A 100,833-nucleotide genomic window follows, 5' to 3' on the forward strand; every position below is an offset into this window, starting at 1 on the left:
AGGCTCGGCCGAGACCGCCGCCGGCGCCGGTGATGATGACGGAACGGGATTGGCAGATTGGCATGGGGAGTTCTCCGATAAGTTCGTGTGGGGGTTGGTTGCCCTCTCCCCAGCCCTCTCCCGGAGGGAGAGGGGGTTTGTCCGTGCGATGTGCTAGAGCCGCTCGATGATGGTCACGTTCGCCTGCCCACCGCCTTCGCACATGGTCTGCAGGCCGAAGCGGCCGCCACTGCGCTCCAGTTCGTGCAGCAGGGTGCACATCAGCCGGGTGCCGGTGGCGCCCAGGGGATGGCCGAGGGCGATGGCGCCGCCGTTGACGTTGGTGCGTTCATGCGGGTAGCCGGTTTCCTTGAGCCAGGCCATGGCCACCGAGGCGAAGGCTTCGTTGATCTCCACGCGGTCGATGTCGTCCAGCTTCATGCCGGCACGCTTCAGCGCGTACTCGGTGGCCGGGATGGGCGCGGTGAGCATCCACACGGGGTCGTCGGCACGCACGCTGATGTGGTGGATGCGCGCACGGGGTGTGAGGTTGTAGCGCTTGAGCGCCGCCTCGGAGACCACCAGCAGCGCACTGGCGCCATCGCAAGTCTGGCTGGAAACCCCTGCAGTGACGCGGTCGCAGCCGAACAGGGTTTCCAGCTCGGCCATCTTGTCCAGGCTGGTCTGGCGCGGGGTTTCGTCATGCTTGACGCCGGCCAGGGGCACGATCTCGCGAGCGAAACGCCCCTGCTCGATGGCGCGCAGGGCACGGCGGTGGGATTCCAGGGCGTAGGCCTCCAGGGCCTCGCGGGTCAGGCCCCACTTCTCGGCGATCATCTGCGCGGCGCGAAACTGGGTCGGCGGCACCTTGCCATAGCGCTTCACCCAGCCGTCGGAGCCGGAGAAGGGATCGGTGAAGCCCAGCGGTTCGGCGGCGGTCATGGCCGAGGAGATGGGAATTTGCGTCATGGTCTGCACGCCGCCGGCGATCACCACATCCTGGGTGCCGCTCATCACGGCCTGGGCGGCAAAGTGCACCGCCTGCTGGGACGAACCGCACTGGCGGTCGATGGTGGTGCCGGGCACGGCGTGGTCAAGGCCGGCGGCCAGCCAGCAGGTGCGGGCGATGTCCCCGGCCAGCGGGCCGATGGTGTCGACGCAACCGAAGATCACATCGTCGTAGTCAGCGTCGGGAATCGGGTTGCGAGCGACCAGTTCGCGCAGCACATGGGCGCCGAGGTCGGCGGCGTGGATCTGGCTCAGGCCGCCCTTGCGCCGGCCGGTGGGGGTGCGCAGGGCGTCGACTATGTAGGCTTCGGGCATGGCAGTCTCGAATGGTCAGGAGTGGAGTGAAGGATGACGGACTAGAAGGTATTACCCGCCCCCGGCTGGACGTGGCCATCGAACAGCGCCTGGCGAATCCGTGCCTTGTGCCAGCCACGGTCGCCCCAGACCTTGTCCAGGGCCCAGGCGCGTTTCATGAAGATCTGCAGGTCCACCTCCCAGGTGTATCCCATGGCGCCATGGGTCTGGATGGCGTTCTTCGCCGCCAGCAGGGCGGCCTCCGCGCAGGCGATACGGGCGTGGGAAACCTGCACGTCCTGGTCCGCAAGCCCTTGGGCGACGGCATAGGCAGCGCGGTACAGCGGGCCCTTGGCGAACTCGATCTGCACCGCGACGTTGGCCATCAGGTGCTTCACCGCCTGGAAGGAGCCCACCGGCTTGCCGAACTGCTTGCGTTCGAAGCTGTAGTCCACTGCCAGGTCCACCATGCGCTTGGCCAGGCCCAGCAACTGGGCGGCGGTGCCGAGGGCGCCACGGTTCCGCGCAGCGGCCCACAGCGCCCTACCCTGCTCGCCGTCTGCCACACAGGTGGATGGACTCGGCGTCCAGTCGACCCGGAACAGCTGGCGGCTCGGGTCCACCGATTCATTGCGGGTGAGATGCACCTGTTCGGGCAGCACGGCGTGTACCTCGTCCCCATGGGGCAGGAGCAACAGCCCGGCCACATGGGCATCGGCCACCAGCGGGTTACCCGGTTCCCCTACGGCAAGGCGCGCCTTGCCTTCGGCGATGCGGGTCAGCCATTCGCCTTGCAGGTCGAGCTGGCCCTGCAGGGCGGCGAGCAGCGGCACGCCGATCAGCATGGTGTCCACCAGGGGCTCGGGCAGGCCGGCGTAGCCGCATTCCTGGGCGAGGAGGATGAAGTCCTGCTCATTCATGTCCAGGCCACCGAACCCGTCCGGCACGGTCAGTGCGGTGAGGCCGAGTTCAGTGAGCTGGCCCCAGAGTTCGTCGCTGCGGCCGCTTTCGGATTGCCAGAGTTCACGGATGCGTTCCGGGATCACTTCATTGGTGAGGAAGGCGCGCACGTTGTCCTGGAACAGCAGTTGGTCGTCGCTGAAAGTGAAGTCCATGGCGCGCTCCTCAGGCTCGCGGCATGCCGAGCATGCGCTCGGCGATGATGTTGCGTTGAATCTCGTTGGTGCCGGCGTAGATGGGCCCGGCCTGGGCGAACAGGAAGCCGTCCAGCCAGTGGCCGACGTCGCCGGCATCCGGCGCGTGGGGCAGCAGTTCGCCGCGCAGGCCGAGGATCGACAACGCCGTCTCGTGCATGCGCTGGTCCAGCTCGGACCAGAAGATCTTGTTGGTGGAGGATTCCGGGCCGATCTTGCCGCCCTTCACCAGCCGCGACGCCGTCATGTAGGTGTTCAGGGTGTAGGCCTCGGCGTCCATCCAGGCGCGCATCACCGCTTCGCCGATCGCCGGGTCCAGGTCGGCCTGCTCACGGTTAGCCAGGTAGAGCTGCACCAGGCGCCGCGCGGTTTCCTGGAAGCGCGCTGGCGAGCGCAGCATCAGGCCGCGCTCGAAGCCGGCGGTGGACATCGCCACATGCCAGCCCATGCCCTCCCCGCCCAGCACGTTATCCACAGGCACTTCGACGTCGTCGAAGAAGATTTCGGCGAAGCCCGGCAAGCCGTTGAGCTGCTGGATGGGCCGCACGGTAATGCCGGGGCTGTTCAGCGGCAGCAGGATGAAGGTCAGGCCGTGGTGGCGGCTGGATTGCGGGTCGCTGCGGAACAGGCCGAACAGCCAGTCAGCCCAGACGGCGCGGGTGGACCAGGTTTTCTGGCCGTTGATCACATAGACATCGCCGTTGCGCTCGGCACGGCAACGGATGGCCGCCATGTCGGAACCGGCATTCGGCTCGGACCAGCCCTGGGCCCAGATTTCTTCGCCCGTGGCCATCTTCGGCAGGAAGCGCTCCTGCTGCGCGGCGGTGCCGAACTCCATGAGGGTCGGGCCGAGCAGGAAGATACCGTTCTGGTTCACCCGTGCCGGCGCGCCGGCGCGGTAGTACTCCTCTTCGAAGATCAGCCACTCGATCAGGTCGCAGCCGCGTCCGCCGAGTTCCTTCGGCCAGGTCACCATGCCCCAGCGACCTTCGTTGAGTTTCGCTTCCCAGGCACGGTGCTGGCGGAAGCCTTGCTCGCAGTCGAAGGATTGCAGGGGCTCGGCTGGCACGTTGGCCGCCAGCCAGGCGCGGACCTCCTCACGGAAGGCCTGCTGTTCAGGTGTGTAGGTCAGGTCCATGGGCTCATCCCTTGAAGGTGGCGGTGCGCTTGTCGACGAAGGCATCGCGGGCTTCCTGGGAATCCAGCGAGCGGTAGGCCTGCAGGGTGAATCCCTGCTCCCAGCGGTATTTGTCTTCGAGGTTGCCGTCCTCGATGCCGGTCAGCGCCTCCTTGGCCAGGGCGATCATGGCCGGGCTCTTGGCGGCGATCTTGCGCGCGACCTCCAGGGCCGCCTCGCGCAAATCGGCACGCGGCACTACGCGCTCAACCGCACCCAGGCGATAGGCCTCGGCGGCGTCGATCATGTCGCCGGTGAAGTACATGTGGCGCACCTTCTGCACCGGGAACAGGCGCTGCAAGTGCGCGCCGCCGCCCATGGCGCCACGGTCTACCTCGGGGACGCCGAAGCGCGCGCAGTCGGAGGCGACCAGGATGTCCGCCGCCCCGCAAAGGCCGATGCCGCCGCCGAGGACGAAACCGTGCACGGCAATGATGACCGGCTTGGGATTGCGGTGGACGGCCTTGAAGCTGTCGTAGTTGCCCTTGTTGACGGCGACGATCAGGTTGCCGTCGGCGGCCAGTTCCTTGATGTCCACGCCTGCGCAGAAACCTCGGCCCTCGGCGCGGATGACGATGACCCGAACCTCGGGCGACTCGCCCAGATGCTCGAGCTCGGCGGCGATGGCCGCCCAGCCTTTACTGTCGAAGGCGTTCACCGGCGGGTGGTCGAAGACCATCTCGGCAATGCCGTTATCGATGCTCACGTGAAATGGACTGCTCATCCGGCTACCCCTTAGTTGTTCGATTTGTCGGTCACGCGGCGGCACAGCTCGGCGAGCCGCTGCTCGGCCTGCTGCACGATGGATTCGATGAGTTCGGCGCAGCCCGGCAGGCTGTCGATGCTGGCGGCGATCTGTCCGGCGGGAAGCACACCCGCTGCCGGTTGGCCGTCGACCATGGCTTTCTGGATCACCATCGGCGCGTTGGCGGCCATCAGGGTCTGGGCGGCGGTGAGGCCATCGCTGCCGCCGAGCTTCAACGCGCTGCCCAGCAACTGGGCGACACTCGCGCCACTGTGACGGCGGTAGGCCAGTGCACTGCGCAGGGCCAGCAACAGGCGCTTCAGACCGCCGGAGCGTTCCAGGCTGTCGAGCAATTCGTTGCGGATCATCCGTTGCGGCATGCCATCGATGGCGCGGCTGATGATGATGGCGGCTGGGTCGCGGACTTTCAGGTAGCGATCCAGGGTGGCCGGAGGCACAGGACTTTCGGCACTCATCAAAAAGCGCGTGCCCATGGCGATGCCTTCGGCTCCGAGCGCCAGGGCCGAGACCAGGCCGCGACCGTCCTTGAAGCCGCCGGCAGCGACCACAGGAACGTCGACGGCGTCCACCACCTGGCCCAGCAGGATCGAGGTGGGCACCGAGCCGGTATGGCCGCCGCCCTCCCCGCCCTGCACGGTCACCGCGTCGGCGCCCATCTCCACGGCTTTCACCGCGTGTTTCAGCGCGCCCACGGTGGGCATGCAGACAACGCCGGCGTCCTTCAGCCGGGTGATCATCGCCTTGCCCGGCGAGCGGCTGTAGCTCACCGCACGCACCTGGTGGCGCAGCACCAGTTCGACGATCTCGCCGGCATTGGCCTGGTACATGTGGAAATTGACGCCGAAGGGCTGGTCGGTCAGCCGCTTGGTTTCGAGGATGGCGGCTTCCATCTGGTGGGGCTCGATGGTGGCACCCGCGAGGAAGCCGAAGCCGCCGGCATTGCCGGTGGCGGCCACCAGTTTCGGATCAGCCACCCAGCCCATGGCGGTCTGGATGATCGGGTAGCGGCAACCGAGCAGGCGCGTCAGGCGGGTGTCCAGGGATATCGCCATCACGCCTCCGACGGGTTGCGCTGGGACTGGGCCATGGCGCGGGCGTCATAACCGCCCAGCTTGTCGCCACTGACCAGTTCGTTGTGTACGTGGGCGAAGTGATGCAGGCCGAACACCATGTCCATGGTGGCGCGCTTGCCCATCAGGTCCTCGGCGTTGTTCACCGCCTGCTTGGTCAGCTGCAAGCCCAGGCGCGGCATCTGCGCGATGCGCCGAGCCACGTCCAGGGTCACGTCTTCCAGCACGTCGCGCGGCACCACCTTGTTGACCATGCCCATCTGATAGGCGCGCTCCGCGCCCATGCGCTCGCCGAGGAAGAGGAACTCCTTGGCGATACGCGGGTTCAGCTCATGTACGTGAGCGAAGTACTCGACGCCGGGGATGCCCATGCGCACCACGGGATCGGAGAAGTAGGCATCGTCCGAGGCGATGATCAGGTCGCAGACCCAGGCCAGCATCAGGCCGCCGGCGATGCAGGCGCCCTGGACCATGGCAATCGTCGGCTTGGGCATGTCGCGCCAGCGCCGGCACATGCCGAGGTAGACCTCCTGTTCACGGGCATAGAGGAACTCGCCACCCGGTTTGCCCACGTGGTCGTACCAGAGGCTGGCGCGGTCGAAGCTCTCGTGCACGTCGCGGCCCGGCGTGCCGATGTCGTGCCCGGCTGAGAAATGCTTGCCGGCGCCGCGCAGCACGATGACCTTGACGCTGTCGTCGTCGCAGGCGCGGCGGAAGGCCGCGTCCAGGGCGTAGGTCATGCGCGAGTTCTGCGCGTTGTGGTACTCGGGGCGATGCATGGTGACCAGGGCCAGCGGACCCTGCACCTCGTATTGCACCACCTCTGCTTCGGCCTGTTCTTGGTTCATCTGCGCGGCTCCGCCTCAGTGGGTCGTGGCACGGGCACGCACGCCCGGCGGGTTGTCCTTGAGCTGGCTGGCGCGCAGGTTGTGCGGGTCCAGTTGCTGGATGAGGATCAGTTGTTCGAGGGTCGGGGCGGCGGTGGTCGGAATCTCGTCCGGCACATGCAGCGGGAAACTGGTGGCGGCCTGCACGTCTTCCGCCGTGACACCAGGGTGCAGGGAGCGGATACGCATCTGCCGGCCGGGGCCCTGGAAGTCGAGCACGCAGAGGTCGGTGACGATCAGGCGGATGTCGATCTCGTCCAGGGACCAGCCACGGGCCAGGCGCTCGGGGTTGTAGCCAACCGAGGCCACCACATCCACCTCGCCGTCGACGAACACCCGCTTGTTGTGACTGGACACCATGAAGGAGTTGGCGTGGCTGATGGAGTTGCCGGGGAAGCCACGCACCCCGAGCATCTGCGACTTGGGTCTGGCGTGGTCGCCGATGCAGGAAATGTTGGCCTGGCCGAAGCGGTCGATCTGTACCGGCCCCACCAGGGCATGGCGCTTGCCGCTCCAGACGTTGTCGAAGATGCGCGAGAAGCCCATCCAACTGTCGAACTTCGGCTGGTAGCCGCCGCGCGGCCCAACCGGTACCGGCTCGGCGACCATGAAGGCTTCGGAGTCGGTCATCATCAGGTCGGCGTTGCTGTTGAGCATGGCGAGCGACGCAGCCAGGCGCTGCAGGACGCCGATGCCCGTGGCGAGCACTTCGCCGTCATGGGTAAAGGCCTCGGCGGCAGCGCAGATCATCAGTTCGGCGAGGCTGTAGGGTTGTTTGGTGGCAGTCATCTCAGCGTCCTCAGAAAACCGGGAGCGGCAGTTGGCGAATGGCATTCAGGCCACCGACACGGGCGAGGTACTCCGCTTCCCCGCAGTTGACGTAGCGCTCCATGTAGGCCTGCCAGCCGTCCGATTCGGCGGCCGAGGCGTTGTAGGCCTTGAAATGGGCAATATCGAAGCCGTAGAGCGGTGCGCAGGAGGACGGATGGGCCCCGCCCGGCAGATGCACCACGGCGCTGGTGCGGTTGCGTTCCCAGAACACCTGGCGGGCGCGCATCGGGTCTTCGTGGAACCAGCCGCTGTCCACGAGTTCGTCGCAGCTTACGTAGGCTTTCTCGGCGGCACGCACGAAGAGGTCGTCCATGTAGTGGTCGGGACCGGCGATCTGGCAGACCCCACGCGCGTCGGCGCGGTCGACGTGGATCAGGGCGGCATCCAGCTTCAGCGCCGGCATGGCGACCCAGTCACGGCTGTCGTCGTACGGCGAGCTGACGAGTTTCAGCTCCGGGTTCAGGCGCAGCACATCGGTGCCCAGGCCCACGGCCGTCGGGATGAAAGGCACATTCATGGCGGCGGCCTTGAGGCCGAGCAAGAGCATGCCTTCGTCGATTTCCATTACGTCCACGGCGCCTTCCTGGCGAGCCTTGCGGAAGTAAGGTTCCAGGGGGATGAAATCGAGCGAGACGAAGGCGTAGACGAGCTTGCGGACCTTGCCGGCGGCGCAGAGCATGCCGACATCGGCGCCGCCGTAGGCAACCACCGTGAGGTCTTTGAGATCAGAGCGCAGTATCTCGCGTACCAGGGCCATGGGCTTGCGCCGCGGGCCCCAGCCGCCGATACCGATGGTCATGCCATCGCGCAGCTGGCCGACGATGTCGGTGGCGGTCATGCGTTTGTCCATGGGGCGGCTCCTTATTGACGACCGACGCTGAAGTCATGGCCCCAGTGGCTGACCACGGTGCTCTCGAAGGGGGTGTGGCGGTCCCAGTCCATGACCTTGCCGCCGCAGCCGTACTCCAGGTCGAAGCCGCCGGGGGTCTGCATGTAGAAGCTGGTCATGTCGTCATTGGTATGGCGGCCAAGGGTGGCGGACAGCTTCACGCCGCTGGCATGCATGCGGTCCAGCGCGCGGCCGACATCGTCCAGTTCGCCCACTTCCACCATCAGGTGCACACAGCCGGAGGGAATCGGGCACTCGAACAACGCCAGGGAGTGGTGGCGGCCGTTGTTGCAGTGGAGGAAGTGGATGCGCTTTTCCGGCTCGGCCGGGTCAGGGGTGAAGCGCACTTTCATCAGGTCGGACAGCCCAAAGCCCATCACCCGCTCGTAGAAGTCCAGGCAGCGGTCGAAGGCCGGGGCCGGCAGCACCGCATGGCCCATGCCCAGGTCGCTGGTGACGAAACCGGAGACGCCAACCGGGGAAACGAAGGGGGCGAAGTCTTGCAACGGCCCCCAGAACAGTTCGTGACGGTTGCCGTCCGGATCGGCGAAGCGTGCCAGCTCCTGAACCTTGCGACTGATGGCGTCGGCGGCGCTGCCGCGCTGGACTTCGACGTCAGCCTGTTGCAGTTCAACGATCGCCTGCTCGAAGGCGGCCTTGCCGGCCACTTCCCAACCACAGGCGCCATAGCCGTCACGGTCGGCACGCTCCACCAGGATGCGGTAGGGGCGCTCGTCCATCTTCAGGTAGAGCCGCTCGTCCGATCCGGCATCCACCATCATGCCGAGCACGCCGGTGGCGTAATCGCGCCAGCGCTTCAGGTCTGTCGAGGCTACGGTGACGTAACCCAGGCCACGGATATCCATGCGGTTCTCCTCATTGTCGTTATCGCCGCGCATGCAGGGCGCGGGCTCTATGAGGACGGATTTAATCGGCAGGCCCAGAGGTGGGCATCGTCCGTTGGGACTAGCGCGAAAGGCACGTGGGACGGGGGCTTCGGCGCTTGCGGGAAGGCCGTTCAAGGGAGTCCGGCGGGGAACTTCGCCATGGCCCTTAATCCGCTTCGAAAAAGCAATTCAAAAGTCGGGCCAGACGGCGCAAAACTTCAACCAAGTATGTTTCTGGAATGTTTCACTGAAACAAGATAGAAACACCCGACCTACATGTTTTTACAAACCAAAATACAGTCCTTTACATAGATTAAAAATGGCCATTTCAACAGGAATAATCCATGCCAATCAGCTAGTTATGAAATTACCGACTATCTTTAATCTCTCCGCTTATCAGGCAACTGAAAATAGCACTGGCGCTCTTTTTCAATACTCTTAATATCCGGCTTCGGGGGAATATCCGGGGGTTTACGAGGAATGAACAATGAAATCCGCTATTACCACCACTGCCTTGTCCAGCCTGCTGTTTTCCGTTGTCGCGTTCACTTCGTTACAGGCATCCAGTGCGCCCCTTCAACCAGCAGGCCAGCAACCGCTGCTGATGCTGGCGGAAGGCGGCGGTGATCGCCTCCTGCAATACCGGGAGATGCAGGCGCAACGCAGGCAGACGGCCGCTGACGAAAGCGAGCGTTTCGCCCAGTTGGTCGAGGACAAACCAACGGCGGCCGGCTCAGGGAGCGCCAGGGAAACGGCAGAATCGGCCACGAAACCCGCAACCCACTATCAATCAAGCCGCCACCAGCAAAGTGCGGAATACGAGTACTGATCTGCAGTAGTGCCCCCTCTCCTGGCGCGTCCCGCCCCGCGCCAGGAGCGGAACTGCAACGCCAATCGCCAACGACTTCGCTTTCATAGCCAACATTTCCCCATTGATGGAAAAATCTGGTGGGAATTTCCCGCTGCAAGGACATCGGCCGGCGCAGTAATTTAGCCGGCGGATCATTCACAGGGGACGGCGATGGACTCACTCACCCAGGCGGTGCTCGGCGCCACCCTCCAGGGCGCACTGCTCGGTCGCTGGCAAGGACGCAAGGCCCTGCTCTACGGCGCGCTGCTCGGCACTCTGCCGGACCTGGACGTGGTAATCCGCTACACCGACGCCGTGGAGGCGATGACCTACCACCGCGGCTTCAGTCATTCGATCTTCGTGCTCAGCGCCCTGGCGGTATTGCTGACCTTGCTGGTTCGACGATGGCGGCCGAATCCAGATTATTCGACGCAACGCCTGTTCCTCACCCTCTGGCTGGTGCTGGCCACGCATCCCGTGCTGGACAGCTTCACCGGCTACGGTACCCAGTTGTTCTGGCCACTGATGACGCCACCTATTGCCTGGTCCAGCATCTTCATCATCGATCCGCTCTACACACTGCCCCTGCTGGCGGCCGTGTTCGGCGGACTGCTGTTCGGCCTGCGCAACCGTGCACCGCGCCTGCCCGTAGCGGCCCTGGCGCTGTCCAGCCTTTACCTGCTCTCCAGCCTCGGCGGCAAGTTCATGGCCGAGCAACGGGTGGCCGAGGTGCTGGAGCGCGAGGGCATTCGCCCGCAGGCAATCTTCAGCACGCCGACGCCCTTCAACACGCTGCTCTGGCGGGTGATCGTGCTCGACGGCGAGGACTACCACGAAGCCCTGGTGAGCTGGTTCGACCGCAATCCGCCCCGGCTCGAACGCATCCCCCGTGGCACCGAGCTGGCGCGACGCCTGCGCGATTCGCCCCAGCACCTGCGCCTGGCCTGGTTCACCCACGGCATCCTGCGTTACGACCAGATCGACCAGGTGCTGGTCGTCACCGACCTGCGCCTGGGCATGACGGGCTTCCATCCCTTCCGCTTCATCCTCGCCGAACAGCGTGACGGCCGCTGGCAACCGGTCGCCGAGGCGCGCCGCTGGCCCACCGACCGGGGCGACCTGGAACGTCTGCAGGTGCTCTGGCAGCGCGTCTGGCATCAGGATCAGGCGGTACCGTTATCCACCTGGGCCAGCCTGCTGCAGCGCTAGAAGAGAGCGGCTCTCGACGCATCACGCAAACAGGCCGATTGGCAGCGACTCATCCCAACTGCGCAACTGCAGAAAGACGAACCCCGGCGATTGGCCGGGGTTCTTGTATTGCAGCGGAATAATCAACCCGCCTCGTAACCGGCGACCTTGTCAGCCTGGACCTTGCCGCTCTGCTTCAGGCGGTAGCAGCCCCACATCACCAGCAGCCAGACCGGGATGGCGTACACCGACACCTGGATGCCCGGGATCATCAGCATGATGACGAGGATGAACAGCACGAAGGCCAGGCACAGGTAGTTGCCCATGGGGTACCACAGGGCGCGGAAGCCGGTGCGGACGCCGTCCTTGTCCATGCGCTGGCGGAACTTGAGGTGGGAGTAGCTGATCATCGCCCAGTTGATCACCAGGGCGGCCACCACCAGGGACATCAGCAGCTCCAGCGCATTGTGCGGAACCACGTAGTTGACGATGACGGCCAGGAAGGTCACCAGGGCCGACACCAGCAACGAGCGCACCGGTACGCCGCGCTTGTCCACCTTGGCCAGGGAACGCGGGGCATCGCCCTGCTCGGCCAGGCCCAGCAACATGCGGCCGTTGCAGTAGGTGCCGCTGTTGTAGACCGACAGTGCGGCGGTGAGCACCACGAAGTTCAGCAGGTGAGCGGCGGTGTCGCTGCCGATCAGCGCGAAGATCTTCACGAAGGGGCTGCCGCTGTACGGGTCGCCAGCGCTGTTGATGGACGCCAGCAGCGCATCCCAGGGGCTCAGGGACAGCAGCACGACCAGGGCGCCTACATAGAAGATCAGGATGCGGTAGATGACCTGGTTGATCGCCTTCGGGATCACCTGCTTGGGTTTGTCGGCCTCGGCGGCGGTGAAGCCGAGCATCTCCAGGCCACCGAAGGAAAACATGATGAAGGCCATGGCCATCACCAGCCCGCTGATGCCATTGGGGAAGAAGCCGCCATGTTCCCAGAGGTTGCTCACTGCCGCCTGCTCACCACCGGAGCCGCTGAACAGCAGCCAGCAGCCGAGGATGATCATGCCGACGATGGCGACGACCTTGATCATGGCGAACCAGAATTCAGCCTCGCCGAAGAGTTTCACGTTGGCCAGGTTGATGGCGTTCACCACCAGGAAGAACACCGCAGCCGTGGCCCAGGTGGGGACTTCCGGCCACCAGAAATGGATGTACTTGCCCACCGCGGTGAGCTCGCTCATGCCCACCAGCGTGTAGAGCACCCAGCAGTTCCAGCCGGAAAGGAAGCCGGCGAAGCCGCCCCAATACTTGTGCGCGAAGTGGCTGAAGGACCCGGCGACCGGTTCTTCGACGATCATTTCGCCGAGCTGGCGCATGATCAGGAAGGCGATGAAACCGCAGATGGCATAGCCGAGGATCATCGAGGGGCCGGCGGACTTGAGGACCCCGGCCGAACCGAGGAAGAGGCCGGTGCCGATGGCGCCGCCGAGGGCGATCAACTGGATGTGGCGATTCTTCAGGCCGCGTTGAAGCTCGCCTGAGTGTTGCATGTCACTCATTGCGTCACCTTTTGTTGTTGTCGTGACGGGATTTCACCCGCCGGGCTTGTGGTCCGGCGGAAGTTTGCAAGGCGGATAAACCTCTATTGCGCGTCTGGCTGTACCTCCGGAGCAGCATTCCTGAATGCCTCGAGGACTTCGCAGCGCGCAGCGATATCGAGGATGCGCGGATAGGCCGACAGGTCACAGTCGAAGCGGCGCGCGTTGTAGATCTGGGGAACCAGGCAGGCTTCCAGATAACCCGGACGGCTACCCAGGGAGAGCTTGCCGCCAAAGGCTTGCAGGCCCTTTTCCACAGCGCAGAAACCGAGGGCTACCCAGTGGCGGTACCAGGCGTCCTTGGCTTCATCGGCTACGCCCAGTTCGGCCTTGAGGTACTGCAGCACCCGCAGGTTGTTCAGCGGATGCACATCACAGGCGATGTGCAGGGCCAGCGAACGCACCAGGGCGCGCTGGGCAGGGTCGGCTGGCAACAGGGCCGGTACGGGAAAGACTTCTTCGAGGTATTCGAGGATGGCCAGGGACTGGGCGATGCGGATTTCGCCACCGGCATTGCCCGAGTCCACCAGCAGCGGCAACAGGCCCTGGGGGTTGAGCTCGCGGTAGGCGCTCTGGTGCTGTTGGCCGCCATCCTTGACCAGGTGAACCGGCTCCTGGCGATAGGCCAGGCCCTTGAGGTTGAGAGCGATGCGGACGCGGTACGCAGCGCTGGAGCGCCAGTAGCCGTAGAGGGTGAGTTCGGTATTCATGGCGTCGGGCCGTTTTTTTGTTTGCGTCATCTCACTCTGGCAGCGCTTGGCGAGCAAGGCGTGGAATCCGGCAGAGCGAGGCGCTGGACGGTCGATCCGGAAAGTTTTCCTTACACCTGCGGCGCCGTGACGGCTGCGCCTGTCAGGCGCTCCACCTGCGTAAGGTTTTTGTGACAGGGCGTTCAGCCAGGCTGCCAGCCGCCAGCCCTGCAGGCCGACCGGCGGCCATTTGCAAGGGCTCCTGGCCTGTGCCATATGAAAGCAATGCGCCACTAGCTTAAGGACGCCGCGCAATGCCGCACATGGACGAGCTCTACGACAGCCTGGTCAACCTTTGCTACGAGTGCGTGCTCGACAGGGACGCCTGGCGGCCGATGCTCGAACAGCTCGCGGCGGTTACCGGCCACCAGATGGGTGCCCTGCTCTTCCTCGACCAGCGGGAACAGCGGCCGCAGGTCACTTCCATCAATCTCTGTGACCCGGCGAGCGTGAAGGCCTACAACAGCTATTACCACCAGTACGATCCGGCCAAGGAAGTGCTGGTTCCGCGCCCGATAGGCAGTTGGTACCACGATCGGGAAGACCTCGGCGCGCAGCGTATCCGCCGCGATCCGTACTATCAGGAGTTTCACCTGCCCTTCGGCATGAACAGCATTTCCTGCATCAAGCTGCACGAACAGGCGAACACCGGCATCTACCTGTCATTACTGACCGCGGTGGGCGCCAGCCTCCCCGAACAGGAACAGCGCAACCTGCTCAAGCGCCTGAGCCCTCACTTGCTGCGGGCGGCGCGGATGTCCAACCGCCTGCAGACGCTGGAGCTCGATGTGGCCCATCGCGAGCTGCTATTGGAGCGCCATCCGGCACCGGTCTGGCTGCTCGATGCCGAAGGACGGGTGCTGTTCTGCAACCACCAGGCGGAACAGCGCCTGGGCCAGTTGGAGTTTGCCCTGCAGGGCCGCCAGGGCAGGCTGCAGGGCAAGTCGCTGGATGGCCGCCTGCAGGCGTTGATCCGCCAGGCCGCCGGCCACAGCGGCAAGCGCCGCGCCGGCTGGCTGCCGCTGGACAGCGAACCGCCGACCCAGTTGCTGGTGACTCCGGTACCCGATGCGTCTGCGCTGGCCGCACGGCACAGCGGGTCCCTGGTGCTGCTGGCGCTGCTGGAGAACCCACCTCGCAGCCAGTTGCTGGCCGACCTCTTCCGACTCAGTCCGGCGGAACTGCGCCTGGCTGAACTCGTCACGCAAGGCCTGGCGCCGGAAACGTGCGCCGAACGCCTGAATGTCTCGATCAACACCATTCGCACTCAGTTGCGCGCCCTTTTCCGCAAGACAGAAACGGAGCGCCAGGCTGAGCTGGCGAATCTCTTTACCCGCTTGCAGGGGCTCTGATTCGCGTTATCCCGCCTAATTTAAAGCGCAATTTCATCTATCTGAATGATTGCAGGCAGATCGCCATCTACTAAGGTTCTACTCGGAGTGAGCGTCTGCCTTTATCCCGCGTGTCGGGTCAAGGAATCCACGTCTGGCCAGAGGAGGTGGCATGTGGAAGAGATCAGTGATCCGGAAGAACTGAGCAGAAGCATTCAAGAACAACAGCAACTCCATGAAGAACTGGTGCACATCAAGGCCGAACGTGAACGGCTGAGATTCGACAAACCCGCGCCCCCCAGCGAAGCGGAACCGCCGCCGAGCAACATCGTGCCGTTCCCCTGCAGACCGGTCGCCAGCCCTGGCCTGCGCTGCGGCAATGCCCTGTTGCTGGACTATCTCTACGGAGTGGAGACCGACGCCCTGCGCGACTTGTCCGAGGAACGCACCCGCCAGCTATTCGACTTCGCCACCAGCGCGCAGGCAGCGCGTGCGCTGCGTTGCCGACGACGCATGCTGGCCCGCGCCCTGGACGAAACCTGCCAGCGAGCTGGAGCGAAAGCGCGTCTGCTCTGCATCGCCGGTGGTCACTTCCGCGAAGCAGAGCTGGCCCACGAACTGCGCTACGGGCGTTTCGGCGAAATGTTGGTGTTCGATGACGATGCAGCGCGACTGGAGATCGTACGCCGGAGCTACGGCGCGCTGGGCGTGCATACCCGGCTGGGCAAGCTTGAGCAGTTGCTGGCCGGCGAATGCGGGTTGGAGGGCTACGACCTGGTGTATTCGTCCGGGGTCACCGAACTGCTGGACGACCGTCGCTGCGAGCGCCTGGTCCATCGCCTGTTCCAGGCCGTGAGCCCAGGAGGGCGGCTGCTGTTGGCCAACTTCCGTCCCGAGGTCAAGGGCATCGCCTTCCTCGAAGGGCTGCTGGACTGGCGACCACGCTATCGCCACGACGCCCAGATGCTCAGCCTGCTGGACGGCGTCGACTACAACCAGATCGCGTCTGCGCGGGTGTTCCACGATATCGGCCAGCGCATCGTGTTCCTCGAAGCGGTGAAGTACGGCTGAATGAGTTCGGTCGACTTCCGTCCCCAACCGTAGGAGCCAGCTTGCTGGCGAACGGGGCCTGCCTTTCGCCAGCAAGCTGCCTCCTACAGCGTCAACCCTGCTGCAAATGCCCGTAGAGCTTGGCATAAAGACCACCTTCAGCGATCAGCTGTTGGTGGTCGCCGTCTTCGGCGATATGGCCACCGTCGAATACCAGTACCCGGTCGGCCTGCTTAACCGCTGACAGGCGGTGGGCGATGATCAGGGTGGTACGACCGTTGAGGAACGTGCCGAGCGCTTGGTGCAGGGCGTATTCAGTGGCGGCGTCCAGGGCGGAAGTGGCTTCGTCGAGGACCACCACCTTGGGTTCGGCCAGCACCATGCGAGCGATGGCCAGGCGTTGCCGCTGGCCGCCGGACAGGCGCACACCGGAACGACCGACCACGCTGTCCAGTCCCTGCGGCAGGCTACGAATGGTTTCGGCCAGTTGGGCAATTTCCAGGGCGCGCCAGCAGGCGTCGTCGCTGCGCTCGCGGCCCATGGTCAGGTTGGCGCGCACGCTGTCGTTGAACAGCGCCGGATGCTGCAGCACCACTGCGACGTTGTCGCGTACCTCAGCCAGGCCGATTTCCTCCAGCCGGCAGCCACCAAAACGGATCTGCCCAGCCTGGGGCTGGTAGAGACCCAGCAGCAGTTGCACCAGGGTGCTCTTACCACCGCCACTGGCGCCGACTATGGCGACTTTCTCGCCGGGCGCGATGGACAGGTTGAGGCCGTCCAGCACCGGCTCGTCGGAATAGGCGAAACGCAGGCCTTTGACCTCGATGCCCACGGTCTCGCGTCCTTTGAAAGGATCGACGCTGGGCGCGTACTGGGGCTCGTCGGCGCGGGCCAGCAGTTCGTTGATACGAGCGACGGCGGCGCCGGCGGAATAGTAGGAGTACTGCAGGCCCAACAGTTGTTCGACCGGGCCGATCATGAACCAGAGGTAGCTGAACACCGCCAGCATCTGGCCGATGGAGAGATCGGAGAAGAGCACCGTGAGCATCGCCGCGGCGCGGAAGAAGTCGATGCCGAACTGGAACAGCAGACCGCTGGTGCGCCCTGCCGCATCGCTCTTCCACTGGGAGGCGACGGCGTAGTCGCGGACTTCCTGGGCGCGCTGGCCGAGACGGCCGAAGAAGAAGCCCTGGCGGTTGCTGGTACGCACTTCCTGGATGGCCTCCAGGGTTTCCGTCAGTGCCTGGGTGAAGCGCGCGGTGCTGTCGTTCTCCAGCTTCTTCAGGTGCTTGACGCGCTTGCCCAGCTGCACGGTGGCGTAGATCACCAGCGGGTTGAACAGCAGGATCAACAGGGCCAGTTGCCAGTGCATCCAGACCAGGATGGCGGCCGTACCCGTGAGGGTGAGCACAGCCACCAGGAAGCGGCTGAGGGTTTCGCCGACGAACTTGTCCAGGGTGTCCAGGTCGGTCACCAGGTGGGCGGTGACGGTACCTCCCCCGAGGCTCTCGTATTCGCCGAGGGAGATGCGTTTGAGGCGCTCGATCAGGCGGGTACGGACGCGGTAGACGATGTCCTTGGCCAGCCGCGCGAAGAGGCGCGCCTGCAGCACGTTGAAGACCAGGGCCATGCCTCGCAGCAGCAGGGTCACGACCAGCATCAGGCCGATGTAGCCGACTGCATTCTCCCAGGGCTCGGGCAGGAAGTTGTCCATGAAGCGCAGCGCGGCGTCGCCCTGTTTCAGTAGGACTTCGTCCACCAGCAGGGGCAGCAGCAGCGGAATGGGCACGCTGCAGAGGGTGGCCAGCACGGCGACGAAGTTGGCCAACCAGAGGGCTTTCTTGTGGCGCAGGGCCAGACGACGGATTTCCGCCCAGCTCAGGCGATCAGCCATGGGTACCTCGCTCCAGCCAGCGGCCCAGCAAGGGCGCCAGCTCGTCGAGCGGCTGGTAGCCATTGGTCAGCAGCGCCAGTTGGCCGTTGCGTTCGGCCAGCAGGGTCGGGAAACCGGCGATGCCAAGGTCCTGTACCCAGGTGAAATCGGCGACGGTCGCCTCATGGCTGGAGGCGGCGTCGAAGCCTTGCGCGAACTCGATGCGCGGAATCCCGGCCTGTTCGGCCAGCGCCACCAGGGTGGACGCCTGGGTCACGTCGCGCCCCTCGGCATAGAAGGCCTGCTGGATCAGTTTGACCAGCGGCCAGGCCAGCTCAGGAGCCAAGCTACGCGCGACCACCAGGGCCCGGCAGGCCGGCTCGGTGTCGTAGACGAAGCCCTCGGGCAGTGCGCCCTCGAAGCGGAACGGTTGTCCAGTGGCCTGGTTGACCGCCTGCCAGTGTTCGAGGATGTAGCGCTTGGTGTGCGCGTCGAGCGCGGCACCATGGCCGGTACGCAGGCCGCCAGCCACCAGCTGCAGCGGCACGTCGGCTGCCGCAGCCTGCCCGGCGAGGGCCTCCACCACGGGGGCGAAACCCCAGCACCAGGAACACATGGGGTCCATCACATAGAGCAGGCGGGCGTTGGACAAGCTCAATCCTCCAGGGCTTGGCGCGGGTCGCGACCGATCGGGTGAGGCAGGTTGCGGGCCTTGGCCAGTTCGATCTGCTTCTGCCGCTCGATGGCACTGGCACGGGTCCTCTCGCTCAAGCTGTCCCAGCAGTGCGGGCAACTGATGCCAGGCGAGTAGTGCTCCGACTGACGGTCTTCCACGGATATCGGATTACGGCAGGCGTGGCACTGGTCGAAATCCCCTTCCGAGAGATCGTGGCGCACGGTGACGCGGTTGTCGAAGACGAAGCAGTCACCGCGCCAGAGGGTTTCGCCCTGGGGCACTTCCTCCAGGTACTTGAGGATGCCGCCCTTGAGGTGGAAAACCTCTTCGAAACCCTGGTTGAGCATGTAGCTGGAGGCTTTTTCGCAACGGATGCCACCGGTGCAGAACATGGCCACCTTCTTGTGCACCGCCGGGTCGTAGTGGGCCTTGATGTAGTCGGGAAAATCGCGGAAGGATTTCGTCTTCGGATCGACCGCGCCTTCGAAGGTACCAATGGCCACTTCGTAGTCGTTGCGCGTGTCGATCAGCAGGACTTCGGGGTCACTGATCAGGGCGTTCCAGTCCTGGGGGGCGACGTAGGTGCCAACCTTCTGGTTGGGGTCCACGCCGGGAACACCGAGGGTGACGATTTCCTTCTTCAGCTTGACCTTGGTGCGGTAGAAGGGCTGATCCGTGCAGTAGGACTCCTTGTGGTCCAGGTCCACCAGGCGCGGGTCGATCCTGAGCCAGGCGAGCAGCGCGTCGATGGCTTCACGGGTGCCCGACACGGTGCCATTGATGCCTTCCTCGGCCAGCAGCAGGGTGCCTTTGACGCCGTTGTCCAGCATGGTCTTGAGCAGGGGTTCGCGCAGCGCAACGTAGTCCTTCAGGGTGACGAACTTGTACAGCGCCGCAACAACGATCTGGGTCATGCGGTGACTTCCTCCAGTGGTCGCCCACGTAAAGGGCGGACCGGGTGACAGAAACGACTGCGCCGGCTGGGCCGGCGCGGTGCGAAGTCTATCAAAAAGCCGCCAGCCACTGGCTGCGTGAATTGGTCTCAGGCGCCCAACGGACGTCGGGGCGCCCGGGCCAGGCGCTCAATGATCCAGCTTGCTGCCACCCCGGCAGGTCGGCGAATCCGGCGCTGCGCCCTGTGCTGCCCACTCCTCAGGAGTGTAGGTATGCAGGGCCAGGGCATGGACCTGTCCCATCAGTTCACCCAGGCTGGCGTAGACCTTCTGGTGGCGCTTGACGGCGTTCAGCCCGGCGAACACCGGGCTGACGATCACCGCCTTGTAGTGGGTTTCCTGGCCGCGGCTATGCATGTGGCTCTCGTCCAGCACGTCGAGGTACTGGGGGTCGAGCGCTTCCAGGGCGGTCAGGATACGGTCGCGCTTGGACATCGATTAACTCCGCTTACTGCTGCTTTTTCTTGTCCTGGGGGGCCAGTTCGTTGGTCATGTCGCTGAGCAGCTTGTTGACCTCGGGCACGGCGGTTTCCAGGCGGCTCTGGGTCAGTTGGGCGGATTGCTGGGTAAGGGACGGCATCTTTTCCAGCACTTTCTTGCCCAGGGGCGACTCGTAGAAGGCGATCAGTTCCTTGAGCTCACTCTCGCTGAAGTTGCTGGTGTAGATCTTCACCAGCTCAGGCTTCAGCTTGTCCCAGCCGACGGCCTTGTCCAGGGCGGTGTTGGCCTTGGCCTGGTAGCTCTCCAGGGTGGCCTTCTTGCTGGCCGGCGCCTGGGTCTGCTGGAAACGCTGCTCGAACATCTGCTGCACCTGGGCGTAGACCGGAACGGTCAGTTTGTCGGCGCGAGCGAGCTTGAGGAAGCGCTCGGCATCGGCGGCATGGCTGGCGGCATCGGCCAGAACCTGGCCACTGGCGCACGCCAGCAGTACGGCGGTGCAGAGAATGCGAAGCTTCGTCATTGGGAATCCTTGTCTGGGCACGAATGAGGGGGGCTGCCCCGGGGCTGGTCATTCTGCGCTCAAGCGGATATCGGGCTCAAGCGGCGGGAATTTCGACAACCTCGGGGCGAAAATGTGCGATGCCGCACTTCACGAAGCTGTTGTCAAAACGCCATCACTTGCTCATGCTTCCGCCCACTGGGCATTCTTTGGGGGCTTGGAAACCTGCAGTACCCGTTGACGTAATTTCCGATGAGGACGCAACCGGTTTCCACTAGGCCTGTACGAAAATCACCGAGCGCAGGCTGATCTTGTACAGAGCCTGAAATGCCCAGGCTTCGCACACACATGGACGTGCCCGATGAATAGCCACATATCCACCCTGCTGCCGGGAATCCCCGAGCTCTGCGATGCGCGCGGCATGCTCGCGCCCGCCGCTGTCGGCTGGTCCAACCGGCCACGGTTGAACTGTGCAATACCCGGCCACTTCGGCCGTCGCAAGCGCTGGAACCACTGGTGCATCACCACGCCGCGCTGGATGCTCTCGCTGACCCTGGCGGACCTCGACTACCTGGGCTACGGCGCGGCCTACTTTCTCGATCTCGACAGCGGCCAGGCCGTCGCCCATACCCAGCTACGGCCCTTCGCCCTCGGCTGCCGACTGCCGGATACAGCGCTGCAAAGCCATTGCTTCGACCACCCTCGCCTGCTAATCCGCGTGGACGAGCATCCCGGCCGACTGAGCATGCGGGTAGAGGCACCCGACCTCGGCGGCCAGCCGCTGCAGGCCGCCCTGGACGTGCTGCGCCCCGCCCACCTGGACTCGGTGAACCTGGTCGCCCCCCTCCCCGGCCGCTGCTTCCATGCCAGCAGCCGGCAGCTTGGCCTGCCCGCCAGCGGCAGCGTGCAACTGGGCGAACGCCAGTACCCCTGCATCACCGGCCAGAGCTTTGCCGCGCTGGACTTCGGCCGCGGTGTCTGGCCCTTCCACAGCCACTGGACTCGCGCCGCGTTTGCCGCGCCCGGCGGCATCGCCGGCAATTTCGGCGCCGGCTGGACCGATTCCAGCGGCCTCACCGAGAACGCCCTGTGGTTCGGCGGTCGCCTGTCCAAGCTCGATCGCCCGGTGCAGATCGTGCAAGCGCCGAGCAATCCCTTGGCCCCCTGGCAGCTGTCCACCGCCTGTCGCCGGGTGGAGCTCACGTTCACCCCGCGCCAGCTGCACCAGGCCTGCCCGCGCCTGGGACCGCTCTACGCCAATACGCGCCAATGGTTCGGCCGCTTCGACGGCGTGCTGCGCAGTCCGGATGGTGAATGCGTGCCGGTGACCAACGCCCTTGGCTGGCTGGGGGCCACGCACGCACGCTGGTAATTGCCCGAACGGTTGAACCGAGTGCCGGAGATAGGGCCTAAACTGCGGAATCAATGACCGGAGCCAACCCACATGAGCCGCACAGAAACCGACAGCCTGGGGCCAGTCGAAGTCGCCGATGAAGCCTATTGGGGCGCCCAGACCCAGCGCTCGCTGGAGAATTTCGCCATTGGCGGCGAACGCATGCCGCTTGCAGTCGTGCATGCCCTGGCGCTGATCAAGAAGGCCGCGGCACGGGTCAACGGCCGCGACGGCGATCTGCCACCGGATGTCGCCCGCCTGATCGAACAGGCCGCCGACGAAGTCCTGGCCGGCAAGCATGACGACCAGTTCCCCCTGGTGGTCTGGCAGACCGGCAGCGGCACCCAGAGCAACATGAACGTCAACGAGGTGATCGCCGGCCGTGGCAACGAACTGGCCACCGGCCAGCGTGGCGGCAAGAGCCCGGTCCACCCGAACGATCACGTGAACTTCGCCCAGAGCTCCAACGACTGCTTCCCCACCGCGATGCACATCGCCATTGCCAAGGCGGTGCAGCACGAACTGCTGCCGGCCATCGCCGAGCTCTCCGGCGGCCTGGCCGAACAATCGGCGCGGCACGCCCACCTGGTGAAGACCGGCCGCACCCACATGATGGACGCCACCCCCATCACGTTCGGCCAGGAGTTATCCGCCTTCGTCGCCCAACTCGACTACGCCGAGAAGTCCATCCGCGCCGCGTTGCCGATGGTGCTGCAGCTGGCCCAGGGCGGCACGGCCGTAGGTACCGGCCTCAACGCACCTCACGGATTCGCCGACGCCATGGCCGCCGAACTGGCGGCGCTGTCCGGGCTGCATTTCGTCTCGGCAACCAACAAGTTCGCTGCCCTGGCCGGCCACGAGCCGCTGGTGAACCTCTCCGGCGCCCTCAAGACCCTCGCCGTGGCCCTGATGAAGATCGCCAACGACCTGCGCCTGCTGGGCTCCGGCCCCCGTGGCGGCCTGGCCGAAGTGCGCCTGCCAGCCAACGAGCCGGGCAGCTCGATCATGCCCGGCAAGGTCAACCCCACCCAGTGCGAGGCGCTGTCGATGCTGGCCTGCCAGGTCATGGGCAACGACGCCACCATCGGTTTCGCCGCCAGCCAGGGGCATCTGCAGTTGAACGTGTTCAAGCCGGTCATCGTGCACAACGTCCTGCAGTCCATTCGACTGCTCGGCGATGGCTGCCGCAACTTCCAGCAGCACTGCGTGGCCGGCATGGAGCCGGACGCCGCGCGCATGGCCGAACACCTGGAACGCGGCCTGATGCTGGTCACCGCCCTCAACCCGCACATCGGCTACGACAAGGCCGCGCAGATCGCCAAGAAGGCCTATGCCGAAGGCACCACCCTGCGCGCGGCAGCCCTGGCCCTGGGTTACCTGACGGAAGAGCAGTTCGACGCCTGGGTCCGGCCGGAAAGCATGCTGGAGGCCGGTCACCATGGTTGAGGCGGTCAAGCACGGCGCCACGCCGCTGGAAGGCGATGGCAAACGCATCCTGTTGATTCTCGGCACCCCCAAGGGCGGCAGCTTGTGCCACGCCCTCGGCGACGCCTTTGCCCAGGGCGCGCGCAGTGAAGGCCACGTGGTGCGCCTGTTGAAGTTGGGGGAGATGCAGTTCGACCCGGTGCTGCGCCAAGGTTACGACCAGAGCCAGAACCTGGAGCCCGACCTGCTTGAAGCCCAGCGGCAGATCCACTGGGCCGAGCACCTGGTGTTCGTCTATCCGGTCTGGTGGGGCGGTTTGCCCGCGCTGCTCAAGGGCTTTTTCGACCGGGTCTTCCTGCCCGGCTTCGCCTTCCGCTATCGCGGTCAGTCCCATGCCTGGGACAAGCTGCTGACCGGACGCACGGCGGACCTGCTGGTGACCCTGGACACTCCACCCTGGTACTTCCGCTGGATCTACGGCGCCCCGGCACACCGGCAGATGGTGCGCACCATCCTCGGTTTCTGTGGCATCAAGACCCGCCGCCTGACCGAGTTCTCGCCAGTGCGCCCTTCCTCCGAGGAACAGCGCCAGACCTGGCTGCGCAAGGCCGAGTTGCTCGGCACCCGCTGCTGACCCGCCTTTGCAGGATGGTTTCGCTTCGTGCGATACCCATCAGTTGGAGCCGAAGGGTGGACCACGCTTCACCGGTCCACCCTTCGAGGCCCGGCATAGCCAGGCCGGCCACTGGACCTCACAACCTACACCGGGTCGCTCGCCTCCACCCTGCGACGCGCCCGCCAGCTGCGCATCAGCGACGGGGCCAATGCGGTGAGGGCCGAACCCAGCACGACGAACACCGCACCCGCGTAGGCGATCCAGTTGATTTCTTCCGGCTGCACATGGTCCGGCCAGAGCGACGCGCAAGCAGCAACGCTGGCGAAGGTCACCAGTGGGGTAATGGCCAGGGTGGCGCTGACGCGCGAGGCTTCCCAGTGGGCCAGGGCTTCGGCGAAGGCGCCGTAGGCCACCAGGGTGTTCAGGCAGCAGGCCAGTAGCAGCCAACCCTGCAGCGGGCTCAAGTTGAACAGCTCCATGGGGTGCGCCCAGGGCGTCAGCAAGGCGGCGCAACCGAGGTAGATCACCATCATCACCTGGGCCGAGCTCCAGTGGCTCAGCAACTGCTTCTGCGCCAGGCCGTAGAAGGTCCAGACGAAGGCTGACAACAGGATCACCAGCACGCCCAGGGTGTACTGGCTCATGGAGGTGAGCAGTTCTTCCAGGCGCTGGTTGAAGAACAGGCCGAAGCCCAGCACCGTCACCACCAGGCCGAAGGCCTGCCCAAGGCTGAAGCTCTCCTTGAAGATGAACAGGCTGCTCAGCAAGAAGAGGATGGGTGCCACCTGGATCACCAATTGGGTGGTGCCGGGGCTGAGCATCTTCAGGCCGATCAGGTAGAACACGTAGTTTCCCGTCAGGCCAGCCACCGCCAGGACCAGCAACCAGCGGCCACGCGAGCCCAGCGGGCGGAAAGCCGGCAGGCGGCGGTTGGCGCCCAGGTAGAGGAACAACAACGAGCCGGCGACGATCAGGCGGTACCAGGTGACGGTCACCGGGTCCATGGTCTGCAGGACTTCCTTCAGCCAGATGGGTAACACGCCCCAGAGCACAGCCGTGACCAGGGCGAGGAACAGGCCATAAACCCAACGGCCGGAGGAGATATGCATGGGAACCTCAGCAGAGAAGCCCGACATTTGGCAGCGGGCAGACAAGATCGGCCATTCTAGAAGTGCCCGGCCCCAGGGCACAGGAACAGTTTCGACCCTGTCGGCGGCACAACTGTACCTGTCGCAACCGCCAGCCGCCCGTCGAGCCCCAGCGCAGGCGCGCCAGCGCTGATTAGACTCAAATAGCCAATTAATGACGGAGGTGGTCCGATGTTCGGTCGACGTGCGTGCGACGTCGCGTCAGGCACCCACTACCGGAGTGAGCGTGTCAGTGCCGTGAACGGTCAGTACTTCTTCTCCACTCGGGAAGGGACACTGGAGGGGCCTTTCTTCACACGTGTGGATGCGGAACGGGAGATCGCGCTTTACATACGCCGCATTCAACAATCCAACGCCATACTCGCGTTTCGGGGCCGATGAGCATTCCCCGGAAAGAAAGAACCCGCGCCTGGCGCGGGTTTTTCTTGCCCCGGCGACCGATGGCTCAGCGGTAGGCCTCGAACAGGCCGGTGGCGCCCATACCGCCGCCGACGCACATGGTGACGATGCCGAAGCGCTTGTCACGGCGCTGCAGTTCGCGCACCAGGTGCCCGACCTGGCGCGAGCCGGTCATGCCGAAGGGGTGGCCGATGGAGATGGAGCCGCCGTTGACGTTGTATTTCTCGTTGTCGATACCCAGCCGATCACGGGCGTAGAGGCACTGGGAGGCGAAGGCTTCGTTGAGTTCCCAGAGGTCGATGTCGTCGACGCTCAGGCCTTTGGCCTTGAGCAGCTTCGGCACCGAGAACACCGGGCCGATGCCCATTTCGTCCGGCTCGCAACCGGCAACGGTGAAGCCGCGGAAGAACGCCTTGGGTTTCAGGCCCAGCTCCAGCGCCTTGTCCAGGCTCATCAGCAGGGTCATGGAGGCGCCGTCGGAGAGTTGCGAGGAGTTGCCGGCGGTCACCGAACCGTCCTCGGAGAACACCGGTTTCAGGGAAGCCAGGCCTTCCAGGGTGGTATCGGCGCGGTTGCAGTCGTCGCGGTCGACCACGCCATCCAGGATGCTCCTCTCGCCGGTGGCCTTGTCTTCCACGAAATACTTCACGCTCATCGGCACGATTTCGTCGTCGAACAGGCCGGACGCCTGCGCACGGGCGGTGCGCTGCTGGCTCTGCAGGGCGTAGAGGTCCTGGGCTTCACGGCTGACGTTGTAGCGGCGAGCGACGATCTCGGCGGTCTGCCCCATGGGGAAGTAGATGCCGGGGTGTTCGAGCTTCAGGCGCGGATTGACGAAGTTGTCCTGGTTGATGCTCTTCAGGGTCAGGGTGATGGACTCGACGCCTCCGGCCACCATGACATCGCTGCAACCCGAGGCGATCTGGTTGGCGGCGATGGCGATGGCTTGCAGGCCGGAGGAGCAATAGCGGTTGAGGGTCATGCCGGCGACGCCGGTGCCCAGGCCCGAGAGCACCGCAACGTTGCGGCCGATGTTGTGGCCCTGGGCGCCCTCGTTGGAGCCGGCACCGACCACGCAGTCGTCCACCAGCGCCGGGGCTAAATCGTTGCGCGCCAGCAGCGCGTTCACGCAGTGGGCGGCCATGTCGTCCGGCCGGGTCATGTTGAACTTGCCGCGGAAGGATTTGGCCAGGCCAGTTCGCACGCTGTCGACGATCACCACTTCACGCATGACGCACCTCGTTCTCGTTGGAATGGAAAGTGAGGCGAGCATAGTTCCAGCCCATACTCCCCCACCACGATCATTCACCCCGCGTATGCGCGCCCATCCTGTGCTCAGTCCTTCTTGAAAGCGGCCTCCAGGGCATCGTTGATGGTGCGCAGGATCTTCACCCGGGCATAGCGCTTGTCGTTGGCCTCGACCAGGGTCCAGGAAGCGATCTCGGTACTGGTGCGGTCGACCATGTCGTCCACCGCGTGGACGTAGTGGTCCCACTTGTCGCGGTTGCGCCAGTCTTCCTCGGTGATCTTGTAGCGCTTGAAGGCGACTTCCTCACGCTCCTTGAAGCGCTGCATCTGGGTGTCCTTGTCGATGGACAGCCAGAACTTCACCAGCACGATGCCATAGTTGTGCAGTTGCTCCTCGAAGTCGTTGATCTCGCCATAGGCGCGCAGCCAGTCGGCATCGGCACAGTATCCCTCGACCCGTTCCACCAGCACGCGGCCGTACCAGGAACGGTCGAAGATGGTGAACTGGCCCCGCCCCGGCACATGTCGCCAGAAGCGCCAGAGGTAGGGCTGGGCACGTTCTTCCTCGGTCGGCGCGGCGATGGGCACGGTGCGGTACTGTCGCGGGTCCAGTGCGCCAGTGACGCGGCGGATGGCGCCGCCCTTGCCAGCGGCGTCGTTGCCCTCGAACACCGCCATCAGGGCATGGCCGCGCATGCGCTTGTCGCGCATCAGACCGCTCAGGCGGGCCTGCTCGGTGGCGAGCTGATCCTTGTATTCGTCCTTGTCCAGCTTATGGCTGAGGTCGAGGCTGTCCAGCAGGCTGCGGCTGTCCAGGCTGGACATCAGCGGCGCCGCATGGGGCTGTGGCTTGGGCCCGCCACTCTGCTTGAGGGCCGCCTGCAGACCTTCCAGGATGACGCGGCCAACGCTCAGGCTGCGGTAATACTCGTCGGAGCCTTCGATCACGTACCAGGGCGCATAGTCACGGCTGGTGCGGCGCAGCACCCGCTCGCCGAATCGCACGAAGCGGTCATAGACCTCGCTCTGCTTCCAGTCCAGCGGGTTGAGCTGCCAGCTGCGCTGCGGGTCTTTCTCGAGTGCCTTCAGGCGTTCCTTGAGCTGTTTCTTGGACAAGTGGAACCAGAACTTGAAGATCAGCGCCCCTTCGTCGCAGAGCATGCGCTCGAAGGCCTCGGCATCGTTGATGGCCTGGTCCAGGCGGGCGTCCTTGATATCGCCATCGACGCGGGCGTGGAGCATCTGGCTGTACCAGTTGCCGAAGTAGATGCCGGTCCGCCCCTTGGGCGGCAGCTTGCGCCAGAAGCGCCACTGCGGCGGTCGGGAAAGCTCTTCGTCGGTCGGCTGCAGGAAGCTCTCGACGTTGATCAGGCGCGGGTCCATCCACTCGTTGAGCAACTTGACCGTTTCGCCCTTGCCGGCACCCTCGATGCCATTGATCAGGATGAGCACGGGGAAGCGCGCCTGCTGCTTCAGCTCGTACTGCGCCTCCAGCAGGGCTTCGCGCAGCTCCAGCACGGCCTTCTCATAGGTTTCCTTGTCGATGGAATGGCCGATTTCGGCGGATTCGAACATGCAGATCTCCTTGGCGTGATGGAGAAAAGGTAGCGGAAGCCTTGGCTTCACGCCCACCTCAATCCAGCGCATTCACAAGCGACCTTCCCTTCGGCGCCCCTCCCCGATCGGCTACTATTCGCGCTTCGCAGTCTCGGAAACCTCCATGTCCGACTTCCACCACGCCCAACTCGACTGGGACGAACAGGGCCAGCCGCTGTCGCGGGAATTCGACGACGTCTATTTCTCCCCGACATCGGGCATCGACGAAACCCACCATGTGTTCATCAACGGCAACGACCTGACCCAGCGCTTCGCCGGGCTAACGGCAGGCGGAGGCTTCACCATCGGCGAAACCGGATTCGGCACCGGGCTGAACTTCCTCTGCGCCTGGCAGTTGTTCGAGCGGCACGCGCCGGCCGACGCCCGGCTGCACTTTGTCAGCGTGGAAAAATTTCCCCTCTCCCGCGATGACATGCAGCGTGCCCTGGACCTTTGGCCGGCACTGGCGCCCCTGGCTAGCGAGCTCATCGGCCAGTACGTGGCGGTTCATCCCGGCTTCCAGCGTTTCAGCCTGGCCAACGGTCGCGTGGCGCTGACCCTGCTGGTGGGGGATGCGATGGACTGCCTGCCGGAACTGGACGCGCGCATCGACGCCTGGTTCCTCGACGGCTTCGCCCCGGCGAAGAACCCGGAGATGTGGAGCCCTGCCCTGTTCGCCCAACTGGCGCGGCTTTCTGCGCCCGGCACCAGCCTGGCCACCTTCACCTCGGCCGGTTTCGTGCGCCGTGCGCTGAAGGAAGCCGGCTTCGCGATCAAGCGCACGCCCGGTTTCGGCAAGAAATGGGAAATGAGCCGCGGCCTGTTCACAGGCGCTTCCCGTGACGATGCCAAGCCCTGGTATGCCCGCCCGCGCTTCGTTCCCCAACGCCGCGAAGCCCTGGTGATAGGCGCGGGCCTCGCCGGATGCGCCAGTGCCGCCAGCCTTGCCGCACGGGGCTGGCAAGTGACCCTGCTGGAGCGCCACGACGCCCCCGCCCAGGAGGCATCGGGTAATCCCCAAGGGGTGCTCTACCTCAAGCTTTCGGCCCACGGCACGCCGCTCTCCAGGCTGATCCTCAGCGGTTTCGGCCATACCCGCCGCTTGCTGCAACGGCTGGAACAGGGCCGTGACTGGCAGGCCTGTGGCGTGCTGCAACTGGCCTTCGACGCCAAGGAAGCACAGCGCCAGGCCAAGCTGGCCGATGCCTTTCCGAGCGAGTTGCTGCACAGCCTGGGCCAGGCCGACGCCGAAGCCCTGACCGGCGTCGCCCTGCCCGCGGGCGGCCTGTTCTATCCCGAGGCCGGCTGGGTCCATCCGCCGGCGCTATGCCGCCTGCTGGCCGAGCATCCGAACATTCGCCTGATCCCCCATGCCGAAGCCCTGGAACTGCGCCAGGAAGGCGGCCTCTGGTGCGCCCGAGCTGGCGACCGGACGCTGGCCGCCGCGCCGGTGGCGGTGCTGGCCGGCGCCGCTGAAGTGCTGCGTTTTCCACAGACCGCCGGGCTGCAGCTCAAGCGCATCCGTGGGCAGGTCAGCCGCCTGCCGGCCACGCCAGAAAGTACGGGACTCGGTACGGTGCTTTGCGCCGAAGGCTATGTCGCGCCGCCGCGCGATGGCGAGCACACCCTGGGTGCGAGCTTCGACTTCCACAGCACGAGCCTGGAACCCACTGCCGCGGAGCACGCCGGCAATCTCGAACTGCTGGAAGAGATTTCCCCCGACCTCGGCCGCCGCCTGCATGTCACCGAACTGGAACCCGACCGTCTCGAAGGTCGTGCCGCCTTCCGCTGCACCACGCCGGACTACCTGCCCATCGTCGGCCCGCTGGCGGATGCCGAAGCCTTCGCTGACACCTATGCGGTGCTGGCCAAGGACGCGCGCCAGGTGCCGGAGACACCGGCGCCCTGGTTCGACGGTCTCTATGTGAACAGCGCTCATGGCTCGCGCGGGCTGATTACCGCGCCGCTGTCCGGCGAGTTGCTGGCCGCCTGGCTCGACGACGAACCACTACCCGTCCCCCGCGCCGTAGCCGAGGCCTGCCACCCCAACCGCTTCGCCTTGCGCCGCCTGATCCGCGGCCAGAACGCCTGATCATGGACCTTCTCCTTCTCGAAGCCCTGGCCATCGGCGCCATCCTTGGCCTTCTGCTCGGCCTGACCGGTGCCGGCGGTTCTCTGGTAGCCCTGCCCCTGCTACTCAGCCTGCACCTGCCGCTGCGCGACGCTATCGGCGTGAGCCTGGGCGCCGTGGCCCTGTCCGCCGCCATCGGCGCCATTCCCCGAACCTTCCAGGGCCTGGTGGCCTGGCGCCCGGTGCTGCTGCTGGCCATCAGCGGTTTACCCGGCAACGCCGTCGGCCAGTGGTTGGGACGTTTCATCCCCGAGTTCGCGCTGATCCTCGGCTTCTGCCTGCTGGTGCTCTGGTCCGCCTGGCGCATGTGGCGGGGTGCCGGCCTGCCTCCGGGCAACCCCGGTCCGCTGCGCAGCGCGCCCTTGGTGGCCATCGGCGTGGGGGTCGGGTTGCTCTCCGGAGTCATGGGCGTGGGGGGTGGCTTCCTCGTGGTGCCGGCACTGCTGTGGTTCACCCCGCTGTCGATGCTGGCTGCCACCGCCACCTCGATGGCGGTGATCGCGCTGGTTTCCGGCGGCGGTTTCCTCCTTTACCTGACCGGTGCGCAGCCGCCCATGGCCCTGCTCGGCGGCCTGGCGGCCGGCGGCGCCATCGGTGTGCTCTGCGGCAACCTACTGGCCACGCGCCTGCGGGGCGCTACCCTGCAGCGACTATTCGCCCTGATGCTGGTAGCGGTGAGCCTCTCCCTGGCAGCCCAACGGCTATTGGGCTGAAGCCCAACCCAGTTATAACCAATCGATATAAAACTCCAGAAAGCACACAGGGGTCGGACCCTTTAGTGCCTTCGGGCACGAACTCCCCAACGGCAACACCGGTAAGGACTTATGTGCGGCATTTCTGGAGAACTTCGCTTCGACAAACAACCGGCCGACCTGGCCGCCCTCGATAGAATCACCCACCACCTGGCACCCCGCGGCCCCGACGCGTGGGGCCTGCACAGCCAGGGACCGATCGCCCTGGGCCATCGACGGCTGAAGATCATGGACCTGGCCGACGCCTCCGGGCAGCCCATGCTGGACCCCGAACTGGGCCTGGCCATGGTGTTCAACGGCGCCATCTACAACTACCCCGAGCTGCGCAAGGAGCTGCTCGCCCTCGGCTACCACTTCCATTCCGACGGTGACACCGAGGTGCTGCTCAAGGCCTGGCACGCCTGGGGCAAGGACATGCTGCCCAGGCTCAACGGCATGTTCGCCCTGGCCATCTGGGATCGCGACAGCCAGCGCCTGTTCCTCGCTCGCGACCGCCTCGGCATCAAGCCGCTGTACCTGTCGCGCACCGACCAGCGCCTGCGCTTCGCCTCCAGCCTGCCGGCCCTGTTGCAGGGCGGGGATCTGGACGCCGCGCTGGACCCGGAAGCGCTGAACTTCTACCTCAACTTCCATTCCGTGGTGCCGGCGCCGCGCACCCTGGTCAAGGGTGTGGAAAAGCTGCCGCCGGCCAGTTGGATGCAGATCGACGCCGACGGCAATTGCAGCCAGGGTACCTGGTGGGAGCTGGAGTACGGCCCGCGCGAGGACGAACAGGGCCTCGGCTTCGAGGACTGGCGCGACCGCTTGCTCGGCAGCCTGCGCGACGCCGTATCGATCCGCCAGCGCGCCGCCCGCGAAGTGGGCGTGCTGCTCTCCGGCGGGGTGGATTCCAGCCTGCTGGTGGGCCTGCTGGCCGAAGCCGGCGTCGAACAACTGGCCACCTTCTCCATCGGCTTCCAGGATGCCGGCGGCGAACGGGGGGACGAATTCGAGTACTCCGACCTGATCGCCCGCCACTACGGCACCCGCCACCAGCAGTTGCGCATCGACGAGCACGAAGTGCTGGAGCAGCTCCCCGCCGCCTTCTCCGCCATGAGCGAGCCGATGGTCAGTCACGACTGCATTGCCTTCTACCTGCTGGCCCGCGAAGTCTCGAAGCATTGCAAAGTTGTACAGAGCGGCCAGGGCGCCGACGAGCTGTTCGGGGGCTACCACTGGTACCCGCCATTGGCCGATACCTGCGACCCATTCAACAACTACCGCGCCGCCTTCTTCGACCGCCCCCACACCGAGTACCAGGCCACAGTGCAGCCGACCTGGCTCACTCCCGACCTGGCCGGGGACTTCGTGCGCCAGCACTTCGAGAGGCCCGGCGCACTCGACCCGGTGGACAAGGCCCTGCGCCTGGACAGCACGGTGATGCTGGTGGACGACCCGGTGAAGCGGGTGGACAACATGACCATGGCCTGGGGCCTGGAAGCACGGGTGCCGTTCCTCGACTACCGGGTGGCCGAGTTGTCGGCGCGCATCCCGTCGCGCTTCAAGCTGGGCGACGGCGGCAAGGCGGTGCTCAAGGCCGCCGCGCGCCAGGTCATTCCCCAGGCGGTGATCGACCGACCCAAAGGCTATTTCCCGGTCCCCGGCCTCAAACACCTGGAAGGCCGCACCCGCGAGTGGGTGCGCGAACTGCTGCTGGACCCGAGCCAGGATCGCGGGCTGTTCCAACCGGCCATGCTCGAACGCCTGCTCGCCAGCCCGTCGGAGGACATCACCCCGCTAAGGGGCTCGAAGCTCTGGCAAATGGCCGCGCTCAACCTCTGGCTCAACCAACAGGGACTCTGAATCGATGAAAACCCACACCCTGCACAGTCAGCGCCTGTTGCGTGGCCAGACGCCGTCCTATCAGCGCCTGCAGGCACGCCTCGCCGAAGGCCACCGGGAGCCCCACGACGCGCCGCAAATACTCCACTGTGGCTGGGGCCGCCTGCTGCTCGGCCACACGTTTCCCGATCCGGCGAGCCTCGCCCGCGAACTACTGGACGAACAGCCCGGCGAGCGCGATATCGCCCTCTATGTCGCCGCGCCCCAGCAGGTGCTGGCCCAGGCGCCGCAGCATCTCTTCCTCGACCCGTCCGACACCTTGCGTCTCTGGTTCCCCGACTACCGTCCGGCACGCCGGGCCTTTCGCGGCTTCCGCATCCGTCGTGCCCTGGGCGACGCCGACTGGCAGGCGGTCAACCAGCTCTACCGCTGCCGCGGCATGCTGCCGGTGGATCAGGACGCCATTACCCCACGCCATCTGGGCGGGCCGGTCTACTGGCTGGCCGAGGACGAAGACGACAGCCAGGTGATCGGTGCTGTCATGGGCCTCAACCATTTCAAGGCGTTCGACGACCCGGAAGGCGGCTCCAGCCTCTGGTGCCTGGCGGTGGACCCGCAATGCAGCCGTCCCGGCGTCGGCGAAGCGCTGGTTCGCCACCTGATCGAGCACTTCATGGGCCGTGGACTCAATTACCTCGACCTCTCGGTGCTGCACGACAACCGCCAGGCCAAGGCGCTCTACGCCAAGCTGGGTTTCCGGGACCTGGCCACCTTCGCGGTCAAGCGCAAGAACAGCATCAACCACACGCTGTACATCGGCCCCGGCCCCGAAGAGCAACTCAACCCCTACGCCCGCATCATCGTTGACGAGGCCCTGCGCCGTGGCATCGAAGTGCAGGTGGATGACGCCGAGGGCGGGCTGTTCAGCCTCAGCCAGGGCGGCCGGCGCATCCGTTGCCGGGAGTCCCTGAGCGACCTCACCAGCGCGGTGAGCATGACCCTCTGCCAGGACAAGCACCTGACCCACCGCGCCCTCGCCCGGGTGGGCATTCGCCAGCCGGCCCAGCGCCTGGCCGGCAGCGACGCGGAGAATACCGCCTTCCTCGCCGAGCACGGCAGCCTGGTCGTCAAACCGGTGAATGGCGAGCAGGGCCAGGGCGTGGCGGTGGACCTGCGCAACCTGGACGAGGTGAAGACCGCCATCGCCAACGCCGAGCACTTCGACAGCCGGGTGTTGCTGGAGAGCTGTCACACGGGCTTCGACCTGCGGGTGGTGGTGATCAACTACGAAGTGGTCGCCGCCGCCATCCGCCGCCCGGCCGAGGTGATGGGCGATGGCCAGCGGACCTTGCGCCAGCTGATCGAACGCCAGAGCCGCCGCCGCCAGGCGGCCACCCAGGGCGAAAGCCGCATCCCCCTCGACGGGGAAACCGAACGCACCCTGCGCGCCGCGGGCGTTGGCTATGACGACGTGCTGCCCGCCGGCACCCGTCTGGCCGTGCGGCGCACCGCCAACCTGCACACCGGCGGCACCCTGGAAGACGTTACCGCGACCCTGCACCCGGCCCTGGCAGAAGCCTCCATCCTCGCCGCGCGCACCCTGGAAATCCCGGTGGTGGGCCTGGACCTGCTGGTACCCGCCGCCGACCAGCCGGACTACGTACTGATCGAAGCCAATGAGCGGGTCGGCCTGGCCAACCACCAGCCGCAACCGACGGCGGAGCGTTTTATCGACCTGCTATTTCCGTTGAGCCGCACGCCCTGACCTGCCTTCGTAGGACGGGTGGAGCAGAGCGATACCCATCACCACGAGCCACCGACAGGCATCGCGAGGCTCCATCCATTCTGCGGGACTAAGCCGGCGGCAATCGCGGCGTCCAGCACCGTGCCGCATTCCGAGGAGCAGCCATGAGCCAGACACGTCCCGAACCCGACCTCGCCTACCTGCAGAAGGTGCTGCTGGAGATGCTCGCCATTCCCAGCCCCACCGGTTTTACCGACACCATCGTGCGCTACGTCGCCGAGCGGCTGGACGAGATCGGCATTCCCTACGAGTTGACCCGGCGCGGCACCATCCGCGCCACGGTCAAGGGCCGGCAGAGCAGCCCCGACCGCGCGGTTTCAGCGCACCTGGACACCATCGGCGCCATCGTCCGTGAGGTGAAGGACAACGGCCGCCTGGGCCTGGCCCCCGTAGGTTGCTGGTCCAGTCGCTTCGCCGAGGGCAGCCGCGTCAGCCTGTTCGGTGACGGCCGGGTCCTGCGCGGCAGCGTGCTGCCGCTGCTGGCCTCCGGGCACGCCTTCAATACCCAGGTGGATAGCCTGCCCATCAGTTGGGACCACGTGGAGCTGCGCCTGGATGCCTACAGCACAACCCGGGCCGACTGCGAAACCCTTGGCGTTTCAGTGGGCGACTTCGTCGCCTTCGACCCCCTGCCGGAGTTCACCGAGAGCGGGCATATCAGCGCGCGGCATCTCGACGACAAGGCCGGGGTGGCCGCCCTGCTCACTGCGCTCAAAGGCATCACCGAGGCGCGCCTGGTGCCCCCCATCGATTGTCACCCGCTGTTCACCATCACCGAGGAAATCGGCTCCGGATCGGCTGCCGCACTGCCCTGGGATGTCAGCGAGTTCGTCGGCATCGACATTGCCCCGGTCGCCCCCGGCCAGCACTCCAGCGAGCATGCGGTGACCGTTGCCCTGCAGGACTCCGGCGGCCCCTACGACTTCCACCTCTCACGGCATCTGCTGCGCCTGGCGGAGGCCCAGTCCATTCCGCTGCGCCGCGACCTGTTCCGCTACTACCACAGCGACGCCCAGTCGGCAGTCACCGCCGGCCATGACATCCGCACCGCACTCGTGGCCTTCGGGTGCGATGCCACCCATGGCTATGAACGCACCCATATCGACAGCCTGGAGGCCCTGACCCGCCTGCTCGGCGCATACCTGATGAGCCCTCCGGTCTTCGCCAGCGACGCCGTGAACAGCCAGCAGTCCCTGGAGCCCTTCAGCCACCAGCTGGAGCATGACGCACAGATGGAGAGCGAGACGCGCGTCCCGACCGTGGAAAGTCTTGTGGGAAAGGGTGACGGCAGCCCTTGAAGGGCGAGCCCTCTAGGAGCAAAGTGCCACCCAGGGACGCATAACAACACGGGTGGTCACCCATGCTTCACCTTTCAGGCTGTGTGAAAACTGTCGCACTCGGTCTGGTCTTTCTTCTGCTCTGGATCTGCCGGCCCGCCTTCGCCCAGGAGGCAGTGCCGCTCGACCGGGATCAACTACGCCTTCCCCTCGGCCATTGGGTCGAATACCTGGAAGACCCCAAGGGCGAACTCGACCTCGAACAGGTGCGCAAGCTCCCCGATCCGGCATTCCAGAAGCTGCCAGGGGAACAAGCGAACCTCGGCAAGAACCGTTCGGTCTGGTGGTTCAAGGTGCACTTGGACAACCAGCGCGCCCACGCCCTGGATGGCTACCTGGAAGCCAACTATCCGCTGCTGGACGACATTCGCCTCTACTACATCGCCGCTGACGGTCGCGTGCAGGCCCAGGAATCCGGAGACCGGTTCGCGTTCTCCCAGCGCCCGGTACAGGTGCGCAACTTCTGGTTCCCCCTTTGCGTCGAGCCGGGCCAGAGCACGCTGATCCTGCGGGTGGAAAGCACCAGCACGCTGTTTGTGCCACTGGTGTTCAGCACCTTTGACGCCAGCGCCGCCGCCCAGGAGAACCTCATGGGGTTCAACGGCGCCTTCTATGGCGTGCTGTTCGCCATGTTTTTCTACAACCTGTTCCTCTATCTGTCGCTGCGCGAACCGGCCTACCTCTGGTACCTGGCCTACAACCTCAACGTGGGCCTGCTCGCCGCCTGCTTCGACGGCATGCTGTTCAAGCTGCTGCCGGACCACGTGGGGCTGCAGTCGGTGGCGATCTACATCTTCATGTACCTGCATTGCCTGACTGCAGTGCAGTTCAGCCGCCACTTCCTCCACACCAGACTGCACTTCCCACGCCTGGACCAGGTGCTGCGTGGATTGATGGCAGCGACCCTGGTGGCGGTGCTCAGCTTCCCGCTGATCGGCCTGCAGAACTGGAACATCCTCGCCAGCCTCACGGTCTTGGCAATCTCCGCCTTCCTCCTTCTCACCGGCATCTACGTCTGGCGCAAGGGTTTGCGCTACGGCTCCTACTACACCCTGGCCTGGGGTGTGCTGCTGTTCGCGTTCATCCAGGTCACCACCGGTTCGCTGGGCGTCGAGGTACTGGGGCTGTTCGGCGCCACCGTGGTGAAGATCGGCGTCACCATCGAGCTGATCACCCTCTCCATCGGCCTGGCTGACCGCATCAACACCCTCAAGGAAGAAGGCTTCCGCTCACGCCAGGCCGCCGAACAAGCGCATTTCGAGAACCAGGCCAAGAGCCGCTTCCTGGCCACGATGAGTCACGAGATCCGCACCCCGCTCAATGGCGTGCTGGGCATGCTGCAACTGCTCAAGGAAACCCCGCTGGACCGCAGCCAGCGCTTCTACGTCGACACCATCTCCAGCTCGGGTACCGCGTTGATGACGGTGATCAACGACATCCTCGACTTCGCCCGAATCGAGTCGGGCAAGCTGGAACTGGAAAATATCGAGTTCGACCTGGAAGACCTGGCCTCGGACACGCTCGGCCTGTTCACCGCGCAGGCCATGGACAAGCGCCTGGGCCTGCACCTCAGCCTGGACACCGGGGTGCCTCGACGCATCCTGGGTGACCCGACGCGGCTCAAGCAGGTGCTGATGAACCTGCTGGGCAATGCCCTCAAGTTCACGGCCGAGGGCCATGTGGCACTCAACCTCAGTCTGCGCCGCACCTCCGAGGGCAAGGCGCACCTGGTGTTCAGCGTCATTGACAGCGGCATCGGCATCCGGCCCGAAGCGTTGGCCCAGCTGTTCGATTCCTTCGCCCAGGGTGACTCCAGCACCACGCGCCGTTACGGTGGCAGCGGCCTGGGCCTGGCGATCAGCAAAGAGCTGGTGGAAATGATGGGTGGGCGCATCGAAGTGCAGAGCACCCTCAACCAGGGCACCCGCTTCAGCTTCGATGTTCCCCTGCAGCCCGGCGAGTTCGATAGCGACGAGATGAACCAGCTGCTGGACGGCCGCACGGCTCTGCTCGCCTGCCAGGACGCCCTTGGCCTGGACGCCCTGAGTCGCCTGCTCGGCCGCTGGGGTATGCGCTGCGAACGATGCCAGGACCCGGCCAGACTGATCGACCAGCTGGAAGACTTCGCCGTACCGCCCTTGCTGGTGTTGCAGGCACCCTGGCCAGGGGATCCGGAACGCTGGGTAGACAAGCTGCGCCCGCACCTGGAGCACGGCCAGCGCGTGTTGCTGATCTGCTCGCCGGAACACAGCCAGCAGCTCCCCGCAGGCGCTGGCCTGCGCCTGCGTGCCCTGGCCCGGCCGCTAACCCTGGCGCAGCTGCGCGACACCCTGCAGGAGCTCTACCGTGAGCGGCGCCTGGAAGAGCGCACCCAGCAACAGGAAGAGCGCCGCCGGGTGAGCGCCACCCCCTGCATCCTGGTGGCTGAAGACAACCCGGTGAACCAGATGGTGGTCCAGGGCTTCCTCAAGAAGCGCGGCTATCTGGTACGTACCGTGACCAATGGCGTAGCGGCGGTGGACGAGTATCAGCGCGACCCGGAGGGCATCCAACTGATTCTGATGGACTGCGAGATGCCGGAAATGGACGGCTTCGAGGCCACCCGGCAGATTCGTCGGCTCGAACGCAACCGCAACTGGCCACCGGTGCCGATCGTTGCACTGACTGCGCATATCCTCGAAGAACATCGCCAGGCTGGCGCCGACGCCGGCATGGACGACTTCCTCGGCAAGCCCCTGGACAGCGCCCTGCTGTTCGCCACGCTGGAGCGCTTTATCCTGCGCCAGAGCGTGGACGGGTGACGGCATGGCGCGGGGGCGTTAGCATTTCGCCCCCGCTGGAGATCTCCCGATGCTCATTCCCTTTGACCTGCTCGAAGCCGATACCCTGACCCGCCTGATCGAGGACTTCGTGACTCGCGAAGGCACCGACAACGGCGACGACACCCCACTGGAAACCCGCGTGGAGCGCGTCCGCCGCGCCCTGCAGAAAGGTGAGGCGGTGATCGCCTACGACCCCGACAGCCAACTCTGTCAGCTGATGCTCAAGCTGGATGTGCCCAAGGAGTGGCTGGAGGAGTAGCGCCCGCGCCCTCGCAGGGACTCAACCCGCTGTGGGGAAGCGTCCAAGTGGCGATCGATCCACCCTGACAGGGGGGGCGAAAAAACTGCAGGCACAAAAAAGGCCGCCACGGGGCGACCCAAACAAAGCACAGAGCACCAATAGACTCTGAAGCCAGAGTGTAGATGCCCTGTGATGAAATGATGACAGTAGGCGCGAATTCACCCTGCATTTCGTCGGCAAATTCCGCGAAAAACGCATCAACCGCTCTAGATCGAGACTTCTGCCTCGACACGTGCGGCGTACTCTCCGATGCGCGAATCGACTGTCTCTGCTTATAAATTCCCTCGCACCGGCGAGACATTTCGTACAAACCTTCAACCTTGAGCGCCTACAACGCCGCTCGCTAGAGTCCCTGACCGTTGCGGTTGGAACCGCGATCGGGAGTCGCAACCCGAACTTCACGCAGGACACGACCCACCTGTTACGCAATTGCTACATGGTGGGCCGTGCAGGGAAGGCTTCGGCCTTGCCGGGTTTTCCTCGCGTAACCGGTTTGCGACCCCTGCACGGCCCGCCGCCCTACCGTGTCGTGACGGTAAGGTGCGGCTTCTCTGGTAAGCGAGGAAGCAAGGATATGCAAAGCCTACACACCACGCAGATATGCATCAGCACCACAGGCGATCTGCCGCAATGCGGATGCACGGTTACCGATTTCACCCCGCTTTCACTTTCCTCCCAGCCCTATGGCGACGTTCTCTACGTGAACGTCCAGGCGCCATCGAACCACCTGTTCGAAGCCGCCAACCAGCGCATGGCCGCCCTCGGCGACCTGCTGCGCATCCTGGAGAGCGGCAACGGCAACAACGTCCTGCCCCAGGAATCCGCTCGACTCGCATCCGCCCTGGGCCTGCTCCTGGCCGATGCCCAGGCGTTGCACGAAGCGGCCTACCATCGAGCCCGGGCGGACGAGGTCCTGGCCCGCAGCCAACACCCTACCGTCGCCACCACGCCTTTCGACACCCCCGCCTAAAGCCAGTATTCCCAGGCGCGCCCGATCCGCTCACTGAGTCGGGCGCGGATGGGACGGCGCTGCCACGCCTCGACAGTCAGTTCGTCCGAGCCTTTCACATCCTCCAGAAAGGCATTGCGCATTCGCGCACCGAAGTCCGCCCCCAGCACGACGACGTTGACCTCCTGGTTGTGCAGGAAACTGCGCCAGTCGAGGTTGGTGGCCCCCACCGTGGACCAGACGCCATCTATCACCCCTGCCTTCACATGGAGCAGCGCGCCACGGCGTTCGTAGAGCCGCACTCCGGCCGCCAGCAACTCGGTGTAATAGGCTCGCCCGGCGTGGAAAACCAACCAGGAATCGGTGCTGCTGGGCACCACAAGGCGCACATCGACGCCACGGGCCACGGCGGATTTGAGAACACCAAGCAACTGCGGGTCGGGCACGAAGTAGGCGCTGGTCAGCCAGATTTCGCTCTGTGCGCTACGCAGTGCGGAGATGAGGGTGGCGTATATCTGGCTGTACGGCTCGTCCGGTGAACTGCCGATGGCCCGCACCACCTCGCGGCCCTTGCGTTCCAGGGGCGGGAAGTAGTGGCGCGCGACCAGGGCCCCGCCTTTCTGCCGGTCCCAGGTGGTGATGAAGAGTTTTTGCAGGTCCGCGACCACCGGACCTTCGATGCGCAGGTCGGTATCGCGCCAGGGCAGATTGCGTTCCGGGTCGTCATGACGGGTTCGACAGCGGTCAAGCGGCAAGGTGCCAGCAGTTTCGACCTGCCCTTGATCCCATGGAGCGACCTCACTGGCCATAGCCGTTCGGCGCGACAGGGGTCGGCGTCAATTCTGCGAGAAGCGCGGCCCCAGCAGGATGATGGTGGCGCCCATCACACACAGCGCCGCACCGAGCCAGTCGCTGGCCAGCGGGCGGGTGCGCTCCACCACGCCGAGCCAGAGCAGCGAGGCGACGATGTAGATGCCGCCATAGGCCGCATAGGCGCGGCCGGCGTAGACGGCTTCCACGCGGGTGAGCAGCAGGGCGAAGAGGGTCAGGCTGAGCAGGCCGGGGACGACCCACCAGGCGCTCTTGCCCATCCGCAGCCAGAGCCAGAAGGCGTAGCAGCCGCCGATTTCGAAAAGCGCAGCGAGGAAGAACCAGAGGTAGTTGAGCATGGGGCAATCCCTTGAAGAGCGGGACGAGTGGGTAGACGGATCAGCCGTGTACGCCGCCTTCACGTTCCCAGGCGCAGCGCACTCGCAGGTTGTCTTCCTGAGGGCTGTGCAAGCCCTGCTCGCTTTCCCAGCGGAAGGTGTGAATGCCGTTGAGTTCGGTTTCCAGATGGACCACGGCGCTGCTCCAGTAGAGCTGTTTGAGCAGGGCTTCGAACGCCTTCACCCACAGGCTCCACTCGTACTCCACCGCCGGATAGCTAGCGCCGAAGTGGATCACTTGCGTGCGAAACAGACCTTGGCCCGGTTGCTCGCAGCAGGAAAACATTTCGCGGCCGAGAAAGGGCCAGGCCTCGCCACTGGGCAGGCTCGCCAGCACACTGCGGTTGGTCTCGCGACGCAGGCGATGCGCCTGATCGTCGAGCGACGGCCAGTCGCGAATGCAGCCATAGACGATGGATTCGGACTCCACGCGGGCACTCCAGTAAAACAGTGGCAGCCTTCTAACACAGGACTGCCACGGGAGAAAGGAAATGCGTCGAAGTCCTCAACGCTTGCCGCGACCCAGCAACCAGGCGAGCCAACACATGACCAGCGCCAGCCCGGTTATCACCATGAATGGCACCTGGTAGTTGCCTGCCAGGTCTCGGCCGAGGCCGGCGAGGATCGGCGTAAGACTGCCCAGGCCATAGCCGGCGAACAGCATCATCGCGGTCCAGCGGCTCACCGCCAGGGGCGTGTCAGCTTCGTAGAGCGGCAGCACCAGGGATAGGGCGAAGGAACCGCTCAACCCCAGGCCCAGCAGCGCCGCCCAGACTTCCGGAGCCAGGGTCGGCTGGAAGCAGATCATGCCCAGGCAGACTGTGCTGATCAGGCCGCAGACCAGCAGCAGCTGATAGCGGTTGTCGAAGCGCTGGGCCATCCAGGGCAGGATGAAGGCACTGGGCAGGCCCACCAGCATGAAGAAACTGAACAGGCTGTTGCTGCGCAGCAGGCTGAGACCGGCCTCGTGGTAACGAGCCACCAACCAGGTGGTCAGGGCATAGAACAGGCCGGCCTGGAGCGCGAAGAAGGCGGTAATTAGCCAGGCCCGCGGCTCGCCCCACGGCAAGCCGCCCTGCTCCGCTTCGCTGGAGGGTTCGGCGCGATTGGGCAGGCACAGCCAGAGCAGCACCGCCAGCAGCGCCGGCAGGGACCAGAAGGCCAGACCGAAGTGCCACTGGTCACCCAGCAGTTGGGTCACCGGTGGAGTCAGAACGGCTCCGGCGGCACCGCCAATGGTCATGCTCAGGGAATACCAGGCAACCACACGCCCCATCTGGTGGTGGAAGTGACGCTTGATGAAGCCGGACAACAAGGGGCCGGCAACGGCGATTCCTGCTCCCATGGCCACCGCGCTGCCAATCAGCACGGCACTGGCATGGCCGCCCAGACGCGCCAGTAGCGCAAGGCCGATCAGCACGAGGCAGACGGTGATAACCCGCTCCAGGCCGAATCGCACCGCCAGGCGTGGGGCCAGGGGAGCCAGGAGACCCATGCAAAGCACCGGCAGCGCGGTCGTCAGGCTGATCAGGCTGCGGCTCAGGGCCAGCTCGTGGGCAATGCGCTCGATCAGGGGGGCAAGTGAGGTGATGCCGGGCCGCAGGTTGATCGCGGCAAGCACCAGCGCCAGCATCAGCAGCGCTCGGGAGAAGGGTTTCACGAGGGTCCATCCGGGTTGGCCGTCAGGCCGGGGGAGAAACCCTACTCCCCCGATCCGCCGCCGGGCAACCCCGAACAGTGCTGAAGCTGACCGGTCAGACAGCCGATCAGGCGTTGCCGTGGTGCTTGGCGCGCATCTTGGCGGCCATGCTGGCCATTTCGTCGTAGAGCGCCTGCGGGTTCTTCTGCTTCACCGCCCAGGCCATGCGGCCCTGCTCGTGAGGCAGGATCATGAAGGTGCCGGCGGTCACTTCCTGGAAGATGTAGTCGGCGATGTCGGCCGCGCTGATCGGCGAGCTTTCCAGCAGCTTGCCCACCTGCTGCTTCATGGCCGGGGTCGGGCCACGGAAGGAGTCCAGCAGGTTGGTCTGGAAGAAGGACGGGCACACCACATGCACGCCCACGCCCTCTTCCTTCAGTTCGATCAGCAGGCTTTCCGACAGGGCCACCACGCCGGCCTTGGCGACGTTGTAGTTGCTCATCGCCGGCCCCTGCATCAGCGCAGCCATGGAAGCGACGTTGACGATTCGACCCTTGCTCTTTTGCAGCAGTGGCAGGAAGGCCTTGCAGCCCTTGACCACCCCCATCAGGTTGATCGCGATCTGCCAGTCCCAATCCTCCAGGGACAGCTCCTCGAAGAAGCCACCCGAGGCAACGCCAGCGTTGTTGACGATGATGTCGATGCCACCGAGCTTCTCTTCGCAGGCCTGGGCGAACGCGGTGAGCTGGCTGTAGTCGCGGACGTCGCAGCGCTGGGTGAAACCATCGCCGCCAGCCTCGCGGACCAGCTTGAGGGTTTCAGCCAGGCCGGCCTCGTTGACGTCGGACATGGCCAGCTGCCAGCCCTCGCGCGCCCAGCGCAGGGCGATTTCGCGACCGAGACCGGAACCGGCGCCGGTGATCATGATGCGGTTGTGCATGGTGAGGTGCCTTTTATGCTTGTGCGGTAGATGAACCGCAGTGTAGCGAAGGCCATAATCCCGCTGCCCCTGAATCACGCTGCTGAATGATGAGGGCAAACGCCGCTAGCGGCGCATCATCGAGCGCTTCGCCAACAGGCAGTAGGGCACCAGGTTGATCAGCAGCACGACAGCCCCGAGCCAGAGCTGGATGCCCGGCGTCAGCCCCGCCGGATAGATCACCGGCACCAGGTAGTGTTCGATGAAACCGCCGCTGTAGCCCTGCCCTCCCGCAGCCAATCGCAGACGGTTCTCCAGGGGCGTGAGCGGGCAGACCAGATGCAGGAATTCCACCGTGGCGCCCCAGACCACCGCTGGCAGGTGCAGCCAGGCCAGACGCGGCCACTTCAACACCAGCAACCCACCCAACATGACAAAGAGGATGAAGGCCAGGTGCAGCAGCAACACGGCATCAGCGGCGATCCGGTAGCTCACGGCGAAATATCCACAGGGTCGGTTTCCTTGAACTATCACGAAAGGTGGTCAGTCGGTAACTAGAAGCACGGTCAATGCCGCCATCGAGGAGTCCCCATGATCACCCTTCTGCTGCTCATCATCCTGATCCTGCTGCTGATCGGCGCACTGCCGGTCTTCCCCTACTCCCGCAACTGGGGCTACAGCCCGTCGGGCATGGTCGGGCTGCTGCTGGTCATCGTGGTCGTGCTGTTGCTGTTCGGGATGATCTAGCCGCCTCCTCCCGCAACCTGCCCGTTGCCTTGGCGAAGCCGGGAATGCTCGCTGAGTTCGGCCTCAATAAAGGCCGAGATCATTGCCCGATAGACGGCTTCGACCACGCGCTCGTCGGCCCCTGACTCCGCTGCCAGCGCCCGGACCCGAGCAATGACGGCAGCCACCCGTTGCGGCGCCTCGACCTCCGCCTGGTCACGCTTGTACCGAGCGGCCTGCCGCACATAGGCACCTCGTTCGGCGAGCAAGGCGACTATTCGGCGGTCGAGCAAATCGATCTGGGCTCGAACCTCGTCAAGACTTCTGCAATCCATGGTTTCCATTGTCGCTCCCTGTAAAAGGTTGATTGCGGTTACTGATGGCCCCTATCGAAGGCTAAACATCACGTGCAGACCTTACACGCGCAGCACGTGGGACAGGGAGCACAGCAGACCCCACGAACAACAAAAAGGGCAGCCCGAAGGCTGCCCCAAGTCTTGCAAGGGATAACGTTGAATCAGTGCGCTACGGCACCGCTGGCGCCCAGGCCAGTCTGGGAACGCACGAACTGCGGGTAGAAGCGCGCACGCTCCTCGTCTGCAGCGGTCGACTTGTCGGTGATCGAGAAGAACCAGATACCGACGAAGGCAACCAGGATGGAGAACAGCGCCGGGTACTCGTAGGGGTAGACCGGGGTCGCATGGCCGAGGATCTGTACCCAGATGGTTGGGCCGAGGACCATCAGGCCAACGGCGGTGATCAGGCCGAGCCAGCCACCGATCATCGCGCCACGGGTGGTCAGCTTCTTCCAGTACATGGAGAGGATCAGGACCGGGAAGTTGCAGCTGGCGGCGATGGAGAAGGCCAGGCCGACCATGAAGGCGATGTTCTGCTTCTCGAACAGGATGCCAAGGCCGATGGCCACGAAGCCCAGGACCACGGTGGTGATCTTCGATACGCGCAGCTCGTCCTTCTCGCTCGCCTTGCCCTTCTTGAACACGGAAGCGTAGAGGTCGTGGGACACGGCCGAGGCACCAGCCAGGGTCAGGCCGGCAACCACCGCCAGGATGGTGGCGAAGGCCACGGCGGAGATGAAGCCGAGGAACAGGCTGCCGCCCACGGCGTTGGCCAGGTGCACCGCCGCCATGTTGTTACCGCCCAGCAGCGCACCGGTGGCGTCCTTGAAGGCCGGGTTGGTGCTGACCAGCAGGATCGCGCCAAAGCCAATGATGAAGGTCAGGATGTAGAAGTAGCCGATGAAGCCAGTGGCGTAGAACACCGACTTGCGGGCTTCCTTGGCGTCGCTGACGGTGAAGAAGCGCATCAGGATGTGCGGCAGGCCGGCGGTACCGAACATCAGGGCCAGGCCGAGGGAGATGGCGGAGATCGGGTCTTTCACCAGGCCGCCGGGGCTCATGATGGCCTCGCCTTTCGGGTGTACCTTGATGGCTTCGCTGAACAGGGCAGCGATGTCGAAGTTGACGTGCTTGAGCACCATGATCGCCATGAAGGAGGCGCCGGAGAGCAGCAGAACCGCCTTGATGATCTGCACCCAGGTGGTGGCCAGCATGCCGCCGAACAGCACGTAGAGCACCATCAGCACGCCCACCAGGACCACGGCCACGTGGTAGTTGAGGCCGAACAGCAACTCGATCAGCTTGCCGGCGCCGACCATCTGCGCAATCAGGTAGAAGGCCACGACCACCAGCGAACCGCTGGCGGACAGGGTGCGGATTTCCTTCTGCTTCAGACGATAAGAGGCAACGTCGGCGAAGGTGTACTTGCCGAGGTTACGCAGGCGTTCGGCGATCAGGAACAGGATCACCGGCCAGCCCACCAGGAAGCCGATGGAGTAGATCAGGCCGTCGTAGCCGGAGGTGAACACCAGGGCGGAAATACCCAGGAAAGACGCCGCCGACATGTAGTCACCGGCGATTGCCAGACCGTTCTGGAAACCGGTGATGCTGCCACCGGCGGTGTAGAAGTCGGAGGCCGACTTGCTGCGTTTGGAGGCCCAGTAGGTGATGTACAGGGTGGCGCCGACGAAGGCGACGAACATGACGATGGCCGAGGCGTTCAGCGGCTGCCGCTGGACATCGCCCTCGATGGCACCGGCAGCCCAGAGGGCGGGCGCCACGACCATCAGGCCGAGGACGGCAAGGATGCGCGCGATCATTACTGGACCTCCTTGAGGATCTCATGGTTCAGGCGGTCGAACTCGCCATTGGCGCGGCGAACGTAAATGCCGGTCAGCACGAAGGCCGACAGGATGAGACCGACACCGATCGGGATACCCCAGGTAACCGGAGAGTCAGGGCTGATGCGCGTGCCGAGCACTTGCGGCTCGAAGGCGATCAGGAGAATGAAGGCCAGATAAAGGCCCAGCATGATGGCAGAGAGTATCCAGGCGAAGCGCTCTCGCTTGGAAACCAGTTCCTGAAAGCGCGGATTCTCCTGAATCCGCTTGTAGGTGCTGTCGTTCATTGTTGTTGTCCTCCACAGCGCGGGTTGCTGGTGGAGCCAACAATAGAACGGTCGTACAAGCACAACAGACGACCTTAGTCGTAACTCGAGACCAATATCGACCAAGGTCGTACACAAGCCATACAACAAAACTATCAGAACCATGCTGGATGAACATTTCCATCCATCGTTTGGCAGGTCTAGCCTGAGCACATTGAATAATCATTCTCATTGCTGAGGTGCGCCATGCTCAAGACCGTGACCTTCACCCTCATGCACTTCTGCATTGCCTTCAGCGTGGCCTATGCCCTGACCGGCAGCCTGACGGTTGGTGGACTGGTGGCGGCGGTCGAGCCACTGTGCAACTCGGTAGGTTTCTACTTCCACGAGAAGATCTGGAAGCGCTTCGAGAAGGGCGACAAGCCGAAACAGGAAATCCCCAAGCACGCCTGGTTGCACCATCACGCGTAACGGACATTCCCTGTGCGGATTTTCCACTGCGGGCCGTAGGAGCGATGAGGGCTAATCCGCTAAGATGCGCGGCTTTGCCCCCAACGCAAGCACCCTTAGCCATGAGTCAGAACGCCCGTTTCCCTGCACTCCCCTACCTGTTCTCCTTCCTGATCGCCGCCTTGGCCCTCGCAGGCCTCTGGTATGGCCTGGGCAAGCCGGTGATCCTGCCGGACGCTGCCACCCCCAGCCACAAGCTGCAGTGCGCGTCCTACAGCCCCTTCGACAAGGACCAGTCGCCGTTCGATCAGCCCTTCGTGCTGCGCCCCGAACGCATGGACGCTGACCTGGCCCTGCTGGCAACCCGCTTCCACTGCGTGCGCACCTACTCGATGACCGGTCTGGAAGCCATTCCGGAGCTGGCCCGCAAACACGGCCTGAAGCTGATGCTAGGCGCCTGGGTGAACGGCAACCCGCTGGACACCCAGAAAGAGATCGAGGCCCTGATCAAGGCCGCCAACGCCAACCCGGACGTGGTGCAGTCAGTGATCGTGGGCAACGAGACCCTGCTGCGCAAGGAAGTCACCGGCGCCCAACTGGCCAAGCTGATCGAGCAGGTCAAGGCCCAGGTGAAGCAGCCGGTGACCTACGCAGACGTTTGGGAATTCTGGCTGAAGCACCCGGAAGTCGCTCCGGCAGTGGACTTCCTGACCATCCACCTGCTGCCCTACTGGGAAGACGACCCTGCCGGCATCGACCAGGCCCTGCGCCATGCGGCCGAGATCCGCCAGGTGTTCGGCAACCGCTTCGCACCCAAGGACATCTTCATCGGTGAAACCGGCTGGCCCAGCGAAGGCCGCCAGCGCGAAACCGCGGTACCGAGCCGGGTCAACGAAGCCAAGTTCATTCGTGGCTTCGTTGCCATGGCCGAGCAGAACGGTTGGGGCTACAACCTGATCGAAGCCTTCGACCAGCCCTGGAAGCGCGCCAGTGAAGGCGCGGTCGGCGGTTACTGGGGCCTGTTCGATGCCGACCGCCAGGACAAAGGCGTGCTCGCCGGTCCGGTCAGCAACCTGCCCAACTGGCCGATGTGGCTGGGCGTTTCCGGTCTGATTTTCCTCGCCACCCTGGCACTCGCCGGTCGCCCTGCCTCCAACCGCGCCGCCCTGCTGCTACCGCTGCTGGCGGCCGTGGGCGCTGCCTGCATCGGCCTGTGGGGCGAAATGGCGCGCGTCACCAGCCGCTTCGTCGGTGAATGGTTGTGGGCGGCCTTCCTGGTTGGACTCAATCTGATCGTCCTGGCCCACGGCGCCCTGGCCCTGTCCGCCCGTGGCGGAGCGCGCAGTCGCCTGTTCGACTGGCTGGAAACCCGTGGCGGCTGGTGGCTGGCTGCGTCCGGTTTCGCCGGCGCAGTGCTGATGCTGGCCCTGGTGTTCGATGCCCGCTACCGCAGTTTCCCCAGCGCCGCCCTGCTGCTGCCGGCCCTGGTCTACCTGTTCCGCCCAGTGGCCGCCCCGCGCCGCGAGATCGCGCTGATGGCGGTCCTGATCGGCGCCGGCATCGTGCCCCAGCTCTATGAAGAAACCCTGGGTAACGTCCAGGCCATCGGTTGGGCCGCCGTAAGCACCCTGCTACTGGCTGCCTTGTGGCGGAGCCTGCGGGTTCGCGACTGAGCCGTCCTCACCCTGACCGCTCTCCTTCGGGGAGCGGTAGGTGCGATTTCAGGACGGGACACCGGCAACAAAAAAGGACGCTTGAAGCGTCCTTCTTTGCACCTGTTGAATCCTCAGGCCGGTACGGGCACCGACTCCACCTGGCGGCGCACCAGCCGCAGGCCGGCGATGACACAGGCGAAAACCGCGAGGCTGGCGGTGTACAGCACCAGGGCCGGCAGGGCAAAGAGCAGCGCCAGCAAGGCCAGGCCCCAGCCGGCACGGCCCGGTACGAAGAAAGCCACCAGGGCGGCAGCGAACCCGATCCAGGCGATGACACGGAAGTGGATCAGCAGCCCCAGGCCAGCGCGCACCTGGCACTCCCAGCGTTGCGCTTCGTCGACGCACAGGCCGACCCACTGGCCGTCCTCCATCAGGGCGAAACGAACCCCGTAGCTGGCGGCCAGCCAGAGCGGCAGCAGAATCAGCAGCAGGATGAGGGACGAACGGCTGGACATGGTTCTCTCCGAATGGGTAAGCGGCGCCAAGGATACCCCCGCGATGGCGCTATGCAAGAACCTTCCAACAATCTGCCACACCCTGGCCTGACGTACGGCCCGCACTCACAGGACTTGCAGTTGTCATAGGCTCGGTATTCACTCATGACGTTCGCTTATAAGGAACGCGACCCGGCGGCCCTGACAGGCAAGGCCCGGGGGAGTGACTGGGGCCTGCCCGCAACCGCGGGATCCGGGCTCCGCAGAATCTGAACAGGGACCTTTCCTATGCTCCGTCTTCGCCTTGCTGCCCTACTGGGCAGCCTGACCCTCTGCGCTCCCGTGCTGGCCGCGGACCTGGATGCAGCCAGTTATGGCTTTCCGATCACCAACCCTTTCGAGGCGACCATCGCCACCACGCCGCCGGACCTGCGCAGCGCGGTGCCGACGGACGATGACATCGACCAGTCCGACTATGACCTGAAGCTGCGTCCAGAGCGCGAAAGCGAGTTGCCGGACAATTTCTGGTCGGTGAAGAAGTTGCGCTACCGCCTCGCCAAGCAAAAGGGCCCAGCCCCGCTGGTGTTCGTCATTGCCGGCACGGGCGGCCACTACGCCAGCACCCATGCCGAGACGCTGAAGAAGCTGTTCTACGGCGCTGGTTACCACGTGGTGCAACTCTCCTCGCCCACCAGCTACGACTTCATGGTCGCCGCCTCGCGTCATGCGACCCCAGGACTTTCGGCCGAAGACGCCGACGACCTCTATCGGGTGATGCAGGCCGTACGTGCCCAACATCCGAGCCTGCCAATCACCGACTTCTACCTCACCGGATACAGCCTCGGCGCCCTTGAGGCGGCCTTCGTCAGCCACCTGGACGAAACCCGCCGCAGCTTCAACTTCAAGCGGGTATTGCTGCTCAATCCGCCGGTGAACCTCTATACCTCGGTGACTAACCTCGACCGCCTTGTGCAGACCCGCGTGAAGGGCGTCGACGACACCACCACCTTCTACCAGGTGGTGCTGGGCAAGCTGACCCGCTACTTCCAGCAGAAGGGCTACATCGACCTCAATGACGCCCTGCTGTACGACTTCCAGGAATCCAGACAGCGGCTGTCCAACGAGCAGATGGCGATGCTGATCGGCACGGCCTTCCGCTTCTCCTCCTCGGACATCGCCTTCACCTCGGACCTGATCAACCATCGCGGCCTGATCACTCCGGTGCAGTTGTCCATCAGCGAAGGCACCAGCCTGACGCCCTTCTACAAGCGCGCCCTGCAGTGCGATTTCGACTGCTACATGACCGAGCAACTGATTCCCTACTGGCGCGCCCGCTACGACGGCGGCAGCCTGACCCAACTGATCGACCAGGTCAGCCTCTATGCCCTGGAGGACTACCTGAAAGACAACAGCAAGATTGCCGTGATGCACAACGCCGACGACCTCATCCTCGGCCCCGGCGACCTGGGTTTCCTGCGCCGCACCCTGGGCGACCGCTTGACCGTCTACCCCCATGGCGGGCACTGCGGCAACCTCAACTACCGCGTCAACGGCGACGCCATGCTGGAGTTCTTCCGTGGCTAAGAAAGCACTCTTGATCGCCCTACTGCTGGCAAGCCCCCTGGCTCGAGCCCAGGAGCCCGACCAGGACGGCTTCACTCAGCCGCTGAAAGACCTGAAATTCAACCCCGGCCTGGATCAGCGCGAGTTCGAACGCTCGACCCTCAACGCACTGAGCGTCTACGACCCTTACGAGTCCTGGAACCGGCGGGTCTATCACTTCAACTATCGCTTCGACGAATGGGTGTTCCTGCCCGTGGTGCGCGGCTATCGCTACGTCACACCGGGATTCGTGCGCAGCGGCGTGAGCAATTTCTTCAGCAACCTGGGCGATGTGCCGAACCTGCTTAACAGCCTGCTCCAGCTCAAGGGACAACGCTCCATGGAAATCACCGGGCGCCTGCTGCTGAACACCACCATCGGCGTCGCCGGCCTCTGGGACCCGGCCGCACGCATCGGGCTGCCCAGGCAGACTGAGGACTTCGGCCAGACCCTGGGCTATTACGGCGTCACCGACGGGCCCTACCTGATGCTGCCGATCCTCGGCCCGTCCAACCTGCGGGACACCGGCGGGCTGGTGGTGGACTACCTCGCCGACTACCAGATCAACTTCCTCAACGTGCCGGAAGTCAGCAGTGACCACCCGGAGATCACTGCGTTGCGCATGGTGGACAAGCGCTACACCACCAAATTCCGCTACGGCCAGCTCAACACGCCCTTCGAGTACGAGAAGCTGCGCTACGTCTACACCGAGTCGCGCAAGCTGCAGATCGCCGAGTGAGGCCTCTGGCCTGACTCGGCGGGGTGAAATCATTCACTCAGGGCGGCGAAGCTGCCCCCTTGCCGCGTCAGGCCGAACCTTCGGTCCGGTTGGCGAATGAATTCGCCCCCACAGATAGCGCCAGAAATATCCACTAATTCGATATAAACAAAGCAAAATCACGCACAATTGATCCAATTTATAGGAGTAGGATCGCGCTCATTCCAACCTTGAGGAGGTCCAGATGAGCTATCGCCAGATTCTCGAACAACGTCCCGGTCAACCGGCATCCGACGGCGCCGGGGTCAACCTGACGCGCGTCTTTGCCGAGCAGGGCGTGCCCCGCTTCGACCCCTTCCTGATGCTCGACGAGTTTGGCTCGGCCAACCCGGACGACTATGTCGCCGGCTTCCCGCCGCACCCGCACCGAGGCTTCGAGACCATCACCTACATGCTCGAAGGGCGCATGCGCCATGAAGACCATCTGGGCAATAGCGGCCTGCTGCAAAACGGCGGCGTGCAATGGATGACCGCCGCGCGCGGGATCATCCACAGCGAGATGCCGGAGCAGGAAGAAGGCGTGATGCGCGGCTTCCAGATCTGGCTCAACCTGCCGGGCAAGGACAAGATGGGCGACCCTGGCTACCGCGACTTCGATCCGGTGGAGATTCCGCGGGTACGCGCGGCTGAAGGCGTCGAGGCACGGGTGATCGCCGGCCGCTTCGACGATGGCGAGATCAGCCAAGAGGGCGCCGTGCAACGTCCGCATTCCGAACCGCATATCTTCGACCTAGACCTCCCCGCCCACAGCCGGGTTTCACCACGTCTGGCGGACGGCCTGCGGGTGCTGCTTTACGTCTACGAGGGGGATGTACACGTCAATGGCCAGTCCATTGGCAAAGGGCGCCTGGCGCGTCTCTCCGAGAAAGGTGCGCTGGAGATCGCCACCGACGCTGGGGCGAAGGTCCTGCTGCTGGCTGGACGCCCCCTGGGCGAGCCCATCGTCCAGTACGGTCCCTTCGTGATGAACAGCCGCGAGGAAATCGAGCAGGCCCTTCGGGACTACCGAGACGGCGTCTTCGGTCAGTGACGCAGGGGTTAGAGCGCCGGAATCACCTGCGGGTGAACCGGCGCCATCTCCAGGCCCAGGAAACGCTGCAGTTCGGTGCGCTTGGCCATGGCGTCCTGGTAGCCCAGCTCGATCAGTTCGTTGCAGTAGCCGGGTTCGAACAGCAGGTAACTGAGTACCCCGGCCCCACTCGCCCGGGTCGCCCCTGGCCCGCGCAAGAAGGTGCGGATGGCGCGCGGCATCTCGCGGCGATGGCGAGCCGCGATCTCATCCATCGCTCGGCTCGGCGAAATCACCAACACTTCAACGTGCTCTGAACTGAGATTGCGTGGCCGCGACTCAGGCGGCATGGCCTGGCTCATGCGGTTGATCCGTTCCAGCAGTTCGATATCGCTTTCCAGGTTGTCGATGAAGGTGCTGTTCAGCAGGTGTCCGCTGATCTGCGCCAGGGTCGGCGGACGGCCAGCCTGCGGCTGCGCCATTTCCTGGCCGGGGTTCATGCCCTGCGGGTTGCCACTTACCCCCACCACCAGCACCCGACTGGCGCCCAGGTGCAGCGCCGGGCTGATCGGCGCGGTCTGGCGTACCGCGCCATCGCCGAAGTATTCACGACCCAGGCGCACTGGCGGAAACAGCAGGGGAATCGCCGCACTGGCCATCAGGTGTTCGACGCTGAGGCGGGTTGGTACGCCTACGCGGCGATGGCGATACCAGGGATCAATGGTCGCGCGCCCTTGGTAGAAGGTCACCGCCTGTCCGGTTTCATAGCCGAACGCTGTCACGGCCACGGCGCGCAACTGGCGGGTGCGGACGGCAGCGGAGATGCCGGTGAAGTCGAGTTCGCTCGTCAGCAGTTCGCGCAGGGGCGCGTTGTCCAACAGCGCCACGGGGATATCACGGCCAAGGCCTAGCAGGCTGTGGCCGAGGAAACGCGAGCTCTGGCGGATCACGCCGGGCCAGTCGCTGCGGTAGATCTGCCCACAACGGAAGGCCTGCCAGACATCGTTGAGGCGGCGAACGGCCTGGCTGAAATGCAGCGCGCCGCAGGCCAGGCCAACGGCGTTCACCGCGCCGGCGGACGTACCGACGATTACCGGAAAAGGATTGCAGGCGGCGTCTGGCAACAGGTCGGCGATCGCGCCCAGCACCCCCACCTGATAAGCCGCCCGCGAACCACCGCCGGAAAGAATCAGCCCGGTCACGGGCTTCTTGGTGGCGGCGCTGGCATCCATGGACTGCTCTCCGGGCGGGATTTTCCGAGTATAGGTTTCAGTAAAGCTTGGGGGCGCCTTCCGGCCGGGTCTTGAAGCGGCGGTGGGCCCAGAGGTATTGCTCGGGGCATTCGCGCACTGCGCCTTCCACCCACTGGTTGATACGCAGGCAGTCGGCCTCTTCGGTTTCTCCAGGGAAGTCGGACAGCGGCGGGTGGATCACCAGCTTGTAACCGGAACCGTCTTCCAGGCGGCGCTGGGTGAAGGGCAGCACGATAGCGCGGCCCAGGCGGGCGAACTTGGTCGTTGCGGTAACTGTGGCGGCCTCGATGCCGAACAGCGGCACGAACAGGCTCTGCTTGCGGCCGTAGTCCTGATCCGGCGCATACCAGATGGCGCGGCCGGCGCGCAGCACCTTGAGCATGGCGCGCACGTCCTCCCGCTCGATGGCGGAAGCGTCCTGGTTGTGGCGCTCGCGGCCACGGCGCTGGATGAAGTCGAACACGGCGTTCTTGTGCTCGCGGTACATGCCGTCGATGGTATGCACCTGGCCAAGCAATGCGGCGCCGATCTCGAGGGTCGTGAAATGCAGGGCCATGAGAATCACCCCCTGACCTTCTGCCTGGGCCTTCTGCAGGTGTTCCAGGCCCTCTATATGGGACAACTTCGCCAGCTGCGGCTTGGGCCACCACCAACTCATGGCCATCTCGAAGAAAGCGATACCGGTGGAAGCGAAGTTCTCCCGCAGCAGTTGCTCACGCTCGCTGCTGGACAGCTCCGGAAAGCACAGTTCCAGGTTGCGCCGGGCGATCTTGCGCCGCGAACCGGCCACCCGCAGCATCGCCGCGCCCAGAATACGCCCCATGCCCAGTTGCACCCGGTAGGGCAGCAGGGTGATCAGCCACAGCAGGCCTAGGCCCAGCCACAGCGCCCAAAAGCGCGGGTGGAGGAACTGTGGGCGAAATTGAGGTCTATCCATCTCTGAATCCGCTTGAGCGAGAAAATCGCGCATTCTACTCCAAATGCGCCGCCCCCTTCCGGCTTGCTAGCGCCGGACGATCTCGCTATAAGTCCTCGCCATTCACGACTGCAGGCAGACCATGAGCCAAGCCGACCTTCTCGACCAAGAACCCGTGTTCCAGCTCAAGGGCAGCATGCTCGCCATCACTGTGATGGAACTGGCACACAACGACCTCGAACGCCTCGACAGGCAACTGGACGAGAAAGTCGCCCAGGCCCCCAACTTCTTCCAGAACACCCCACTGGTCATGGCGCTGGACAAGCTGCCCGACGGCGAACCCGTCCTCGACCTCCCCACCCTGCTGGACATCTGCCGCCGTCACGGCCTGCGCACCCTGGCCATCCGCGCCAGCCGCGAAGAGCACATCGCTGCCGCCGACGCCCTGGACATTCCAGTGCTGCCGCCGTCCGGCGCCCGCGAGCGCACCATCAATCCGGTAGAACCCGAAGCGAAGAAGAAGGTCGAAAAGCCCGCCGAGCCGCCCAAACCCGAGGTGCAACCGACAAAGATCATCACGACTCCGGTGCGTGGTGGCCAGCAGGTGTATGCTCCAGGCGGCGACCTGGTAGTTCTGGCCGCGGTCAGCCCCGGTGCGGAACTTCTCGCAGACGGCAACATCCATGTTTACGGTCCCATGCGCGGCCGTGCCCTGGCGGGCATCAAGGGCGATACCAAGGCGCGGATATTCTGCCGCCAACTGGCTGCCGAACTGGTCTCAGTGGCCGGTCAGTACAAGGTTTCCGACGACCTGCGACGCGATCCGCTGTGGGGTCAACAGGTACAAGTCAGCCTGTCGGGAGACGTGTTGAACATCACCCGTCTTTAACGGATACTGCCGCGAATTTTCAGGGACCTGAAAGGGAAGACGGACGGTTCGAAAGAGCTCATAACTTCCCGCTTTTCTTATCATTTGGGGTGAATCACCTTGGCCAAGATCCTCGTTGTCACGTCCGGCAAGGGTGGAGTGGGTAAAACCACCACCAGCGCCGCCATCGGTACCGGTCTCGCACTGCGCGGTCACAAGACTGTCATCGTCGACTTCGACGTCGGCCTGCGTAACCTGGACCTGATCATGGGTTGCGAACGCCGCGTGGTGTACGACTTCGTCAACGTCATCAATGGCGAAGCGTCCCTCACCCAGGCCCTGATCAAAGACAAGCGCCTGGAAAACCTCTACGTCCTGGCCGCCAGCCAGACTCGCGACAAGGATGCCCTGACCCTCGAAGGCGTGGGCAAGGTCATCGAGGAACTGGCGAAGAACTTCGAGTACGTGGTCTGCGATTCGCCGGCCGGTATCGAGAAAGGCGCCCACCTGGCCATGTACTACGCCGATGAGGCGATCGTCGTGACCAACCCGGAAGTCTCTTCCGTGCGCGACTCCGACCGCATGCTCGGCCTGCTGGCCAGCAAGTCCCGTCGTGCAGAGAAAGGCGAAGATCCGATCAAGGAGCGCCTGTTGCTGACCCGCTACAACCCCGAGCGCGTAACCAAGGGCGAAATGCTCGGCGTCGAAGACGTCGAGGAAATCCTCGCCATCAACCTGCTCGGTGTCATCCCGGAATCCCAGGCGGTGCTCAAGGCCTCCAACCAGGGTATCCCGGTCATCCTCGACGACCAGAGCGACGCCGGCCAGGCGTACAGCGATGCCGTCGATCGCCTGCTCGGCAAGGAGCTGCCTCACCGCTTCCTCGACGTGCAGAAGAAAGGACTCTTACAACGCCTGTTCGGAGGCCGTGAATGAACATTTTCGACTTCTTTCGCGAGCGGAAGAAGCAGAACAGCGCTTCGATCGCTAAGGAACGACTCCAAATCATCGTTGCCCACGAACGTGGTCAACGCAGCCAGCCGGACTACCTGCCGGCTCTGCAGAAAGACCTGGTGGACGTGATCCGCAAATATGTCGACATCGACGAGGAGCAGGTTCAGGTCCTGCTGGAGAATCAGGGCAGTTGCTCGATTCTCGAGTTGAACATCACCCTGCCCGATCGTTGATCGAGTGGTTGTGCAATGACGGCGGCTTCGGCCGCCGTCGGCGTTTTCGGAATTTCCATGCCGCTTTCCCAGATTGAATTCATCCACCAGGACGACGCCCTGCTGGTGGTCAACAAGCCCACCCTCCTGCTGTCCGTACCCGGCCGTGCCGAGGACAACAAGGACTGCCTGATCACCCGCCTGCAGGAGAACGGTTACCCGGAGGCACGCATCGTCCACCGCCTGGACTGGGAAACTTCCGGTCTGATCGTGCTGGCCCGCGATGCTGACAGCCACCGCGAGTTATCCCGCCAGTTCCATGACCGCGAAACCGAGAAGGCTTACACCGCGCTCTGCTGGGGCGAGCCGGAACTGGACAGCGGCCGCATCGAGCTGCCCTTGCGCTATGACCCGCCGACCAAGCCGCGCCACGTGGTGGACTTCGAGCAGGGCCGTCACGCTCTCACCTTCTGGCAGGTGATCGAGCGCTGCGGCCATTACAGCCGGGTCGAACTGACCCCCATCACCGGTCGCTCGCACCAGTTGCGCGTGCACATGCTCTCCATCGGCCATCCGTTGCTCGGCGACCGCCTCTACGCCAACCCCGAAGCCCTGGCCGCCCATGATCGCCTGTGCCTGCACGCCAGCCTGCTCTGCCTGACCCACCCCCAGACGGGCGAACGCCTGAGATTCGAGTGCCCGGCGCCGTTCTGACCTAGGCTCAAGAAAAAGGCTGCGATTCGGGCAAATCATGAGCTTCACCGAGTTCTACAACGCCACCGAGGGCCAACCCGCCCGCGTCACCCTGTTGACTGCCCTGGAGCTCTGGGACGGGCCACCCGGCCACGCCCTCGACTTGGGCTGTGGCGCCGGCCGTGACACCCTCGAACTGCTCAGGCGCGGCTGGAAAGTGCTGGCGGTGGACGCCGAACCCGAAGCCCTGGCCCGTCTTGAAGCCCAGGTGGACGAGGAAAAACGCCTGCGACTGCAAAGCCGCTGCTGCCGTTTCGAATCCATGCCGCTGCCATCGGCGAACCTGGTCAACTCCAGCTTCGCCCTGCCCCTCTGCCCACCCGTCGCCTTTCCCACTCTCTGGCAGGCCATCTACTCCTCCCTTCCGGAGGGCGGCCTCTTCGCCGGCCACCTGTTCGGCGAGCGAGACGACTGGGCCAACAACGGCATCACCATCCTGCGCCGCCGACAATTGGAAGAACTGCTGTCTGGCTGGGACGTGCTGATGCTGGAAGAAAAGGAAGAAGACGGCATCACCGCCAAGGGCCGCAACAAGCACTGGCACCTGTTCTCGGTGGTGGCCCGACGGCTGGGATAAGCACAGCATTGCAATCCCACAACGCCAGCGCCTATGAAGGTCTTAGCGAAAATTCACCGCGGGTCGCCCTCCATTTCCCCGGGGGCTATGGGATAAACTCCCGCCACTGCTGTCTGGAGTCTCCCAATGCGCGAAGAGTTGAACCAGGGCCTGATCGATTTCCTCAAGGCCTCCCCCACCCCTTTCCACGCCACCCGTAGCCTGGCCAAGCGCCTCGAGGCCGCCGGGTATGTGCGCCTCGATGAACGCGAGGCCTGGCGTATCGAAAGCGGTGGCCGTTATTACGTCACCCGCAACGACTCCTCCATCATCGCCATCAAGCTGGGCAAGCGCCCGGTACTCGAAGGCGGCCTGCGCCTCGTCGGCGCCCACACCGACAGCCCCTGCCTGCGCGTCAAGCCGAACCCCGAGCTGCACAAGCACGGCTTCTGGCAACTGGGTGTGGAAGTCTACGGCGGTGCCTTGCTGGCCCCCTGGTTCGACCGCGACCTGTCCCTGGCGGGCCGCGTCACTTACCGTGCCGCCGGCATGGTGGAAAGCCAGTTGGTGGATTTCCAGGCGCCCATCGCCGTGATTCCCAACCTGGCCATCCACCTCAACCGCGAAGCCAACCAGGGCTGGGCGATCAATGCCCAGACCGAACTGCCGCCGATCCTGGCGCAACTGGCCGCCGGCGAGGCCCGCGAGTTCCGCGACCTGCTGGCCGAGCAACTGACCCTGGAACATGGCGTGGTCGCCGACGCGGTGCTGGATTACGAACTGTCCTTCTATGACACCCAGAGCGCCGCGGTCATCGGCCTGGGCGGCGACTTCATCGCTGGCGCGCGCCTGGACAATCTGCTGTCCTGCTACGCCGGCCTGCAGGCCCTGCTGGCCGCCGAGGCTGACGAAAGCTGCGTACTGGTCTGCACCGACCACGAAGAAGTCGGCTCCTGCTCAGCCTGCGGCGCCGATGGTCCGATGCTGGAACAGGTGCTGCGTCGCGTGCTGCCGGAAGGCGACGCCTTCGCCCGCGTCATCCAGCGCTCCCTGCTGGTTTCCGCCGACAACGCCCACGGCGTACACCCCAACTACGCCGACAAGCACGATGGTAACCACGGCCCGAAACTCAACGCCGGCCCGGTGATCAAGGTCAACAGTAACCAGCGCTACGCCACCAACAGCGAAACCGCCGGTTTCTTCCGCCACCTGTGTCTGGAGAACGAAGTGCCGGTGCAGAGCTTCGTGACCCGCAGCGACATGGGTTGCGGGTCCACCATCGGCCCGATCACCGCCAGCCAGCTCGGCGTACGTACCGTGGACATCGGCCTGCCAACCTTCGCCATGCACTCCATTCGCGAACTGGCCGGCAGCCATGACCTGGCTCACCTGGTGAAGGTGCTGGCCGCCTTCTACTCCAGCCACGACCTGCCCTGACCACTCACCCGAACAGGTAAACCCGCATGCTCAGCCATATCCGCAACAGCCTGGAGGAAGCCAGGACCGCCCTGGACAACTTCATCGCCAACGAGCAAGCGCTGAAAAGCATTGAGCGTGCGGCTGAGCTCCTGGTCGAGAGTTTCGAGAACAAGGGCAAGGCGTTTTCCTGCGGTAACGGCGGCTCCATGTGCGACGCCATGCACTTCGCCGAGGAGCTGACCGGCCGCTACCGCAAGAACCGGCCCGGCATCGCCGCCGTGTCCATCAGCGATGCCAGCCATATCAGCTGCGTCGCCAATGACTTCGGCTACGACTACATCTTCTCCCGCTACGTCGAATCCCACGGCCGTGCGGGCGACGTGCTGATCGCCATCAGCACCAGCGGCAAGAGCCCCAACGTGATCAAGGCAGCCGAAGCGGCCCGCGCCCTGGGCGTGAAGGTCGTGGCCCTGACCGGCAAGCCCGGTTCCGCCCTGGAAGCCCTGGCCGATGTCTGCATCTGTGCTCCCGGCGGCGACTTCGCCGACCGCGTGCAAGAGCTGCATATCAAGGTGCTGCACATCCTGATCGAACTGGTCGAGCGCAAGCTGAGTCCGGAAAACTACGCCTGACGGGCATTCGTCGGCCTTGTAGGGCGGGCTTCAGCCCACCAACGGATGCCCGCGTGGGCTGAAGCCCACCCCACCCCTCGACCCCGTCCCAATCGGGCAAGGGAGGCATTGCGCCTTACTCCGGCACCTCGACGCTCACGTGAATCGCGTCATGCCGCCAAAACTCCAGGTCACAATCGATCAGCCGGCCATGCTGGTCGCGATTGATACGGGTGATTTTCAGCGCCGGACTGCCAGGTGACACCTTCAGCGGTGCGGCCGCCTCCGGGTGCAGGGCGGTGGGCACCATGTCGAATCGCACCCGGCCGTAGCGAATGCCGTACTGGCTGTCGTACAGCTCGGTCAGCGAGCGGGTCAGGTCGAAGTCGATGATGCCGGGGAAGAAAGCCGGGTTCAGGTAATGCTCCACATAGAGCACCAGACGCCCATCGACGCGGCGCACCCGGCGGATCTGATAGACGCTGGACAGCGCCGGCAGCTCCAGCAACTCGCAGATTTCCACGCTGGCCGGAATCAATCGCGCCCCCAGCACCTCGGTGGCAGGCGTGCGCCCCTGCCCGGCCACCATGGCGTGGAAGTGGCTGCGCACCAGCGGGTTGTAGAGCAGCCGGGGCGGCGAGACGAACCAGCCGCGGCGCTCCTCGCGATAGATCAGCCCCTGGGCCTCCAACTGCCCCAACGCTTCACGCAAGGTGATGCGTGTGGTGTCGAACAGCTCGCTCAGCTTGCGCTCGGCCGGCAGCTTGCTGCCCTGGGGCAGCAGGCCGTGGTCGATCTGCTCCTGCAGCGCACTGCAGATGGCGGTCAGGGTGCGGGGCGCCTCATCGCGCATCGAAAAACTCCAATCTGGAATAGACCAGCACCATCGAGGTGCGTCATGGCCGGGTTTGCCGGCCATCCTAGGCAGCCTAGATGACTGTGGGATGACAGCCAGGCACACCTGCATGCGCCATGCCATCGCCAATCGCGACAGCCTCCCGAATCAGTCACTTAGCCATGGTCTACGCTTTCCAGGCGTCTGCCACTGCCGGACCGGGTGGCAACCCTGCAATCAAACCGTCATCCAAGGCTTTTAGATTTGGCCTGGGTCTTGCTGATCTAGACCAACCTCCAAACCTGCTAAGGAGCTTCACATGAAACGCCTGTTGCTGGCTTCACTGATGGGAACGACCATCGCCCTGGGAACCCAGGCGATGGCGAGCGACGCAGATCTGAAGAGTCTCGAACAAGCCGCTCGCAAGGAAGGCGCGGTGAACAGCGTGGGCATGCCCGACAGCTGGGCCAACTGGAAGGACACCTGGGTTGACCTCAACAAGCTGTATGGCCTGAAGCACGTCGATACCGACATGAGCTCGGCCCAGGAAATCGCCAAGTTCGCCGCCGAGAAAGACAACGCCACCGCCGACATCGGCGATGTGGGCGCGGCCTTCGGCCCCATCGCCGTCCAGCAAGGCGTGACCCAGCCCTACAAGCCCAGCACCTGGGCGCAAATTCCGGACTGGGCCAAGGATGCCGACGGCCACTGGATGCTGGCCTATACCGGCTCCATCGCCTTCATCGTCAACAAGCAACTGGTGAAGGAAGCGCCCAAGTCCTGGGCCGACCTGAAGCAGGGCAAGTACAAGATCGCCATCGGTGACGTCAGCGCCGCCGCGCAGGCGGTCAATGGCGTGCTGGCAGCCTCCATCGCCAACGGCGGCAACGAGAAGAACATCCAGCCTGGCCTGGACTTCTTCGCCGAGATCGCCAAACAGGGTCGCCTCTCGCTCTCCAACCCGACCATCCAGACCCTGGAGAAGGGCGAGGTGGAAGTGGGCATCGTCTGGGACTTCAACGGCCTGTCCTACCGCGACCAGATCGACCCCAGCCGCTTCGAAGTGCTGATCCCCTCCGATGGCTCGGTGATCTCCGGCTACACCACCATCATCAACAAGTACGCGAAGAACCCGAACGCCGCGAAGCTGACCCGCGAGTACATCCTCAGCGACGCCGGCCAGATCAACCTGGCCAAGGGCAACGCCCGTCCGATCCGTGCCGAGCACCTGACCCTGCCGGCCGAGGTGAAGGCCAAGCTGCTGCCCAACGAGCAGTACGCCAAGGTCCAGCCGATCAAGGATGCCAAGGCCTGGGAAGAAACCTCGAAAGCCCTGCCGCAGCTGTGGCAAGAGCACGTGATCATCGAAATGGAGTAAGGGTCCGCCCGATCGCCTCCGGGCGATTGGGCGACTTTCGAGGCGAATCGAATGAAGAACAAAGTCATCCTCGTCCTGCTGGATGGCCTGAACTACGAGGTGGCCCGGCATGCGCTGGGCCACCTGCAGGCCTACTGCGGAGCCGGTCGCGCCGCCCTGTACAAGCTCCAGTGCGAGCTGCCGGCACTGTCCCGCCCGCTCTACGAATGCATCCTCACCGGCGTGCCGCCAATCAAGAGCGGAATCGTCCACAACGATGTATCGCGCCTTTCCCGAGAGCGCAGCATCTTCCACTACGCCAGCGCCGCCGGGCTCAAGACCGCCGCGGCTGCCTATCACTGGGTCAGCGAGCTCTATAACCGCTCGCCTTTCGAAGCCGCCCGCGACCGTCATACCGATGCAGCGGAGTTGCCGATCCAGCACGGGCACTTCTATTACGCCGACCACTATCCGGACTCGCACCTGTTTGCCGACGCCGAGAGCCTGCGCCAGCGCCACAACCCGGACTTTCTCCTGGTGCACCCGATGAATGTGGATGACGCGGGCCACAAGCACGGCCTGGATTCGCCCCAGTACCGCAACAGCGCACGGGTCGCCGATATCCTCCTGGCCGAGTACCTGCAACGTTGGCTGGACGCCGGCTACCAGGTGCTGGTGACCGCCGACCACGGCATGAACAACGATCGCTCCCACAACGGCCTGCTGGCCGAAGAGCGCGAGGTCCCGCTGTTCGTCCTGGGCGATGCCTTCAGCCTGGACGCCACGGCGCAGCCGAAGCAGACCGAACTGTGCGGCACCGTTTGCGAGCTGCTGGGCGCATCCCACGACAAGGTTGCCTGCCAGGAGCTGCTGAAGTGAATGCCACCAACCGGGGAAAATGGCTGGCACTGCTCTGCCTGCTGCCCTTTGCCGTATTTTTCATCCTGTTCCAGATTGCGCCACTGGCCTGGGTCGCCATCCACAGCCTGAACACGCCGGAAGGCTGGGGCCTTAGCAACTACGCCAAGATGTTCAGCTCGAAGTTCTACCTGCAGGCCATCAAGCACAGCCTGCAGATCGCCTTCTGGTCGAGCCTGTTCGGCATCGTCATTGCCGTGATCGGCGCCTATTCACTGCGCAAGGTGGATTCGAAGCTGCGCGATTTCGTCATGGCCTTCTCCAACATGACCAGCAACTTCGCCGGCGTACCGCTGGCCTTCGCCTTCATCATCCTGCTTGGCTTCAACGGCGCCCTGACCATCCTGCTCAAGCAGTCCGGCGTGATCGAGGATTTCAACCTCTACTCCAAGACCGGGCTGATCGTGCTCTACACCTACTTCCAGATTCCCCTGGGCGTCTTGCTGCTCTACCCGGCCTTCGACGCCCTGCGCGAAGACTGGCGCGAATCCGCAGCCCTGCTCGGCGCCGGCCCCTGGCAGTTCTGGCGACACATCGGCCTGCCCGTGCTGACGCCCGCCTTGCTGGGCACCTTCGTCATCCTGCTGGCCAATGCACTTGGCGCCTACGCCACCGTCTATGCCCTGACCACCGGGAACTTCAACGTGTTGACCATCCGCATCGCCGCCATGGTCGCTGGCGACATCGCGCTCAACCCCAACCTGGCCAGCGCCCTGGCGATGGTTCTGGTCGGGCTGATGGCACTGATCACGGTGGTGCACCAGTGGCTACTGAAGAGGAGCTACCATGTCGCGCGCTGAATCCCGCAACGGCGGCCTCTACCATCGCGTGGTGGTCTGGTTGCTGTTCCTGATCCTGCTGCTGCCGCTGGCCGGCACCCTGCTCTACTCCGTTTCCACCAGTTGGTCGGCGACCATCCTCCCGGACGGGCTGACCCTCAAGTGGTACTTCGCACTGTGGAGCGACGCCCGTTTCCTCACCGCCTTCGGCCAGTCCCTGCTGGTGTGCTTCGGCGCGCTGGCGCTGTCGGTGGTGCTGATACTGCCGCTGCTGTTCGTGGTGCATTACCACTTCCCGAAGCTCGACGGGCTGATGAACATCCTCATCCTGCTGCCCTTCGCAGTGCCGCCGGTGGTGTCCTCCGTGGGGCTATTGCAGATCTACGGATCCGGACCGCTGGCCATGGTGGGCACGCCCTGGATCCTGATCGGCTGCTTCTTCACCATCGCCCTGCCCTTCATGTACCGCGCCATCACCAACAACCTGCAGGCAATCAACCTGCGTGACCTGATGGACGCCGCCCAACTGCTCGGCGCCAGTACCTGGAAAGCCGCATTCCTGGTGGTGCTGCCGAACCTGCGCAAGGGACTGATGGTGTCGCTGTTCCTGTCGTTCTCCTTCCTCTTCGGCGAGTTCGTCTTCGCCAACCTGCTGGTAGGTACCCGCTACGAAACCCTGCAGGTGTATCTGAACAACATGCGCAACAGCAGCGGCCACTTCAACAGCGCCCTGGTGATCTCCTACTTCTTCTTCGTGCTGCTGTTCACCTGGGCAGCCAACCGTCTGAACAAGGACAAGGCATGAGCTTTCTTTCCATCCGCGGCCTGCACAAGAGCTATGGCCAGACCTCCATCTTCAGTGACATCCACTGCGAGATCGGCAAGGGCGAATTCGTCACCCTGCTCGGCCCTTCGGGCTGCGGCAAGTCCACCCTGCTGCGCTGCATCGCCGGCCTCACCGAAGTCAACGGCGGGCAGATTCTGCTGGACGGCCAGGACCTGGTGCCGGTATCGCCGCAGAAGCGTGGCATCGGCATGGTGTTCCAGAGCTATGCACTGTTCCCCAACATGACCGTGCAGCAGAACGTCGCCTTCGGCCTGCGTATGCAAAAGGTCGAAGGCTCCGACAGCAAGCGCCGGGTGGATGAGGCCCTGGCCATGGTGGAGTTGCAGGATTTTGCCGCGCGTTATCCGCACCAGCTTTCCGGTGGCCAGTGCCAGCGCGTGGCTCTCGCCCGCTCGCTGGTCACCCGGCCGCGCCTGCTGCTGCTGGACGAACCGCTCTCGGCGCTGGACGCGCGCATCCGCAAGCATCTGCGTGAACAGATCCGCTCCATCCAGCAGGAACTGGGACTGACCACCATTTTCGTCACCCATGACCAGGAAGAAGCGCTGACCCTCTCCGACCGCATCTTCCTGATGAATGCTGGGCGTATCGTCCAGAGTGGCGATGCGGAAACCCTCTACACCGCGCCGGTGGACGCCTTCGCCGCCGGCTTCATCGGCAACTACAACCTGCTCGACGCCGACGCGGCCAGCCGCCTGTTGCAGCGCCCGGTGAACGGCCGCATCGCCATACGCCCGGAGGCCATCGCCCTGAGCGCCGAAGGTGGCATCGAGGCCGAAGTGCGCAGCCACAGCCTGCTGGGCAACGTCGTGCGCTATCGGGTCGAAGCCCGCGGCGTTCAGTTGGTAGTGGACGTGCTCAATCGCTCCGCCGAAGATCTGCACCGCAAAGGCCAACGCGTCGGTCTGCGCATAGACGATCACGCAATCCGGGAGGTGGCCTGATGGCCCTGGCAATCTTCGACCTCGACGACACCCTGATAGACGGCGACTGCGCCAGCCTGTGGAGTGCACACATGGCCGAACTGGGTTGGGTCGACGAGGAGTCCTTCATCCGCAAGGACCAGGAACTCATGGCGCTCTACGCCGAAGGCAAGTTGGCGATGGAAGACTACATGGCCTTCAGCCTGTCGCCGTTGGTGGGGCGCACCGCCGAAGAAGTGGACTTCGTGGTCGAGCCCTTCGTCGAGGATGTGGTCGAACCGCTGATCCACTCCGATGCCATGCGCTGCCTGGCGCGGCACCGCGCCGCCGGTGACCGCATCCTGATCATCTCCGCCTCGGCGCACTTCCTGGTCAGCGCCATCGCCGAACGCCTGGGCGTGGAAGAGGTCCTGGCCATCGATCTGGAAGAGCAGCACGGCTGCTACAGCGGCCACACCCGGGGCGTGCTCACCTACCGTGACGGCAAGGTGACCCGCCTGAATGCCTGGATGAAAGAGCAAGGCGAGAGCCTGGAAGGCGCCGCCTTTTACTCCGACTCGCGCAACGACCTGCCCCTGCTCTCGCTGGTGGCCAGACCCCACACGGTCAACCCCGACCCGATCCTGCGCTCCCATGCTGAACAGGTGGGCTGGCCGATTCTCGACTGGCGCTGAGCAGCCCTTCCCTCCTCCTTTCCCTGGAGAAGAGAGAGGAGCCCCCTACCGGTCGCCCCTTGACTTTCAAGTCAAGCCGTTCGGAGAATGCCGCCAACCGCTATATACCTACATACACAGCGATAGCCGTAACTTCGGAACCGGGAGCCTCTCCATGCGCCATCTCCTTGCTCGTGCCCTAACTCTCCAGGTCACCTGCTGTAGCCTTGCAACGGCTTTCGCCGGGGAAGTCCAGGTCGCCGTCGCCGCCAACTTCACGGCCCCGATAAAGGCCATCGCCAAGGATTTCGAGAAGGACACCGGCCACAAGCTGGTCGCTGCCTATGGCGCCACCGGCCAGTTCTATACCCAGATCAAGAACGGCGCGCCCTTCGAGGTCTTCCTCTCAGCCGATGACACCACCCCGGCCAAGCTGGAGAAGGAAGGTGAAAGCGTGCCTGGCTCGCGCTTCACCTACGCCATCGGCACCCTGGTGCTCTGGTCGGCACGGGACGGCTATGTGGACGACAAGGGCGACGTGCTGAAGTCCGGCCAGTACAAGCACCTGTCCATCGCCAACCCAAAGACCGCACCGTACGGCCAGGCGGCCACCCAGGTGCTGGAGAAGCTGGGGCTGACCGAGACCGTGGCGCCCAAGTTGGTGGAAGGCCAGAACATCACCCAGGCGCTGCAGTTCGTTTCCAGTGGCAATGCCGAGCTGGGCTTCGTCGCCCTGTCCCAGGTGTACAAGGACGGCAAGATCACCAGCGGTTCGGCCTGGATCGTTCCCGCCGAAATGCATGAGCCGATCAGGCAGGACGCGTTGATATTGAAGAAAGGTGAAGCCAACCCGGCCGCCAAGGCGCTGGTGGATTACCTGAAGGGGCCGAAGGCCGGGGAAGTGATCAAGTCTTACGGGTATGCGCTGTAACGACGGCGCGGGGTAAAGCTCCCTCACCCCGGCCCCTCTCCCAGAGGGAGAGGGGAGCCTGTCGGCGGCGACTCAGTCGTCGCCCTCTTCCATGGCGGCCTTGAGCGCCTCATAGGCCGGCGCGGTGTAGATACCGATCTCCACGGCCAGTTGCATGACCTTCTCCAGGTCATTCTTGTAGACCAGCACGCACTGCAGTTCGTCATCCAGCGGTTCGCTGAAGTCCACCAGCACGTAGCCGCCCTTCTCCGGGTACAGGCTGCCCATCTGCACCTGGATGCGGTTGAGGGCCTTGAGGGGCTCCACCTTCACCAGTTGCTTGGGTCTGAGCACGAAATTGACGCTGGGGCCGAAGGAGTCCACCACCTGCTGGAACAGCTGGTCGTAGCTATCCGCCTGGAACAATACGGTGTCCGGCAAGCTGCCCACCACGACCCATTCGCCCAATGGGATAGGGAAGCTTTCGTCGTAGTTGATATCGGGATTGGCCGCGAGGAATGCGTCCGGATCGGCGTAGGCCTGTGAGGCTTCGTCGGCGACGCGCTCGATCTCATCCTCGGCCATGCATCCGGAGCTGATGGCCGTAATCAATTCGATAAGTTGCTGTTTCACGAGATGAGCCCTGCCGCATGAGGAACGAAAGCGCGAAGGATACAGGGAAGCCGCGCGGACATAAAAAAAGCGGAGAGCCCTTGCAGGCCTCCGCCACTTCAGCACACCACGCTGAGTAAATCAGGTCGTACGGATCAGGTGATCGAAGGCACCCAGCGACGCCTTGGCGCCCTCGCCCACGGCGATCACGATCTGCTTGTACGGAACGGTGGTGACGTCACCGGCAGCGAACACGCCGGGGATGTTGGTCTGGCCCTTGGCGTCGACGATGATCTCGCCGCGCGGGGTAAGCTCCACCACACCCTTCAGCCATTCGCTGTTGGGCAGCAGGCCGATCTGCACGAAGATGCCTTCCAGCTCCAGCGTACGCAGTTCATCGGTGTTGCGGTCCTTGTAGACCAGACCGTTGACCTTCTGGCCATCGCCTTTCACTTCAGTGGTCAGCGCGCTCTTGATGACGTTGACGTTGGGCAGGCTGGCCAGCTTTTTCTGCAGCACCGCGTCTGCACGCAGCTTGTCGTCGAACTCGATCAGGGTGACATGGGCGACGATGCCGGCCAGGTCGATGGCGGCCTCGACGCCGGAGTTGCCACCGCCGATCACGGCAACGCGCTTGCCCTTGAACAGCGGGCCATCGCAGTGCGGGCAATAGGCTACGCCGCGGCCACGGTATTCCTGCTCGCCGGGTACGTTCATCTCACGCCAGCGGGCGCCGGTGGAAAGGATCACGGTCTTGGCTTTAAGCGATGCACCGCTCTCGAAGCGTACTTCATGCAACTCGCCCTCGACCTTGGCAGGGACCAGTGCGGAGGCGCGCTGCAGGTTCATGATGTCGACGTCGTATTGCTTGACGTGCTCTTCCAGGGCGCGGGCCAGTTTCGGGCCTTCGGTCTCCTGCACGGAGATGAAGTTCTCGATGGCCATGGTATCCAGCACCTGGCCACCGAAGCGCTCGGCAGCGACGCCAGTGCGAATGCCTTTGCGTGCGGCATAGATAGCTGCGGATGCGCCAGCCGGACCACCGCCGATGACCAGCACGTCGAAGGCGGCCTTGGCATTGAGCTTCTCGGCATCGCGGGCAGCGGCGCCGGTGTCGATCTTGGCGAGGATTTCTTCCACGCCCATGCGGCCCTGGCCGAACAGCTCGCCGTTCAGGTAGATGCTCGGCACGGACATGATCTGGCGCTGCTCGACTTCGTCCTGGAACAGCGCGCCGTCGATGGCGACGTGGCGAATGTTCGGGTTGAGCACGGCCATCAGGTTCAGCGCCTGCACCACGTCGGGGCAGTTCTGGCAGGACAGCGAGAAATAGGTTTCGAAGCTGAACTCGCCTTCGATCGACTTGATCTGCTCGATCACATCAGCGGCAAGCTTGGATGGGTGACCACCCACTTGCAGCAAGGCCAGCACCAGCGAAGTGAACTCGTGGCCCATGGGGATACCGGCAAAACGCAGGGCGATGTCGGCACCGGGGCGATTCAGGGAGAACGACGGGCGACGGGCGTCGCTGCCATCGGTCTTCAGGGTGATCTTGTCGGTCAGGCCGACGATGTCTTGCAGCAGCCCGAGCAATTCGCGGGATTTGTCGCTGTCATCGAGGGACGCGACGATCTCGAACGGCTGGGTGACCTTTTCGAGGTAGGCCTTCAACTGGGTTTTAAGATTGGCGTCCAACATGTGCGATTTCCTTTATTTCGGGCATGAGTCACCCCTCGACGGCCGTCGCCGGCCGCCCGAAACGGGATGAGGGGTGTGATACGAGCGGATTGCCGAAAGGCCCTCCGCACGCCTTTACAGGGAGTAAAACGGAGTGGGAAGCGTCGAGAGCAAGCGCAACAGCTTCCCGACCGTTTTTAGATCTTGCCTACCAGATCCAGAGACGGGGCCAGAGTGGCTTCGCCTTCCTTCCACTTGGCCGGGCAGACTTCGCCCGGATGGGCAGCCACGTACTGGGCAGCCTTGACCTTGCGCAGCAGTTCCTGGGCGTCACGGCCGATGCCGCCGGCGTTGACTTCGACGATCTGAATCTTGCCTTCCGGATCGATCACGAAGGTGCCACGGTCAGCCAGACCGGCTTCTTCGATCAGAACTTCGAAGTTCTTCGACAGAACCCAGGTCGGGTCGCCAATCAGCGGGTACTGGATCTTGCCGATGGTGTCGGAGGTGTCGTGCCAGGCCTTGTGGGTGAAGTGGGTGTCAGTGGACACACCGTAGATTTCCACGCCCAGTTTCTGGAACTCGGCGTAGTTGTCGGCCAGGTCGCCCAGTTCGGTCGGGCAAACGAAGGTGAAGTCAGCCGGGTAGAAGAAGAATACGGACCACTTGCCCTTCAGGCTGGCTTCGGTCAGTTCGACGAACTTGCCCTGATGGTAGGCGGTGGCTTTGAAGGGTTTGACTTCGGTATTGATCAGAGACATCGCAACGTCCTCGTTGGGTTAGGAAATTTACCCGACGAAGAGTATTGGGTTATTCCAAAAAGATCATATTGATTGACCCCATCAGAACGATTGATTACTTCAATCCAACTCCCCGACACCCCGCCACGCGTGGCCTGGAGCGCCGGAGAGTCCCGCATCAGACGAGGCTTTCGTCGAGCAGGAGCACCAGCTTTCCTTCCACCTGGTTGCTGGCCAGCGCCTCGAAGGCAGCCTCGGCGTCTTTGGCCGAATAGGCTTTTTCCAGGCGTGGTTGCAGGCGGCCTTCCTCGAACAGCGGCCAGACCTGCTGGCGCAACTCGCTGATGAGGTCAGCCTTGAACTGCTCGTCGCGGCTGCGCAGGGTAGAGCCGATCAACTGCACCCGCTTGCCCAGCAGCAGGGCCATGTCCAGCTCGGCCTTGCGCCCGCCCATCAGGCCAATGTTCACCCAGCGCCCGTCGGTGGCGGCCAGGGCCAGGTTGAGACTGGCGTAGTTGCCGCCTACCGGGTCGAGAATCACGTCGAAGGGGCCGAAATCACGCAGGCTTTCCAGACTCTCGCCGCGCAGCGCGCCGCCTTGGGCACCGAGGGATTCGCAATAGGCCAGGCGCTCCGCCGAGCCCACACTGACCCAGCAGGGATTGCCGAAGGCCTTGCACAGCTGGATGGCTGCCGAGCCGACACCACTGGCCCCGGCGTGCAGCAGCACTTTCTCGCCAGGCTTGATGCCGGCCAGTTGGAACAGGTTGAGCCAGGCCGTGGCGTAAACCTCCGGCAACGCGGCAGCCTCAGCCAGGGACAAGCCTTCCGGCACGGGCAGCACATGGCGGGCATCCACCACCACTTCCTCGGCCATGCCGCCGCCGGCAAGCAGACAGCAGACACGGTCACCCACCCGCCAGGCACCACTGCCGGACCCCACCTCGGCAATCACTCCGGAGGCTTCCAGGCCAAGAATGTCGCTGGCTCCCGGCGGCGGCGGATAAAGCCCGGCGCGCTGCAACAGGTCGGCCCGGTTCAGGCCGGCAGCCGCCACGCGAATCCGCACTTGCCCCACGTCACAGGCCGGACTGGCCCGCTCCCCCCACTCCACGCGCCCTTCGACGCCTTGCAATGCCTTCACGGTGCCTCCATAGTGAGCTTGGACCTGGCCCGGCGAGTAGCCGGGCCTTCGCATTGCGCCAATGGAACCCGGCGCCCTCAAATACGGCCTAATATGCGTTATCACCTGTCCCGACGTCGAATCAGCATGAAGCGCTCCCTGATCAGTTCTGCACTTGCCTTGGCCCTCAGCGTCAGCATCCTGCCGCTGCATGCCGCCCCCACAGCCCCGAACAGTTGGGATGCCATTCAGCCCGACCGCGAACAGGTGATCGCCAGCCTCAACGTAGTGGAGCTGCTCAAGCGCCACCACTACAACAAGCCGCCGCTCAACGATGAGCGCTCGGTGAAGATCTACGAGGGCTACCTCAAGCTCCTCGACCCGGCGCGAATGTACTTCACCGCCGCCGATATCGCGGAATTCGACAAGTGGCGCACGCGCTTCGACGACCTGCTGAAAAGCGGTGACTTGGAGCCCGGCTTCGTCATCTACAAGCGCCACCTTGACCGCCTGAAGGAACGCCTGGACTTCGCCCTTGCGATGCTCGACAAGGGCGTCGACAAGATCGATTTCACCGTCGACGAAAACCTGGAAACCGACCGCGAGAAAGCCCCCTGGGCCAAGGACCGCGCGGCCCTTGATGACCTCTGGCGCAAGCGCGTGAAAGATGAAGTACTGCGCCTGAAGATCGCCAAGAAGGACCCCAAGGCCATCCAGGAGCTGCTGATCAAACGCTACAAGAATCAGCTTTCCCGCCTCGACCAGACTCGTGGCGAGGACGTATTCCAGGCCTACATCAACGCCTTCGCCCAGACTTACGACCCGCACACCCAGTACCTCTCCCCGGATAACGCGGAAAACTTCGACATCAACATGAGCCTGTCCCTCGAGGGCATCGGCGCCGTGTTGCAGAGCGACAACGAGTACGTGAAGGTGGTGCGCCTCGTACCGGCGGGGCCTGCCGAGAAGAGCAAGCAGGTCGCACCGGCGGACAAGATTGTTGGCGTTGCCCAGGGCAACGGCGAAATGGTCGATGTGATCGGCTGGCGCCTGGACGAGGTGGTCAAGCTGATCCGCGGCCCGAAAGGCTCCGTGGTGCGCCTGGAAGTGATTCCGGCCAGCAACGCCCCGAACGACCAGACCAGCAAGGTAGTCGCCATCACCCGCGAAGCCGTGAAGCTGGAAGAACAGGCCGCGAAGAAATCCGTCATCAACCTCGAGCATGAAGGCAGCAAGTTCAAGCTCGGCGTGATCGAGGTACCGGCCTTCTACCTGGACTTCAAGGCCTTCCGCGCTGGTGATCCCGAGTACAAGAGCACCACCCGTGACGTGAAGAAACTCCTCGGCGAGCTGCAGAAGGAGAAAGTCGACGGCGTGGTCATCGACCTGCGCAACAACGGCGGCGGCTCCCTGCAGGAAGCCACCGAGCTGACCGGCCTGTTCATCGACCAGGGGCCGACCGTACTGGTTCGCAACAGCGACGGCCGCGTCGATGTGCTGGCCGACGAGAATACCGGCACTTACTACACCGGCCCGATGGCCGTGCTGGTCAACCGCCTGTCCGCGTCGGCCTCGGAGATCTTCGCCGGCGCCATGCAGGACTACCACCGCGCGCTGATCATCGGTGGCCAGACCTTCGGCAAGGGCACCGTGCAGACCATCCAGCCGTTGAACCATGGCGAGCTCAAGCTGACCCTGGCCAAGTTCTACCGCGTGTCCGGCCAGAGCACCCAGCACCAGGGCGTGCTGCCGGACATCGAGTACCCCTCGGTGGTAGACACCAAGCAGATCGGTGAAAGCGCCCTGCCCGAAGCCATGCCCTGGGACAGCATCCGCCCGGCCATCAAGCCCGAGCTGGACCCCTTCAAGCCGTTCCTGGCCGAGCTGAAGGCCCGCCACGATTCGCGCACAGCGCAGAATCCGGACTTCGTCTACAGCCGAGAGCGCCTGGCTCTGGCACAGAAGCTGATGAAGGACACCGTGGTCAGCCTCAACGAGACCAAGCGCCGCGCCGAACAGACTGACATCGAGGCCAAGCAGTTGGCGATGGAGAACACCCGTCGCAAGGCCAAGGGCGAAGAACTTCTGAAGGAGCTCAAGCCGGAAGACGAAGACGCCGTGCCGGTAGAAGAGGAAAAGACCAAACCGGAAGATGACGCCTACCTGACTGAAACCGGACAGATCCTGTTGGATTACCTGGGCCTGAACGCATCCGTGGCGAAACATTGAAATGATGTCATAACGCTGTCATATATCTGTCGTGAAATTCGGGGGCCGCAATCGCGGCCCCTTTCTTTTTCACGAGTAACAGCATGACCGTCACCGAGCAGTTGAGCGCGCTGGGCCTGATCCTCGCTCACGGCGACTTGCACAGCCTGTTCCAGCCAATCCTGTCGCTGTCTGAACGGCGCATCATCGGCTACGAAGCCCTGACCCGCGGCCCATCCAACAGCCCGCTGCACTCGCCAATGACCCTGTTCGCGGTGGCGCGCCACGCAGGGCGTCTGAGCGACCTGGAAATGGCATGTCGCAAGAGCGCCTGCCGCCGCTTCAAGGAGCTCAAGCTCGACGGCCTGCTGTTCCTCAACGTTTCCCCGGAGTCGTTGCTGGACCCGGCACACCAGCCGGGGCGTACCCTGCAAATGCTGCAAGCCTTCGGCATCCCCCCCAGTCAGGTGGTCATCGAACTCACCGAGCAGACGCCGACCGAAGACTTCAACCTGCTCGATACCGCCCTGCACCACTACCGCGCCATGGGCTTCTCCATCGCCCTGGACGACCTGGGCGCGGGCTATTCCAGCCTGCGCCTGTGGTCCGAGCTGCGTCCGGATTACGTGAAGATCGACCGCCATTTCATCGACGGCATCCACCAGGATGCGGTGAAGCGCGAGTTCGTCGAATCCATCCTGAAAATGGCCAAGGCTTCCCGCGCCCAGGTCATAGCCGAAGGCATCGAACTGGCGGAAGAGCTGGCGGTGCTCGCGGAAATGGGTATCGACCTGGTCCAGGGCTATCTTCTCGGACGCCCCCAGGAACATCCCTCTCGTGATGCGCGCGTCCTGCTGCCACCGCTGGAATCGACCGGCAACATGAACGAGGAGAGCAGCGACCTTTCCGCCCTGCTCAACGAGCAACCGGCTGTGCACGAGGAGACCCCCATCCACGAGGTGCTCGAAGCCTTTCGTGCCCAGGCCAATCTCAACTCGCTCGCGGTGCTCGACGCCCATCAGCGACCGGTCGGAATCGTCCATCGCCACCTGCTTTCGGAAGCCTTGCTCCGCCCCTTCGCCACCGACCTGTTCACCCGCAAATCCGTGAACCGGCTGATGAGCACGGATTTCCTCGCAGTGGAAATGGGGCAATCCCTGCAACAGGTCAGTCGCCTGATCACCAGCCGTGCCAGACAGCGTATCGAAGAAGACTTCATCCTCATCCTCGACGGCCGCTATCGGGGGCTGGGACGAGTTATCGATGTGCTCAAACTGATCACTGAGCTGAAGATCCAGCAGGCCCGACATGCCAACCCGCTGACCTTGCTGCCGGGTAACGTACCCATCCAGCAGTGCCTGACGCGGTTGCTGCAGCAACGCCGCCAAGCGGTGATCTGCTACGTGGACATCGACAGTTTCAAACCCTTCAACGACCTCTACGGTTACGCCAAGGGTGACGAAGTGCTGCTTTGCCTGGCCCAGTGCCTGAGCGAACGGGTGGACCCGGCGCGGGATTTCGTCGGCCATATAGGCGGCGATGACTTCTTGCTGGTACTGGGGTCGGACGACTGGCGCGTCCGACTCAGTTACTTGCTGGAAGACTTCCAGGGCCAGTGCCGACGTTTCTACCGCAACGACCACTTGCAGGCGGGGTGCTTCGTCGCCCACAACCGCCAAGGCCAGCGCGAAGAATTTCCCCTGCTGTCGCTATCCATCGGTGTGGTGCCCCTCAAACCCGAGGATTGCAACCAACTGGACGCCTCGCAGCTGGCGGGGCTCGCGTCGGAAGCCAAACGCCACGCCAAGGCCATGCCCGGCTACAGCCTGCACATCATCGAAGCGGTTTGAAGGGTCCAGGGATGCTGCCGGTGTGGCTCAGCTCGGCGGCGAGTCAGAGGCCAAGTTCACCCGCGCGCCGGGCGGCACGCTGGGCAGCGTCGGAATCCGGCTCGAGGCCCGGTCCGCCATCGCGATAGAGATCGGCCAGTTTGCGCGCGGCCAGAGGATGGCCGGCATCGGCGGCCAGGCCCCACCAGCGCGCGGCGTCGGCGGCATCCGGTGCCTGGCGGGCGTCACCAGCCAGGCTCAGCACGCCCAGTTGGTAGGCGGACTTGCCATCACCAGCCTGAGCCGCCTGGCGCAGTAGGCGAATACCCTCCTCCCGCGCACCGAAACCATGCCCACGGTGCAGCAGCAAGTGACCGTAGAAGCTCTGCGCAGGCACATCGCCCAAGGCAGCCATTCGTGCGTACTGGCCCTGCATCCACTGCCAGGCACGGGGTTGGGCGACCAGTTTCGGAAAGCGTATCAGCCAGCGCGCCGCCTGATAGCCAATCCGCGCTCTCAGCTTCCAGAACATCACTGTTCCTCGGGGTAGCTGAACTCGAACACCCGAGCCACTTCGGAGGCATGCCAGGAGGCCGCTGCGATGCCATCCGGAGGACCGGCGAAGCGCCCCAGGCGCTCGACGCACTCGAAGAAGCCGGTGCGCGGCAAGCGGCTGGCACCCTGGCTGATGACCAGGGAACTACGCAGTGGACGCTCGGCGCGGGCATCGAGGGCAGCCAGATGCTCAAGGGCCGCAGTGAGGGTCTGCATGGCCGGGGATGGCAATTGCAGACGTTCGATCAACGCCCGATAAGTCAGCAGGTGCCGCTGACGGCGTGCGTCTTCCAGTTCATTCAACAGGGCTTGCCAGTGCTGGCGGCTGATTCGCAGACTCAAGATCCGGACTCCCAGCCGGAAACCCCGAGGGCACGCGCCAGACCGCGCTTGATGGCTTCATCAGGCTCACGCTCGCCGCGCTCGATCAGCCCGAGGTAGTGGGGGCTGATGCCCACCGCACGGGCCAGTTGCTCCAGGCTCTGTCCCTGGGCTTCGCGCAGCGACTTCATTTGGCCGATCGCCGTCCTGGCAGGCTCGGCGGCCGTTTCAGTGGTGGCCTGGCCGGCGGCGCGCAGTAGCGCCTGGTACTCGGCCCAGGGCAGTACTGCGTACTCCGCCTGGCCGTCACGCATGATCACTTGCACACTCATTGAAGCTCCCCGTGGAACGCAGTGCCGACTGCTTCAGCACCTCCATGCAGGCGGCCATATTATCAGGCCAAGGGCCCGCAGAGGGTGAACTATACTGCGTCCACCAGGCGGGGGAAGGTACGTGACGCGGCATTTTCATGTGGTTTTCTGGATACTCGCCAGCCTCTGGCCCGGCCTGCTGCGGGCCGAAGAGCTGCGCTGGGGCTTCGGCCCGGCTGATGGCATGCCTTACGTTCAGGTGAGCGAACATGTCCTGCTCGGCGGCTTCATCCGTCGCCTCGGCGAACGTATTGCCAAGGATCTGTCTGTTTCGGTGAGCTTCGTCGAAACACCGAACAAACGCATCGAGGAATCCCTGAAGAACGGGCGCATCCATCTGATCTGCAATTCCAACCCCGAGTGGATGGTCGACGCTCCGGCCTATCACTGGTCGCCACCGTTGTTCGAAGAAGAAGACGTCCTTCTCCAGCACCGCGACAGCCCAGCGATCAACGGTCTGACCGATCTCAAGGGCAAGGTGCTGGGCACCAGCTTGGGTTACGCCTACAGCATGCCGTTGATGGAAGCCTTCGCGAACCACGACGTGGAACGCAAGGACGTGCGCGACCTGGACACTCGCCTGAACCTGCTGAGCCACAAGCGGCTGGATGCCGTCATCGACATGCGCCGTGCCCTCGCCTATGAATTGGCCGCGCGCCCTGACGTACCGCTGGTGTTCAGCCCCTGGGTAGTGGAGCGCTATCGTTTGCATTGCGCCTATGGCAACCAGCTGCCAGTAGCAGCCGAACACTTGGATGCTGCGCTGCGGAGCCTGCGGGACAGCGGCGAACTCGAATCACTGCTGCAAGGCGAACAGCAGCGCGCCGGGCTTCAGGACCGCTGAGAGTCCGGGGCCGGCAATCGCTCCAGGACCGCCTGCACTTCCGGTGACTGCTTCTCGCGCCATGCCCGGAAGGCGTCCAACTCGCCACCCCAGGTCTTCAGGACCCAGGCCAGCACCGCCAGGTCGTCGACGAAGCCCATGCCAACCAGCCAGTCCGGAAGCGCATCGAGAGGCGTGACAAAGTAGAGCAATGCCCCCACCACCGCGAGGAATGCCTTGGGGTTGATCTGCCGGTACTCACCACGCAGCCAGGCATTGGCCAGGGACAGTAACAGTCGCAAGTCATCTTTCACCGCGCCAAGACGACCGCTCTGGCTCGAGCTCTTGCGGGATGCAGCCAACAGCAGTGACGGCAATCGCCCACCGGCCAGGAAACGTTGTGCCAGGGTCAGGTAACGCTGGAAATTCCAAGGTGCTTTCATCGGTACTCCTCGGCAGAAGCTTGGCCTAGAGGGCTTGGCGCGGTTATCCACGAAATCTGTGGATAACCTTGTGAACAGTTTTCCACAGAGAGGGGAAAACGCCCATATCATGCGGCTCCGCGACAGATCGGGCAAATTTTACCCAGCGCCAAAAGACCAGCAAAATCAAGCATTTGACCTGGCGGTCCGCAATGCGACCGCAGGTCGCACTCGGTACGGGCATGGTTACCCGGTCATGTGCATAACCGTAACACTTTCCCACCACCCCACTCCCGTTGTGACCGAAAGGTCGGCTCTCGGTTCGAGCGGGACCGGCGACGGAAGCGAAAACGCCCCGTCGAGACGGGGCGTTTCCAGGGAACCAACTGCCGCTTACTGCTGCTCGGCGGCGGCCGGATCCTTGATACTGATTAGTTCCAGGTCGAACACCAGCACCGAGTTGGCCGGAATGGCCGGGCTCGGGCTCTGCTCGCCGTAGGCCAGCTCGCTGGGGATAAAGAGTTTGACCTTTTCGCCCACATGCATCAGTTGCAGGCCTTCGACCCAACCCGGGATCACGCCGTTGACCGGCAGGTCGATGGGGCTGCCACGCTGGACGGAGCTGTCGAATACGGTGCCATCGGTCAGCTTGCCTTCGTAGTGAACGGTCACTACGTCGGTGGCTTTGGGCTGCGCACCTTCGGCCTTCTTCACGATCTCGTACTGCAGGCCAGAAGCGGTGGTCACCACGCCTTCGCGCTTGCCGTTGTCTTCGAGGAATTTCTTGCCGGCTTTGGCGTTCTCGGCATTCAGCGCAGTCATGCGCTCTTCGGCACGCTTCTGCAGGAAGGCAAAGGCTTCAACCAGCTCTTCGTCCTTCAGGCGCTGCTCCTTTTTGCCGATGGCGTCTTCGATACCTTGCGCAACGGCCTTGGGATCAAGGTCATCCATGCCTTCCTGAGCCAGGCTCTTGCCCATGTTCAGGCCGATACCGTAGGAGGCTTTCTGGGCCGGAGTCTTGAGTTCAACGCTGGTCTGCGAATCGCAGCCCGCGAGAACCAGGCCCACCAGGGCCACAGCGGCCGCCAACCGATGTTGTTTCATGCTGAATCCTTGTCTGTCGCCGTGATGGCAATACGATGGAGCGGCGAGCTTAGCAGGCCGCCGCGAGGAGTGGCTATGGGCAATGAGAACAGGGGTTTGGCAATAAGTTCAGCGTCTTGCGCCGCGTCACGTAAGCAATGATGACAGTGCTGTAGGACCTTTCGGCCAGACAAAGAAAAAGCCCCCAGGCATTGCTACCTGAGGGCTTTGCTTGGGTGGGTGATGACGGGATCGAACCGCCGACCCTCTGCTTGTAAGGCAGATGCTCTCCCGGCTGAGCTAATCACCCGGATGCGTCCCACGAGGGTCCGCACACTAAATGAAAAACCCCCAGGTGTCACCTGAGGGCTTTGAATATGGCGCAGCGGACGGGACTCGAACCCGCGACCCCCGGCGTGACAGGCCGGTATTCTAACCGACTGAACTACCGCTGCGCGTAACTGCGAGATGGTGGGTGATGACGGGATCGAACCGCCGACCCTCTGCTTGTAAGGCAGATGCTCTCCCGGCTGAGCTAATCACCCTTCACTCTCGAAGTGGGGCGCATTCTAGAGAGGTATCGGGACCCTGGCAAGTCCCTTTTGAAAAAAAATTCTCAGGCCTTCCAAAGGCTTAGCTCAGGGTTGAGCCCAACACCTCCCGATGAGAATAATGCGCCCTTTGTGTCCAGAGGTTTTCCCCTATGTGGTTTCGCAACCTGCTTGTCTATCGCCTCACCCAGGATCTGAATATTGATGCCGAGGCGCTGGAAGCCGCGCTGGCTACCAAGCCGGCCCGGCCATGTGCCAGCCAGGAGCTGACCACCTACGGATTCGTGGCGCCCTTCGGCAAAGGCGCGGATGCGCCGCTGGTTCATGTCAGCGAAGGCTTCCTCCTGGTGGCCGCGCGCAAGGAAGAGCGCATTCTCCCCGGCAGCGTGGTGCGCGATGCGCTGAAAGAAAAGGTCGACCAGATCGAGACCGAGCAGATGCGCAAGGTCTACAAGAAGGAGCGCGATCAACTGAAAGACGAGATCGTCCAGACGTTCCTGCCGCGTGCCTTCATCCGCAAGTCGGCCACTTTTGCCGCCATAGCCCCGGCCCAGGGCCTGATCCTGGTCGACGCCTCCAGCCCGAAGCGCGCCGAAGACCTGCTATCCACCCTGCGTGAAGCCATCGGCTCGCTGCCCGTGCGTCCGGCTTCGGTGAAGATCGCCCCCACCGCCACGCTCACCACTTGGGTCAAGACCCAGGAAGCCGCCAGCGATTTCTACGTACTGGACGAGTGCGAACTGCGCGACACCGACGAAGAAGGCGGTGTGGTGCGCTGCAAGCGCCAGGACCTGACCAGCGACGAGATCCAGCTGCACCTGACCTCCGGCAAGCTCGTCACCCAGCTGTCCCTGGCCTGGCAGGACAAGCTGTCCTTCATCCTCGACGACAAACTGGTGATCAAGCGCCTGCGCTTCGAGGACCTGCTGCAGGAGAAGGCCGAACAGGACGGCGGCGACGACGCACTCAGCCAGCTCGACGCAAGCTTCACCCTGATGATGCTGACCCTGGTGGAGTTCATCCCCCAGCTCTTCGAGGCCCTGGGCGGCGAAGAGATTCCGCAGGGCGTCTGACCCTCCCGAGCGCCGGCCCCGAGCCGGCGCTTCCACGATAAGGCCAAGGAATGACCATGCGCGTCCTCGCTGCCCTCAGCCGCTTTGTCGGCAACACATTTGCCCTGTGGATTCTGCTGTTCGCCGTGCTGGCCTTCTACCTGCCGGCCTGGTTCCTGCCGTTGACCTCGTGGATCGTCCCCCTGCTCGGGCTGATCATGTTTGGCATGGGCCTGACCCTGAAGACCGAAGACTTCCGCGAAGTGGCGCGGCGTCCGATGCGGGTGATGATCGGCGTGGTCGCCCAGTTCATCATCATGCCGGGCCTGGCCTGGCTACTCTGCAAACTGCTGCAGTTACCGCCGGAGATTGCCGTCGGAGTCATCCTAGTGGGTTGCTGCCCGGGCGGTACCGCCTCCAACGTGATGACCTGGTTCTCCCGCGGGGACGTTGCGCTGTCGGTGGCGATCACTGCGGTGACCACCCTCCTCGCCCCCCTGGTGACGCCCGCCCTGATCTGGCTGCTGGCCTCGGCCTGGTTGCCGGTGCAGTTCAGCGCCCTGTTCATGTCCATCCTGCAGGTTGTACTGCTGCCCATCGCCCTCGGCCTGGTAGCCCAGCGCCTGCTGGGCGAGCGTGTGCGTGTTGCAGTCGATGTGCTGCCACTGGTATCGGTGGTCAGCATTGTCGCCATCGTTGCCGCGGTAGTGGCCGCCAGCCAGGCGAAGATCGCCGAATCCGGCCTGCTGATCATGGCAGTGGTGGTCCTGCACAACGGCCTCGGCCTGACCCTGGGTTACCTGGCCGGGCGTGTATTCGGACTGCCGCTGGCCCAGCGCAAGACGCTTTCCATCGAAGTCGGCATGCAGAACTCCGGCCTTGGCGCTGCGCTGGCCAGTGCACACTTCTCGCCCCTGGCGGCGGTCCCCAGCGCACTGTTCAGTGTCTGGCACAACCTCTCAGGCTCCCTGCTCGCCGCGATCTATCGGCGCATGGACGACGGCTCCCGGGCCGATCAGCAGTAATTCCCGAGCCACTCCGCCGACCGGACTTGTCCGGTCGGCCAGGATGTGCAAAATATTGCGCAGCGTAAGGACGACCTTACCACTCTGCGAGTGCTCACCGGGGACGGCCCCAGCTCAATCTGTCGTCTCTCTGGAGGTCACATGTCCTGGATCATTCTCTTCTTCGCCGGCCTGTTCGAGGTGGGTTGGGCCGTCGGCCTGAAGTACACCGACGGTTTCAGCAAGCCTCTTCCCACAGCCCTCACTGTTGCCGCGATGCTCGTCAGCCTGGGCCTTCTCGGCCTGGCCATGAAAGAACTGCCCCTGGGCACGGCCTATGCCATCTGGACTGGCGTCGGCGCAGTAGGCACCGTGATCGCCGGTGTCATCCTGTTCGGCGAGTCCATGGCGCTGGTGCGTCTGCTCAGCGTCGCGCTGATCGTTTGTGGCTTGATCGGCCTCAAGCTCAGCCACTGACACCCGAAATGAAAAAGCCGCGCAATGCGCGGCTTTTTCTATTCACCGGGCATCACCTCGGAGCTCGGCCACCTGCAGCTGCAGGGTCTGGCGGTCGACCCGCTCCGGTGACAACGGGGCACCCGCCACCAAGCAAATGCGTGACCAGAAACGCCGGAACAAACCCTTGGCCGGGTCGCGGCTGAAGAAGCTGCCCCAAAGCCCCTGCAACGCCATGGGAATCACCGGCACCGGGTTCTCTTCCAGAATGCGCTCTATGCCGCTCTTGAACTCATTCAGCTCACCGTCGGAGGTCAGTTTGCCTTCGGGGAAGATGCACACCACCTCGCCGTTGCGCAGGTACTCGGCGATGCGCTTGAAGGCTGCGTCGTAGACCAGCAGGTCTTCATGCCGCGCAGCGATGGGCACGGTGCCAGCGGTGCGGAAAACGAAATTCAGCACCGGCAGCTGGTAGATCTTGTAATACATGACAAAGCGCACCGGCCGCCGCACCGCCCCGCCGATCAGCAGGGCATCGACGAAGGACACGTGATTGCACACCAGCACCGCCGGACCTTCCTCCGGGATCGCCTCCAGGCCCTTGTGCTCCACGCGGTACATGGAATGGCCGAGCAGCCAGACCAGGAAGCGCATGGTGAACTCCGGCACGATCTTGAAGATGTAGCTATTCACCGCGATGTTCATCAGCGACACCACTAGGAACAGCTCCGGGATCGACAGCCCGGCGACGCTGAGGAAAAGGATCGAGGCGATGGCCGAGACCACCATGAACAGCGCATTGAGGATGTTGTTCGCGGCAATCACCCGTGCCCGCTCGTTCTCCGCCGTACGCGACTGGATCAACGCATATAGCGGCACGATGTAGAAACCTCCGAACAGGCCGATGCCGAGGATGTCGGCGAGGATCAGCCAGGCCTGGCCGTGGCCCAGCAGCGCCAGCCAGTCATGGGGGACGGCGCCCTGCGGGAACTCGCCGGAATGCCACCAGAGCAGCAAGCCGAACAGGGTCAGGCCGATGGAGCCGAAGGGCACCAGACCGATTTCCACCTTTCCGCCTGAAAGCCGCTCACAGAGCATCGAGCCCAGCGCAATGCCCACCGAGAACACGGTGAGGATCAGGGTCACGACGCTCTCGTCGCCGTGCAGCAACTCCTTGGAATAGGCCGGAATCTGCGTCAGGTAAACGGCACCAAGGAACCAGAACCAGGAGTTGCCCACCAGCGAGCGCGATACCGACGGCCGCTGACCAAGACCCAGGCGCATGATCTGCCAGGACTGGCGGAAGATGTTCCAGTCAAGCGCAAGTCCCGGCAGGGCTGCCGCCGCCCGGGGAATTCCGCGGCTGGCCAGGTATCCCAGGCTCGCGGTAAGGACGATGGCGCAGGCGACGATCGGCTCGTAGCGCTCGGCGGACATCATGAGGCCAGCGCTGATGGTACCGGCGAGGATGGCCAGGAAAGTGCCCATTTCCACCAGGGCGTTGCCCCCCACCAGCTCATCCTCTCGCAGCACCTGCGGCAGGATCGAATACTTCACCGGGCCGAACAGCGCCGAATGGGTGCCCATCGCGAACAGCGCCAGGAACAGCAGCGGCAAGCTGTCGAAGAAAAACCCCAGGGCGCCCACCGCCATGATGGCCACCTCGGCCAGCTTGATGGCGCGGATCAGGGCATCCTTGGCGAACTTCTCGCCGAACTGGCCACCGAGGGCAGAGAAGAGGAAGAACGGCAGGATGAACAGCAGCGCGCAGAGGTTTGTGAAAACGCTCTTGTCGCCGGAAATGGCGAGTTTGTAGAGGATCGCGAGGATCAGCGACTGCTTGAAGATGTTGTCATTGAAGGCGCCGAGCAGCTGGGTCACGAAGAACGGCAGGAACCGCCGTGTGCCCAGCAGGGCGAATTGCGAGTGTTGGCTCATCTTCCTTGGTACCTGGTGGTTGGCAGTGGAATAGCCTCGTGCGCTCAAGGCACACGTCGCTGATTGGACAGCAAGACACTGGCCGAAAGCCACATTCACCAGAAAGATGTTTGCGCCATTTCCGCGAAAGCCAGCGCACGAAGCCGGTAGGTCCGTTCCCGCATCCTACGTGCGATTCAGATCGGCAGTTGCCCCAGCGCCCAGCGCAGCAGGAAGAACAGCACCAGGCCACCGAGGATGGTCGCCAGCAGGTGGCGACTCAGGGCGGCGATCAATATCGCCCCCAGGCCCGCCAGCAGGTAGGCGTTGTCCAGGGCAAGGTGGAAGTGCTGGCCGTCGGGCATCAGCATGCCCGGCACCACGATGGCGGTGAGCACGGCGGTCGGCACGTAGTGCAGGCCCTGGCGCACCAGAGGCGGGAAGCTCAGGTTTGGCCAGGCGAACAGGCTGTAGCGGATGGCGAAAGTGATCGCCGCCATGCCAAGGATCAAGCTCCAGGTTTGCATGAGATGCCCTCCCCCATCAGATCGAGTCGATAGCGACGCTCCAGCACCACACCCACGGCAATGCCACTGAGGGCGGCGGCCATCAGGCCCAGCTTGTAGGGCAGGCCCTGGCAGGCCAGCGCCACCGCGCCCGCTACCAGCGCGGCAGCGACTTGCGGCTTGTTGCGCAGCATGGGCACGACGATGCCGATGAAGGTGGCGAGCATTGCGAAGTCCAGCCCCCATGCCGCGAGGTTGGGCACCGCCTGGCCGAAGAGCACGCCTACCAAAGTGCAGAGCTGCCAGTTCAGGTACATGGCCAGGGCTGCCCCCAGGAAGTACCAGTGCTTGTGCGGCGACGCGTCCTGCTCGGCATAGCGGTGTTGAACCACGGCAAAGGCTTCGTCCGTCAGCCAGAAGGCCAGCGGCATCCGCCAGCGGGCCGGCAGGTGGCGCACGAAGGGCTGCAGGGTGGCGCTGTAGAGGGCGTGGCGCAGGTTGACCACGAAGGTCGTCAACAGCACCACCGCCGCCCCGGCGCCGCCGCTGAGCAGGGTAATCGCGATGAATTGGGACGAACCGGCGAACACTAGCAGCGACATGCCCAGCGTCTGCCAGGCGGACAGGCCGGCGCCAGCGGCGAGGGTGCCGAAGATGATGCCGAACGGAATGGCGCCAACGATCATCGGGACGATGTCTCGGGCGCCGTGGATGAACTCAGTGGTACGGGACATGGGGCCTCCTTGTCCCGGGAGATTAGCGCCAGGCCATCAATGGGTCTTGAACGATCTTGCGCAGGCGTTGCGATATTCGCCGGGGCCTACGCCATAAGCCTGCTTGAACTGGCGGGTCAGGTGACTCTGGTCGGAGAAGCCCAGTTGCGCCGCAACGCCAGCCGGCGCGCAGCCCGCCTTGAGCAAGACACGGGCATGGTCCAGGCGCTGCTGTTTGAGCCAGGCATGCGGCGGCATGCCGGTGGCGCGGCGGAAGGTTCGAGCGAAATGGAAGGGCGAGAGCCGGACCTCGGCGGCCAGCTCCTCCAGGGAGGGCGGCTCGGCCAGGCGCTCGCGCAGCAGGTTCTTGGCCCGCAGCACGGCCTGGGGTTCGCGTCCGGGTGTACCGGGCTCTGGCAACCTGGCATGACGACGGAACAGCGCCAGCAGAGCCTCGCGCCAGGAGGTCTGTTGCTGCAGGGCACTGGCATCGCTTTCCAGCAGTTGATGCAGATGAGTGAACATCCGCACCAGGTCAGGGTCCTGGTGCACGCTGCCGATAAAGGCCGGCATTCCCGCCAGTGGCAGCTCGAGCTCGTCCAGCGCGCTGCGGACCAGGGCAACATCGGGGTAGAACACCCGATAGCGCCAACCCTCGTCATGCCCCTTGGAGCCGGTATGCACCTCATCCGGATTGATCAACGCCAGGCTCCCAGCGCCGGCCAGGTGGTCGGCGCCACGGTAGCGGTAGCGCTCGGCACCCGCCTCGACCACGGCGATTACATAGCCGTCATGCACATGGGGAGCGAAGCGATGGTCGATGTATCGCGCGGACAGCAGCTCCAAGCCCTCCAGATGGCCCGCCTGCCAGAAATGCGCGTCTTCCCGCTGTTCGCCCATGGCCTATGCGCTGAACAGCGCCTCCAGTCGTTGCTTCACCTCCGGCCAGTCGTGGTCGGTGATGCTATAGAGCACGCTGTCGTCGAGACGGCCGTCCGCCAGGCGGCGATGATTGCGCAGCACTCCCTCGCGCTGGGCACCGAGTTTCTCGATGGCACCCTGCGAGCGCAGATTGCTGGCAGCGGTCTTCAGTTGCACCCGCACCAGCCGCCACTCCTCGAAGGCGTGGCGCAGCATCAGGTACTTGATCGACGCGTTCAGCCCCTTGCCGTGCTCGCCGGCAGCGAGCCAGGTCCAACCAATTTCGGCGGCCGGCAGATTGGGCATGAAGTCGGCAAAGCGGGTGGTGCCCACCAGGTTGTCGCCCAGTCGGATGGCGAAAACCACCGCCTGCCCTTCCCGTTGGGCGGCCAAGCCCTGGCGATACCAGTCCGGACGGAGTGGACCATTCATATAGACGAGGGCTTCGCGGTTTGCGTCAGCCAGGGTCACCAGCGCCGGGACATCGGCCTCCGTCAGCGGATCGAGGCGCAGGGCGCCGCGCTGCAGGGTGACCGGTTGTGGATTGAACATCTGCGCCTCCTCAGGCGAAAGAACCCTGCCGGATGAGAACGTCACGCCAAGCGGAAGTGCCATGCAGGGGCCCGCGCCAGACAAACGAAACAGCGCGGGCAATAGAGCACGCTAGCAGCCCCCGGACGGGGGCTCAAGAGCGCCTGCGACCTTGGTCGCAGCGGCCTGACGAATTGCCGGCTTTGGTGCGAAACTGCTGGAAGTCGAATTACGGCGGGTCCTCACCGCCACCGTACCCTCCGGAGTTGCAATGTCGCTGTCCAGCGGGCTGATCGCCACGGTCGCCTTTCTCTACATGGCCGTCCTCTTCGCCATCGCGTTCTATGGCGACCGCCGCAGCGCGCCACTGTCGCCGCGCATGCGCGCCTGGGTCTACAGCCTGTCCCTGGCGGTCTACTGCACCAGCTGGACCTTCTTCGGCGCCGTCGGCCAGGCCGCCGGACAAGTCTGGAACTTCCTGCCCATCTACCTCGGCCCCATCCTGCTTCTGCTGGTGGCGCCCTGGGTGGTGCAGAAGATGGTGCTGATCAGCAAGCAGGAGAACATCACCTCCATCGCCGACTTCATCGCCGCGCGCTACGGCAAATCCCAGGCCCTGGCGGTGGTGGTGGCGCTGATCTGCCTGGTCAGCGTGTTGCCCTACATCGCCCTGCAGCTCAAGGGCATCGTCCTCGGGGTGAACCTGCTGATCGGCTCAGGCGCCGAATCCTCCGGCACCCGTGCCCAGGACACAGCGCTGATCGTGTCGCTGGTCCTGGCGCTGTTCACCATCCTCTTCGGCACCCGCAACCTCGACGCCACCGAGCACCACCGCGGCATGGTGCTGGCGATCGCCTTCGAGTCCCTGGTCAAGTTGCTGGCCTTCCTTGCGGTGGGCGCCTACGTCACTTTCGGCCTGTTCGACGGTTTCGACGACCTGTTCACCCGCGCCCGCAGTGCCCCGCAACTGGAGCACTACTGGTCGCAATCCATGGACTGGTCCTCGCTGCTGGTGCAGACCGGGGTCGCCATGCTCGCGATCATCTGCCTGCCCCGGCAGTTCCACGTCACCGTGGTCGAAAACATCGAACCACGCGACCTGCGCCAGGCGCGCTGGGTCTTCCCCATCTACCTGGCCCTGGCTGCGCTGTTCGTGGTGCCCATCGCCCTGGCCGGACAGATGCTGCTGCCCAGCGGCGTGATCCCGGACTCCTTCGTCATCAGCCTGCCGCTCGCCGAGGCCCATCCGGCCCTGGCGCTACTGGCCTTCATCGGCGGTGCCTCGGCCGCCACCGGCATGGTGATCGTCGAAGCCGTAGCGCTCTCGACCATGGTCTCCAACGACATGCTGCTGCCCTGGCTGTTGCGCCGGCAGAACGCTGAACGGCCCTTCGAGGTGTTCCGCCACTGGATGCTCTCGGTACGCCGGGTCAGCATCGTCGTGATCATCCTGCTGGGTTACGTCAGCTACCGCCTGCTGGGCTCCACCGCCAGCCTGGCAACCATCGGCCAGATCGCCTTCGCCTCCATCGCCCAGCTTGGCCCGGCGATGATCGGCGCACTGTTCTGGAAGCAGGCCAACCGTCGCGGCGTGTTCGCCGGCCTCGCCGCCGGCGCCGCACTCTGGGCCTATACCCTGGTGCTGCCGGTGATTGCCCGTGGCCTGGGCTGGCCGCTGGAGAACTTCCCCGGCCTCGCCTGGCTGATGGCCAATCCACTGGATCTGCCCATCGAGCCCCTGACCCAGGGCGTGGTGCTGTCACTGGCCGGCAACTGGCTCCTCTTCGCCTGGGTGTCCGTGTTCTCCCGTACCCGCGTCTCCGAACACTGGCAGGCCAGCCGCTTCGTCGGCCAGCAAGTCTCCGCACGCGCTGCCTCGCGCACCCTGCTGGCGGTGCAGGTCGACGACTTGCTGATGCTGGCGTCGCGCTTCGTCGGCGAAGAACGCGCGCGGCAAAGCTTTATCCGCTTCGCCTATCGCCTGGGCATCAGCTTCAACCCGGCGCAGAACGCCAACCAGGACTGGATCACCCACACCGAGCGCCTGCTCGCCGGCGTGCTGGGCGCCTCTTCAGCGCGGGCGGTGGTGAAGGCGGCCATCGAAGGCCGCGAAATGCAGGTGGAGGACGTGGTGCGCATCGCCGACGAAGCCTCCGAGGTGCTGCAGTTCAACCGCGCCCTGCTGCAAGGCGCCATCGAGAACATCACCCAGGGCATCAGCGTGGTGGACCAGTCCTTGCGCCTGGTGGCCTGGAACCGCCGCTACCTGGAGCTGTTCGACTATCCGGACGGCCTGATCAGCGTCGGCCGGCCGATCGCCGACATCATCCGCTACAACGCAGAACGCGGCCTGTGTGGGCCGGGCGAAGTGGAGTCGCATGTCGCCCGCCGTCTGTTCTGGATGCGCCAGGGCACGCCGCACACCTCCGAGCGCCTGTTCCCCAACGGCCGGGTCATCGAGCTGATCGGCAATCCTATGCCCGGCGGCGGCTTCGTCATGAGCTTCACCGACATCACCGCCTACCGCCAGGCTGCACAGGCCCTCAAGGATGCCAACGAAGGCCTGGAACAGCGGGTCACCGAGCGGACCCTGGAACTCTCCCAGCTCAACCAGGCGCTGATCGAGGCCAAGGGCACGGCAGAGTCGGCCAACCAGTCCAAGACGCGCTTCCTTGCCGCCGTCAGCCACGACCTGATGCAACCGCTGAACGCCGCGCGCCTGTTCTCCGCCGCCCTCGGCCACCAGCAGGACGCCCTGCCCCGTGAAGCCCGCGAGCTGGTCAACCACCTCGACAGCTCGCTGCGTTCGGCCGAAGACCTGATCACCGACCTGCTCGACATCTCGCGCCTGGAAAGCGGCCGCGTCACCCCCGACCGCACGGCCTTCCCCCTGGCCTCGCTGTTCGACACCCTCGGCGCCGAATTCAAGGCGCAGGCTCAGGAACAGGGCATGGACTTCCGCCTGCGCGGCAGCAAACTGCGGGTGGAAAGCGACATGAAGCTGCTGCGCCGGGTGCTGCAGAACTTCCTCACCAACGCCTTCCGCTATGCCAGGGGGCGTGTGCTGCTGGGGGTGCGGCGCGACGGCGACAGCCTGAGGCTGGAAGTCTGGGACCGCGGCCCGGGTATCCCGGAAGACAAGCGCAAGGTGATATTCGAAGAGTTCAAGCGCCTCGACAGCCACCAGACCCGCGCCGAGAAAGGCCTCGGGCTCGGCCTGGCCATTGCCGATGGACTGTGCCGCGTACTCGGCCACACCCTGGAAGTGCGTTCCTGGCCCGGCAAGGGCAGCGTGTTCAGCGTCACCGTGCCGCTGGCCCGCGTCCAGCAGCCCTCGCCGGTGATGCAGAAGCAGGCCGAAGCCAATGGCCAGGCCCTCAACGGCACCCAGGTGCTGTGCATCGACAACGAAGACAGCATCCTCACCGGCATGCACAGCCTGTTGTCACGCTGGGGATGCCAGGTCTGGACCGCTCGCAACCGCCTGGAATGCGAGCACCTGCTGTCCGAGGACGTGCGCCCGCAGCTGGCACTGGTGGACTACCACCTGGACGAAGGGGAAACCGGTACCGAGCTCATGGCCTGGCTGCGGACCCGCCTTGGCGAGCCGCTGCCCGGCGTGGTGATCAGTGCCGACGGCCGCGCCGAACTGGTGGCCGAAATCCACGCCGCCGGCCTGGACTACCTGGCCAAGCCGGTCAAGCCGGCCGCGTTGCGCGCCTTGATCAGCCGGCATGTGAGCCTGCGCTGATTTCCACGCCAATGCCCGCCTGAGAGAGGCCCGTCAGCGCGAGACCCAGTTCCATGCAGGGCACGCCCTCTTGCGAAGCAGCGCCAACCTAGGGAGCGGCGTGTGGATAACTGTCGAGCAGCCGCCTGGCAAAGCTTTCCAGCGCCTGCCCCGGCAAGCGGTTGATGCCAGCGGCGCGCTTGCGCCCTCCCCCCGTCGCAAAGCCCCTGCAGAAGGCATCCGCCTCCAGGCTGGCGTTGGCCGGCACACGCAGGCTGAAGGTCCAGTCGCCATCGGCCCTGGCGCTCAGCAGACCGAGTGCGCGTTGCGGATCGCGAGCAGCGAGCTGGTTGGCCAGCACGCCGCTGACCCGCCGCGCCCAGGGCTTCGCAGGCAGCCGGTATAGCGACGCCCCCTCCCCCACGCGCCACGGTTCCAGGCTGGCCGCTGCCGCCATATCGGCGGCATGGCCTTCGCGTAAACGGGCGAAGCTGGGGCTGAGCCGGAAGAACGCCAGTGGATCGTCATAGGGCAACAGCTCCGCCGCCAGCGCCACCGGATCGAAATGCAGGTCGGCAAGATGGTCGCCATAGGCGTTGTAGTTCAGCAGCAGGCCCAGCTCTTCAAGCGCCGCCAGATCCTCTTGCGCCACCCCATGACGTTCGGCCAAGGCCCGCGCCGGCCCTGGCATGCCGTCACCGAAGGCCGCAGCCACCGCCCAGCGGTGGAAGCGCCCCTGGAGGAAACGATCCACCAGCAAGCTGGTGCAGACATCCGCCGCCACATCGATGAAGGGCTCGAAGGCCGGGTGCTCCGGCAGATCGCCGGCAAAGTGGTGATCGAAGTAACGCAGCCCGGCGCCCGCCGTGAGAAGCCGCGCCGCATCGGCGCGGTTCTGATCAAAGGAAATGTCGAGCACCGTCACCCGTTCACCGGGCCCGGCCTGCACCCGCCGCAGCAGGTCGATGTCGCGCTTCACTCCGCTGACCAGGCGCACGTCCGCCGCCAACTCCCCACCCAGACGCAGCTGCTGCAGGGCGCAGAGGCCGTCGGCATCGCCATTGAAGGCACAGTGATCGAGCATGTCCGTCTCCCCCGCGCTCAGCGCATCAGTTCACCGCCGTTGGCGTCCAGTTGTGCGCCGTTGATGGCGCTGGCGAAATCGGATGCCAGGAACAACGCCGCGCGAGCGCATTCCTCGTCGCCCGGCATACGCCCACCGGGAATACCCGCACTGAACTCCGCACGCACCTGCTCCTCACTGACACCCCGCGCGGCAGCGGCATCACGTACATGCGCCTGCACCGGCTCGCCCCACATCCAGCCACAGGCCAGGCCGTTGACCCGCAGGCCGTACCCGGCCAGCTCGTGGGCCAGGTATCGCACCGCCGCCGCCAAACTGCCCTTGGAGATCGCGTAGGCACCACCGCCGGCGTAGGGCTGGTGCACGCCCAGGGTGCTGACCATGACGATGGCACCGGAGCCCTGGGCCTTCATCCGTGGCAGCACAGCGCGCGTCAGGTTCAGCGAACCGAACAAATTGACGTCCAGCGCCTCCTGCAGATTGGCATCGCTACAGCTTTCAAGTGTGTCGAAACCACCGTGGGCGTAGGCGCTGTTGATCAGCGCGTCGATGCGCCCGAAGCGCTCCACCGTGGCTTCGGCGAAGGCCCGGCATGCCGCTGCATCACTCACATCGGTGGACTTCCACAGCACCTGGCAGTCAGTGCCCAGCGCCTGGATGCTCGCCTCGGCCTGGCGCAGACGCGCCTCGTTGCGGGCGCAGATGGCCACCGCGCGAGCCCCTGCTCGGGCCGCCTCCAGGGCCAGCTTGATCCCCATGCCGGGGCCAATGCCGGAAATCATCACCACCTTGTCGTTCAGCAACATGTTCCTGTCCTCTTGTTCTTGTTGTCGTTCGGGATGCATCAGCCCGCCAGGTAGCGGGCACGGTACTGGGCGTAGTCGCGTAGCAGGCGAGCCTCGTCGAGGCCGAAGGCAGCCGCGTCGTACTGGTGCACGGCACGCTTGTCGCGGCCGTTGTCCACCAGCCAATCCGCCATGGCCGCGCGGACGCCGGGCGCCAGTTCCAGCCCGGCGAAACGGTAGATGCGCGCCACTACCGCCAGCGGATCGCTCACCGTGTCCTCGAAGTACACGTCCAGAAAGGCCTCGTCCGGCAGCCCGTCGCGGACCTCCAGGCTGTGCCGCAGGGCACGGGCCATGCGGCCGTTCCACTGTTCGCCGACTTGCGCCGGATCGGCCTGGTCGCTGTAGATCTGCCAGAGCGTGTAGATGAAGCTGGCGAGCGAGGGGATGGTCTTGCCCGGTTCGCGATGGGTAAGGACCACCTGAGCGCGCGGGAAGACCTTGAACAGCAGTTCGAGGGTGTGCAGGTGCTGCGGGCTCTTCAGCAGCCAGCGGCGCCCAGGCGCGATGCCGCGACGCGTCTGCTGCCATTGCAGGAACTGCAGCATCTTCTTCAGGTAGGCATACACCTGGGTCTGGTCCTGGCGATCGAGCCAGGCCGTGTAGGCCGGCACATTGACGTAGGAGTCCATGGCACACAGGAAGGAATGCTCCATGAGCATGAACTCCTCGTCCGGCTGCTCGGCGTCCAGCGGGTGGATGGCGAGGATCTGCGGCACGAACTCGACCATCGCGCAAACCTCCGCCCTCGCCCTGCCGATCCGCTCGGCGGGCTGTTCCAGCAGCTCCCCGGGTAGCGGCGCGGGGTAGCGGGTTTCCCACCACTGCGCCTTGCTGAATTGCGGGTCCACCGCCAGCAGACGCTGCAACAGGGTGGTACCGGTGCGCGGCAGGCCGACGATCACCAGCGGATCGTCGATCGGTTGCTGGAGAATTTCCGGAAAACGCCTGCAGTGGTCCTCGATCACCAGGCGGTTGACCAACTGCGCTACCAGCTTCTCCCTGAGCAGGGCTCGGCCTTGCGCGGAGAGGCACGCTTCGTCGTGCAAGGCACGCTGCAGGACCCGAAGCGCCTCGCGGAAGTCACCGGGGCCGAAGTCGTCGAGGCCGCCGGCGCGGGCACTGGCTTCGGCCAGCAGGCTGTCGGGTGCGAAGGCGTCGGTCGCAATCATCGGGTCGCTCATTGCAGCTCCTTGAGGTGGTCGAGCTTGACCACGCGGGTGGTGGGATGGACCGGACACTCAGCGCCTACCCAGCGCAGGCAATAGGTGCCCTCGGCATGCCCGGCGGTTTCCAGCCAGTTCGGCAGACCGGGATCGCGATGGCTGAGCACCAGGCGCACGCCCCCTTGGCCGTCCAGGTGCGCCGAGTGCTTGTTCAGGCAGATGCGGTGGTAGCGGTAGTCCAGCGACTCCATCCAGTAGTTGTTGATCTGCAGATTCCAGAAGTTGCAGTCGGGCACCTGCTCGACCTCGATCAGCAGCGCCTCGTCGTCTGCCAGGGCCCAGTAGCCGTGGTAGTAGACGATGTTCGGATCACCGCCCACGGCCTGGCACAGGGCCTGGTCCGCCAGCGGCAACTGGTTGGGCTGCGCCTGGTAACCCTGTGCCCAGTCGGCAAAGAGACGCGCGGTGTTCTCGACGAAACTCGCCGCACGCCCCAGGCTCTGGTGCAGACGCTCGGCACTCAGGGGTTCCGGCTGCTGGCGGCGGTCCAGGCGCTCGATGTGCAACTGCGCGGGCTGCTCACGGGTGCGGTCAAGGAAGGTCTGGCGCACGATCAGCGCATTGCTCTGCGCCTCCAGACGCAGCCAGTTGCCGCTGGCGGGGCGTTCCTGGCTGAGGATGAGTTCGAAGCTGCCGTCGGCCTCCAGCTGCAACTGGCTGGCATCAATGAAACCGGTCTGGATCATTTTGCCGTCGCTTTCGTAGCCACCCTTCTGAGTACCGAAACTGAGGTACGCCACGCTGCCGCGCCGGCCGCTGACGCGGTACGACCGCTGGCCGTTGAGGCGCGCGTACTGGTAAAGATTGTCCGGGTTGTCGGCGCCGATCTTGGCCGTCTCGTGGGACGGCGAGAAGAAGCCGGGGAAGTCCGGGTCGGCGAACTCCAGGTGCATTTCCAGGGCGATGCGCAGCAAGCGGGTGAGGTAGCGGAAGCCCTCGGCGCGGGTCTGCGCGTCGACGGGCGCCTCGTCCCGCAGTATCTGTTCACCGGCGTGCCTGAGCCTGTCGCAGAAGTCGTTCCAGACCTGCCCGGTCAGCACCTGCTGTTCGATTCCATCTGTCGCCATGTCGGTCTCCTCGGGTCCGGCGGAATGCCCGCCGCTGCGCAAACCTTAGGGAGAGCGGCATGACCGATTCTTCGTCTGGGCGGACTAAGAATCGGCTTACCGCACGACGGGAAGCGGTCAGACGTCCGCCGGTTGGACCGCTACCTAGTCCGCCCGGACGAGGAGTCCGGACCAGTACGCTGGGAGCATCAGCCGCACCGGCGCCGCGCAGTGCGGCACCGCCTGAGACTCGAGGAGTCCCCGATGCCTGAAGAGAAGAACCTGGTGCGGTCGCTGACCGTGGACATCGCCGCCCCTGCCGAACTGGTCTGGTCAGTGCTGGTGGACCTGGCGCGCTATCCCGAATGGAACCCCTTCACCGTGAAGGTGGAGTCCAGCCTGCGCCTGGGCGAGCCGGTTAACCTGTACCTGCCCGACCCGGCCCGCCCGGGCGAGCGGGTGCACGTGGTCGAGCAACTGGCCAGCTTCGAGCCGCCCCGCCTGCTGGCCTGGGAGATGCACGCCAGCGCCGACAACCCGGACGCCGCGCGCCGCGAGCAGATCATCGAAGCCACCGGTGCGGACAGCTGCCGCTACCACACCACCGACCTGTTCCTCGGTCCCACTGCCGATCAGGTGATGGCGCTGCACGGCCCCTGGGTCAAGCAGGGTTTCGATGCCGTCGCACTGGCGGTGAAGGCACGGGCCGAAGCCCTGTTCGCCGCCAACCGCTGAAACCTTGTCCGGTCGGACGAAGAACCCGCAGCAACGCATTCCCTACCGTGGAAAAAAGCCGGCCCGCACCATGCGGCGCCGGCTCCATCCAACGGAGGCAAGCAATGCTCACTCACCTAGAACGGCTGGAAGCGGAAAGCGTCCAGATCATCCGCGAAGTGGTCGCCGAGTGTGAAAACCCGGTGATGCTCTACTCCATCGGCAAGGACAGCGCGGTGATGCTGCACCTGGCGATGAAGGCTTTCGCTCCGGGCAAACCGCCCTTTCCCCTGCTCCACGTGGACACCACCTGGAAGTTCCGCGAGATGATCGCCTTCCGCGACCAGACCGCCCAACGCCTGGGCCTGGAGTTGCTGGTGCACGTCAACCCGGAAGGCGTCGAGCGCGGCATCAACCCCTTCACCCATGGCTCGGCCCTGCACACTGACATCTGGAAAACCCAGGGCCTCAAGCAGGCGCTGGACCTCCACGGTTTCGACGCGGCGTTCGGCGGCGCGCGGCGCGACGAAGAGAAGTCGCGCGCCAAGGAACGGGTGTTCTCGATCCGTTCCGAGCAACACCGCTGGGACCCCAAGCAGCAGCGCCCGGAGCTCTGGCGCCTGTACAACACGCGCAAGCGCAAGGGCGAGAGCCTGCGGGTGTTCCCGCTGTCGAACTGGACCGAGCTGGACATCTGGCAATACATCTACCTGGAGCAGGTCCCCATCGTGTCGCTATACTTCGCCCGCGAGCGCCCGGTGGTGCAGCGCGACGGCACCCTGATCATGGTGGACGACGAGCGCCTGCCGCTGCGCCCCGGCGAAATGCCCGAACTGCGCAAAGTGCGCTTCCGCACCCTGGGTTGCTATCCCCTGACCGGCGCCATCGACAGCGAGGCCAACAGCCTCACGGCAATCATCCAGGAAATGCTGGTGAGCCGAACCTCGGAACGCCAGGGCCGGCTGATCGACTCCGATTCGGCCGGTTCCATGGAGAAAAAGAAGCAAGAAGGGTACTTCTGATGAGCGCCATCCCCAACCTGGACCAATACCTGCAGCAGCAACAGCGCAAGGACCTGCTGCGCTTCATCACCTGCGGCAGCGTCGACGACGGCAAGAGCACCCTGATCGGGCGCCTGCTCTACGAGACCAAGGTGCTCTTCGAAGACCAGCTCGGCCAACTGGAAACGGACTCGAAGAAGCTCGGCACCCAGGGCGGTGACCTGGACTTCGCCCTGCTGGTGGACGGCCTGGCCGCCGAGCGCGAGCAAGGCATCACCATCGACGTCGCCTACCGATTCTTCGCCACCGACAAGCGCAAGTTCATCGTCGCCGACACCCCCGGCCACGAGCAGTACACCCGCAACATGGTCACCGGCGCCTCCACCGCTGACCTGGCGGTGATCCTCATCGACGCCCGCCAGGGCCTGCTGCCGCAGACACGCCGGCACAGCTTCCTCGTGTCCCTGCTGGGTATCCGAAAGGTGCTGGTGGCAGTGAACAAGATGGACCTGATGGACTATTCGGAAGCAGTCTTCCGACGCATCGAAGCCGACTACCGAACCTTCGCCGAAAAGCTCGGCCTGACCGATATCCAGTGCATCCCACTCTCGGCGCTCAAGGGCGACAACCTGCTCGAGCGTAGCGCCGACATGCCCTGGTACCAGGGACCCAGCCTGCTGCAGCATCTGGAAAGCGTTCCCCTGGATCACGACCGCGCCAGCCACTTGCCCTTCCGCCTGCCGGTGCAATGGGTGAACCGGCCGAATCTCGACTTTCGCGGCTATGCCGGCAACGTGGCCGCCGGCAGCATCCGCGTCGGCGAACGCATCCGCGTGCTGCCTGCGGGCAAGCAGAGCCGGGTGAGCGGCATCTTCGGCCTGGCGGGCCCGCAGCAGGAAGCGGCCTGTGGCCAGGCCGTGACCCTGACCCTGGAAGACGAGATCGACATCAGTCGCGGCGACCTGATTACCCTCGCCGATGCTGCGGCGGAGGTGGCCGACCAGTTCGAGGCCACCCTGGTCTGGATGGCCGAGGAACCGCTGCTGCCCGGTCGCCCCTACCTGATGAAAATCGGTTGCCGCACGCTGGGCATGAGCTGCGCCAACCTCAAGCACAAGGTCGACATCAACAGCCTGGAGCAATTGGCGGCCAGGACCCTGGAGCTGAACGAGATCGGCGTGTGCAACCTCGGGCTGGACCAACCGATCGCCTTCGATCCCTACACGAACAACCGTGACACCGGCGGTTTCATCGTCATCGACCGGTTGACCAACCAGACCGTGGGCGCCGGCATGCTGCACTTCGCCCTGCGCCGGGCGCAGAACGTGCACTGGCAGGCCATCGATATCGACGCGCGGGCGCGGGCCGAGCTCAAGGGCCAGACGCCTCGCGTCCTCTGGTTCACCGGGCTGTCCGGTGCCGGCAAGTCGACCATCGCCAATCTGGTGGAGCGCAGGCTGCACGCACTGGGCCGACACACCTACCTGCTCGACGGCGACAACGTGCGCCATGGATTGAACCGCGACCTGGGTTTCAGCGAGGCAGACCGGGTGGAGAACATTCGCCGGGTGGCCGAGGTGGCGCGGCTGATGCTGGATGCCGGACTGATCACCTTGGTGTCCTTCATTTCGCCATTCCGCGCCGAGCGGGAACTGGCCCGCAGCCGGGCCGGGGAAAACGCGTTCCTGGAGATCTTCATCGACACGCCGCTGGAACTGGCGGAACGGCGCGACCCCAAGGGCCTTTATCAGAAGGCCCGGCGTGGCGAGCTGAAGAACTTCACCGGCATCGACTCACCCTATGAGCCGCCGCTGGCGCCGGACCTTCACATCGACACCCGCCGCGAATCGGCAGAAGAAGCCGCCGAGCGCATCGTCGCGTACCTGCTGGCACTCTGACCGGCAACTCCGGCAGCCGTCGGCCCCATCCCAGGATGTCATCCGGGGAGCGGGCCGACGGTCCCGGAGCCTAGGCCGAACGGACGATTTATCCACAGCTCGTGCGGCCAATACTCGCCCCATCCAGCCCGACAACCACAACAAGCGAGGCGCGGATGCACATCCTCGATCACGCCGACGACCTGGCGGGCATCGGCGCCCGCGAACTGAGCGAACTGCTGGCGCTGACCTATCGTGGCCCGCTGGAGCCCACGCCCTGGGCCGGCCTGCTGGAAGCGCTGCGACTGCGCCTGGACGCCAGTTTCCTTACCCTGGTCCTGCGCAATCCGGCTCACGAACGGCCGGGGTTGATCGTCAACGCCTCGATCCACGGCCCACACCTGCCGGGCGAACCATCCTACAGCGAGCACTACTACGCGATCTGCCCCTTCCTCCACTGGCCGGCCGATCAGGTTGCCAGTGCTGACGAAGTCATGGGCAGCGACACCTGGCAGGCCCACGACTTCTACCGCAACTACCTGAAGCCGCTGGACCTGCGCTATGTCCTGGTGGCTAACATGCGCACCGCTTCCGGCATGGACTGCGCCTTGTTCGCCTGCCGCGGGCACGGCGGCAAGGACTTCGACACCGACGAAATTGCCCTGATCCGCCTGCTTCGCCCCCACCTGCAACAAGCCGTCGACCTGCATTCGGCAGTCGACGAGCTGGATTCGGAACGGCTCCTTTATGCAGCCACCATCGACCGCCTGCTCGTGGGCACGGTGATCCTCGACGAATCAGGCAAGGTGATGCGCAGCAACCAGGCGGCACAGCGGCTGTTCGCCACCCACGACGGCCTCGAATGCCGACAGGAGAAACTGCTGGCCTTCGCCGGCAAGGACAATCGCAACCTGCAGAAGGCCATACTGGCGGTGCTCCAGCAGCACCAACTCGGCCGAGCCGACTGCATTGAAGTGCTCACCCTGGCACGCCCCACCGGGGAAGTGCCGCTGAATGTGCTGCTGCGCCCCATCGCGCTCAATTACGAGGGCCAGGGCAACACCCGGCGACCAGCTGTCGCGGTGTTCATCCGCAATCCCGGCGACTCGCCCCAGGCCTCGCGACGCTTGCTGCGCAGCCTGTTCCATCTGACCCGCACGGAAACCGAGGTGGCCCTGCTGATGATGGACGGACTGACCCTGGACGAGAGCGCCGAGCGCCTGGGCGTCTCGCGCAACACCGTACGCGCCCACCTGCGCGGTGTCTTCGCCAAGACCGGTGCAACCCGCCAGGCACAACTGGTGAAGACCCTGCTCAACAGCGTCGCGTCCCTGGCATGAGCGGGGAATCGGGCCAATAGCGGTTGGGGGCGTGCAACGAAAAAAACCGGCCGAAGCCGGGTCAAAAGGCACAGACAATTTCGCTCAAACCCGCCCAGTCGGGCAGCAGCTCCCGGTTGTCAGTCCGGGAACCTCAGTTGTCGATACGCCGCTCGCTGACGTTGATCACGTCCTCAGCAAGCAGCGGCCAAGGCCGGCGCGGTGGTGGTGTAGGCGCCGTCGAGGTAGACCAGCGGGCTGATCTCCGCGCTGTTGTGGATCGCCACAATCCGGCCGATGAAGATGGTGTGGGTGCCGTAGCTGAACTTGCCGTCCTGCTGGCAGAGAATCGCCGACTGGGCGTCGCCCAGGTAGGGAATGCCGCCTTCGCTGCTGCGCCAGTCGCCCCGCTGGAAGCGCGCCTCGCCCTTCACCGGGCCGCTGCACAGGTGCGACAGCTCCTCCTGCTCCAGCCCGAGGATGTTCACGCAGAAGTCCGCACCGGCATCCAGCACCCCGTGCAGCGACGCGCTCTGGTTCACGCAGATCAGCAACGACGGCGGCTCGGTCGACAGTGAATCCACCGCAGTGGCAGACATCGCGAAGCGCTCCTGGCCGTTGCTGGTAGTAATGATGGTCACGGACTTGGCCAGACGACGCATCGCCTGGAGCATCGCGGCTTTCAGATCGGCCTGGCTCATCGCACTGCCCTCTTGTTGTGCTCAAGTGCTGCCGATTTTTCGCCAGCCCCGGCCGGGCAACATCGTCCGAGGGGACTAGTTGGATTGCCGGACATATGGTCCGTTTGAGGGATGTCCCGACCCTTGCCCGTTGTTTGAATGCCCGGCGATAGGTGGAAAAGCCTTCAACCGGAGAACAACAACATGCTCGACCACGACCTGATCCGCCAACGCCTGAAACAACGTGCCCGTGAGCTGGTGCCGGTGCTGCGCGAGCGCGCGCCGCTGGCCGCGAAG

The 100,833-nt window shown here is 64.5% G+C and carries 99 protein-coding genes and 3 tRNA genes (1 of these 102 cut by a window edge); 47 read left to right on the forward strand and 55 right to left on the reverse strand.

Annotation, left to right across the window (positions count from 1 at the left end):
* The 10 genes from G559_RS0110370 to G559_RS0110415 all read right to left on the reverse strand — a co-directional run.
* Positions 1-64: the beginning of an SDR family oxidoreductase gene (locus G559_RS0110370; protein WP_028628155.1), read on the reverse strand. 812 nt of this gene lie to the left of the window's left edge; only the first 64 of its 876 coding nucleotides appear in the window; the start codon lies at positions 62-64; its stop codon lies beyond the left edge, outside the window.
* Positions 65-153: 89 nt separating this feature from the next.
* On the reverse strand, positions 154-1,302 hold the full coding sequence (locus G559_RS0110375; protein ID WP_028628156.1) for an acetyl-CoA C-acetyltransferase: 1,149 nt from the start codon (positions 1,300-1,302) through the stop codon (positions 154-156).
* Between the two features lie 41 nt (positions 1,303-1,343).
* Positions 1,344-2,396: an acyl-CoA dehydrogenase family protein gene (locus tag G559_RS0110380; RefSeq protein ID WP_028628157.1), complete on the reverse strand. Its 1,053-nt coding sequence runs from the start codon at positions 2,394-2,396 to the stop codon at positions 1,344-1,346.
* A gap of 10 nt (positions 2,397-2,406) precedes the next feature.
* On the reverse strand, positions 2,407-3,573 hold the full coding sequence (locus G559_RS0110385) for an acyl-CoA dehydrogenase family protein (protein ID WP_028628158.1): 1,167 nt from the start codon (positions 3,571-3,573) through the stop codon (positions 2,407-2,409).
* A gap of 4 nt (positions 3,574-3,577) precedes the next feature.
* Complete coding sequence (locus tag G559_RS0110390) at positions 3,578-4,336, reverse strand: enoyl-CoA hydratase family protein (RefSeq protein WP_028628159.1); 759 nt, start codon at positions 4,334-4,336, stop codon at positions 3,578-3,580.
* 11 nt (positions 4,337-4,347) lie between these two features.
* The gene (locus tag G559_RS0110395; protein ID WP_028628160.1) at positions 4,348-5,430 is read right to left on the reverse strand and encodes an NAD(P)H-dependent flavin oxidoreductase; all 1,083 of its coding nucleotides are present in this window, start codon (positions 5,428-5,430) and stop codon (positions 4,348-4,350) included.
* Positions 5,430-6,296 (reverse strand): enoyl-CoA hydratase, encoded by an 867-nt coding sequence (locus G559_RS0110400; RefSeq protein ID WP_028628161.1) that lies wholly within the window; start codon positions 6,294-6,296, stop codon positions 5,430-5,432. Before G559_RS0110400 ends, G559_RS0110395 begins: the two co-directional genes overlap by 1 nt.
* A gap of 15 nt (positions 6,297-6,311) precedes the next feature.
* Positions 6,312-7,124: a CoA-transferase subunit beta gene (locus G559_RS0110405; protein WP_028628162.1), complete on the reverse strand. Its 813-nt coding sequence runs from the start codon at positions 7,122-7,124 to the stop codon at positions 6,312-6,314.
* Between the two features lie 10 nt (positions 7,125-7,134).
* Positions 7,135-8,016 (reverse strand): CoA transferase subunit A, encoded by an 882-nt coding sequence (locus tag G559_RS0110410; RefSeq protein WP_028628163.1) that lies wholly within the window; start codon positions 8,014-8,016, stop codon positions 7,135-7,137.
* Between the two features lie 11 nt (positions 8,017-8,027).
* Complete coding sequence (locus G559_RS0110415) at positions 8,028-8,921, reverse strand: VOC family protein (protein WP_028628164.1); 894 nt, start codon at positions 8,919-8,921, stop codon at positions 8,028-8,030.
* 508 nt (positions 8,922-9,429) lie between these two features.
* Here G559_RS0110415 and G559_RS28815 point away from each other — a divergent pair.
* Both G559_RS28815 and G559_RS0110425 read left to right on the forward strand, forming a co-directional pair.
* Positions 9,430-9,771 (forward strand): hypothetical protein, encoded by a 342-nt coding sequence (locus tag G559_RS28815; RefSeq protein ID WP_051246556.1) that lies wholly within the window; start codon positions 9,430-9,432, stop codon positions 9,769-9,771.
* A gap of 192 nt (positions 9,772-9,963) precedes the next feature.
* Positions 9,964-11,001, forward strand: a complete 1,038-nt coding sequence (locus tag G559_RS0110425; protein WP_028628165.1) for a metal-dependent hydrolase — start codon at positions 9,964-9,966, stop codon at positions 10,999-11,001.
* Positions 11,002-11,123: 122 nt separating this feature from the next.
* Here G559_RS0110425 and G559_RS0110430 read toward each other — a convergent pair whose 3' ends face one another.
* On the reverse strand, positions 11,124-12,539 hold the full coding sequence (locus tag G559_RS0110430; RefSeq protein WP_028628166.1) for an amino acid permease: 1,416 nt from the start codon (positions 12,537-12,539) through the stop codon (positions 11,124-11,126).
* An 83-nt stretch (positions 12,540-12,622) separates the two neighbouring features.
* Complete coding sequence (gene maiA / locus G559_RS0110435) at positions 12,623-13,288, reverse strand: maleylacetoacetate isomerase (protein ID WP_028628167.1); 666 nt, start codon at positions 13,286-13,288, stop codon at positions 12,623-12,625.
* Between the two features lie 293 nt (positions 13,289-13,581).
* Here maiA and G559_RS0110440 point away from each other — a divergent pair, with 293 nt between their 5' ends.
* Positions 13,582-14,679: a helix-turn-helix transcriptional regulator gene (locus G559_RS0110440; RefSeq protein WP_028628168.1), complete on the forward strand. Its 1,098-nt coding sequence runs from the start codon at positions 13,582-13,584 to the stop codon at positions 14,677-14,679.
* 153 nt (positions 14,680-14,832) lie between these two features.
* On the forward strand, positions 14,833-15,729 hold the full coding sequence (locus G559_RS0110445; protein ID WP_028628169.1) for a class I SAM-dependent methyltransferase: 897 nt from the start codon (positions 14,833-14,835) through the stop codon (positions 15,727-15,729).
* Positions 15,730-15,820: 91 nt separating this feature from the next.
* On the opposite strand, the gene G559_RS0110450 is transcribed toward G559_RS0110445, so the two are convergent.
* The 5 genes from G559_RS0110450 to G559_RS0110470 form a co-directional block, all read right to left on the reverse strand.
* A complete protein-coding gene (locus G559_RS0110450; protein ID WP_028628170.1) occupies positions 15,821-17,602 on the reverse strand; it encodes an ABC transporter ATP-binding protein in 1,782 nt (593 codons plus the stop codon).
* Positions 17,595-18,206: a DsbA family protein gene (locus G559_RS0110455; RefSeq protein ID WP_036997295.1), complete on the reverse strand. Its 612-nt coding sequence runs from the start codon at positions 18,204-18,206 to the stop codon at positions 17,595-17,597. Before G559_RS0110455 ends, G559_RS0110450 begins: the two co-directional genes overlap by 8 nt.
* 29 nt (positions 18,207-18,235) lie before the next feature.
* Positions 18,236-19,171 (reverse strand): oxygen-dependent tRNA uridine(34) hydroxylase TrhO, encoded by a 936-nt coding sequence (trhO, locus tag G559_RS0110460; protein ID WP_028628172.1) that lies wholly within the window; start codon positions 19,169-19,171, stop codon positions 18,236-18,238.
* A 168-nt stretch (positions 19,172-19,339) separates the two neighbouring features.
* A complete protein-coding gene (locus G559_RS0110465; protein WP_028628173.1) occupies positions 19,340-19,645 on the reverse strand; it encodes a BolA family protein in 306 nt (101 codons plus the stop codon).
* A gap of 13 nt (positions 19,646-19,658) precedes the next feature.
* A complete protein-coding gene (locus tag G559_RS0110470) occupies positions 19,659-20,171 on the reverse strand; it encodes a DUF2059 domain-containing protein (RefSeq protein WP_028628174.1) in 513 nt (170 codons plus the stop codon).
* A gap of 340 nt (positions 20,172-20,511) precedes the next feature.
* On the opposite strand from G559_RS0110470, the gene G559_RS0110475 reads away from it, so the two are divergent.
* The 3 genes from G559_RS0110475 (at position 20,512) to G559_RS0110485 (ending at position 23,602) form a co-directional block, all read left to right on the forward strand.
* Positions 20,512-21,522 carry a DUF2804 domain-containing protein gene (locus G559_RS0110475; protein WP_028628175.1) on the forward strand — a complete coding sequence of 337 codons (1,011 nt, stop codon included), beginning with the start codon at positions 20,512-20,514 and terminating at the stop codon, positions 21,520-21,522.
* Between the two features lie 72 nt (positions 21,523-21,594).
* Positions 21,595-22,989, forward strand: a complete 1,395-nt coding sequence (locus tag G559_RS0110480) for a class II fumarate hydratase (protein ID WP_028628176.1) — start codon at positions 21,595-21,597, stop codon at positions 22,987-22,989.
* Positions 22,982-23,602, forward strand: coding sequence for an NAD(P)H-dependent oxidoreductase (locus tag G559_RS0110485; protein WP_028628177.1), 621 nt, complete (start codon positions 22,982-22,984; stop codon positions 23,600-23,602). Before G559_RS0110480 ends, G559_RS0110485 begins: the two co-directional genes overlap by 8 nt.
* A 125-nt stretch (positions 23,603-23,727) precedes the next feature.
* On the opposite strand, the gene G559_RS0110490 is transcribed toward G559_RS0110485, so the two are convergent.
* Positions 23,728-24,693: a DMT family transporter gene (locus G559_RS0110490; RefSeq protein WP_028628178.1), complete on the reverse strand. Its 966-nt coding sequence runs from the start codon at positions 24,691-24,693 to the stop codon at positions 23,728-23,730.
* A 210-nt stretch (positions 24,694-24,903) separates the two neighbouring features.
* Between G559_RS0110490 and G559_RS30900 the strand changes: the two genes are divergently transcribed.
* Positions 24,904-25,113, forward strand: coding sequence for a DUF6316 family protein (locus G559_RS30900; RefSeq protein ID WP_028628179.1), 210 nt, complete (start codon positions 24,904-24,906; stop codon positions 25,111-25,113).
* A gap of 64 nt (positions 25,114-25,177) precedes the next feature.
* Here G559_RS30900 and G559_RS0110500 read toward each other — a convergent pair whose 3' ends face one another.
* Positions 25,178-26,362, reverse strand: coding sequence for a thiolase family protein (locus tag G559_RS0110500; RefSeq protein ID WP_028628180.1), 1,185 nt, complete (start codon positions 26,360-26,362; stop codon positions 25,178-25,180).
* Between the two features lie 104 nt (positions 26,363-26,466).
* Positions 26,467-27,954: a polyphosphate:AMP phosphotransferase gene (pap, locus tag G559_RS0110505; protein ID WP_028628181.1), complete on the reverse strand. Its 1,488-nt coding sequence runs from the start codon at positions 27,952-27,954 to the stop codon at positions 26,467-26,469.
* Positions 27,955-28,099: 145 nt separating this feature from the next.
* Here pap and mnmC point away from each other — a divergent pair, with 145 nt between their 5' ends.
* The 8 genes from mnmC to G559_RS28820 all read left to right on the forward strand — a co-directional run bounded on the left by mnmC (position 28,100) and on the right by G559_RS28820 (position 39,913).
* A complete protein-coding gene (gene mnmC / locus G559_RS0110510) occupies positions 28,100-30,067 on the forward strand; it encodes a bifunctional tRNA (5-methylaminomethyl-2-thiouridine)(34)-methyltransferase MnmD/FAD-dependent 5-carboxymethylaminomethyl-2-thiouridine(34) oxidoreductase MnmC (protein ID WP_028628182.1) in 1,968 nt (655 codons plus the stop codon).
* Positions 30,068-30,069: 2 nt separating this feature from the next.
* Positions 30,070-30,819 (forward strand): sulfite exporter TauE/SafE family protein, encoded by a 750-nt coding sequence (locus tag G559_RS0110515; RefSeq protein WP_028628183.1) that lies wholly within the window; start codon positions 30,070-30,072, stop codon positions 30,817-30,819.
* Positions 30,820-30,930: 111 nt separating this feature from the next.
* Positions 30,931-32,700, forward strand: coding sequence for an N-acetylglutaminylglutamine amidotransferase (locus G559_RS0110520; protein WP_028628184.1), 1,770 nt, complete (start codon positions 30,931-30,933; stop codon positions 32,698-32,700).
* Between the two features lie 4 nt (positions 32,701-32,704).
* On the forward strand, positions 32,705-34,444 hold the full coding sequence (gene ngg, locus G559_RS0110525) for an N-acetylglutaminylglutamine synthetase (RefSeq protein ID WP_028628185.1): 1,740 nt from the start codon (positions 32,705-32,707) through the stop codon (positions 34,442-34,444).
* A 143-nt stretch (positions 34,445-34,587) separates the two neighbouring features.
* A complete protein-coding gene (locus tag G559_RS0110530) occupies positions 34,588-35,781 on the forward strand; it encodes an osmoprotectant NAGGN system M42 family peptidase (protein ID WP_028628186.1) in 1,194 nt (397 codons plus the stop codon).
* A gap of 62 nt (positions 35,782-35,843) precedes the next feature.
* Positions 35,844-38,621, forward strand: coding sequence for a hybrid sensor histidine kinase/response regulator (locus G559_RS0110535; RefSeq protein WP_051246559.1), 2,778 nt, complete (start codon positions 35,844-35,846; stop codon positions 38,619-38,621).
* A gap of 49 nt (positions 38,622-38,670) precedes the next feature.
* A complete protein-coding gene (locus tag G559_RS0110540) occupies positions 38,671-38,901 on the forward strand; it encodes a YheU family protein (protein WP_028628188.1) in 231 nt (76 codons plus the stop codon).
* Positions 38,902-39,517: 616 nt separating this feature from the next.
* Positions 39,518-39,913, forward strand: a complete 396-nt coding sequence (locus G559_RS28820; protein WP_245586490.1) for a hypothetical protein — start codon at positions 39,518-39,520, stop codon at positions 39,911-39,913.
* Here the strand turns inward: G559_RS28820 and G559_RS28825 are convergent.
* From G559_RS28825 to G559_RS0110575, 6 genes are all read right to left on the reverse strand, one after another.
* Positions 39,910-40,701 carry a phospholipase D-like domain-containing protein gene (locus G559_RS28825; protein ID WP_245586491.1) on the reverse strand — a complete coding sequence of 264 codons (792 nt, stop codon included), beginning with the start codon at positions 40,699-40,701 and terminating at the stop codon, positions 39,910-39,912. The genes G559_RS28820 and G559_RS28825 overlap by 4 nt on opposite strands.
* 27 nt (positions 40,702-40,728) lie before the next feature.
* Positions 40,729-41,061, reverse strand: a complete 333-nt coding sequence (locus G559_RS0110555) for a YnfA family protein (protein ID WP_028628189.1) — start codon at positions 41,059-41,061, stop codon at positions 40,729-40,731.
* Positions 41,062-41,101: 40 nt separating this feature from the next.
* A complete protein-coding gene (locus tag G559_RS0110560; protein ID WP_028628190.1) occupies positions 41,102-41,530 on the reverse strand; it encodes a hypothetical protein in 429 nt (142 codons plus the stop codon).
* A gap of 75 nt (positions 41,531-41,605) precedes the next feature.
* Positions 41,606-42,760 carry an MFS transporter gene (locus G559_RS0110565; RefSeq protein WP_028628191.1) on the reverse strand — a complete coding sequence of 385 codons (1,155 nt, stop codon included), beginning with the start codon at positions 42,758-42,760 and terminating at the stop codon, positions 41,606-41,608.
* Positions 42,761-42,866: 106 nt separating this feature from the next.
* Entirely contained in the window at positions 42,867-43,679 is an 813-nt protein-coding gene (locus G559_RS0110570; RefSeq protein ID WP_028628192.1) for an SDR family oxidoreductase, read from the reverse strand.
* A 105-nt stretch (positions 43,680-43,784) separates the two neighbouring features.
* Positions 43,785-44,153 carry a DUF2784 domain-containing protein gene (locus G559_RS0110575; protein ID WP_028628193.1) on the reverse strand — a complete coding sequence of 123 codons (369 nt, stop codon included), beginning with the start codon at positions 44,151-44,153 and terminating at the stop codon, positions 43,785-43,787.
* A gap of 96 nt (positions 44,154-44,249) precedes the next feature.
* Between G559_RS0110575 and G559_RS29840 the strand changes: the two genes are divergently transcribed.
* Positions 44,250-44,405 carry a DUF3309 family protein gene (locus G559_RS29840; RefSeq protein ID WP_137823437.1) on the forward strand — a complete coding sequence of 52 codons (156 nt, stop codon included), beginning with the start codon at positions 44,250-44,252 and terminating at the stop codon, positions 44,403-44,405.
* Here G559_RS29840 and G559_RS0110585 read toward each other — a convergent pair.
* The 3 genes from G559_RS0110585 to G559_RS0110595 all read right to left on the reverse strand — a co-directional run bounded on the left by G559_RS0110585 (position 44,402) and on the right by G559_RS0110595 (position 46,868).
* Positions 44,402-44,728 carry a chorismate mutase gene (locus G559_RS0110585; protein WP_028628194.1) on the reverse strand — a complete coding sequence of 109 codons (327 nt, stop codon included), beginning with the start codon at positions 44,726-44,728 and terminating at the stop codon, positions 44,402-44,404. The two genes, G559_RS29840 and G559_RS0110585, sit on opposite strands and share 4 nt — an antisense overlap.
* Before the next feature lie 173 nt (positions 44,729-44,901).
* Positions 44,902-46,560, reverse strand: a complete 1,659-nt coding sequence (locus tag G559_RS0110590) for a cation acetate symporter (protein WP_028628195.1) — start codon at positions 46,558-46,560, stop codon at positions 44,902-44,904.
* Positions 46,560-46,868 carry a DUF485 domain-containing protein gene (locus G559_RS0110595; protein ID WP_028628196.1) on the reverse strand — a complete coding sequence of 103 codons (309 nt, stop codon included), beginning with the start codon at positions 46,866-46,868 and terminating at the stop codon, positions 46,560-46,562. Before G559_RS0110595 ends, G559_RS0110590 begins: the two co-directional genes overlap by 1 nt.
* A 225-nt stretch (positions 46,869-47,093) precedes the next feature.
* On the opposite strand from G559_RS0110595, the gene G559_RS0110600 reads away from it, so the two are divergent.
* A complete protein-coding gene (locus G559_RS0110600) occupies positions 47,094-47,318 on the forward strand; it encodes a DUF2061 domain-containing protein (RefSeq protein WP_028628197.1) in 225 nt (74 codons plus the stop codon).
* A 101-nt stretch (positions 47,319-47,419) separates the two neighbouring features.
* Complete coding sequence (locus G559_RS0110605; RefSeq protein WP_028628198.1) at positions 47,420-48,970, forward strand: glycoside hydrolase family 17 protein; 1,551 nt, start codon at positions 47,420-47,422, stop codon at positions 48,968-48,970.
* A gap of 113 nt (positions 48,971-49,083) precedes the next feature.
* On the opposite strand, the gene G559_RS0110610 is transcribed toward G559_RS0110605, so the two are convergent.
* Positions 49,084-49,467 carry a hypothetical protein gene (locus G559_RS0110610; protein ID WP_028628199.1) on the reverse strand — a complete coding sequence of 128 codons (384 nt, stop codon included), beginning with the start codon at positions 49,465-49,467 and terminating at the stop codon, positions 49,084-49,086.
* A 267-nt stretch (positions 49,468-49,734) separates the two neighbouring features.
* On the opposite strand from G559_RS0110610, the gene G559_RS0110615 reads away from it, so the two are divergent.
* The 3 genes from G559_RS0110615 (at position 49,735) to G559_RS0110625 (ending at position 52,856) form a co-directional block, all read left to right on the forward strand.
* On the forward strand, positions 49,735-51,030 hold the full coding sequence (locus G559_RS0110615) for an alpha/beta fold hydrolase family protein (protein WP_028628200.1): 1,296 nt from the start codon (positions 49,735-49,737) through the stop codon (positions 51,028-51,030).
* The gene (locus G559_RS0110620; protein WP_028628201.1) at positions 51,023-51,787 is read left to right on the forward strand and encodes an MlaA family lipoprotein; all 765 of its coding nucleotides are present in this window, start codon (positions 51,023-51,025) and stop codon (positions 51,785-51,787) included. The genes G559_RS0110615 and G559_RS0110620 overlap by 8 nt, the downstream gene beginning before the upstream one ends.
* Positions 51,788-52,010: 223 nt before the next feature.
* Entirely contained in the window at positions 52,011-52,856 is an 846-nt protein-coding gene (locus G559_RS0110625) for a pirin family protein (RefSeq protein WP_028628202.1), read from the forward strand.
* Between the two features lie 8 nt (positions 52,857-52,864).
* Here the strand turns inward: G559_RS0110625 and G559_RS0110630 are convergent, their stop codons facing one another.
* Both G559_RS0110630 and G559_RS0110635 read right to left on the reverse strand, forming a co-directional pair.
* The gene (locus G559_RS0110630) at positions 52,865-54,067 is read right to left on the reverse strand and encodes a patatin-like phospholipase family protein (protein ID WP_028628203.1); all 1,203 of its coding nucleotides are present in this window, start codon (positions 54,065-54,067) and stop codon (positions 52,865-52,867) included.
* Positions 54,068-54,104: 37 nt separating this feature from the next.
* Entirely contained in the window at positions 54,105-55,025 is a 921-nt protein-coding gene (locus G559_RS0110635) for a lipid A biosynthesis lauroyl acyltransferase (RefSeq protein ID WP_028628204.1), read from the reverse strand.
* A 121-nt stretch (positions 55,026-55,146) separates the two neighbouring features.
* On the opposite strand from G559_RS0110635, the gene minC reads away from it, so the two are divergent.
* From minC to lpcA, 7 genes are all read left to right on the forward strand, one after another.
* Positions 55,147-55,893 carry a septum site-determining protein MinC gene (gene minC, locus G559_RS0110640; RefSeq protein WP_028628205.1) on the forward strand — a complete coding sequence of 249 codons (747 nt, stop codon included), beginning with the start codon at positions 55,147-55,149 and terminating at the stop codon, positions 55,891-55,893.
* A 99-nt stretch (positions 55,894-55,992) separates the two neighbouring features.
* Positions 55,993-56,808, forward strand: coding sequence for a septum site-determining protein MinD (gene minD, locus G559_RS0110645; protein WP_028628206.1), 816 nt, complete (start codon positions 55,993-55,995; stop codon positions 56,806-56,808).
* Positions 56,805-57,059 carry a cell division topological specificity factor MinE gene (gene minE, locus G559_RS0110650; protein WP_016491219.1) on the forward strand — a complete coding sequence of 85 codons (255 nt, stop codon included), beginning with the start codon at positions 56,805-56,807 and terminating at the stop codon, positions 57,057-57,059. The genes minD and minE overlap by 4 nt, the downstream gene beginning before the upstream one ends.
* Positions 57,060-57,116: 57 nt before the next feature.
* Positions 57,117-57,752 carry an RluA family pseudouridine synthase gene (locus G559_RS0110655; protein ID WP_028628207.1) on the forward strand — a complete coding sequence of 212 codons (636 nt, stop codon included), beginning with the start codon at positions 57,117-57,119 and terminating at the stop codon, positions 57,750-57,752.
* A gap of 37 nt (positions 57,753-57,789) precedes the next feature.
* Positions 57,790-58,368, forward strand: a complete 579-nt coding sequence (locus G559_RS0110660; protein WP_028628208.1) for a class I SAM-dependent methyltransferase — start codon at positions 57,790-57,792, stop codon at positions 58,366-58,368.
* A gap of 126 nt (positions 58,369-58,494) precedes the next feature.
* Positions 58,495-59,784 carry a M18 family aminopeptidase gene (locus G559_RS0110665; protein ID WP_028628209.1) on the forward strand — a complete coding sequence of 430 codons (1,290 nt, stop codon included), beginning with the start codon at positions 58,495-58,497 and terminating at the stop codon, positions 59,782-59,784.
* A 26-nt stretch (positions 59,785-59,810) separates the two neighbouring features.
* Complete coding sequence (gene lpcA / locus G559_RS0110670) at positions 59,811-60,398, forward strand: D-sedoheptulose 7-phosphate isomerase (RefSeq protein ID WP_028628210.1); 588 nt, start codon at positions 59,811-59,813, stop codon at positions 60,396-60,398.
* Between the two features lie 115 nt (positions 60,399-60,513).
* On the opposite strand, the gene G559_RS0110675 is transcribed toward lpcA, so the two are convergent.
* Entirely contained in the window at positions 60,514-61,230 is a 717-nt protein-coding gene (locus G559_RS0110675; RefSeq protein WP_028628211.1) for a UTRA domain-containing protein, read from the reverse strand.
* A 301-nt stretch (positions 61,231-61,531) separates the two neighbouring features.
* On the opposite strand from G559_RS0110675, the gene G559_RS0110680 reads away from it, so the two are divergent.
* The 7 genes from G559_RS0110680 (at position 61,532) to modA (ending at position 67,620) form a co-directional block, all read left to right on the forward strand.
* Positions 61,532-62,590, forward strand: a complete 1,059-nt coding sequence (locus G559_RS0110680; RefSeq protein WP_028628212.1) for an ABC transporter substrate-binding protein — start codon at positions 61,532-61,534, stop codon at positions 62,588-62,590.
* Positions 62,591-62,641: 51 nt separating this feature from the next.
* Positions 62,642-63,448: an alkaline phosphatase family protein gene (locus tag G559_RS0110685; protein ID WP_028628213.1), complete on the forward strand. Its 807-nt coding sequence runs from the start codon at positions 62,642-62,644 to the stop codon at positions 63,446-63,448.
* Positions 63,445-64,287, forward strand: coding sequence for an ABC transporter permease (locus tag G559_RS0110690; RefSeq protein WP_028628214.1), 843 nt, complete (start codon positions 63,445-63,447; stop codon positions 64,285-64,287). The genes G559_RS0110685 and G559_RS0110690 overlap by 4 nt, the downstream gene beginning before the upstream one ends.
* A complete protein-coding gene (locus tag G559_RS0110695) occupies positions 64,274-65,071 on the forward strand; it encodes an ABC transporter permease (RefSeq protein WP_028628215.1) in 798 nt (265 codons plus the stop codon). The genes G559_RS0110690 and G559_RS0110695 overlap by 14 nt, the downstream gene beginning before the upstream one ends.
* On the forward strand, positions 65,068-66,057 hold the full coding sequence (locus tag G559_RS0110700; RefSeq protein WP_028628216.1) for an ABC transporter ATP-binding protein: 990 nt from the start codon (positions 65,068-65,070) through the stop codon (positions 66,055-66,057). Before G559_RS0110695 ends, G559_RS0110700 begins: the two co-directional genes overlap by 4 nt.
* Positions 66,057-66,710 (forward strand): HAD family hydrolase, encoded by a 654-nt coding sequence (locus G559_RS0110705; RefSeq protein ID WP_028628217.1) that lies wholly within the window; start codon positions 66,057-66,059, stop codon positions 66,708-66,710. The genes G559_RS0110700 and G559_RS0110705 overlap by 1 nt, the downstream gene beginning before the upstream one ends.
* A 154-nt stretch (positions 66,711-66,864) precedes the next feature.
* The gene (gene modA / locus G559_RS0110710; RefSeq protein ID WP_028628218.1) at positions 66,865-67,620 is read left to right on the forward strand and encodes a molybdate ABC transporter substrate-binding protein; all 756 of its coding nucleotides are present in this window, start codon (positions 66,865-66,867) and stop codon (positions 67,618-67,620) included.
* Between the two features lie 72 nt (positions 67,621-67,692).
* On the opposite strand, the gene G559_RS0110715 is transcribed toward modA, so the two are convergent.
* The 4 genes from G559_RS0110715 to G559_RS0110730 all read right to left on the reverse strand — a co-directional run bounded on the left by G559_RS0110715 (position 67,693) and on the right by G559_RS0110730 (position 71,772).
* Positions 67,693-68,232 carry a hypothetical protein gene (locus G559_RS0110715; protein WP_028628219.1) on the reverse strand — a complete coding sequence of 180 codons (540 nt, stop codon included), beginning with the start codon at positions 68,230-68,232 and terminating at the stop codon, positions 67,693-67,695.
* A 120-nt stretch (positions 68,233-68,352) separates the two neighbouring features.
* Positions 68,353-69,909, reverse strand: a complete 1,557-nt coding sequence (ahpF, locus tag G559_RS0110720; protein WP_028628220.1) for an alkyl hydroperoxide reductase subunit F — start codon at positions 69,907-69,909, stop codon at positions 68,353-68,355.
* 176 nt (positions 69,910-70,085) lie between these two features.
* The gene (gene ahpC, locus G559_RS0110725; protein ID WP_028628221.1) at positions 70,086-70,649 is read right to left on the reverse strand and encodes an alkyl hydroperoxide reductase subunit C; all 564 of its coding nucleotides are present in this window, start codon (positions 70,647-70,649) and stop codon (positions 70,086-70,088) included.
* A 157-nt stretch (positions 70,650-70,806) separates the two neighbouring features.
* Positions 70,807-71,772 carry an NAD(P)H-quinone oxidoreductase gene (locus G559_RS0110730; protein ID WP_028628222.1) on the reverse strand — a complete coding sequence of 322 codons (966 nt, stop codon included), beginning with the start codon at positions 71,770-71,772 and terminating at the stop codon, positions 70,807-70,809.
* A gap of 126 nt (positions 71,773-71,898) precedes the next feature.
* Here G559_RS0110730 and G559_RS0110735 point away from each other — a divergent pair, with 126 nt between their 5' ends.
* Positions 71,899-73,980, forward strand: a complete 2,082-nt coding sequence (locus G559_RS0110735; RefSeq protein ID WP_028628223.1) for a carboxy terminal-processing peptidase — start codon at positions 71,899-71,901, stop codon at positions 73,978-73,980.
* An 83-nt stretch (positions 73,981-74,063) separates the two neighbouring features.
* A complete protein-coding gene (locus G559_RS0110740) occupies positions 74,064-75,809 on the forward strand; it encodes a bifunctional diguanylate cyclase/phosphodiesterase (protein WP_028628224.1) in 1,746 nt (581 codons plus the stop codon).
* A gap of 43 nt (positions 75,810-75,852) precedes the next feature.
* Here G559_RS0110740 and G559_RS0110745 read toward each other — a convergent pair whose 3' ends face one another.
* Genes G559_RS0110745 through G559_RS0110755 form a run of 3 tightly spaced genes read right to left on the reverse strand, consistent with a single transcriptional unit; the run spans position 75,853 to position 76,996 of the window.
* Entirely contained in the window at positions 75,853-76,320 is a 468-nt protein-coding gene (locus tag G559_RS0110745) for an SEL1-like repeat protein (RefSeq protein WP_028628225.1), read from the reverse strand.
* Entirely contained in the window at positions 76,320-76,685 is a 366-nt protein-coding gene (locus G559_RS0110750) for a hypothetical protein (protein WP_028628226.1), read from the reverse strand. Before G559_RS0110750 ends, G559_RS0110745 begins: the two co-directional genes overlap by 1 nt.
* Positions 76,682-76,996: a helix-turn-helix domain-containing protein gene (locus tag G559_RS0110755; protein WP_028628227.1), complete on the reverse strand. Its 315-nt coding sequence runs from the start codon at positions 76,994-76,996 to the stop codon at positions 76,682-76,684. Before G559_RS0110755 ends, G559_RS0110750 begins: the two co-directional genes overlap by 4 nt.
* A gap of 151 nt (positions 76,997-77,147) precedes the next feature.
* Between G559_RS0110755 and G559_RS0110760 the strand changes: the two genes are divergently transcribed.
* Positions 77,148-77,879 (forward strand): substrate-binding periplasmic protein, encoded by a 732-nt coding sequence (locus G559_RS0110760; protein ID WP_028628228.1) that lies wholly within the window; start codon positions 77,148-77,150, stop codon positions 77,877-77,879.
* Here the strand turns inward: G559_RS0110760 and G559_RS0110765 are convergent.
* The 5 genes from G559_RS0110765 to G559_RS0110785 form a co-directional block, all read right to left on the reverse strand.
* Positions 77,867-78,301: a YkvA family protein gene (locus G559_RS0110765; RefSeq protein WP_028628229.1), complete on the reverse strand. Its 435-nt coding sequence runs from the start codon at positions 78,299-78,301 to the stop codon at positions 77,867-77,869. The genes G559_RS0110760 and G559_RS0110765 overlap by 13 nt on opposite strands.
* A 372-nt stretch (positions 78,302-78,673) precedes the next feature.
* Entirely contained in the window at positions 78,674-79,384 is a 711-nt protein-coding gene (locus G559_RS0110770) for an FKBP-type peptidyl-prolyl cis-trans isomerase (protein ID WP_028628230.1), read from the reverse strand.
* 216 nt (positions 79,385-79,600) lie between these two features.
* Positions 79,601-79,673, reverse strand: a tRNA-Val gene (locus G559_RS0110775).
* 68 nt (positions 79,674-79,741) lie between these two features.
* Positions 79,742-79,818 (reverse strand) — tRNA-Asp (locus G559_RS0110780).
* A 14-nt stretch (positions 79,819-79,832) separates the two neighbouring features.
* A tRNA-Val gene (locus G559_RS0110785) sits at positions 79,833-79,908 on the reverse strand.
* Positions 79,909-80,066: 158 nt separating this feature from the next.
* On the opposite strand from G559_RS0110785, the gene rdgC reads away from it, so the two are divergent.
* From rdgC to sugE, 3 genes are all read left to right on the forward strand, one after another.
* On the forward strand, positions 80,067-80,987 hold the full coding sequence (rdgC, locus tag G559_RS0110790; RefSeq protein ID WP_028628231.1) for a recombination-associated protein RdgC: 921 nt from the start codon (positions 80,067-80,069) through the stop codon (positions 80,985-80,987).
* A 56-nt stretch (positions 80,988-81,043) separates the two neighbouring features.
* The gene (locus G559_RS0110795) at positions 81,044-81,991 is read left to right on the forward strand and encodes a bile acid:sodium symporter family protein (RefSeq protein WP_028628232.1); all 948 of its coding nucleotides are present in this window, start codon (positions 81,044-81,046) and stop codon (positions 81,989-81,991) included.
* A 141-nt stretch (positions 81,992-82,132) separates the two neighbouring features.
* Positions 82,133-82,447 (forward strand): quaternary ammonium compound efflux SMR transporter SugE, encoded by a 315-nt coding sequence (sugE, locus tag G559_RS0110800; RefSeq protein WP_028628233.1) that lies wholly within the window; start codon positions 82,133-82,135, stop codon positions 82,445-82,447.
* Between the two features lie 42 nt (positions 82,448-82,489).
* On the opposite strand, the gene G559_RS0110805 is transcribed toward sugE, so the two are convergent.
* The 5 genes from G559_RS0110805 to G559_RS0110825 all read right to left on the reverse strand — a co-directional run bounded on the left by G559_RS0110805 (position 82,490) and on the right by G559_RS0110825 (position 87,035).
* Positions 82,490-84,364: an MFS transporter gene (locus tag G559_RS0110805; protein ID WP_028628234.1), complete on the reverse strand. Its 1,875-nt coding sequence runs from the start codon at positions 84,362-84,364 to the stop codon at positions 82,490-82,492.
* A 176-nt stretch (positions 84,365-84,540) separates the two neighbouring features.
* Positions 84,541-84,870: an AzlD domain-containing protein gene (locus G559_RS0110810; protein ID WP_028628235.1), complete on the reverse strand. Its 330-nt coding sequence runs from the start codon at positions 84,868-84,870 to the stop codon at positions 84,541-84,543.
* Positions 84,852-85,583, reverse strand: coding sequence for an AzlC family ABC transporter permease (locus G559_RS0110815; RefSeq protein ID WP_028628236.1), 732 nt, complete (start codon positions 85,581-85,583; stop codon positions 84,852-84,854). Before G559_RS0110815 ends, G559_RS0110810 begins: the two co-directional genes overlap by 19 nt.
* A 36-nt stretch (positions 85,584-85,619) precedes the next feature.
* Positions 85,620-86,462 carry an AraC family transcriptional regulator gene (locus G559_RS0110820; protein ID WP_028628237.1) on the reverse strand — a complete coding sequence of 281 codons (843 nt, stop codon included), beginning with the start codon at positions 86,460-86,462 and terminating at the stop codon, positions 85,620-85,622.
* Positions 86,463-86,465: 3 nt separating this feature from the next.
* Positions 86,466-87,035 (reverse strand): GNAT family N-acetyltransferase, encoded by a 570-nt coding sequence (locus tag G559_RS0110825; RefSeq protein WP_028628238.1) that lies wholly within the window; start codon positions 87,033-87,035, stop codon positions 86,466-86,468.
* A gap of 250 nt (positions 87,036-87,285) precedes the next feature.
* Between G559_RS0110825 and G559_RS0110830 the strand changes: the two genes are divergently transcribed.
* On the forward strand, positions 87,286-90,765 hold the full coding sequence (locus tag G559_RS0110830) for a hybrid sensor histidine kinase/response regulator (protein WP_028628239.1): 3,480 nt from the start codon (positions 87,286-87,288) through the stop codon (positions 90,763-90,765).
* A gap of 88 nt (positions 90,766-90,853) precedes the next feature.
* On the opposite strand, the gene G559_RS0110835 is transcribed toward G559_RS0110830, so the two are convergent.
* From G559_RS0110835 to G559_RS0110850, 4 genes are read right to left on the reverse strand one after another with little or no spacing between them, the layout of a single operon-like run.
* Positions 90,854-91,828, reverse strand: coding sequence for a hypothetical protein (locus G559_RS0110835; protein ID WP_028628240.1), 975 nt, complete (start codon positions 91,826-91,828; stop codon positions 90,854-90,856).
* A 17-nt stretch (positions 91,829-91,845) separates the two neighbouring features.
* On the reverse strand, positions 91,846-92,634 hold the full coding sequence (locus G559_RS0110840) for an SDR family oxidoreductase (RefSeq protein WP_028628241.1): 789 nt from the start codon (positions 92,632-92,634) through the stop codon (positions 91,846-91,848).
* Positions 92,635-92,672: 38 nt separating this feature from the next.
* Positions 92,673-93,857, reverse strand: coding sequence for a sulfotransferase family protein (locus G559_RS0110845; protein WP_028628242.1), 1,185 nt, complete (start codon positions 93,855-93,857; stop codon positions 92,673-92,675).
* Positions 93,854-94,966, reverse strand: a complete 1,113-nt coding sequence (locus tag G559_RS0110850) for a DUF1214 domain-containing protein (RefSeq protein WP_028628243.1) — start codon at positions 94,964-94,966, stop codon at positions 93,854-93,856. The genes G559_RS0110845 and G559_RS0110850 overlap by 4 nt, the downstream gene beginning before the upstream one ends.
* Before the next feature lie 243 nt (positions 94,967-95,209).
* Between G559_RS0110850 and G559_RS0110855 the strand changes: the two genes are divergently transcribed.
* The 4 genes from G559_RS0110855 to G559_RS0110870 all read left to right on the forward strand — a co-directional run bounded on the left by G559_RS0110855 (position 95,210) and on the right by G559_RS0110870 (position 99,877).
* A complete protein-coding gene (locus G559_RS0110855; RefSeq protein ID WP_028628244.1) occupies positions 95,210-95,680 on the forward strand; it encodes an SRPBCC domain-containing protein in 471 nt (156 codons plus the stop codon).
* 86 nt (positions 95,681-95,766) lie between these two features.
* Positions 95,767-96,681 (forward strand): sulfate adenylyltransferase subunit CysD, encoded by a 915-nt coding sequence (gene cysD, locus G559_RS0110860; protein WP_211228792.1) that lies wholly within the window; start codon positions 95,767-95,769, stop codon positions 96,679-96,681.
* Complete coding sequence (cysN, locus tag G559_RS0110865) at positions 96,681-98,558, forward strand: sulfate adenylyltransferase subunit CysN (RefSeq protein ID WP_051246562.1); 1,878 nt, start codon at positions 96,681-96,683, stop codon at positions 98,556-98,558. The genes cysD and cysN overlap by 1 nt, the downstream gene beginning before the upstream one ends.
* Positions 98,559-98,713: 155 nt before the next feature.
* A complete protein-coding gene (locus G559_RS0110870) occupies positions 98,714-99,877 on the forward strand; it encodes a helix-turn-helix transcriptional regulator (protein ID WP_036997283.1) in 1,164 nt (387 codons plus the stop codon).
* A gap of 173 nt (positions 99,878-100,050) precedes the next feature.
* On the opposite strand, the gene G559_RS0110875 is transcribed toward G559_RS0110870, so the two are convergent.
* Positions 100,051-100,557, reverse strand: coding sequence for a flavin reductase family protein (locus tag G559_RS0110875; protein ID WP_028628248.1), 507 nt, complete (start codon positions 100,555-100,557; stop codon positions 100,051-100,053).
* Positions 100,558-100,833: the final 276 nt, after the last annotated feature.

The sequence above is a fragment of the Metapseudomonas resinovorans DSM 21078 genome, assembly GCF_000423545.1.
Taxonomy (GTDB): Bacteria; Pseudomonadota; Gammaproteobacteria; order Pseudomonadales; family Pseudomonadaceae; genus Metapseudomonas; species Metapseudomonas resinovorans.

Excerpts from the sequence above, each read along its gene's own strand:
- G559_RS0110375 (WP_028628156.1), bottom strand. The coding sequence starts at position 1,302 with ATGCCCGAAGCCTACATAGTCGACGCCCTGCGCACCCCCACCGGCCGG.
- G559_RS0110380 (WP_028628157.1), bottom strand. The coding sequence starts at position 2,396 with ATGGACTTCACTTTCAGCGACGACCAACTGCTGTTCCAGGACAACGTG.
- G559_RS0110385 (WP_028628158.1), bottom strand. The coding sequence starts at position 3,573 with ATGGACCTGACCTACACACCTGAACAGCAGGCCTTCCGTGAGGAGGTC.
- G559_RS0110390 (WP_028628159.1), bottom strand. The coding sequence starts at position 4,336 with ATGAGCAGTCCATTTCACGTGAGCATCGATAACGGCATTGCCGAGATG.
- G559_RS0110395 (WP_028628160.1), bottom strand. The coding sequence starts at position 5,430 with ATGGCGATATCCCTGGACACCCGCCTGACGCGCCTGCTCGGTTGCCGC.
- G559_RS0110400 (WP_028628161.1), bottom strand. The coding sequence starts at position 6,296 with ATGAACCAAGAACAGGCCGAAGCAGAGGTGGTGCAATACGAGGTGCAG.
- G559_RS0110405 (WP_028628162.1), bottom strand. The coding sequence starts at position 7,124 with ATGACTGCCACCAAACAACCCTACAGCCTCGCCGAACTGATGATCTGC.
- G559_RS0110410 (WP_028628163.1), bottom strand. The coding sequence starts at position 8,016 with ATGGACAAACGCATGACCGCCACCGACATCGTCGGCCAGCTGCGCGAT.
- G559_RS0110415 (WP_028628164.1), bottom strand. The coding sequence starts at position 8,921 with ATGGATATCCGTGGCCTGGGTTACGTCACCGTAGCCTCGACAGACCTG.
- G559_RS28815 (WP_051246556.1), top strand. The coding sequence starts at position 9,430 with ATGAAATCCGCTATTACCACCACTGCCTTGTCCAGCCTGCTGTTTTCC.
- G559_RS0110425 (WP_028628165.1), top strand. The coding sequence starts at position 9,964 with ATGGACTCACTCACCCAGGCGGTGCTCGGCGCCACCCTCCAGGGCGCA.
- G559_RS0110430 (WP_028628166.1), bottom strand. The coding sequence starts at position 12,539 with ATGAGTGACATGCAACACTCAGGCGAGCTTCAACGCGGCCTGAAGAAT.
- maiA (WP_028628167.1), bottom strand. The coding sequence starts at position 13,288 with ATGAATACCGAACTCACCCTCTACGGCTACTGGCGCTCCAGCGCTGCG.
- G559_RS0110440 (WP_028628168.1), top strand. The coding sequence starts at position 13,582 with ATGCCGCACATGGACGAGCTCTACGACAGCCTGGTCAACCTTTGCTAC.
- G559_RS0110450 (WP_028628170.1), bottom strand. The coding sequence starts at position 17,602 with ATGGCTGATCGCCTGAGCTGGGCGGAAATCCGTCGTCTGGCCCTGCGC.
- G559_RS0110455 (WP_036997295.1), bottom strand. The coding sequence starts at position 18,206 with ATGGACCCCATGTGTTCCTGGTGCTGGGGTTTCGCCCCCGTGGTGGAG.
- trhO (WP_028628172.1), bottom strand. The coding sequence starts at position 19,171 with ATGACCCAGATCGTTGTTGCGGCGCTGTACAAGTTCGTCACCCTGAAG.
- G559_RS0110465 (WP_028628173.1), bottom strand. The coding sequence starts at position 19,645 with ATGTCCAAGCGCGACCGTATCCTGACCGCCCTGGAAGCGCTCGACCCC.
- G559_RS0110470 (WP_028628174.1), bottom strand. The coding sequence starts at position 20,171 with ATGACGAAGCTTCGCATTCTCTGCACCGCCGTACTGCTGGCGTGCGCC.
- G559_RS0110475 (WP_028628175.1), top strand. The coding sequence starts at position 20,512 with ATGAATAGCCACATATCCACCCTGCTGCCGGGAATCCCCGAGCTCTGC.
- G559_RS0110480 (WP_028628176.1), top strand. The coding sequence starts at position 21,595 with ATGAGCCGCACAGAAACCGACAGCCTGGGGCCAGTCGAAGTCGCCGAT.
- G559_RS0110485 (WP_028628177.1), top strand. The coding sequence starts at position 22,982 with ATGGTTGAGGCGGTCAAGCACGGCGCCACGCCGCTGGAAGGCGATGGC.
- G559_RS0110490 (WP_028628178.1), bottom strand. The coding sequence starts at position 24,693 with ATGCATATCTCCTCCGGCCGTTGGGTTTATGGCCTGTTCCTCGCCCTG.
- G559_RS30900 (WP_028628179.1), top strand. The coding sequence starts at position 24,904 with ATGTTCGGTCGACGTGCGTGCGACGTCGCGTCAGGCACCCACTACCGG.
- G559_RS0110500 (WP_028628180.1), bottom strand. The coding sequence starts at position 26,362 with ATGCGTGAAGTGGTGATCGTCGACAGCGTGCGAACTGGCCTGGCCAAA.
- pap (WP_028628181.1), bottom strand. The coding sequence starts at position 27,954 with ATGTTCGAATCCGCCGAAATCGGCCATTCCATCGACAAGGAAACCTAT.
- mnmC (WP_028628182.1), top strand. The coding sequence starts at position 28,100 with ATGTCCGACTTCCACCACGCCCAACTCGACTGGGACGAACAGGGCCAG.
- G559_RS0110515 (WP_028628183.1), top strand. The coding sequence starts at position 30,070 with ATGGACCTTCTCCTTCTCGAAGCCCTGGCCATCGGCGCCATCCTTGGC.
- G559_RS0110520 (WP_028628184.1), top strand. The coding sequence starts at position 30,931 with ATGTGCGGCATTTCTGGAGAACTTCGCTTCGACAAACAACCGGCCGAC.
- ngg (WP_028628185.1), top strand. The coding sequence starts at position 32,705 with ATGAAAACCCACACCCTGCACAGTCAGCGCCTGTTGCGTGGCCAGACG.
- G559_RS0110530 (WP_028628186.1), top strand. The coding sequence starts at position 34,588 with ATGAGCCAGACACGTCCCGAACCCGACCTCGCCTACCTGCAGAAGGTG.
- G559_RS0110535 (WP_051246559.1), top strand. The coding sequence starts at position 35,844 with ATGCTTCACCTTTCAGGCTGTGTGAAAACTGTCGCACTCGGTCTGGTC.
- G559_RS0110540 (WP_028628188.1), top strand. The coding sequence starts at position 38,671 with ATGCTCATTCCCTTTGACCTGCTCGAAGCCGATACCCTGACCCGCCTG.
- G559_RS28820 (WP_245586490.1), top strand. The coding sequence starts at position 39,518 with ATGCAAAGCCTACACACCACGCAGATATGCATCAGCACCACAGGCGAT.
- G559_RS28825 (WP_245586491.1), bottom strand. The coding sequence starts at position 40,701 with ATGGCCAGTGAGGTCGCTCCATGGGATCAAGGGCAGGTCGAAACTGCT.
- G559_RS0110555 (WP_028628189.1), bottom strand. The coding sequence starts at position 41,061 with ATGCTCAACTACCTCTGGTTCTTCCTCGCTGCGCTTTTCGAAATCGGC.
- G559_RS0110570 (WP_028628192.1), bottom strand. The coding sequence starts at position 43,679 with ATGCACAACCGCATCATGATCACCGGCGCCGGTTCCGGTCTCGGTCGC.
- G559_RS29840 (WP_137823437.1), top strand. The coding sequence starts at position 44,250 with ATGATCACCCTTCTGCTGCTCATCATCCTGATCCTGCTGCTGATCGGC.
- G559_RS0110585 (WP_028628194.1), bottom strand. The coding sequence starts at position 44,728 with ATGGAAACCATGGATTGCAGAAGTCTTGACGAGGTTCGAGCCCAGATC.
- G559_RS0110590 (WP_028628195.1), bottom strand. The coding sequence starts at position 46,560 with ATGATCGCGCGCATCCTTGCCGTCCTCGGCCTGATGGTCGTGGCGCCC.
- G559_RS0110595 (WP_028628196.1), bottom strand. The coding sequence starts at position 46,868 with ATGAACGACAGCACCTACAAGCGGATTCAGGAGAATCCGCGCTTTCAG.
- G559_RS0110600 (WP_028628197.1), top strand. The coding sequence starts at position 47,094 with ATGCTCAAGACCGTGACCTTCACCCTCATGCACTTCTGCATTGCCTTC.
- G559_RS0110605 (WP_028628198.1), top strand. The coding sequence starts at position 47,420 with ATGAGTCAGAACGCCCGTTTCCCTGCACTCCCCTACCTGTTCTCCTTC.
- G559_RS0110610 (WP_028628199.1), bottom strand. The coding sequence starts at position 49,467 with ATGTCCAGCCGTTCGTCCCTCATCCTGCTGCTGATTCTGCTGCCGCTC.
- G559_RS0110615 (WP_028628200.1), top strand. The coding sequence starts at position 49,735 with ATGCTCCGTCTTCGCCTTGCTGCCCTACTGGGCAGCCTGACCCTCTGC.
- G559_RS0110625 (WP_028628202.1), top strand. The coding sequence starts at position 52,011 with ATGAGCTATCGCCAGATTCTCGAACAACGTCCCGGTCAACCGGCATCC.
- G559_RS0110630 (WP_028628203.1), bottom strand. The coding sequence starts at position 54,067 with ATGGATGCCAGCGCCGCCACCAAGAAGCCCGTGACCGGGCTGATTCTT.
- G559_RS0110635 (WP_028628204.1), bottom strand. The coding sequence starts at position 55,025 with ATGGATAGACCTCAATTTCGCCCACAGTTCCTCCACCCGCGCTTTTGG.
- minC (WP_028628205.1), top strand. The coding sequence starts at position 55,147 with ATGAGCCAAGCCGACCTTCTCGACCAAGAACCCGTGTTCCAGCTCAAG.
- minE (WP_016491219.1), top strand. The coding sequence starts at position 56,805 with ATGAACATTTTCGACTTCTTTCGCGAGCGGAAGAAGCAGAACAGCGCT.
- G559_RS0110655 (WP_028628207.1), top strand. The coding sequence starts at position 57,117 with ATGCCGCTTTCCCAGATTGAATTCATCCACCAGGACGACGCCCTGCTG.
- G559_RS0110660 (WP_028628208.1), top strand. The coding sequence starts at position 57,790 with ATGAGCTTCACCGAGTTCTACAACGCCACCGAGGGCCAACCCGCCCGC.
- G559_RS0110665 (WP_028628209.1), top strand. The coding sequence starts at position 58,495 with ATGCGCGAAGAGTTGAACCAGGGCCTGATCGATTTCCTCAAGGCCTCC.
- lpcA (WP_028628210.1), top strand. The coding sequence starts at position 59,811 with ATGCTCAGCCATATCCGCAACAGCCTGGAGGAAGCCAGGACCGCCCTG.
- G559_RS0110675 (WP_028628211.1), bottom strand. The coding sequence starts at position 61,230 with ATGCGCGATGAGGCGCCCCGCACCCTGACCGCCATCTGCAGTGCGCTG.
- G559_RS0110680 (WP_028628212.1), top strand. The coding sequence starts at position 61,532 with ATGAAACGCCTGTTGCTGGCTTCACTGATGGGAACGACCATCGCCCTG.
- G559_RS0110685 (WP_028628213.1), top strand. The coding sequence starts at position 62,642 with ATGAAGAACAAAGTCATCCTCGTCCTGCTGGATGGCCTGAACTACGAG.
- G559_RS0110695 (WP_028628215.1), top strand. The coding sequence starts at position 64,274 with ATGTCGCGCGCTGAATCCCGCAACGGCGGCCTCTACCATCGCGTGGTG.
- G559_RS0110700 (WP_028628216.1), top strand. The coding sequence starts at position 65,068 with ATGAGCTTTCTTTCCATCCGCGGCCTGCACAAGAGCTATGGCCAGACC.
- G559_RS0110705 (WP_028628217.1), top strand. The coding sequence starts at position 66,057 with ATGGCCCTGGCAATCTTCGACCTCGACGACACCCTGATAGACGGCGAC.
- modA (WP_028628218.1), top strand. The coding sequence starts at position 66,865 with ATGCGCCATCTCCTTGCTCGTGCCCTAACTCTCCAGGTCACCTGCTGT.
- ahpF (WP_028628220.1), bottom strand. The coding sequence starts at position 69,909 with ATGTTGGACGCCAATCTTAAAACCCAGTTGAAGGCCTACCTCGAAAAG.
- ahpC (WP_028628221.1), bottom strand. The coding sequence starts at position 70,649 with ATGTCTCTGATCAATACCGAAGTCAAACCCTTCAAAGCCACCGCCTAC.
- G559_RS0110735 (WP_028628223.1), top strand. The coding sequence starts at position 71,899 with ATGAAGCGCTCCCTGATCAGTTCTGCACTTGCCTTGGCCCTCAGCGTC.
- G559_RS0110740 (WP_028628224.1), top strand. The coding sequence starts at position 74,064 with ATGACCGTCACCGAGCAGTTGAGCGCGCTGGGCCTGATCCTCGCTCAC.
- G559_RS0110745 (WP_028628225.1), bottom strand. The coding sequence starts at position 76,320 with ATGTTCTGGAAGCTGAGAGCGCGGATTGGCTATCAGGCGGCGCGCTGG.
- G559_RS0110755 (WP_028628227.1), bottom strand. The coding sequence starts at position 76,996 with ATGAGTGTGCAAGTGATCATGCGTGACGGCCAGGCGGAGTACGCAGTA.
- G559_RS0110765 (WP_028628229.1), bottom strand. The coding sequence starts at position 78,301 with ATGAAAGCACCTTGGAATTTCCAGCGTTACCTGACCCTGGCACAACGT.
- G559_RS0110770 (WP_028628230.1), bottom strand. The coding sequence starts at position 79,384 with ATGAAACAACATCGGTTGGCGGCCGCTGTGGCCCTGGTGGGCCTGGTT.
- rdgC (WP_028628231.1), top strand. The coding sequence starts at position 80,067 with ATGTGGTTTCGCAACCTGCTTGTCTATCGCCTCACCCAGGATCTGAAT.
- G559_RS0110795 (WP_028628232.1), top strand. The coding sequence starts at position 81,044 with ATGCGCGTCCTCGCTGCCCTCAGCCGCTTTGTCGGCAACACATTTGCC.
- sugE (WP_028628233.1), top strand. The coding sequence starts at position 82,133 with ATGTCCTGGATCATTCTCTTCTTCGCCGGCCTGTTCGAGGTGGGTTGG.
- G559_RS0110805 (WP_028628234.1), bottom strand. The coding sequence starts at position 84,364 with ATGAGCCAACACTCGCAATTCGCCCTGCTGGGCACACGGCGGTTCCTG.
- G559_RS0110810 (WP_028628235.1), bottom strand. The coding sequence starts at position 84,870 with ATGCAAACCTGGAGCTTGATCCTTGGCATGGCGGCGATCACTTTCGCC.
- G559_RS0110815 (WP_028628236.1), bottom strand. The coding sequence starts at position 85,583 with ATGTCCCGTACCACTGAGTTCATCCACGGCGCCCGAGACATCGTCCCG.
- G559_RS0110820 (WP_028628237.1), bottom strand. The coding sequence starts at position 86,462 with ATGGGCGAACAGCGGGAAGACGCGCATTTCTGGCAGGCGGGCCATCTG.
- G559_RS0110825 (WP_028628238.1), bottom strand. The coding sequence starts at position 87,035 with ATGTTCAATCCACAACCGGTCACCCTGCAGCGCGGCGCCCTGCGCCTC.
- G559_RS0110830 (WP_028628239.1), top strand. The coding sequence starts at position 87,286 with ATGTCGCTGTCCAGCGGGCTGATCGCCACGGTCGCCTTTCTCTACATG.
- G559_RS0110835 (WP_028628240.1), bottom strand. The coding sequence starts at position 91,828 with ATGCTCGATCACTGTGCCTTCAATGGCGATGCCGACGGCCTCTGCGCC.
- G559_RS0110840 (WP_028628241.1), bottom strand. The coding sequence starts at position 92,634 with ATGTTGCTGAACGACAAGGTGGTGATGATTTCCGGCATTGGCCCCGGC.
- G559_RS0110845 (WP_028628242.1), bottom strand. The coding sequence starts at position 93,857 with ATGAGCGACCCGATGATTGCGACCGACGCCTTCGCACCCGACAGCCTG.
- G559_RS0110850 (WP_028628243.1), bottom strand. The coding sequence starts at position 94,966 with ATGGCGACAGATGGAATCGAACAGCAGGTGCTGACCGGGCAGGTCTGG.
- G559_RS0110855 (WP_028628244.1), top strand. The coding sequence starts at position 95,210 with ATGCCTGAAGAGAAGAACCTGGTGCGGTCGCTGACCGTGGACATCGCC.
- cysN (WP_051246562.1), top strand. The coding sequence starts at position 96,681 with ATGAGCGCCATCCCCAACCTGGACCAATACCTGCAGCAGCAACAGCGC.
- G559_RS0110870 (WP_036997283.1), top strand. The coding sequence starts at position 98,714 with ATGCACATCCTCGATCACGCCGACGACCTGGCGGGCATCGGCGCCCGC.
- G559_RS0110875 (WP_028628248.1), bottom strand. The coding sequence starts at position 100,557 with ATGAGCCAGGCCGATCTGAAAGCCGCGATGCTCCAGGCGATGCGTCGT.